Genomic DNA, 113,228 nt, shown 5'->3' on the forward strand with positions numbered 1-113,228 from the left:
CATTCGCAGCCGAACTGGAATTTGTTGCGCGCATCGTCGATCGACCACGAACGGTTGGTGCTCATCAAAATGCCGTGCTCGATGCCTTCGATCAGCTTGTTCAACGGCTGATCGCCCGGCTCGATGTTGAGGTTGGCCATGCGGTCGATCGGCGCGCGGTTCCAGCCGCAGGCACGGCTGTTGGCGACGCCGTCCATGCCGGCACGGAATTGCGACAGCGCACCGCCCAATGGACGCAGAAGCAGGCCTTCGCGAATCAAAAATTGTTTGCTGGCTTGGGTGCCGTCGTCGTCATGGCCGTAGCTGGCGAGTTCTTCGGGAATGCCTGGATCGAAGGTTACGTTGAGTAGCTTCGAGCCGTATTGCAGGCTGCCGAAATCGCTAGCCTTGACGAAACTGGTGCCGGCGTAATTGCGTTCATCGCCGAGGATGCGGTCGAGTTCCAGCGGGTGGCCGATCGATTCGTGGATCTGCAGCATCATCTGATCGGGCATCAACAGCAGATCGCGCGGGCCTTGCGGGGTGTTCGGCGCGAGCAGCAATTGCAGGGCCTGATCGGCGACTTGCGGGCCGGCGCCGATCAAGCCGCAGCGGCTGATCACATCAGCGCCGCCCTGTTGGCCGAAGTTTTCGCGGCCGAGGCTGCGGGTCTGGCTGTCGTTGCCGTCGTAGGCGGTGACGTCGAGGCCTGGATAGACGAAGCGCTGGGCTTGGCGCAATTCAGCCCCGGCGCTGCTCAGGTAGATCTGTTCGACGTGAGTAATGCCGATGCTCACCTGCCAATTCACCAGGCGCTCATCCTTTGGCACCGAGGCGGATTCCGCGCCGAGCAGCTCAAAGCATTCGCTCAGGGACGGGAAGGGTTGTTCGAGATTGGGCGAAAAGTAATCAGCGCGATCGCTGGACACTGGCTGATCACGCAGGTCGAGCAAGGCGTGCGGCTTCAGGCGACGGGCCTGAGTTTCGGCGCGTTCAAGCGCAGCTTGCAGGCCTTGTTGCGACAAATCGTTGGTCGCCGCGTAGGCCTCAACGCCGTTGACGCGAACGGTGAGCATAGCGCCTTCGTCACGGCTCAGGCTCGGCGGTTCGGCAACGTTCTTGCGCACCGACAGGTACTGGCCGGACTCGCGTACGTATCGTAGGGAAAAAAACTCAGCGCCCGTGCGCAAGGCAGCGAAGCGCTGCTTGAGCTGGGGGTGGAAATCGAACATTCGGGAACCTCCTTGTCAGGGGGAAGCGGTAAAGCGACGGCGGGGAGGGGGTGAAACGGTTGCGCGAGGTCTAGAGTAGGCCTGCGTGGGGGTAGGATCAAGTGAAGAGGGGGTGTAGGGGGATTTACTGTGCGAGGCAGGAGATCGTTCCCACGCTCTGCGTGGGAACGCCGCCATGGACGCTCTGCGTCCGCTGTGTGACGCAGAGCGTCACGGGATGCATTCCCACGCAGAGCGTGGGAACGATCACTTCAGGCTACTGAGCAGCAGGCGTGATATCACGCATCGGCTTGCCTTTGACCGGTGCATCGCCCGCAACATAGTACGGCGCGGTGCTGCGTGGCAGCGGCTGGCGGCCACGGATCTTGTCGGCGATTTTCTCGGCGATCATGATCGTCGGCGCGTTGAGGTTGCCGGTGGTGATGATCGGCATGATCGAGGCATCGACCACACGCAGGCTCTGCATGCCGTGCACGCGACCTTCGCCATCAACCACAGCCATCTCGTCGGTGCCCATCTTGCACGAGCAGGACGGGTGGAACGCGGTTTCGGCGTGCTCGCGGATGAACTTGTCGAGTTGCTCATCGGTTTGCACTTCGATGCCCGGGCTGATTTCGCGGCCACGGAAAGCGTCCAGCGCAGGCTGCTGCATGATTTCACGGGTCAGGCGGATGCCGTCGCGGAATTCCTGCCAGTCTTGCTCGGTGGCCATGTAGTTGAACAGGATGCTCGGGTGCTGGCGCGGGTCTTTCGACTTGGCCTGGATGCGACCACGGCTCGGCGAACGCATGGAACCCATGTGCGCCTGGAAACCGTGCTCTTTCACACCGTTGCTGCCGTTGTAGTTAATCGCCACCGGCAGGAAGTGGTACTGGATGTTCGGCCATTCGAATTCCGGACGCGAACGGATGAAGCCGCCGGCTTCGAACTGGTTGCTGGCGCCGATGCCGGTGCCGTTGAACAGCCACTCGGCACCGATGGCAGGCTGGTTGTACCAGAGCAGCGACGGGTACAGCGACACCGGTTGGGTGCACGCGTATTGCAGGTACAGTTCAAGGTGGTCCTGCAGGTTTTCACCGACGCCTGGCAGGTCGTGAACCACCGGGATGTCGAGCGACTTCAGTAGTTCGGCCGGGCCGACACCGGAGCGCTGCAGAATCTGCGGCGAAGCGATGGCGCCGGAGCACAGCAGCACTTCTTTGCGCGCTTTGACTTCAACGCGCTCCTCAGCCGAACCGACCAGATAACGCACGCCAACCGCACGCTTGCCTTCGAACAGAATCTTGTCGGTCAGGGCGTGGGTGACGATGGTCAGGGTCGAACGCTTTTTCGCGGTGTCGAGGTAGCCACGGGCGGTGGAAGCACGACGGCCGTTCGGCGTCACGGTGCGGTCCATCGGGCCGAAGCCTTCCTGTTGATAACCGTTCAAGTCTTCGGTGCGCGGGTAACCGGCTTGTACGCCGGCTTCAATCATGGCGTGGAACAACGGGTTGTTGCCAGCCTTCGGCGTGGTCACGCTGACCGGGCCTTCGCCACCGTGGTAATCGTTCGGGCCGATGTCGCGGGTTTCGGCCTTGCGGAAGTACGGCAGGCAGTCGAGGTACGACCAGTTTTCCAGGCCCGGCAGTTTCGCCCAGCCGTCGTAGTCCATCGCGTTGCCGCGGATGTAGCACATGCCGTTGATCAGCGAAGAACCGCCGAGGCCTTTGCCGCGACCGCATTCCATCCGGCGACCGTCCATGTGAGGCTCGGCGTCGGTTTCGTAAGCCCAGTTGTAACGACGACCTTGCAGCGGGAACGCCAGAGCAGCCGGCATTTGCGTGCGGAAGTCGAGACGGTAGTCAGGGCCGCCTGCTTCGAGCAGCAGAACGGTGACGCCGGCGTCTTCAGTTAGACGGGTCGCCAGGGTGTTACCGGCCGAGCCGGCACCGATGATGATGTAATCGAATTCTTGGGACATTGAATGCACCCTCTTTGAAGTTGGTCAGGTCAAGATCGCCGGGACGCTGCAAAACCTAAGCAGAGGAGGAAACTCCCTGTGGAGAAGATCCTCTGTGGTGAGGGGATTTATCCCCGACCGGCTGCGCAGCAGTCGTAAAGTCAGCGACTGGGTTCTGTCTGGAGAATTGCAGTGTCTGGAGGGGGCTGCGTTGCAGCCCAGCGGGGATGAATCCCCTCGCCACAAAGGCCCCATCCAGACTCTGTGTCAGATCAGAACACCGAGACGTAATCGCCCAGCTCGACCTGTACCGATTTGATGCGGGTGAAGTTGTTCAGCGAGCTGATGCCGTTTTCACGGCCAACACCCGACTGCTTGTAGCCGCCGACCGGCATTTTTGCGTCGGACTCGCCCCAGGCGTTGATCCAGCAGATACCCGCTTCCAGTTGATGAATCACGCGGTGGGCGCGGTTCAGGTCTTTGGTGACGATACCGGCGGCCAGGCCGAAGTCGGTGTCGTTGGCGCGGCGGATCACTTCTTCTTCGGTTTCGTAGGAGAGGATCGCCATCACCGGGCCAAAGATTTCTTCACGAACGATGGTCATGTCGTCGGTGCAGTCGGTGAACACGGTCGGCGCGACGAATGCGCCTTTGGCGAATTCGCCGTCGGTCAGACGCTCGCCGCCGCACAGTACGCGGGCGCCTTGCTCTTTACCCTTGGCGATGTAGCCGAGCACGCTTTCCATGTGCGCGAAGCTGACCAGCGGGCCGAAGTTGGTGTTCTCGTCTTCCGGGTTGCCGATGCGGATGCGTGCAACGCGTTCAACGATCTTGGCTTCGAAAGCGGCTTTCAGGTGCGCCGGAACGAACACGCGAGTGCCGTTGGTGCAGACCTGACCGGAGCTGTAGAAGTTGGCCATCATCGCGGTGTCGGCAGCGCGATCGAGATCGGCGTCGTCGCAGATGATCAGCGGGGACTTGCCGCCCAGTTCCATGGTCACGTCTTTCAGCGACGAAGCCGAAGCGCTGGCCATTACCTTCTTGCCAGTGTCGGTGCCGCCGGTGAAGGAGATTTTTTCGATGCGCGGGTGCTCGGTCAGCCAGGTGCCGACTTCACGGCCGCTGCCGGTCAGGACGTTGAACACGCCGTTTGGCAGACCGGCTTCGGTGAAGATCTCGGCCAGTTTCAGGGTGGTCAGCGAGGTGACTTCGCTTGGCTTGAAGATCATCGCGTTACCGGCAGCCAGGGCTGGAGCGGATTTCCACAGCGCGATCTGGATCGGGTAGTTCCACGCGCCGATACCGGCGACAACGCCCAGCGGCTCGCGACGGGTGTAGACGAAAGAAGTGTCGCGCAGTGGAATCTGCTCGCCTTCGATCGCCGGCACCAGGCCTGCGTAGTATTCCAGCACGTCAGCGCCGGTAACGATGTCGACGTACTTGGTTTCGGAGAAGGATTTACCGGTGTCCAGGGTTTCCAGCGCGGCCAGCTCATCGTTGCGCTCGCGCAGGATGTCGACGGCACGGCGCAGGATGCGCGAACGCTCCATGGCAGTCATCGCGGCCCAGATTTTCTGGCCCTTTTCAGCGGCGACTACAGCGCGCTCGACGTCTTCCTTGGTCGCACGTTGCACCTGTGCGAGGACTTCACCGTTAGCCGGGTTGATGGCTTCGAAGGTGGCATCGCTGCCGGCGTCCGAGTACGCGCCATCGATGTAAAGTTTTTGCAGTTCGAAACGGGCCATAGTGTCCTCGCAAGTGCATTAGTGGTTGGCGTTGACCACCGCGGTGAGGCTGCGGTGGCAGTGAGGGGCCGAGCGTTTTCTGTGTGCTCTAGCTCACCTTCTTGGCCAATTGGAAATCCATGTATTCGTAAGCGATCTGTTGCGCCTGCGCCGTGTCGAAAGCATCTCCCGACAGCGCGCCGCGCAACCACAAACCGTCAATCAACGCTGCCAGGCCACGCGCTGCGGTGCGCGCATCTTCGAGCGGCAACACACGGCGGAACTCGCAGCACAGGTTGGAATACAGACGGTGATCGTTGATCCGCTGCAACCTGTGCAAAGACGGCTGGTGCATGCTGGTGGCCCAGAAGGCCAGCCAGGTTTTCATTGCCGGGCCGTTGACCTGGCTGGCGTCGAAGTTGCCTTCGATGATCACCTGCAGATGCGCCCGTGGGCTGTCATCTGCCAGCGCTTGGCGGCGCAGGGTGACGTTCTCGCTGAGGACGCTCATCAGATACCGCATCGTGGCGGCAATCAGGCCGTTCTTGTCCTGAAAGTAATGACTGATGATGCCATTCGAGACACCGGCCAAACGGGCGATCAGCGCAATGCTGGCGTCCCCCATTCCGACCTGATCGACCGCCTGCAAAGTGGCTTCGATCAGCTGTTGGCGGCGGATGGGTTGCATACCGACCTTGGGCATCTTGCACATCTCCTTAGGCCTTCCGAGGGGCGATCAACGCTCATCGGATTGAGGGCCAGTCTATTTTGTTTTGATTGAACGTTCAATCAACAAAGAATAAGATCTGCGACAAATCGTCGCTGCTTACAGATTTTTCCCACATGTGAATGGCGCAAAAACTGACATCCAAAACCGCTCGAACCCTATACGCCACGGCGCTCTCAGGGTTCGGGCTTTTTTCGGGGTGTCTTTATATCACCCGTCGGTCGGCTGCCAACTAACCGATTAGTCGGGTGCCGTGTTGCCTTGTGTTCTTCTCTCGCACTGCCTGGAGCATTTGTGCCATGAGTTCTGCCTCGCTAATAAAGACCCCGCCCGAGAAGGTGACGGTCAACGGTTGGGTGTTTTACACCTCTACCGCGCTGATTCTGTTGTTGACCGCCATTCTGATTATCGCCCCGCAAGAGGCCGGCAGACTGTTGGGTATCGCTCAGGCCTGGTTGTCGCGCAGCTTCGGCTGGTACTACATGGTGGTGATCGCCGCTTATCTGGTCTTTGTCGTCGGTCTGGCGTTTTCCTCGTACGGCAAACTCAAACTGGGCAGCAAGGACGACACCCCGGATTTCAGTTACGGCGCCTGGGCGGGGATGCTGTTCTCGTCGGGTATCGGTATTTCGCTGCTGTACTTCGGCGCGTCCGAGCCGCTGGATCACTATTTCAATCCGCCGGAAGGCGCTTCGGCCACCAACATGGCCGCGCGTCAGGCGGTGCAACTGACCTTCCTGCACTGGGGCCTGCACGGCTGGGCGATCTACGCACTGGTCGGTCTGGCCGTAGCCTATTTTGCTTACCGTCATAACCAGCCGCTGGCACTGCGTTCGGCGCTGTATCCGCTGGTCGGCGAGCGTTGGGTCAAAGGCGCGGCCGGTCACGCGGTTGACGGCTTCGGCATGTTCGTAACGCTGCTGGGCCTGGTGACGAACCTGGGGATTGGTTCGCTGCAAGTGTCGTCGGGCCTGGAAAACCTGTTCGGCATGGAACACAGCAACACCAACCTGTTGATCGTGATCATCGTGATGAGCACCGTGGCGACCATCGCTGCGGTGTCCGGCGTGGAAAACGGCATTCGTCGTCTGTCCAACCTGAACATCGTGCTGTTCAGTGGTCTGCTGATTTTCGTGCTGTTGTTCGGCCCGACCTTGCACCTGCTCAACGGCTTCGTGCAGAACATTGGCGATTACCTCAACGGCATCGTGCTGAAAACTTTCGACCTGTATGTGTACGAAGGCAGTGCCGAGAAAACCGAACGCTGGATGGGCCTGTGGACACTGTTCTACTGGGCCTGGTGGATTTCCTGGGCGCCATTCGTCGGCATGTTCATCGCGCGTATTTCCCGTGGTCGCACCGTGCGTGAACTGGTGGCTGGCGTACTGCTGATTCCGCTGGGCTTCACTTTGGCCTGGCTGTCGATCTTCGGTAACTCGGCGCTGGATCTGGTGATCAACCAAGGGGCGGTGGAGCTCGGCAAGACGGCGCTGGAACAGCCGTCGATGGCGATCTACCAAATGCTTGAGCATTACCCGGCGTCGAAAATCGTCATCGGTGTGTCGATCTTTGTTGGCTTCGTGCTGTTCCTGACCCCGGCCGACTCTGGCGCGGTGATGATGGCGAACCTGTCCTGCAAGGGCGGCAACGTCGATGAAGATGCGCCGCACTGGCTGCGGATTTTCTGGTCGGCCGTGATCACCCTGGTGACCATCGGCCTGCTGTTCGCCGGTAACTTCGAAGCCATGCAAACCATGGTGGTGCTGGCCGGTCTGCCGTTCTCGGTGGTGTTGGTGTTCTTCATGTTTGGCCTGCACAAGGCGATGCGCCAGGACGTGCAGATCGAACAGGAGCAAGCGCAACTGGCAGAGCGCGGTCGTCGCGGTTTCAGCGAGCGTCTGACGCAACTTGATCTGCAGCCAAGCCAATCGGTGGTGCAGCGTTTCATGGACAAACAAGTCAGCCCGGCGCTGGAAGACGCCACCGCGCAGATGCGTGCGCAGGGTCTGACAGTGCAGACGCTGCTGGGTAAATCCAAGCGTTGCATGGGTGTGCGTGTCGAGATGGAAGAGGGTAACCCTTTTGTCTACGAAGTAAGTCTGGATGGTTATCTGGCGACCCCGACTGAATCGGCGCAGTCCGATGAAGCACGCCAGCGTTACTACCGCGCTGAAGTGTATTTGCACAACGGCAGCCAGGATTACGACCTGATGGGCTTCACGCAGGATCAGATCACGCGGGATGTGCTCGATCAGTTTGAAAGCCATCGGCAGCTCCTTGGCCGGGTGTATAGCTAAACCGCTAAAACAAAAGGGGCTCGATTGAGCCCCTTTTGCATGATCGTTCCCACGCTCCGCGTGGGAATGCATCAATGGACGCTCCGCGTCCGCTGTTGTGGGACGCGGAGCGTCCCGGGCTGCATTCCCACGCAGAGCGTGGGAACGATCACGCCGCGATCCTCTCGCGGCGTTGTTGTCTCCGGGGTTCTTACCCCAGGTTCTTGCCCAGCAACGCGTGATACAGCTCGCTGTCGCCCAGGATCCCCACCACATGATTGTTATCGTGCAGCACCAGTTTGTTGCCGGTCTGATAACGAATCTGCAGCGCGTCACGCATACCGATGTTCGAATCCACCAGCGTTGGCTTACGCTCCAGCCCTTCCACCGCTTGCCCCGGCGCCCAGTTCTGCAAATTCAGCACCGAACCGTTCTGCCGCGCACCCTTGATGGTGTTGCCCTCAGCCAGATCCAGCCACGAATCACCGCCCGGATCCAGACACACCGAACCATTGATGCGTTTGCAGTTGTCCAGCGTGCGCATCAGGCTGCGGCCGCACAGCACGTTGAGCGGATTGGTGTGCGCGACAAACGTGCGCACATAGTCGTCCGCCGGGTTGAGCACGATCTCTTCCGGCACGCTGTACTGGATGATCCGGCCGTCTTTCATGATCGCGATGCGGCTGCCGAGTTTCAGTGCTTCATCAAGGTCGTGACTCACGAACACGATGGTCTTGCTCAACTTGCGTTGCAGCTCCAACAACTCATCCTGCAGACCCTGACGGATCAACGGGTCGAGTGCCGAGAACGGTTCGTCCATCAGCAAAATATCGGCGTCCATCGCCAGTGCGCGCGCCAGACCAACACGTTGCTGCATACCACCAGAGAGTTCGTCAGGCTTCTTGTTGCGCCATTGCGTCAGGCCGACCAGTTCGAGTTTGTCGTCGACCAGTTTGCGCCGTTCTTTCTCCGGACGACCCTGCATTTCCAGACCGAAACTGATGTTCTCGCGCACCGTCAGCCACGGCATCAGCGCGAACTTCTGAAAGACCATGGCGATGCGTTGGGTGCGCATCATTTTCAGTTCGGCCGGGGTGCAGGAAGCGATGTCGATCTGCTTGCCTTCATGCTCGACGAACAGCTTGCCGCGACTCACGGTGTTGAGGCCGTTGATGCAGCGCAGCAGGCTCGACTTGCCCGAACCGGACAGGCCCATCAGCACGCAGATTTCGCCCTTGTTGACGTCCAGCGTGGCTTTTTCCACGCCGACGATTTGCCCGGTTTTCTTCAGGATCTCGTTGCGGGTCATGCCCTGATCGAGCAGCTTGAGCGCCTCGCGTGGATCCTTGGAGAAGATTACGTCTACGTCTTCGAAGCGAATTATGCTCATGCGTCACCCCCTACTTTGGCGTCGGGTTGTTTGCAGATACGGTCGAGCATGATCGCCAGCAGTACGATCGCCAGGCCTGCTTCGAAGCCCAGGGCGATATCAGCAGTGTTCAGTGCGTTGACCACCGGTTTGCCGAGTCCGTCGGCGCCTACCAGTGCGGCGATCACCACCATCGACAGCGACAGCATGATGCACTGGGTGATGCCGGCAGCGATGCTCGGCATGGCGTGAGGCAGTTCGATCCGTGAGAGCAATTGGCGACGCGAGCAGCCGAAGGCTTTGCCGGCGTCCATCAGTTCTTGCGGGACATCGCGGATGCCCAGGTAGGTCAGGCGGATCGGCGCAGCGATGGCGAACACCACCGTGGAGATCAGGCCCGGCACCACACCCAGCCCGAAGAGGGTCAGGGTAGGAATGAGGTAAACGAAGGTCGGTACGGTCTGCATCAGATCGAGTACCGGACGCATTAACGTGTAGAACATCGGTTTGTGCGCGGCGACGATGCCCAACGGCACGCCGATGACCACGCAGACCAGGGTCGCGAACAGCACCTGGGCGAGGGTTTCCATGGTCTCCTGCCAGTACCCCAGATTGAGGATCAGCAGAAAGGAAGCGATGACGAAAACGGTCAATCCCCATTTGCGCTGGATGAAGTGCGCGAGCAGGGCGATGAGGCCGATCAAGACAAAAGGGTTGAACCAGGTGAGCGCAAACGTCACGCCGTGGATCATCGTTTCCAGTGTCACGGCGATTGCGTCGAAGGTGTTGGCGCCGTGTTGCGTCAACCATTCAACGAAGCCCGCGATGTACTGGCCTAAAGGTATTTTCTGATCAATCAGCATGGTAGTGAACGTCCGCATGCGAGGAAATAAACAGCCCGAGGGAGCAAGCTCCCCCGGCATAAGCGATTACTGATTCAGCTTGGCTTTCACGGCCTCCAGGCCAGGTTTACCGTCAATGGTGGTCACGCCAGCGAGCCAGGTATCGAGCACCTGTGGATTCTTTTTCAGCCAGGCCTTGGCGGCCGCGTCAGGCTTCATCTTGTCGTCGAGGATGTTGCCCATCAGTTCGCTTTCCATGTCGACGTTGAACTCCAGGTTTTTCAGCAACTGACCGACGTTGCTGCATTCCTCGGCGTAACCCTTGCGGGTGTTGGTCGCCACGGTTGCCGCACCGAAATCGGGGCCGAAGAAATCATCGCCACCGGTCAGGTATTGAATCTTGAAGCGCTTGTTCATCGGGTGCGGCGCCCAGCCGAGGAAGACCACGGCGGTGTCGCGTTTTTGCGCGCGATCAACCTGCGAGAGCATGCCCGCTTCCGACGATTCGACGACTTTGAAGCCGGCGCTTTTCAGGCCGAAAGCGTCCTTGTCGATCATGCTCTGGATCAGACGGTTGCCGTCGTTGCCAGGCTCGATCCCGTAGATCTTGCCGTCGAGTTCTTTCTTGAATTTGGCGATGTCGGCGAAGTCGTGCAGACCTTTGTCATACAGGGCTTGCGGCACGGCGAGGGTGTACTTGGCGCCCTTGAGGTTGGTGCGCACGGTTTCCACGGTACCGGCGTCGCGGTAGGCCTTGATGTCGTTCTCCATGGTCGGCATCCAGTTACCGAGGAACACGTCCATGTTCTTGCCGTCCGCCAGCGACTTGTAGGTCACGGGCACGGAGATCATGGTGGTCTTGGTCTTGTAGCCGAGGGCGTTGAGAACAACGGAAGTGGTCGCGGTGGTCGCGGTGATGTCAGTCCAGCCGACATCGGAGAAATTCACGGTACTGCACTGCGCCGGTTCTGCAGCTTGCGCCAGTAACGGCAGACTCAGCATGGCGGCCAATAACAACGACGGGGAACCTTTCATGGATGGACTCCTTGGTGTTTTTTTTGGCAGTGTTCCGACTGTGGACCACCGCACTTATAGGTTGCGGTTGGATGGCGTTCTGGAGACAGCTCTACCACGGCGCCTTGCAATCGAGTCATAACGATCATGTACCAGTGAAAATCTGACGCCTACAGGGGGGGTCGTATCCAGTACAGGGATGGTCGTATCTAGTGTCGGTGACGTCGTTTACAGCTTTTTTCTGCCCCGATCAGCCATCTGAACCGCACAAAAACGGTGAAAACCGGGGCGAAAACGGCGCGGCGCTGGTGGACATGAGTGCGTCGGTGCCAGACGCCGTGCGTTCCGACAAAAGCCTGATGATGCGGGCATTCTGGCGGATCGCAGCTTGAGCGTAGCAGCTCCGCCAGCGGGCGCTTTTGCGTCCCGGACCGGCATCCTCAGGAGCTCTGCAGCAATGGCTATCAGCGTTTTCGACCTGTTCAAAATCGGCATCGGCCCGTCCAGTTCCCACACCGTCGGGCCGATGCGCGCGGCGGCGTTGTTTGTCGAGTCGCTGCGGGGCAAGCATCAGTTGGAACAGGTGCGGCGGATCGAGGTGCAACTGTTCGGTTCGCTGTCGGCCACCGGTATCGGTCACGGCAGCGACAACGCGGTGATCATGGGTTTGATGGGTGAGTGGCCGGACGCAATCGACCCGGCGCAGATTGGCCCGCGCATTCAGGCACTGCGTGAAACTCACACGCTTTTATTGGATGGTCGTTTATCGGTGCCGTTTGTCTGGGCGCGAGACATGCGTCTGATCGATGAAAACCTGCCGTTCCATCCCAATGCCATGACGATTGTTGCCGAAGGCGATCACGGTGAATTGCATCGCGACACCTACTATTCGGTTGGCGGCGGTTTTGTCGTGGATGAAGCGCAGGCTTCCAGCGGTGTCGTCGATCTGGATCGCACTGAGTTGCCTTATGACTTTTCCAGCGCGGTTGAGCTGCTGGATCTGTGCAAGAAGAACAACCTGCGCGTCGCTGAATTGATGATGGCTAACGAAAAGGTCTGGCGCAGTGAAGAAGAAATTCGCGCCGGCCTGATGAAGCTATGGCGGGCGATGCAGGATTGCGTCGAGCAGGGACTGAAACACGAAGGCATCCTGCCCGGCGGTTTGAATGTGCGGCGGCGTGCGGCGAAGTTACATCGCAGTCTGCAGGAATTGGGTAAGCCTAATGTAATCGGCTCAACGTTGAGCGCGATGGAGTGGGTCAACCTGTTTGCGCTGGCGGTGAATGAAGAGAACGCAGCAGGCGGGCGAATGGTGACGGCGCCGACCAATGGCGCGGCGGGGATCATTCCGGCGGTGCTGCACTACTTTATGAAGTTCAGCGAAGCGGTGACGGACGCCAACGTGGTCGACTACTTCCTGAGTGCGGCGGCGGTGGGGATTCTGTGCAAGAAGAATGCTTCGATCTCGGGTGCCGAAGTCGGCTGTCAGGGCGAAGTGGGTTCGGCGTGCGCAATGGCGGCGGCGGGGCTGGCGGAGATTCTCGGTGCTACGCCGGAGCAGTTGTGCAACGCGGCGGAGATTGGCCTGGAACACAACCTTGGGCTGACCTGCGATCCGGTCGGCGGCCTGGTGCAAGTGCCGTGTATTGAGCGCAATGCGATTGCGGCGGTGAAGGCGATCAATGCGGCGCAAATGGCGTTGCGTGGCGATGGTCAGCACTTTATTTCGCTGGATCGGGTGATCCGCACCATGCGCGATACCGGGGCCGACATGCATGACAAATATAAAGAGACCTCGCGGGGTGGGTTGGCGGTTAGTGCGGTTGAGTGCTGAGTCAGCTCCACCGAGTTGAATTCTTCGCGAGCAGGCTCGCTCCCACATTGGAACCCTGGTGTTCACACATTTTGTGTTCACTGAAGATCTACTGTGGGAGTGAGCCTGCTCGCGAAGGCGCCAGACCAGTCAAAACTGCTCAGCAAGTGAACACACCCAATCAAACACGCCACCTTTTAGCGCGTCGCAATCAGATAAGCGCCTTTCTCAGCCACACCGCCCAACCACCACCCCTACCGCCCGTCACCCGTGCCTGTGGTGACACTCCGATACAAATGCGCTCAGCCCTGTTCCCACAAGTGCTACCGATTTGCTCACGATCCTTTGCGCAGGGCTATCACCCGCCCTGATGGCACTTCGAAACACCTTCCTTCGCACGGCTTGTATAGACACTTCAGCAGGTCGTTTTCAGGAGTTATTGAACGGCCATCCAACTTTAGGCATGGCAATTGCTCTGTCATAACAAAGCCCGTCTCCCACGCGAGAACGATGGCCATAACAAGAGCCTCCGCCTGAGGCCATCACCCGCTTTGTGTGAGGAGATACCGCGATGACGTCGTTCAACTCCGGGGCCCAACCCCAGAACCGTGCGCCTCAATCCATCGGCTTTCTGCTGCTGGACAATTTCACGCTGATTTCTCTGGCCTCCGCAGTAGAACCCCTGCGCATGGCCAACCAATTGTCCGGTCGCGAGCTGTATCGCTGGAGCACCCTCACCGTCGATGGCGGCCAGGTGTGGGCCAGTGACGGTCTGCAAATCACCCCAGACGCCTCCATGCACAAAGCCCCGCCACTGGACACCATCATTGTCTGCGGCGGCATCGGCATTCAACGCACCGTTACCCGTGAACACGTCTCGTGGCTGCAAAGCCAGGCGCGTCAGTCCAAGCGCCTCGGCGCCGTGTGCACTGGCAGTTGGGCACTGGCTTGCGCCGGGTTGCTCGACGGTTTCGATTGCAGCGTGCACTGGGAATGTCTGGCGGCGATGCAGGAAGCTTTTCCGCGCGTGGCCATGAGCACCCGTTTGTTCACCCTCGACCGTAACCGTTTCACCAGCTCCGGCGGCACCGCGCCGCTGGACATGATGCTGCACCTGATCAGCCGCGATCACGGCCGTGAACTGTCCGCCGCGATCTCGGAAATGTTCGTCTACGAACGCATCCGTAACGAACAGGATCACCAGCGCGTGCCGCTCAAGCACATGCTCGGCACCAATCAGCCGAAACTGCAGGAAATCGTTGCGCTGATGGAAGCCAATCTGGAAGAGCCAATCGATCTGGATGAATTGGCGGTGTACGTGGCCGTGTCGCGTCGACAGCTGGAGCGGCTGTTCCAGAAATACCTGCACTGCTCGCCGTCGCGTTACTACTTGAAGCTACGCCTGATCCGCGCCCGGCAACTGCTCAAGCAGACGCCGATGTCGATCATCGAAGTGGCGTCGGTGTGTGGTTTCGTCTCGACGCCGCACTTCTCCAAGTGCTATCGCGAATACTTCGGCATTCCGCCGCGTGACGAGCGCGTAGGTTCCAACACCACCCAACAAGTGGCGATGCTGCCGCTGCCGCAAGCGATTGTGATGTCGCCGCTGTCGGGGCCGATGTCGGCGTTGAGTCAGGCGCGCAATGAATCGACGTTTGCCAGCGTAAGGCTGTAGACCGAGTCATCGTTCTTCGCGAGCAGGCTCGCTCCCACATTGGAATGCATTCCTACTGTGGGAGCGAGCCTGCTCGCGAATGGATTTATCAGGCGCTATGGCTTTGCTGGAAATCGGCGAGTGCTGGCAACAACTGCTTGTCGATCGCCTGCCGCACTGCCGGCTGAATACTGGCGCCGCTGGTGTACATGTCCTTGACCATCTTGCGCAGTTCAAACGCGCGAACATTATCCAGACCCCGCACCGCGCACTCGCAGGCCTGCTCGGCTGTTGAACCGCTCGGCACCTGAAAACCCAAGGCCTTGAGCTGTCCCAACAGGTCTTCCTGGTCAATCAAATCGGCGTACATCATCACGCAAATCCTTCTGTGGCAACGGAGGTCTTGGCTTGATTCTGTAAGGCCGGGACGGGGACGGCAAGGGCGTTTTGTCTGTGTGGCTGCGACGACTATGAACAGGTCGTTTTCGGCTAATTCGACAGACAGGGGAGTGGGCACACTGGCGCAAGCTCGCTTCACGAAGGTTTGGTCACCCTCGCACGGCAGCTCCTCAACAGTAGCTTGAGCCCCGATCCGGTCACGGCTGGTATTGGGGCTTTTTTTGGACTGGTGAAAAGCAAAAGATCGCAGCCTTCGGCAGCTCCTACATTGGAATGCGTTTCTCTGTAGGAGCTGCCGAAGGCTGCGATCTTTTTACGGTCTAACGCTGCAACACGAGAATCCGCGACAACAACTCATCCCGGTCGATATAGCAGCCCTGAAAATGCCGCGCCCCGGTGGCCGGGTCAAAAGCATTGCGCGCATGCAACGTGCGGCGATTATCAAAGCACCACAGCTCGCCCGGATTCAGCCGCTGCATCAACCGAAACCGTGGCTCGCGGGTCATCGCGATAAATCGTCGATACGCCCGATACAACAGCGGCATCTGCTCCACCGACGTATCAAACGCCCCGCGCAAGAAGTTCGCCATGCGAATCTCCGCCACGCGCCCCAGCGCATCCAAAGCAATGATCGGCGCGAGGCAGCGATAGTCGCTGTGCCGATCCTTATTACGAAACTCCACGGGGATCTCACACAGGGCCTGAAACGACGCCGGGTCTTCACTGCGCAACGCATCGGCAATCGCAAATCCGTCGACAAAAATACTCTCGCCACCCTCGGCGTCATTCACCAGGCAATGCAGAAATTGCAGCCCCGGTTGCAACTCGCGCGTCGGCAGGTCCGTGTGCAATGGCAGGTTGAAAGCGGTGTAGGCATTGCTGTCGGCATCGGCTTTGGATTGCACGTTGAACAACACGCCGAAATTGCTCTCGCGGATGAATGAAATCCGCTGGGCGATGAGCTTCAGCGAACCGGGTTCGGTGGGCACGCCGCGTACTTGGGTCAGGCCGATGTCGCGAATGGCGAGCAGCCATTGCAGCAGAGCGGCGTTGTCGTTCATCAGCGCCGCGTACTCGAACACCGGCAACTGCAAATCGCTGTGCCACAGGTAGGGCTTGGGTTTGGCTTCGAGGCGTTCCGCGCGGGACTCATCGTCGTAGGCGTGAGCGCGTAGCCAGCCCGGATCGAAACGGCTGAGGTGGCCGTCCTGCCAATCGATGCGTAAGCAGCCATCGGTGTCGATGTGTGAGGCGGCAGGTTTCAGGTCTATGGCGGCATCGACGATCTCGAAAACCTGTTCGCGCGTAACGTTGTAAACGCATTGCTGACACGGGCAATTGTCCCGTAACCAGACATGGTGAAACGGGCTGACGCGGCCGTCAGCCCACTCGATGGCAACACGATCCGCCAGACTCTGCACGCCGCTTAGCGCGCTGATCAACGGATAAGTACGGAAGTCGGCAACAGCGGCAGCGGTGTTCATGGCGGCTCCTTGCGATCGATGGAATTACCTTGCAGGCGGCAGCGCAATCACGCGGCCGATGTAAGCGGGAGCGGGCAGGTCTTTCTGCTCAGTGACGATGGCTTGCAGACGGCTCAAGGTGTTGGCGCTGAACGGTGCCGAACGTGGGCCGGCGAGGTCGACGTGGAGGAGCATTTGCTCGTTGCCGGCCAGTTCCTGACCGTCACCGACCTTGTGCAGGCTGTGATAGAGGTGCAGGCGTTTGCTGTCGTGGCCGATGATTTGCGTGCGCACTTCAACCTCGGTATCGAGCTTCACTTCGTGCAGATAGTTAAGGTGCAGTTCGAGGGTGAACAGCGAGTGGCCGCTGGCTTCGCGGTTGTTGCTGTCCATGCCGAGGCGATCCATCAGGGCATCGGTGGCGTAGCTGAAAATCAGCAGGTAGAAGGCATCGCGCAGGTGGCCGTTGTAGTCGACCCAGTCGGGGATGATTTTGGTTTGGTAGGTGATGAGGTCGGGCATGTTTTCTCCTGGCGCGATCGTTCCCACGCTCTGCGTGGGAACGCCTCCTGTGACGCTCTGCGTCACGCTTCTGGGACGCGGAGCGTCCCGGGCTGCATTCCCACGCAGAGCGTGGGAACGATCATTTAACGGCCTATTCGCTGAAACTCATCCCGTGCTTTTCCTTGGTGGTTTTCACCGCCTCCAGCACCGCCAGCAAGCAATCATCACGATAACGCTCCAGCGCCGAAATGCTGTGCCGACCGAGCTGATCACTGGTGCCATCGACCACATCATCAATCAGCTTGTCAGTCAGTTCCGGCGCCGGCAGATACGTCCACGGCAACTGCAACGCCGGGCCGAATTGCGACATGAAGTGGCGCATGCCCGCATCGCCGCCGGCCAAGGTGTAAGTCAGGAAAGTCCCCATAAACGACCAGCGCAATCCAGCGCCAAAACGGATCGCATCGTCGATCTCGCCCGTGGTCGCGACACCGTCGTTAACCAGGTGCAATGCCTCACGCCACAGCGCTTCGAGCAAGCGATCGGCGATGAATCCTGGCACTTCCTTGCGCACATGCAACGGGCGCATGCCGAGGGATTCGTAGACTTTCATCGCCGCTTGCACGGCTTCCGGCGCGGTGTTTTTGCCACCAACCACTTCCACCAGCGGCAACAGATAAACCGGGTTGAACGGGTGGCCGACCACGCAGCGCTCAGGGTGTGTCGAGCTCTCGTAGAACTCGCTCGGGAGCAGGCCTGATGTACTCGAACCAATCAACGCATTCGGCTTGGCCGCTGCGCTGATTTTGCTGTGCAGATCGAGTTTCAGCTCCAGCCGTTCCGGAGCGCTTTCCTGAATGAAATCGGCATCGCGCACGCATTCTTCGATGGTCGCGACAAAGCGCAGACGATCCTGCGAAGCACCCGATGCCAGTCCGTTTTTCTCCAGCGCACCCCAGGCATTGGCGACGCGTTTGCGCAGCGCCGCTTCAGCGCCGGGCGCCGGATCCCAGGCCACGACGTCGAGGCCATGGGCGAGGGCACGGGCGACCCAGCCACTGCCGATGACACCGCTGCCCAGCGCGGCGAAGGTTTTGATTTCGGTGATAAAGCTCATAGGAATTTTCCCGTGGAAAGTAATCCCTGTAGGAGCTGCCGAAGGCTGCGATCTTTTGATCTTGATCTAAAAAAACAAGATCAAAAGATCGCAGCCTTCGGCAGCTCCTACAGGTGAAATTGGGGGACTGTGAGAGCCCCATTTTTTGGCTGAGGCTTAGCCGCGCTGGGTCAGGCCCATCTTCTTGCGGCCTTCCGCCGGGGTCAGAACGCGGGCGCCGAGGCGGCTGAGGATTTCGCTGGCGCGTTCGACCAATTGGCCGTTGGTCGCCAGCACGCCTTTGTCCAGCCACAGGTTGTCTTCCAGCCCGACCCGCACGTTGCCGCCAAGCAGCACCGCTTGCGCCGCCATCGGCATCTGCATCCGGCCAATGCCGAACCCGGCCCACACTGCATCGGCGGGCAAGTTATCGACCATGGCTTTCATCGTCGTGGTATCCGCCGGCGCGCCCCATGGAATGCCCAGGCACAGCTGGAACAGCGGGTTATCCAGCAAGCCTTCTTTGATCATCTGCTTGGCAAACCACAGATGCCCGGTGTCGAAAATTTCCAGCTCGGCCTTCACGCCCAGCTCGGTAATGCGCTTGGCGCCGGCGCGCAGTTGCGCCGGAGTGGACACGTAAATGGTGTCGCCATCGCCAAAATTCAGGGTGCCGCAATCGAGGGTGCAGATTTCCGGGAGCAATTCTTCTACGTGCGCCAGTCGGGTCAACGGGCCGACCAGATCGGTGTTCGGGCCAAACTCCATCGGGTTCTCGCCCGCGCCGATTTCCAGGTCGCCGCCCATGCCGGCGGTGAGGTTGACGATGATGTCGACGTCGGCCTCGCGGATGCGCTCCATCACTTCGCGGTACAGCGCGACGTCGCGGCTGAACTTGCCGGTTTGCGGATCACGCACGTGGCAGTGCACGACGGTGGCGCCAGCCTTGGCGGCTTCAACGGCCGCCGCAGCGATTTGTTTCGGGGTGACCGGCACATGAGGACTTCTGGCGGTCGTGTCGCCAGCACCGGTGAGTGCGCAGGTGATGATGACGTCGTGGTTCATGGTGCGGTTTCCTTCAGGCGTGATGGGTCTGTCCGCAGCCCTTTTCGGGGCTGCGAAGCGTGGTTCAGTCCTCTCTCCGGTCAGGGAGAGGGGCTTTAAATTGAGAGGGTTATTTGCTGGTCAGCTGGAGATTTTCAGCCGCCGGTTTGCCATCGAACGTGGTCACACCGTCGAGCCAGCGCTGCTTGTCTTCCGGGTGATCCTTGAGCCATTGCTTGGCGGATTCGAAAGCATCTTTGTGATCGAGCAGCGGCTGCATCATCCGGCTCTCGTCTTCGGCGGTGTAGGTCAGATTGCTCAGCAAGCGACCGATGTTCGGGCATTGCTCGGCGTATTTCGGCGCGGTCACCGTCCACACCGTCGCCATGCCTTCGTTCGGGCCGAGCGCGTCTTCACTGCCGGTGAGATAGGTCATCTTCACGTTGACGTTCATCGGGTGCGGCGCCCAGCCGAAGAACACCACGGCCTCTTTGCGGCGCACGGCGCGATCGACGGCGGCGAGCATGCCGGCCTCGCTCGACTCGACTAACTGGAACTTGCCGAGGCCGAACTGGTTCTTGGCGATCATTGCCTTGATCTGCGTATTGGCGCCTGAGCCTGGCTCGATGCCGTAAATCTTGCCGCCGAGTTCCTTTTCAAACTTGGCGATGTCGGCAAAGGTTTTCAGGCCTTTATCTGCCAGATAGGTTGGCACCGCGAGGGTGGCGCGGGCGTCCTTCAGGCTCGGTGCTTCAAGGACTTTGACCTGATTGGCGTCGACAAACGGCGTAATGGTCTGCGTCATCAACGGGTTCCAGTAACCGAGGAACAAGTCCAGACGCTGATCGCGAATCCCGGCGAAGATGATTTGCTGGGACGCGCTGGTTTGTTTGGTGTTGTAGCCGAGGCCGTCGAGCAATACCTGGGTCATCGCACTGGTGGCGATCACGTCGGTCCAGTTCACCACGCCCATGCGCACGTTCTGGCATGACGCAGGTTCGGCCGCCATGACGCTGGCGCTCAAGAAAGCGGTACCGCTGAGTGCAAGAACACAGCTGCTGATCAGTCGTTTCATGTCGGGTTCCTCGGCAGGTCGTTATTGTGGTTCCCGGCATCTGATGCGCCGGTGATGCAAAGTTACGCAGCAATGCGCCCGTGAAAGCGCACTACGGCGACGGGCATTTGCACTGTAGCGACCTGCACGCTTGAACGCTGACGACAATCGGCGTATCAACGATCCACGCTCCCCTCCCTCTCGTTACCCGCGAATCGAGTGCGCACATGTCTCAGGATTTCTATTTCTTGCTGATGCCGGGCTTCTCCGCCATCGGCTTTATCTCCGCCATCGAACCGCTGCGCGTGGCCAACCGCTTTCGTGGCGAGCTGTACCGCTGGCACGTACTCAGCGCTGATGGCGGGGCGGTGCTGGCGAGTAACGGTATGTCGGTTAACGCCGATGCCGCGCTGGAACCCCTGAAGAAAGGTGCGACGTTGTTGGTGGTGGCCGGGTTTGAGCCGCTGAAGTTCGCCACGCCTACGCTGGAGCATTGGCTGCGCCGACTGGATAACGACGGCGTGACCCTCGGCGCCATCGATACGGGCAGCTTTGTCCTTGCCGAAGCGGGCCTGCTCGAAGGCCATCGTTTGACCCTGCACTGGGAAGCCATCGACGCGTTCAAGGAATCTTATCCACAGCTCAGCGTGACGCAGGAGTTGTTCGAAATCGATCGTCGACGCATCACCTCGGCGGGCGGCACCGCGTCCATCGATCTGATGCTCGATCTGATCGCCCAGGCCCATGGGCCCCAGCTGGCGATTCAGGTCAGTGAGCAGTTTGTGCTGGGGCGCATTCGTCCGCGCAAAGACCACCAGCGCATGGAAGTGGCTACGCGTTATGGCATCAATAACAAGAAATTAGTGCAGGTGATTGGCGAGATGGAGCAGCACAGCGAACCGCCGCTGACCACGCTGCAATTGGCGGAATCGATCAAAGTCACGCGGCGGCAACTGGAGCGGTTGTTTCGGCTGCATCTGAACGATACGCCGAGTAACTTTTACCTGCGATTGCGCCTGGAAAAGGCCCGGCAGTTGCTGCGTCAGACCGACATGAGCGTGCTCGAAGTCAGCATCGCCTGCGGGTTTGAATCACCGTCGTATTTCACACGTAGCTATCGCGCCAAATTTGCCCGCTGCCCCCGCGAAGACCGGCGTACCGCCCAAGCCTGAAATCAAAAGATCGCAGCCTTCGGCAGCTCCTACAGTTGATTGCATTCCAATGTAGGAGCTGCCGAAGGCTGCGATCTTTTGATCTTACTTTTTCACCAACGCCGAACACGCCGCTTTATAAGCCTCATGCTGATACTTGTTCAGCGTCCCCGGCAGCTCGAAATTATGCTTCTTCGCCTGCGCATTAATCGTCTGCGGCGACAGCAGCGTCACCTCACACCCGTCGAGCAACTGCAAAATCCCTTCAATCTTGAACGTCGTCGGCCCACCGGCAAACTCACCCTTCTTGCTGCGCTTCTTGATCGCAATCCGGTCAACCGAATTCTCACGCACAAACGACGCCACTTGCGCCGCGAACAACTTCACGTTCGCCGCTTCGTCATCCTCTTCGAGAGCGATTTTCTTGGTGGCGAGGGGGACGTGGCTCAGGACCGAACCGTCGAGAGCGGCCACGGCGATAATCGCTTCGCTGCCTTTGATTTCAATGCCGCAGATGTTCATGTGATTACCTAGATTGGCTATAGAAGCGCAGCTTACAGCTCAGACACTCACTCCTGCCCAATCGACTCCAAAAACTCCGACCGCTCATCACTCATCCGCGCCACGCAATCATTCTGCGCGATGGTAAAAGCCTTGCTCCCCGCCGTAGCCGGGAATGCCTCAACCGCGCAATCCGCATCCCGCGTCTTCAACCACTGCTGTTGAGCAGTTTTGAGTTTGGCGGTGATATCCGCCAGTTGCGTGGCGTTTTTGCCGTATGCGGTCTGCATGCGTTCGTTGAGGCTGGCGTAGTTGTCTTTGAGCAGGTCTTCGGCGGTGGTGCGGCTGTAGGTCGAGCATTCCAGGGTCTGGACGTCGTTTTCGACTGCGTCGCACGGGTTGTTGTCGGACTCTTCGGCGGCGTGTACGCCGGTCGCAATCAGTGCCAGGGCCAGGAAGATCGATTTCATTGTTGTCGCCGCTCTAATCCAGTGGTGTTTGCAAGATGCCGGTGATTCTGGCTCAAGCGTGCGGGCTTGGAAAGGTGGCCGGTCGGGGCGGCGGATGACCCTTTGTCGCGGATTGACGCTTTCGGCAATTCCCCTGTCGTTTTTGCACCCGGTCGCCCCTGCACCGAGGCATATGCTGGCCCCAAAGCGCCGGCAGACGATTCGGCGCATGAATCGCCAATAAGGGGACGCCTGATGAGCCCAGCCGAATTACACGCCGACAGCATCGTTATCGACGGTCTGATCATTGCCAAATGGAACCGCGAGCTGTTTGAAGACATGCGCAAGGGCGGTCTGACGGCAGCCAACTGCACTGTGTCGGTGTGGGAAGGCTTTCAGGCGACCGTGAACAATATTGCCGCCAGCCAGAAACTGATCCGCGACAACAGCGACCTGGTGATGCCGGTGCGCACCACCGCCGACATCCGCAAAGCCAAGGAGCAGGGCAAGACCGGCATCCTCTTCGGCTTCCAGAATGCCCACGCCTTTGAAGACCAGATCGGCTATGTCGAGGTGTTCAAGCAGCTCGGCGTTGGCATCGTGCAGATGTGCTACAACACCCAGAATCTGGTTGGCACCGGTTGCTATGAGCGTGACGGCGGCCTTTCGGGTTTCGGTCGCGAGATCGTCGCCGAGATGAACCGCGTTGGCGTCATGTGCGACCTGTCTCACGTCGGTTCCAAGACGTCTGAAGAAGTCATCCTCGAATCGAAAAAACCGGTCTGCTATTCCCACTGCCTGCCGTCGGGTCTCAAAGAGCATCCGCGCAACAAGTCCGATGAAGAACTGAAGTTCATTGCTGACCACGGCGGTTTTGTCGGTGTGACCATGTTCGCGCCGTTCCTCGCCAAGGGCATCGATTCGACCATCGACGACTACGCCGAAGCGATCGAGTACGTGATGAACATCGTCGGCGAAGACGCCATCGGCATCGGCACCGATTTCACCCAGGGTCACGGCCAGGACTTCTTCGAATACCTGACCCACGACAAGGGCTACGCCCGCCGTCTGACCAGCTTCGGCAAGATCATCAACCCGCTGGGCATCCGCACCGTCGGCGAGTTCCCGAACCTGACCGAAACCCTGCTCAAGCGCGGCCATACTGAGCGCGTGGTGCGCAAGATCATGGGCGAAAACTGGGTCAACGTCTTGAAAGACGTCTGGGGCGAGTAACGCTGACTCAAGACCGCCGCCGCACTGCCCCTCTCCTGTGGGAGAGGACTGGGGTGAGGGCAGCGGTCACCACTGAATCCACTATTTTTTCTGGAGTTAACTTTCCATGGCCAAGATCGCCCCGCAATTGCCAATCGAAGTCGACAGCGAGACCGGTGTCTGGACCTCCGACGCCCTGCCGATGCTCTACGTGCCACGGCATTTCTTCGTCAATAACCACATGGGCATCGAAGAAGTCTTGGGCGCCGACGCCTACGCCGAAATCCTCTACAAGGCCGGCTACAAATCCGCCTGGCACTGGTGCGAAAAAGAAGCTGAATGCCACGGCCTGGAAGGCGTCGCCGTATTCGAGCACTACATGAAACGCCTGTCGCAACGCGGCTGGGGCCTGTTCAAGATTCAGGACATCGACCTCGACAAAGGCACTGCCAGCGTCAAGCTCGAACACTCGGCATTCGTCTACGTCTACGGCAAGGTCGGGCGCAAGGTCGATTACATGTTCACCGGTTGGTTTGCCGGTGCGATGGATCAGATTCTTGAAGCCCGCGGCAGCAAGATTCGCACGGTTGCCGAGCAAGTTTACGGTGGCTCCGAAGAAGGCCACGAAGACGGCTTGTTCACCGTCAAGCCGTTGTAAGTCGAGGAACCCGCCATGGCTTTCGAAGCAATGTTCCAGCCGATCCAGATCGGCAAACTGACCATCCGCAACCGCGTGCTCAGCACCGCGCACGCTGAGGTCTACGCAACGGACGGCGGCATGACCACCGACCGCTACGTCAAATACTACGAAGAGAAAGCCAAGGGTGGCATCGGCCTGGCGATTTGCGGCGGTTCTTCCAGTGTCGCCATCGACAGCCCGCAAGGCTGGTGGAAATCGGTGAACCTGGCGGACGACCGGATCATTCCGCACTTCCAGAATCTGGCGGACGCGATGCACAAGCATGGCGCCAAGATCATGATTCAGATTACCCACATGGGCCGTCGTTCGCGCTGGGATGGCGAGCACTGGCCGACCCTGTTGTCGCCGTCGGGCATCCGCGAACCGGTGCACCGCGCGACCTGCAAAACCATCGAGCCGGAAGAAATCTGGCGGGTGATCGGCAACTACGCCACCGCTGCCGCGCGGGCCAAGGCCGGTGGTCTCGACGGTGTCGAACTGTCCGCCGTGCACCAGCACATGATCGACCAGTTCTGGAGCCCGCGCGTCAACAAACGTACGGACGAGTGGGGCGGCAGCTTCGAGAACCGCATGCGTTTCGGCCTCGAAGTGCTCAAGGCTGTGCGCAAGGAAGTCGGCGACGATTTCTGCGTCGGCATCCGTCTGTGCGGTGACGAATTCCACCCGGACGGTTTGTCCCACGAGGACATGAAACAGATCGCCAAGTATTACGACGACACCGGCATGCTCGATTTCATCGGTGTGGTCGGTTCGGGTTGCGACACCCACAACACCCTGGCCAACGTTATCCCCAACATGAGTTATCCACCGGAGCCGTTTCTGCACCTGGCTGCGGGCATCAAAGAAGTGGTGAAGGCGCCGGTTTTGCACGCGCAGAACATCAAGGATCCGAACCAGGCGACGCGCATTCTCGAAGGTGGTTACGTCGACATGGTCGGCATGACCCGCGCGCACATTGCTGACCCGCACCTGATCGCCAAGATCAAAATGGGTCAGATCGATCAGATCAAGCAGTGCGTCGGCGCCAACTATTGCATCGACCGTCAGTATCAAGGTCTGGACGTGCTGTGCATCCAGAACGCCGCGACCTCCCGTGAATACATGGGCGTGCCGCACATCATCGAAAAATCCACCGGCGTCAAACGCAAAGTGGTTGTCGTCGGTGCCGGGCCTGCGGGGATGGAAGCCGCTCGCGTGTCGGCAGAACGTGGCCATGACGTGACCTTGTTCGAGAAGAAAGAATTTATCGGCGGGCAGATCACCACGGCATCGAAAGCGCCGCAGCGCGACCAGATCGCCGGCATCACCCGCTGGTTCCAGCTGGAACTGGCGCGGTTGAAAGTCGACCTGCGTCTGGGCACGGCAGCTGACGTTGCGACCATCATGGATTTGCGTCCGGACGTGGTGGTGCTGGCGGTGGGCGGTCATCCGTTCCTGGAGCAGAACGAACACTGGGGCGCCGCTGAAGGTTTGGTCGTCAGCAGCTGGGACGTGCTGGATGGCAAGGTCGCGCCGGGCAAGAACGTGCTGGTGTACGACACCATTTGCGAGTTCACCGGGATGTCGGTTGCCGACTTCCTTGCTGACAAGGGCAGCCAGGTCGAGATCGTCACCGACGACATCAAACCGGGCGTGGCCATCGGCGGTACGTCGTTCCCGACCTACTACCGCAGCATGTACCCGAAAGAAGTGATCATGACCGGCGACATGATGCTGGAGAAGGTCTACCGCGAAGGCGACAAACTGATCGCGGTGCTGGAGAACGAATACACCGGCGCCAAAGAGGAGCGGGTGGTCGATCAGGTGGTGGTGGAGAACGGCGTGCGCCCCGACGAAGAGTTGTATTACGGGCTCAAGGACGGTTCGCGCAACAAGGGCCAGATCGATATCGATGCCTTGTTCGCGATCAAACCGCAGCCTTCGTTGAGCACCACGGGCGACGGTTACTTGCTGTTCCGCATCGGCGACTGCGTGGCGCAGCGCAACACCCACGCCGCCATCTATGACGCGTTGCGGTTGTGCAAAGACTTCTAAGGACTTGCACCAAACCCCTGTGGGAGCGAGCCTGCTCGCGAATGCATTCTGTCAGTTGACGATGATGTCGAATGACCCACCGCTTTCGCGAGCAGGCTCGCTCCCACAGTAATGCAGACCGTGTTTCTCCAGGTTGTACTGGTGGGAGCTTCACCATGTTGAACACCCTTCTTCCAATCCTGTTGTTCGCAGCTCTGGGCCTTGGTGTCCTCGGCGCGTTGCGGCGGGTGGCCATGTGGCGTCGGGGCCGGGCCTCGAAGGTCGACCTGATCGGCGGCCTGCTCGCCATGCCCAAGCGTTACATGGTCGATTTGCACCATGTCGTCGCGCGGGACAAGTACATCGCCAACACCCACGTGGCCACGGCCGGCGGTGCGGTGGCGTCGATTGTGCTGGCGCTGCTGGTGCACGGTTTCGGCCTGCATAACCGCATTCTCGGTTACGCCTTGCTGCTGATGACGGCGGTGATGTTCGTCGGCGCGATCTTCGTTTATCTGCGTCGGCGCAACCCGCCCGCGCGGCTGTCGAAAGGCCCGTGGATGCGCCTGCCGAAAAGCTTGCTGGCATTCTCGGCGTCGTTCTTTCTGCTGACTCTGCCGGTGGCTGGAATTCTGCCGGAGAACTTCGGTGGCTGGGTACTCGCGGTCATCTTGGGAATTGGTGTGCTGTGGGGCGTGTCGGAACTGTTCTTCGGCATGACTTGGGGCGGGCCGATGAAACACGCCTTTGCCGGTGCTTTGCATTTGGCTTGGCACCGTCGCGCTGAGCGTTTTGGCGGCGGTCGTTCCACGGGCCTGAAACCTTTGGATCTCAATGATCCGTCAGCGCCGTTGGGTGTTGAGAAACCCGTAGATTTCACCTGGAATCAGTTGCTCGGTTTTGACGCCTGCGTGCAATGCGGCAAGTGCGAAGCCGCATGCCCGGCCTTCGCCGCCGGCCAGCCACTGAACCCGAAAAAACTGATTCAAGACATGGTCGTCGGCCTTGCTGGCGGCACCGATGCGAAATTCGCCGGCAGCCCGTATCCCGGCAAACCCATTGGCGAACACAGCGGTAATCCGCATCAACCGATCGTCAACGGTCTGGTCGACGCCGAAACCCTGTGGTCGTGCACCACATGCCGCGCCTGCGTCGAGGAATGCCCGATGATGATCGAGCACGTCGACGCCATCGTCGACATGCGCCGCCATCTGACCCTGGAAAAAGGCGCGACCCCGAACAAGGGCGCCGAAGTCCTCGAAAATCTGATCGCCACCGACAACCCCGGCGGTTTCGCCCCGGGGGGGCGGATGAACTGGGCGGCGGATCTGAACCTCAATCTGCTCAGCGAAAAGAAATCCACCGACGTGCTGTTCTGGGTCGGCGACGGCGCGTTCGACATGCGCAATCAACGCACTTTGCGCGCGTTCGTCAAAGTGCTGAAAGCGGCGAAAATCGACTTCGCCGTACTCGGTCTTGAAGAGCGTGACAGCGGCGACGTAGCGCGCCGTTTGGGCGATGAAGCAACCTTCCAGTTGCTCGCCAAACGCAACATCCAGACCCTGGGCAAATACAGCTTCAACCGCATCGTCACTTGCGATCCGCACAGTTTCCATGTGCTGAAAAACGAGTACGGCGCGTTCGACGGCAACTACCTGGTGCAGCACCACAGCACCTACATGGCGGAAATCATTCAGGCCGGCGCACTCAATCTCGGTCAGCACAAAGGCAACAGCGTGACCTATCACGATCCGTGCTACCTCGGCCGCTACAACGGCGAGTACGAGGCGCCGCGTGAAGTGCTGCGTGCGCTCGGCATCGAAGTCAAAGAGATGCAGCGTTCCGGCTTCCGCTCACGCTGCTGCGGCGGTGGCGGCGGGGCGCCGATCACTGACATTCCGGGCAAGCAACGGATTCCCGACATGCGCATGGAGGACATCCGCGAGACCGGCGCCGAACTGGTGGCCGTGGGTTGTCCACAATGCACGGCGATGCTCGAAGGCGTGGTCGAACCGCGTCCGCTGATCAAGGACATTGCCGAACTGGTGGCTGACGCGCTGCTCGAAGACGCCGCGCCAAGCAAGCCTGCCACCCCGGCCAAACGTGAACCTGCGGAGGCCCACTGATGAGCGATATTATCCGCCGCGACCCGCGCGCCGAATGGATTGCGCGTAACCGCCTGCACCCGCTGCACGCGGCGATGCAACCGGCGCAGCACAGCTGGATGGGGCCGAACGGCGTCATCCGCAAGAACCTGCACGGCATGGGGTTTATCGGCCCCAACGGCATCAAACGCATCGATCGCAGCGGCGCGCAGCAGGGCGGGGCGGTCAAACGTTCCGCTGCTGTGGAAGTGCAATTGCCGCTGCATCAAGTGCCGGCCCCGGCGTTTTACATCAGCGTGGTGCCGGACATGGTCGGTGGCCGCTTGAGTAGCCATGACCGCGATTTGCTCGGCCTCGCCCATCAACTGGCCGGCAAGGACGGTGCGGTGTTGGCGGTGGTTTTTGGTGAACATAAGGAAAACGCGTTCGCTACTGCTGGCGTGGATCGTTTGTTGGTGCTCGAAGGTGAAGCCTTCAGCGGTTATGCACCGGAGCAACGCGTGCAAGGTTTGCGTGCTGTGGATAACCAGTTCAATCCGCGTCACTGGCTGTTACCGGACAGTCGCAGCGGTGGCGGCGAACTCGGTCGACGCTTCGCCGCTGCACTGGGAGAACGCCCGGCGACGCGGGTCTGGCAGGTCAAGGATCAAGAGTGCATCGGCCGCGCCGGTGCTGGCTTGCAGGATCTTGCACGTCCGCTCGCGCGGTTGATTCTGGCGTCGGCGGAATGTGCCGAACCGGTCAGCGAAACCCGTCATGAAGCGTTGCCGGTTGAGTTATCCACAGGCGTCGCGCGCAGCCTGTCGCGGATCGAAGATCTTGGCGCAGTGGCGGTCGACCCCGCAGCGATTCCGATGGCCGAAGCGGAGTTCATTTTCTCCGGCGGTAACGGCGTCAAGGACTGGGCGCTGTTCCACGAAACGGCTGCCGCACTCGGCGCCACCGAAGGCGCATCGCGGGTGGCGGTGGACGATGGCTTTATGGCGAGAGATCGCCAAGTCGGCGCGTCCGGTACTTGGGTCACCGCGCGGGTGTATGTCGCTGTGGGCATCTCCGGGGCGATCCAGCATCTGCAGGGCATTGGCGCCTGCGACAAGGTCGTGGCGATCAACCTCGATCCCGGTTGCGACATGATCAAACGCGCCGACCTCTCGGTGATCGGCGAAAGCGCAGAGATTCTTCAAGCCTTGATCGCGGCGGTGGCGGCTTACCGCAACGACGCCAAGCGCGATGCGGCTTAAGGAAACGCTATGAACACGAACGTTATCAGTCTGGTTTCAATCGGCGCCCACCCGACCTCCGGCCGGCCACGCCGCGCCGAGCAAGATGCCCGCGCTGTGGAGTTGGGCCTGCAACTCGCTGGGGATAACCTGCAAGTGCTGCATGCCGGCGATGTTGCGGAACCGGCGTTGCGCGCCTATCTGGGCATGGGCCTGGAACAGATGCATGTGCTTGAGCAACCGACTGGCGCTGATGCGTTACCGGCGCTGACCGCGTATCTCCGCGATGCCGGTGCGCAAGTGGTGCTGACCGGCAGCCAGGCCGAAACCGGTGAAGGCTCGGGGATGTTGCCGTTTCTGCTCGCCGAAGGTTTGGGCTGGCCGCTGGTGGTCGGGTTGGCGCAGGTGGAGTCGATCAATGATGGATCGGCGTTGGTGCTGCAGGCTTTGCCGCGTGGGCAACGACGTCGCTTGAAGGTGAAACTGCCGTTTCTGGCGACTGTGGATAACGCTGCGCCGAAACCTCGGCAGAGTGCTTACGGCCCGGCGCGACGAGGGGTACTGGAGGCTGACGACGTTGAAGTTATCGATGATGAACTTCTGTCCGTCGCGACCCTGCAACCGGCCAAACCACGGCCAAAACGCCTGAAAGTGATCAAAGCCAAAAGCGGTGCTGACCGGATGAAAGCCGCCACAGCAAAAGCCAGCGGCGGCGGTGGGCAAGTGCTCAAAGGCGTTACCCCACAGGCCGGTGCCGAAGCCATCCTCAAACTCCTCATCGAAGAAGGCGTCGTCCGCTGACCCCCGACACCCCCAAATCTCTGTAGGAGCTGACGAGTGCAACGAGGCTGCGATCTTTTGATCTTGTTTTCAAATACCAACATCAAAAGATCGCAGCCTCGTTGCACTCGTCAGCTCCTACAGGTCAGTGGGGTTTTCCACAGGAATAATGTGGTTTACACACAATCCCTGTTGGTCAGTCTGTGGATAACGTGTTCACCCCTCGCTGCAAGTCATGTCTGCCGTGGCTTGCAGACCGCAGATCAAAAAACAACCAGCCTAAGTTACGGTTTTTACGGGATTTTTCTGCGGGATAACTGCGTAAGTTACCCCCGATCTCTGTTGGCGCTTCTGTGGATAAGATGTTCGCTAACCCCTGAGAGCTATATACAACGCGGCTTTCAGAGAGTTGGTTAATAACTGATCAATTCGCGCTTTTGACTCGATGAATTGCTCGTAGAGCCTGATATTTCGCAGTCTTCAGGGCTTTTCCACAGCAGAGGTAAAGTTACCCCCGATCTCTGTTGGTGCTTCTGTGGATAAGGTGTTTGCCTTCCGCTGAAAGCCAAGAATGGCGTGGCTTGCAGGCTGTTGATCAAAAAGCGATCAATGTGTTTTCAAAACCGTACTTCTGGATAAGTCACGGTTTTTCTTTGCAAATCAGTGGGATATTTTCGAGTCATCCACAGTTGTCCCCATTTGCTGTGGGTGGGTGTGTGGATAACTTGTTTGCGGAAGGCTGGGGGGCTTGGTGGGTATGGGGTGTGGGGTGGTTGATCAGAAATTGTGCAATCAAGGTTTGGGGATGTGGTGAATGTGAGATAGCTATCGCGAGCAGGCTCACTCCTACAGGGGAACGCATTCCACCTGTAGGAGCTGCCGAAGGCTGCGATCTTTTGATCTTGCTCAGCCCTGAACGGGGACGCCTTTGAGGTAAGGCGCAGGCTCGGCCCCAAGGTTGTTCAGCAAGCGCTCGCTGTACCAATCCACGAAGTTGACCACACCAAACTCATAGGTCTTCGAATAAGGCCCAGGCTGATACGCCGTCGAGTTGATCCCGCGCTGGTTCTCTTCAGCCAGACGCCGATCCTGATCATTGGTCGCATCCCACACCTGACGCATGCGATCAACATCGTAATCCACACCCTCAACCGCATCCTTGTGCACGATCCACTTGGTGGTGACCATGGTTTCCTGCGCGCTGATCGGCCACACCGTGAAGACGATGATGTGGTCGCCCATGCAGTGGTTCCAGGAGTGCGGCAGGTGCAGGATGCGCATCGAGCCGAGATCCGGGTTCTTGATGCGGCCCATCAGTTTCGCGCAGCCCTGTTTGCCGTCGAGGGTCATCGACACGGTGCCTTTGAGCAGCGGCATGCGCACGATGCGGTTGCGCAGGCCGAAACTGGCGTGGGCGTAAGGAATCTTCTCGGCTTCCCAGGCTGCGGCGGAGGCGGCGACGTGATCCTTGAACGCCTGATCGGCGCGCGGGTCGGTGACGTCGTCCCATTCCAGCAGGGTTTTCAGCAGTTCCGGGTGCGACGCGTTGCAGTGGTAGCACTCGCGGTTGTTTTCCAGCACCAGTTTCCAGTTCGCTTTTTCCATCAAGGTGGTGGTGATCGCCACCTTGGTGTTCTCCATGTCGTACGGTTCCATGTAATGGTTCAGCGTCGACAGGAAGTCATCAATGGCCGGTGGATTCTCCGCCAGGCTGATAAAGATGTAGCCGCCGGCGGTCTTCACGTTGACTGGTTTGAGGCCGTACTGCTTCATGTCGAAGTCGGCGCCCATTTCGGTGCCGGCGAACAACAGGCGACCGTCCAGCTCGTACGTCCACTGGTGGTAGTGGCAGACCAGTTTGGCGACTTTGCCCTTCTCGCTGGTGCACAGACGCGAGCCACGGTGGCGGCAGACGTTGTGGAACGCATGCACAACGCCTTCGGCGCCACGAATGACGATGATCGGGTTCTTGCCGATCTGCAGGGTCAGATAGTTGCCTTTGGCCGGGATCTCGCAGGTCATGCCGGCAATCAACCACTCTTTCTGGAAGATCTCCTGCATGTCGATATCGAAGAGTCGTTCATCGCTGTAGAACGGTTGTGGCAGCGAAAACGTGCGCTCGCGCTCCTGGAGCATTTGCGCGGTGGCCTTGCGTGCGGGTTCCAGCGGATCGCCCAGGCTGATTTTTGCGGTGACGTCCATCGATGTGATCCTCATGGCCCTCTACGTGGCCGGCGAATGTGGCTAATCAGGGGTGCTGCAAAGTGGCTACGCAAGGTGTAAAGAATCTGTCTTGGTGTTGGGGCGAGTGTGGGCCCGGCGCGGGGCGCAACCTTATCCATGGGCGACATGATGCAATCTGTTCCCGACGCGCAACCCCCGGTGGTTGGGGGCTGGTCGCGATAAGTATGCCGATGTCGCGGATAGGTAAACGGGCGGTTCGCGCTATACGCAGAATCGCCGACATGAGGCCGACAGTCGGCCGTGGAGAACAGCATGTCCAACAGCTTCCTGAATCCGGTCACCACCCAGACCTGGGCCAATGGCCGACACATCGTCCGTTGCGTCAAAGTCATCCAGGAAACCTGGGACGTGCGCACCTTCTGTTTCATGGCCGACCAGCCGATCCTGTTCTTCTTCAAGCCCGGGCAATTCGTGACCCTGGAGCTGGAAATCGAAGGCCAGCCGATCATGCGTTCGTACACGATCTCCAGTTCGCCGTCGGTGCCGTACAGCTTTTCGGTGACGATCAAACGCGTGCCGGGCGGCAAGGTCTCGAACTGGTTGCACGACACGCTGCATGAAGGGCAGGAGTTGGCGGTGCACGGGCCGGTCGGGCTGTTCAACGCCATCGACTTCCCGAGCCCGAAAGTCCTCTATCTCAGCGGCGGCGTCGGTATCACGCCGTGCATGTCGATGGCGCGCTGGTTCTACGACACCAACGCCAACGTCGACATGACCTTTATCCACAGCGCGCGCTCGCCGAAAGACATCATTTACCACCGCGAGCTGGAGCACATGGCGTCGCGGATCGACAACTTCAGCCTGCACCTGATTTGTGAGAAGCACGGCTTGGGTGAGCCGTGGGCCGGTTATCGCGGTTACCTGAACCACAAGATGCTGGAACTGATGGTGCCGGACTTCCTTGAGCGCGAAGTGTTCTGCTGCGGGCCGACGCCGTACATGAATGCGGTCAAGCGCCTGCTGGAAGTGGCCGGTTACGACATGTCGCGTTATCACGAGGAATCGTTCGGCGCCACGCCGCCCGAGGCCCGTGCCGATGCGGTGGAACAGGCGGAGCAGGCGGCGGATGCGCCGGAAATCGATATCGCCGATCTGCATCAGGTCGAGTTCACCTCGTCCGGCAAGAGCATCCGTGTGGCACCGGGCGAGACCGTACATGCGGCGGCGGCCAAGCTTGGGTTGATGATTCCGAAAGCGTGCGGGATGGGGATTTGCGGGACGTGCAAGGTGCTGAAGCTGGGCGGCGAAGTGGAGATGGAGCACAACGGCGGGATTACCGAGGACGACGAGGCCGAAGGGTTTATTTTGTCGTGCTGCAGTGTGCCTAAAGGTGATGTGCGCATCGAGTTCTAACGGAATCCCTGTGTAGGAGCTGCCGAAGGCTGCGATCTTTTGATCTTGTTTTTGAAGATCAAAAGATCGCAGCCTTCGGCAGCTCCTACATGGGTTGTGTTCAGTCGATGAACAGGTCGGGCATCAGGGTTGTGGTGCTGCCCGGTTCAAAGCGGTAATGATCAAATTCAGTCACGCCGCTCTCGCGCAAAATTTCTTCATCAATCAATAGCCGCCCGGTGATCTGCCGATCGCGGCTACCCAGAATCACATGCGCCGCATCCGCCATGATCGCTGGCGTTCGCGCTTGCTTGAACGACTCCCGATTCCCCAACTGAAACTCGATCGCCGCTGTAGCAATCATCGTCTGCGGCCACAGCGAATTGACGCTGATGCCGTAACCGGCAAATTCCTCACTCATCCCCAGCGTCAGCATGCTCATGCCGTACTTGGTCACCGTGTACGGGCTGAACTGCGCGAACCACTTGTTCGCCAGATTCAGCGGTGGCGACAGGTTAAGAATGTGTCCGGCGGATTTCTTCAGATAGGGCAGGGCGGCCTGGCTGCACAGCAACACCGCGCGGGTGTTGATCTGGTGCATCAGGTCGAAGCGTTTGAGCTCGATGTGTTGCACACCAGTGAGTTTGATTGCCCCGGCGTTGTTCACCAGCGCATCGATGCCGCCGAAATGTTCGTTGGCCTGGGCCAGTGCCTGGCGCACGCCATCCTCATCACGCACATCCACCTGCAACGCCAACGCCTTGCCGCCCGCCGCTTCGACTTCAGCGGCGACGCTGTGAATGGTGCCGGGCAATTTCGCGTGGGGTTCGGCGCTCTTCGCCGCAATCACGATATTTGCCCCGTCCCTCGCGGCACGCAGCGCAATCTCACGGCCAATGCCACGGCTGGCGCCGGTGATGAACAGGGTTTTGCCTTGTAACGACATGCCGATGCTCCTGCTTATTGTTATATGAGCGAAGGGCTCGACAGACAATGTAGACCAAGCAGATCAGGGAACGCTGTCTCCGCCATGATCGTTCCCATGCTCCGCGTGGGAATGCAGCCACTGACGCTCCGCGTCATAGCGGTGCTCAGCTTTACGTCTATGGTGAGGCTGGAACGCGGAGCGTCCCGAGAGGCATTCCCACGCGGAGCGTGGGAACGATCAGTGCGGAGGTCGGGCGGACTCAATTTGCTCGTTCCCATGCTCCGCGTGGGAATGCAGCCCGGGACGCTCTGCGTCCATCAATACCAGCACTGAACCTCAATAAGCCCCGGCATTCCCGCGTAGTCCCTGGCACTCGAATAACGCCAATGCTCTGGCAAGTCCACATACCCGCGTTTCACTGGATTGTTGTGGATGTATTCAAGCTTCTGACGCATCACCGATTCGCTGTAGACCATTTCTGCGTGTGAACCTTCATGCCACAACTGGTACACCCGATCCTGCTTATGCGCGCGTTTGCTAAAGCGCAAGCGTTGCAGAGCTTTGTCGGCACCTTTGCTTTGCAGATCATCGATGATTTGTCTCGCGGTGAAAGATTTGAATTGGCTGAGGCATTTACTCAGGTCGGGCGCCTGAGCGACGAAGTGAAGATGATTTTCCAGAATCACGTAGCCGTACAGCTTCAAGTCATGGTGGGTCTGTTGATAACGCCAGCAGTTGAGCAGGTGGTCGACGATGTACGGGCGGATGAATAACGGCAACCACTCCATGATCGTGCAAGTCAGGAAATGCGGTTTGTCGGTTTCAGTAATGGTGTAGCGGCTTCGGCCCATGGGATTCTTCCTTGAATCTTGCGGTGCGACGGGAATGGAACGCGGAGCGTCCCGGGAGGCGTTTCCACGCAGAGCGTGGGAACGATCAGGGTGAGGCGGGGGGGATGATCGCGCTAGAAGAGAAGTCTGGTATTACGGTGGGAAAAGTCATCCTCGGCCGAAGATCGTTCCCACGCTCTGCGTGGGAATGCAGCCATTGACGCTCTGCGTCATAGCGGTGTTTAGCGTCTGGGGGATGGAACGCGGAGCGTCCCGGGAGGCATTCCCACGCGGAGCGTGGGAACGATCAGTGCGCTGGCGTCAGGTCAGGCGGACATGACTTCGCGGATGTCGCGGGCGAGTTCGCGGACGCGTTCTTCTTCGGTGTCCCATGAGCACATGAAGCGTGCGCCGCCCTTGCCGATGAAGGTGTAGAAACGCCAGTTCTTCGCGGTCAGCGCGGCGATGGCCGGTTCCGACAGTTGCAGGAACACGCCGTTGGCCTGCACCGGGAACATCAGTTCGACGCCGGGAATGTCGCTGACCAGTTCCGCGAGTAATTGCGCGCAGTGGTTGGCGTGGCGCGCGTATTTCAGCCAGGCGTCGGTTTCGAGGATGCCGACCCACGGGGCCGAGAGGAAGCGCATTTTCGACGCCAACTGACCGGCCTGTTTGCAGCGGTAGTCGAAGTCTTCCGCCAGTTTGTGGTTGAAGAACAGGATCGCTTCACCCACGGCCATGCCGTTCTTGGTGCCACCAAAGCACAGCACATCGACACCGGCCTTCCAGGTCAGATCCGCTGGCGAGCAGCCGAGGAAGGCGCAGGCGTTGGAGAAGCGCGCGCCGTCCATGTGCAGGTGCAGGCCCAGTTCCTTGCAAGTGGCGCTGATGGCGCGAACTTCTTCCGGGGTGTAGACGCTGCCGACTTCGGTGGCTTGGGTCAGGGTGACCACGCGCGGTTTCGGGTAGTGGATGTCCTGGCGCTTGAGCGCGACTTCGCGGATCGACTGTGGGGTGATCTTGCCGTTTTCAGTGCCGGCGATCAGCAGCTTCGAGCCGTTGGAGAAGAATTCCGGGGCGCCGCATTCGTCGGTTTCGACGTGGGCGGTTTCCGAGCAGATCACGCTGTGGTAACTCTGGCACAGCGACGACAGGGCCAGCGAGTTGGCGGCGGTGCCGTTGAAGGCGAAGAACACTTCGCAGTCGGTTTCAAACAATTGGCGGAAATGGTCGGACGCGCGCGCGGTCCATTCATCGTCGCCATAAGCGCGCTGGTGGCCGTGGTTGGCCTGTTCCATGGCAGCCCAGGCTTCAGGGCAGATACCGGAATAGTTGTCGCTGGCGAATTGTTGGCTCTTGTCGGTCATGGCCGGCTTCCGTGGTCGAGACTCTTGTGAAGGCTCGTGGTCAATGATGGTGCGCACTTTACCGAAGATCTTCCGGGGAGCACACGAGATGTCGCTGTCTGAACATTACAAGGATGCAGGCCGATTATGCACCTGAGAAAACGCGACGGCGCGCTGGATCTGCTCAAGTGGCTGGCGCTGCTGAGCATGTTGCTCGATCACCTGCGATATGTCGGGTTCTCCGCCGATTGGCTGTACGTACCGGGACGATTGGCATTTCCGTGGTTTTGCCTGGCGATGGCGGCGAATCTTTCGCGCGATGGTTCGCGGAAGATGGAATGGCGCTATCTGGGGTGGTTGTTGCTGTTCAGTGCGGTGAGTGAGATTCCGTATCGGTTGTACATTCCGGAGCCGGATACGTTGAATGTGATGCCGACGCTGGCGTTGGGGCTGCTGGTGGCGCGGGGGTGGCAGGATCCATCGGTGATGTCGCGATTGCTCGGTGTTGCTGCACTGGTGCTGGCGATGGTTTTCCCGGAGCGGCTGATGTTCGGGTTCTTCGGTGTTTTGTTGCCGCTGGCGATGCTGCTGGTGTTTCGTCGGCCGTGGTATTTCAGTCTTTTGCCGGGATTGGTATGCCTCGCAGCGAATCAATGGCAAGTGCTTTACGACTCGGCGAGGTTCGGCAGTAGCGTGGCCATTCTCGGTATTGCCACGTGTCTGTTTGCGCCAGTGCTCGGAATGTTCCTGTTGCGACATGAGCGACATCTGCAGCCGCCGCCGATGCGTCGCTGGGCTTACGCCCTTTATCCCGCGCATTTCCTCCTGCTGCTCGCCCTCCGCCAGTTGCTCGCCTAACCCCCTGTAGGAGCTGCCGAAGGCTGCGATCTTTTGATCTTGAAAATCAAAGTCAAAAGATCGCAGCCTTCGGCAGCTCCTACAGGGGGATGCATTCTTTGGGTCATTTCCAGCCATGTCGTAAACGCACCTTTGCGTGGCGTCCGCAGGCATTTGAGCTGTCTGCGCCGGTCATACCATCGGCATCAAAGGGCACTGCCGTGATTGCCGGTGCCTTACCGAGACGAATGGCGCACAGATGCCGCTGGGAGAGACGCGATGTTCAGCAAGCAAGACCAGATCCAGGGTTACGACGATGCACTGCTGGCGGCGATGAATGCCGAGGAGCAACGTCAGGAAGATCACATCGAGCTGATCGCGTCAGAGAACTACACCAGCAAACGCGTGATGGAAGCGCAAGGCAGCGGCCTGACCAACAAATACGCCGAAGGCTATCCGGGCAAGCGTTACTACGGTGGCTGCGAGCATGTGGATAAAGTCGAAGCACTGGCCATCGAACGCGCCAAGCAACTGTTCGGCGCCGATTACGCCAACGTCCAGCCACATTCCGGTTCATCGGCCAATAGCGCTGTTTACCTGGCGTTGATCCAACCGGGCGACACCATTCTCGGCATGAGCCTGGCCCACGGCGGTCACCTGACCCACGGCGCCAAAGTGTCGTCCTCGGGCAAGCTCTACAACGCTGTGCAGTACGGCATCAACACCGACACCGGGCTGATTGATTACGACGAAGTCGAGCGTCTCGCCGTCGAATCCAAGCCGAAAATGATCGTCGCCGGTTTCTCCGCTTACTCGAAGACCCTCGACTTCCCGCGCTTCCGTCAGATCGCTGACAAAGTCGGCGCGCTGCTGTTCGTCGACATGGCCCACGTCGCCGGTCTGGTTGCCGCCGGTCTGTACCCGAACCCGCTGCCGTACGCCGACGTGGTCACCACCACTACGCACAAAACCCTGCGCGGCCCACGTGGCGGGCTGATCCTGGCCAAGTCCAACGAAGAGATCGAGAAGAAGCTCAACGCCGCCGTATTCCCCGGCGCGCAGGGCGGCCCGTTGATGCACGTCATCGCCGGTAAAGCCGTGTGCTTCAAGGAAGCGCTGGAGCCAGGCTTCAAGGCGTATCAGCAACAAGTGATCGACAACGCTCAGGCGATGGCCAGCGTGTTTATCAAACGTGGCTACGATGTAGTGTCCGGCGGTACCGACAACCATTTGTTCCTGGTCAGCCTGATCCGTCAGGGCCTGACCGGTAAAGACGCCGACGCCGCCCTTGGCCGTGCACACATCACCGTCAACAAGAACGCGGTGCCGAACGATCCGCAATCGCCGTTCGTGACCTCGGGCCTGCGCATCGGCACCCCGGCCGTCACTACGCGCGGTTTCAAGGTGACACAGTGCGAAGTGTTGGCGGGCTGGATCTGCGACATCCTCGACAACCTCGGTGATGCCGATGTCGAGGCCAATGTTGCCCAGCAAGTGTCGGCCCTGTGCGCAGACTTCCCGGTTTATCGCTGAGTGTTCTGGAGTAACTGACTATGCAACGCTATTCGGGCTTCGGCCTCTTCAAACACTCCCTTAGCCACCACGAAAACTGGCAGCGCATGTGGCGCACGCCGACGCCGAAAAAGGTCTACGACGTGGTCATCGTCGGCGGCGGCGGGCACGGTCTGGCGACTGCTTACTATCTGGCGAAAGAACACGGCATCACCAACGTCGCCGTGGTCGAAAAGGGCTGGCTGGGCGGCGGTAACACCGCGCGCAACACCACCATCGTGCGCTCCAACTACCTGTGGGACGAGTCGGCGCACCTTTACGAACACGCGATGAAATTGTGGGAAGGCCTGTCGCAGGATCTCAACTACAACGTGATGTTCTCCCAGCGTGGCGTCTACAACCTGTGCCACACCCTGCAGGACATTCGTGATTCCGAGCGTCGGGTCAGTGCCAACCGCCTCAACGGCGTCGATGGCGAACTGCTCAACGCCAAGCAAGTCGCTGACGAGATTCCGTACCTCGACTGCTCGAAAAACACCCGCTACCCGGTAATGGGCGCGACCGTTCAACGTCGCGGCGGCGTCGCCCGTCACGATGCCGTGGCCTGGGGCTTTGCCCGTGCCGCCGACGCCCTCGGTGTCGACTTGATCCAGCAGACCGAAGTGATCGGTTTCCGCAAGGAAAACGGCGTGTGCATCGGTGTTGAAACCAACAAGGGTTTCATCGGCGCCAAACGTGTTGGCGTGGTCACCGCTGGTAACTCCGGGCACATGGCCAAACTCGCCGGTTTCCGTCTGCCGATCGAATCCCACCCGCTGCAAGCGCTGGTGTCCGAGCCGATCAAGCCGATTATCGACAGCGTGATCATGTCCAACGCCGTGCATGGTTACATCAGCCAGTCCGACAAGGGCGACCTGGTGATCGGTGCCGGTATCGACGGCTACAACGGCTACGGCCAGCGCGGTTCGTACCCGGTGATCGAACACACCATTCAGGCCATCGTCGAGATGTTCCCGGTGTTGTCCCGCGTACGCATGAACCGTCAGTGGGGCGGCATCGTCGACACCACCCCGGACGCCTGCCCGATCATTTCGAAAACTCCGGTACCGAACATGTTCTTTAACTGCGGTTGGGGCACCGGTGGCTTCAAGGCCACACCTGGCTCGGGCAACGTGTTTGCCGCGAGTCTGGCCAAGGGTGAAATGCACCCGTTGGCCGCACCTTTCTCCATCGACCGTTTCCACAACGGTGCGTTGATCGATGAACACGGCGCTGCTGCGGTTGCCCACTAACAGGAGAAATCCCCATGTTGCATATCTTCTGTCCTCACTGCGGCGAACTGCGCTCCGAAGAGGAATTCCACGCATCCGGTCAGGCGCACATTCCGCGCCCGCTCGACCCTGGCGCCTGCACCGACGAGGAGTGGGGCGACTACATGTTCTTCCGCGATAACCCGCGCGGTCTGCACCACGAGTTGTGGGATCACGTCGCCGGTTGCCGCCAGTACTTCAACGTCACCCGCGACACCGTGACCTACGAGATTCTCGAAACCTACAAGATCGGCACCAAGCCGCAATTCACCGACAAGGCTGATTCGGCGAAAACAGCCACGACGGCGCTGGGAGAGAAGGTATGAGCCAGACCAATCGCCTGTCCAACGGTGGACGGATCGACCGCAACAAAGTGCTGAGCTTCACCTTCAACGGTCAGAGCTACAAAGGCTTCGAGGGTGACTCGCTGGCCGCCGCGCTGATCGCCAACGGCGTCGACATCATTGGCCGCAGCTTCAAGTATTCGCGTCCTCGCGGGATTTTCGCCGCCGGTGCCGAAGAGCCGAACGCGGTGTTGCAGATCGGCGCGACCGAAGCTACGCAGATCCCCAACGTGCGCGCCACGCAACAGGCGCTGTATCAAGGTCTGGTCGCGACCAGCACCAACGGCTGGCCGAGCGTCAACAACGACATGATGGGCATTCTCGGCAAGGTCGGTGGCAAGCTGATGCCGCCGGGTTTCTACTACAAAACCTTCATGTACCCACAGTCGTTCTGGATGACCTACGAGAAGTACATTCGCAAGGCTGCCGGTCTCGGCCGTTCGCCGACTGAAGTCGATCCGGACACCTACGACTACATGAACCAGCATTGCGACGTGCTGATCGTCGGCGCTGGCCCGGCCGGTCTCGCCGCTGCACTGGCCGCTGCGCGCAGCGGTGCCCGAGTGATTCTTGCCGATGAGCAGGAAGAGTTCGGTGGCAGCCTGCTCGACTCGCGTGAAAGCCTCGACGGCAAACCGGCGATGGAATGGGTCGCCAGCGTCATCACCGAATTGAAGAACACCCCGGACGTGCTGCTGTTGCCGCGCGCCACGGTCAACGGTTACCACGACCACAACTTCCTGACCATTCACGAACGCCTTACCGATCACCTCGGTGACCGTGCGCCGATTGGTCAGGTGCGTCAGCGTATCCACCGTGTTCGCGCCAAGCGTGTCGTGCTGGCGACCGGTGCTTGCGAGCGTCCGCTGGTTTACGGCAACAACGATGTGCCGGGCAACATGCTCGCCGGAGCGGTGTCGACTTACGTACGCCGTTATGGCGTGGCGCCGGGCAAGAAGCTCGTTCTTTCGACCAACAACGATCACGCTTATCGCGTTGCTTTGGATTGGCTCGATGCCAGTCTGCAAGTGGTCGCCATCGCCGATGCGCGCAGCAATCCGCGTGGTGCATTGGTGGAAGAAGCACGCGCCAAAGGCATTCGGATTCTCACTGGCAGCGCCGTGATCGAGACCCGTGGCAGCAAACGCGTCACCGCTGCCCGCGTTGCCGCGATCGATGTCAAAGCCCACGCCGTGACCAGTCCAGGCGAATGGCTTGATTGCGATGTGGTTGCCAGTTCCGGCGGTTACAGCCCTGTCGTCCACCTGGCTTCGCACCTCGGTGGCAAGCCGACCTGGCGTGAAGACATCCTCGGTTTCGTACCGGGCGAAGCACCGCAGAAACGCGTGTGCGTCGGTGGCATCAACGGCGTTTACGGTCTCGGCGATTCCCTCGCTGACGGTTTTGAAGGTGGCGTGCGCGCTGCCAGTGAAGCCGGTTTCGCCGCGGTTGAAGGCACCTTGCCGAAAGCCCTCAGCCGTCATGAAGAACCGACGCTGGCGCTGTTTCAGGTGCCACATGAAAAGAACACCGCACGGGCGCCGAAGCAATTCGTCGACCTGCAGAACGACGTCACCGCTGCTGCTATTGAGCTGGCAACTCGTGAAGGTTTCGAGTCGGTCGAACACGTCAAACGCTACACCGCGCTGGGCTTCGGCACCGATCAGGGCAAGCTCGGCAACGTCAACGGTCTGGCCATCGCGGCCCGTTCGCTGAACGTGACCATCCCGCAGATGGGCACCACGATGTTCCGCCCGAACTACACGCCGGTGACTTTCGGTGCCGTCGCCGGTCGTCACTGCGGGCACATCTTCGAGCCTGTTCGTCACACCGCGCTGCATGCCTGGCATGTGAAAAATGGCGCCGAGTTTGAAGACGTCGGTCAGTGGAAACGCCCATGGTACTTCCCGAAAAACGGTGAAGACCTGCACACCGCCGTGAAGCGCGAATGCAAAGCCGTGCGCGACAGCGTCGGCCTGCTCGACGCCTCGACTCTCGGCAAGATCGACATTCAAGGCCCGGATGCCCGCGAGTTTCTTAACCGCGTGTACACCAACGCCTGGACCAAGCTCGACGTGGGCAAGGCTCGCTACGGTTTGATGTGCAAAGAAGACGGCATGGTCTTCGACGACGGTGTCACGGCGTGCCTGGCCGACAACCATTTCGTCATGACCACCACCACCGGCGGCGCGGCTCGCGTGCTGCAATGGCTGGAGCTTTACCACCAGACCGAATGGCCGGACATGAAGGTTTACTTCACCTCCGTCACCGACCACTGGGCGACCATGACCCTGTCCGGGCCGAACAGCCGCCAGCTGCTCAGCGCCGTGACCGACATTGATCTGAGCAACGAAGCGTTCCCGTTCATGACCTGGAAAGAAGGTCTGGTCGGCGGCGTGCCGGCGCGGGTGTTCCGCATTTCGTTCACCGGTGAGCTGTCGTACGAAGTCAACGTCCAGGCCGACTATGCGATGGGCGTGCTGGAGAAAATCGTCGAGGCCGGCAAGCAGTACAACCTGACCCCGTACGGCACTGAAACCATGCACGTGCTGCGTGCCGAGAAGGGTTTCATCATCGTTGGTCAGGACACTGACGGTTCGATGACCCCGGACGACTTGAACATGGGCTGGTGCGTGGGTCGCACCAAACCGTTCTCGTGGATTGGCCAGCGTGGCATGAACCGTGAAGACTGCGTGAAGGATCAGCGTAAGCAACTGGTCGGTCTGAAGCCGATCGATCCGAACGTGTGGCTGCCGGAAGGTGCGCAACTGGTGTTCAACACCAAGCAGGCGATCCCGATGACCATGGTTGGCCACGTGACCTCCAGCTACGCGCACAACTCCCTCGGTTATTCGTTTGCCATGGGTGTGGTCAAGGGCGGTCTGAAGCGTCTCGGTGAGCGGGTGTTTGCACCGCTGGCCGATGGCAGCGTGATCGAGGCGGAAATCGTTTCTTCGGTGTTCTTCGATCCGAAGGGTGATCGGCAGAACATCTGACGGCCTCAAGAACTGTGGGCGGGCGGCTATTCGCGAGCAGGCTCGCTCCCACATTCGACCGCGTTCCCCTGTGGGAGCGAGCCTGCTCGCGAAAGCGGCAGATCAGCCACCGCAGGAACCAACAGAATTCAGCAAAGGTGCTTTATGACCACAGCCAACGTGTACCAACAACGCCCAACCACCGGCGCCAAGGCCGAGTCGTCGCTGCAGCATGCCGACCTCGCCAGTCTGGTCGGCAAGGGCCGCAAAAACGCCGGCGTAATCGTGCGTGAAAAGAAACTCCTCGGTCACCTGACCATCCGTGGCGATGGCCACGATGCCGCGTTCGCCGCCGGTGTCCACAAGGCCCTGGGCATCGAACTGCCCGGCGCGCTGAGCGTCATCGTCAAAGGTGAAACCAGCCTGCAATGGATGGGCCCGGACGAGTGGCTGCTGATCGTCCCGAGCGGCGAAGAGTTCGCCGCCGAACAGAAACTGCGTGAAGCGCTGGGCGATTTGCACGTTGCGATCGTCAACGTCAGCGGCGGCCAGCAATTGCTCGAACTGAGCGGGCCGAACGTGCGTCAGGTGCTGATGAAATCGACCAGCTACGACGTGCACCCGAATAATTTTCCGGTGGGTAAAGCGGTCGGCACGGTGTTCGCCAAGTCGCAGCTGATGATTCGGCATACGGCTGAGGACACTTGGGAATTGCTGATTCGTCGCAGTTTTTCGGATTACTGGTGGTTGTGGTTGCAGGATGCATCGGCTGAGTACGGGTTGAGCGTTCAGGCCTGATAGATCAAGAGCCACCCCCTCACCCCAGCCCTCTCCCCCAGGGGGGAGAGGGGGAAAGGGAGCCGATCTCGGGTGTTTTTGCGATCTGCAGTCACCTTCATATTTTCAGGTCGGCGTAGCTCGAAAGAACACCTCGGTCAGTCCCCTCTCCCTCTGGGAGAGGGCTAGGGTGAGGGAAAAACCTGACACCCCGCATAAGAACAGGAGTCACCGCACCATGAGCCGCGCCCCAGACACATGGATTCTGACCGCCGACTGCCCCAGCGTCCTCGGCACCGTGGACGCGGTCACGCGTTTTCTGTTCGAGCAGGGTTGCTACGTCACCGAGCACCATTCGTTCGATGACCGCCTCTCCGGGCGTTTTTTCATCCGCGTGGAATTCCGCCAGCCCGACGGCTTCGACGAGCAATCCTTCCGCGCCGGCTTAGCCGAACGTGGCCAGGCCTTCGGCATGATCTTCGAGCTGACCGCGCCGAACTACCGGCCAAAAGTGGTGATCATGGTTTCCAAGGCCGATCACTGTCTCAACGACTTGCTCTACCGCCAGCGCATCGGCCAATTGTCGATGGACGTCGCGGCGGTGGTCTCCAATCACCCTGACCTCAAGCCGCTGGCCGACTGGCACCAGATTCCCTACTACCATTTCCCCCTCGACCCCAACGACAAGCCGTCGCAGGAGCGTCAGGTGTGGCAGGTGATCGAGGAATCCGGCGCTGAACTGGTGATTCTTGCCCGCTACATGCAGGTGTTGTCGCCGGAGTTGTGCCGCAAGCTCGATGGTAAAGCGATCAATATTCATCACTCGCTGCTGCCGGGTTTCAAGGGCGCCAAGCCGTATCACCAGGCTTATAACAAAGGCGTGAAACTGGTCGGCGCGACGGCGCATTACATCAATAACGATCTGGATGAAGGGCCGATCATTGCCCAGGGTGTCGAGGCGGTGGATCACAGTCATTACCCCGAGGATCTGATCGCCAAGGGGCGCGATATTGAAGGCCTGACGCTGGCGCGGGCAGTGGGGTATCACATTGAGCGGAGGGTGTTTCTCAACGCCAATCGCACGGTTGTTCTTTAAATCGCTAAAAGATCGCAGCCTTCGGCAGCTCCTACAGGAGGGTGCGATTCATGTAGGAGCTGCCGAAGGCTGCGATCTTTTGATTTACCGAGCACTTAACGCGCTGCCTGCCTGGGCAACGCGGTTCCATAAAAACAACAGCGAGGTGAAAGCATGTCTGGCAATCGTGGTGTGGTGTATCTCGGCGCTGGCAAGGTCGAAGTACAGAAAATCGACTATCCGAAAATGCAGGACCCGCGCGGTCGCAAGATCGAGCACGGGGTCATTCTCAAAGTGGTTTCCACCAACATCTGCGGCTCCGACCAACACATGGTGCGCGGCCGTACCACGGCGCAGACCGGTCTGGTGCTGGGCCACGAGATTACCGGCGAGGTGATCGAAAAAGGCTCCGACGTCGAAAACCTGAAAATCGGTGATCTGGTCTCCGTACCGTTCAACGTTGCCTGCGGGCGCTGCCGTTCCTGCAAAGAGCAACACACCGGCGTCTGCCTGACCGTCAACCCGGCCCGTGCCGGCGGCGCTTACGGTTACGTCGACATGGGCGACTGGACCGGCGGCCAGGCCGAATACGTGCTGGTGCCGTACGCCGACTTCAACCTGCTGAAACTGCCGGATCGCGACAAGGCCATGGAGAAAATCCGCGACCTGACCTGCCTCTCCGACATTCTCCCGACCGGTTATCACGGCGCGGTTACTGCCGGCGTCGGCCCGGGCAGCACCGTTTACATCGCCGGCGCTGGCCCGGTCGGTCTGGCCGCTGCCGCTTCTGCACGTCTGCTCGGTGCTGCGGTGGTGATCATCGGCGACGTCAACACCATCCGTTTGGCCCACGCCAAGGCGCAAGGTTTTGAAATCGTCGACCTGTCGAAAGACGCGCCGCTGCACGAACAAATCGCCGCGCTGCTCGGCGAGCCGGAAGTGGATTGCGCGGTGGACTGCGTCGGTTTCGAAGCACGCGGTCACGGCCATGACGGCGCGAAATCGGAAGCCCCGGCCACCGTGCTCAACTCGCTGATGGGCGTGGTGCGTGTTGCCGGCAAAATCGGTATTCCGGGCCTTTACGTCACCGAGGATCCGGGTGCCGTCGACGCCGCCGCGAAAATGGGCAGCCTGAGCATCCGCTTCGGTCTGGGCTGGGCCAAGTCCCACAGCTTCCACACCGGGCAGACCCCAGTGATGAAGTACAACCGCCAACTGATGCAAGCGATCATGTGGGATCGCATCAACATTGCCGAAGTGGTGGGTGTGCAGGTGATCAGTCTGGATCAGGCGCCGGAAGGGTACGGCGAGTTCGATGCGGGCGTGCCGAAGAAGTTTGTGATTGATCCGCATAAGTTGTTCAGTGCGGCGTAAGTAAAAAAAGGGCGACTTTCGGGTCGCCTTTTTTTTAGATCAAAAGATCGCAGCCTTCGGCAGCTCCTACATTGATCCGTGTAGGAGCTGCCGAAGGCTGCGATCTTTTGATCTTAAGCAATCAGAGAGCCGCCAAAGCACCCTGATAAAGAACCGGCCCAGTCGGCTGCCCGGTCGGCGAACCACCCTTAGGCTCCAGACTCACCGCCAACGCAATCGGCTGCCCGATCAAAACCTTCTGCGCCTCGCTCAACTCAACCTTGCCTTTACCCCCCGCCGGAATCACCCCCAGCGAAATCGGTTTGCCATCCGCCGGAATCGCCCACAGTTCCAGACTGCGATCCGCATCAACCGCCGCCAGCGTCAGCGGCTCGACCAGCAAATAATCCTTATGCGCCTCGACCTTCAGCGCCGGTTGCGCACTGGCCGTCAACAGCGTCGCGGTGTACCGAGCATCATCACGGTTGTACAGCGAACCGAGGAACACCAGCACAACAATTGAACAAACCGCCGCCATAACGCGAAGCCAGTTCCAGAACGGACGCTTCTCGGGCACATGCAGCACTTGCGGTTCGATGCGCGCGGTAATGCCTTGCCACACGCGATCGGGCACAGGATGTTCCGGCAGGAATTCGGTAAGGCTCACCAGCGTTTCCTGCCATTGCGCCACTTCCGCTCGCAACGCCGCGTCGTCCAGCAGCAACTGCTCAAACCGTCGCCGCGCAGGCGCCGACATCAGACCGATCGCGTAATCGGCTGCGAGCGCGCGGCGCAGGGCAGGGGGCTGGTAGTTCATGATTCAAGGCACCGGCGCAGGCGTTCCATGCCTCGGCGGATCCACGATTTCACCGAGCCCAGCGGCGCGGCCAAATGTTCGGCGAGTTCCGAGCAGGACAAGCCGTGAAAGTAGGCGACGGTGATCGATTGGCGCTGCATGCCTTCGAGGGTTTCCAGGCAACGGTTGAGGGCGTGAGCCTCACGGGCGCTGCTCAATTGATCGTGGGCCGAGGGGCTTTCGTCCTGCAGGGCGTCCTGTTCGAGGTCGGTCAGCGGCCGGTCGCGGTGTTTGCGCAACTGGTCGATGGCCTGATTGCGAGTGATGTTGATCATCCAGGTCATCGGCGCCGAGAGATGCGATTCGTAGCGCGAGGCGTTGTTCCAGATCCGTACGAAGGCTTCCTGCAACACTTCTTCGGCAAGATCCGCGCGACCCATGAAACGCAGGGCCACGCCATGCAGGCGCGGGCCGACGCTGCGGTACAAGGTTTCGAAGGCGCGCCGATCACCCAGTGAGCACTGGGCCAACAGCTGCCTTAGCTGATCGGTCTCGACGGCGGAAATAACGACTCTCCAGGCAATGGATGGGCGACGAGGGCTAGACTCGGGCTGTTCACAGGCTAGTTCAGCGACAGCGGTTGTGCCATTCATCGCGACAATTCCAGGGTTTCACGATTCATATACGTGAGACGGGGGAAAATGGATGCTCTGCACCGGAACATGCCGGCGTATCCTCGGTCAAACCGGCAGTTTCGCTGCCCATTGACGGGTAGTTTTCACAGCGCAAGAGGATGTCTGAATGAAGATTTCACGCGGTTTTGCCTTGGCATCACTCATGACCCTGGCGGCGAGCCCGGCGTTTGCCGGTTTCAGTCTGGACGACGTCACCAAGGCCGCTGCCAGCATGCAGGGCGGCAACGCTGCCACTGCCGCAGCGCCGACCTCGGAAACGGCCGGTTTGCTGCAAGCCGTCACCGGTCTGGGGGTTACGCCACAACAAGCCGTCGGCGGCACCAGCGCCATGTTGGGTCTGGCCAAGAACCAATTGAGCAGCACTGATTATTCGCAGTTGGCCAAAGAAGTGCCGGGCATCGACAAGCTGTCGGGCGGTAGCGGCAACCTGGCGGCGTTGAGCGGGTTGCTGGGTCAGTCCGGCAAATCCGCCGGTCTGGAAAATGCCTTGGGTAACGTCAAGGACACCAATGACCTGAACAACGCGTTCGGTGCGTTGGGCATGGACAGCGGCATGGTCGGCCAGTTTGCCCCGGTACTGCTCAAGTACTTGGGTGACCAAGGCGTTGGCGGTTCGTTGCTGACCAGCCTGGGCAGCATCTGGGGCGTTGGCACCGGTAGCTGAGTCAGCGCAGTTCGGCGATGCGCTGATCCTTCTCGTTCCAGAGTTGGTTAACCCAGCTCTGGACGGTCTGGCGAAACGCCGGATCATTTTCGTAATCGCCCTGCCACAGCGCCGGGTCGAGTTCGCGGGTCTTGATGTCGATGATGACTCTCGGCACGTTGCCGCTGATCAAATCCCAGAATCCTGGAATCCGGGCCTGTGGATAAACCACCGTCACGTCGAGGATCGCATCCAGCTGTTCACCCATCGCCGCCAATACAAACGCCACGCCGCCCGCTTTGGGTTTGAGCAAGTGGTTGAACGGTGATTGCTGTTCGGCGCTTTTCGCCGCCGTGTAGCGCGTGCCTTCCAGATAATTCACCACGGTCACCGGCTGGCGCTTGAACAACTCGCAAGCCTGTTTGGTGATTTCCAGATCCTTGCCCGCCAGCTCCGGGTTCTTCGCCAGAAACGCCTTGGTGTAGCGCTTCATGAACGGGTAATCCAGCGCCCACCACGCCAGTCCCAGAAACGGTACCCAGATCAGTTCTTTCTTGAGGAAGAATTTGAAGAACGGCGTGCGCCGGTTCAGTGTCTGGATCAGCGCCGGAATGTCGACCCACGATTGGTGGTTGCTGATCACCAGATAAGACGTGTCGCCGCGCAGGCCTTCGCCGCCGCGAATGTCCCATTGGGTGGGAATGCACAGGCGGAAAATCAGCTTGTCGATTTCGGCCCAGGTCTCGGCGATCCACATCACCGCCCCCGACGCGTAGTCGCGCCAACGGCCCGGCGCGACCAGTTTGAGCAGGGCAAACACCAGCAACGGCCCGATCAGGAACAGGGTGTTGAGCAACAGCAGCAGGGTGACGAAACAGCCGGTGAGCAGGCGGCGCATAAGCAACTCTATGACGTGGGTTGGGCGCGTCATGATAAGCAGCTTCGCGCGGCAGGCCAAATCGGCGGTGACGAATGTTTCACTTTATTCGCGTTAACCTGATCGTTCCCACGCTCTGCGTGGTAACGCCGCCCGGGACGCTCCGCGTCCCTGTGACGCAGAGCGTCACTGGATGCATGCCCACGCAGAGCGTGGGAACGATCAAGCGCGCAACGGTCTAAAATCCCGTTGCCCAACTCCCCAAGGAAGCCCCTTACGTGAAATCCCTCCTTGCACTGTTTGCCCTCGTCGCCCTGCCGGTCATGGCCGCCGAGCCGACCCTGTACGGGCGCTACGAATACATCGCGCTGCCGGAAATCGGCGGTGAAGTGCTCAAGGCCAAGATGGACACCGGCGCGCTGACCGCCTCGCTGTCGGCCAAGGACATCGAAACCTTCACCCGCGACGGCGAAGACTGGGTGCGTTTCCGCCTCGGCACCAAAGACGCCAGCAACAAAGTCTACGAACACAAAGTCGCGCGGATCAGCAAGATCAAGAGCCGCTCGGATGAAGAGGACGAGGGTGAAAGCACCGAAGTCGCCAAACGTCCGGTGGTCGATCTGGAGCTGTGCCTGGGCGACGTCAAGCGTACCGTTGAGGTCAACCTGACCGACCGCAGCAACTTCAATTACCCGTTGCTGATCGGTGCCAAAGCCTTGCGTGAATTTGGCGCTGCGGTAAACCCGGCACGGCGCTTCACCGCTGACAAACCTGACTGCTGAGCCAAGTGGTCTCATTGACGTGACGTCAGGCTTGGGGCACCGTTCGCGCACTCAACCACGGGCTCGGATGCCATGCCTCATATCCTGATTGTCGAAGACGAAGCGGCGATTGCCGACACGCTGATTTTCGCCCTGCAAGGCGAGGGGTTCGGCACCACGTGGCTGAGCCTTGGAGCGGCAGCGCTGGAACATCAGCGGCAGACGCCAGCCGATCTGATCATCCTCGACATCGGCCTGCCGGACATCAGCGGCTTCGAAACCTGCAAACAGCTGCGACGTTTCAGCGAAGTGCCGGTGCTGTTCCTCAGCGCTCGCGATGCCGAGATTGATCGTGTGGTCGGGCTGGAGATCGGCGCCGACGACTACGTGGTCAAGCCGTTCAGCCCTCGGGAAGTGGCGGCACGGGTCAAAGCCATCCTCAAACGCATGGCGCCGCGCCCGCCGATTGAATCCACCTCGGCGCTGTTTCGTATCGACCCCGAGCGCGTACAAATCAGCTATCGCGGCCAGACGTTAAGCCTGACCCGCCACGAATTCCGTCTGCTGCAATGCCTGCTCGAACAACCCGAACGGGTGTTCAGCCGCGAGCAATTGCTCGATGCGCTGGGCGTCGCGGCCGATGCCGGTTACGAACGCAGCATCGACAGCCATATCAAAAGCGTACGCGCCAAACTGCGGCTGGTGCGCGCCGAAGCCGAACCGATCCAGACCCATCGCGGCCTCGGTTACAGCTACAGCCCGGGGCACAGCTGATGTCGTTGGGGCTGCGGATTTTTCTGGTGTACGTGCTGTTTATCGGCCTGACCGGTTATTTCGTGCTTAACACGGTGATGGAAGAAATTCGCCCCGGCGTGCGCCAGTCCACCGAAGAAACCCTCGTTGATACCGCGAACTTGATGGCGGAAATACTTCGTGACGATTTTAAGGCCGGCACCCTCAGCGAAAATCGCTGGCCCGAATTGCTCCGCGCTTATGGCGAGCGTCAGCCGCAAGCGACGATCTGGGGCTTGCCGAAAAATCAGGTCAATCACCGTATCTATGTGACCGACGCCAAAGGCATCGTTGTGCTCGATTCCAGCGGCGTTGCGGTGGGTCAGGATTACTCGCGCTGGAACGACGTCTACCTGACTTTGCGCGGTGAATACGGCGCACGTTCGACCCGCAGCGATCCGAACGACGCGAGCTCCTCGGTGATGCATGTCGGCGCGCCGATCCGCGATAACGGCAAGATCATCGGCGTGGTCACCGTGGCCAAACCCAACAGCTCATTGCAGCCTTACGTCGATCGCACCGAGCGACGTTTGCTGTTTTACGGCGCCGGTTTGATCGGCCTCGGCCTGTTGTTTGGCGCGTTGCTGTCGTGGTGGCTGAGTCGCGCGCTGCACCGCTTGACCGGTTATGCCCAAGCCGTGAGCGAAGGGCGCCGCGTGGAAGTGCCGCACTATCGCGGTGGCGAACTGGAGCAGCTCGCCACCGCCGTGGAACAGATGCGCACGCAACTGGAAGGCAAGGCCTACGTCGAGCGTTACGTGCATACGTTGACCCATGAACTGAAAAGTCCGCTGGCGGCGATTCGTGGCGCGGCGGAATTGCTGCAAGGCGACATGCCGCCGATCCAGCGCCTGCGTTTTGTCGGCAACATCGACAGCGAAAGTGCGCGGATGCAGCAGTTGATCGAGCGGCTGTTGAACCTGGCGCAGGTCGAACAACGGCAAGGGCTGGAAGAGCGGGTGGCGGTGCCGTTGGCGGTGTTGGTGGATGAACTGTTGCAGGCGCAGGCGGCGCGGATTGAAGGGAAGCAGTTGCGAATCGAGCAGACGATTGCGGCGGATCTGCTGCTGATGGGCGAGCCGTTTCTGTTGCGTCAGGCGCTGGGTAATCTGTTGGAGAATGCGCTGGATTTCACCCCGAAGCAGGGGACGTTGCGCTTTAATGCGGTACGACGCGATGAGCAGATCGAGCTGAGCCTGTTCAATGAAACAGCGCCAATTCCTGATTACGCCTTGCCACGTTTGACTGAGCGTTTCTACTCACTGCCGCGTCCGGACAGCGGCCGAAAGAGTACCGGGTTGGGGCTCAATTTCGTTGAAGAAGTGGCCAAACTGCATGGCGGCCGCCTGGCCATCCGCAATGTGCCAGGCGGTGTGCAAGTGACGCTGAGCCTGCCGTGAGGCTCAGGATGAAGGCGTAGCCTGTACCGCAGGCTGGTGTTTCTTGCGATGCACAAACCGCAGGGCCGGTTGCTCGACCAGACGCCACGAAATGATCGCCAGAACAACCACGATCAGTGCGGACACCAGCATCGACGGGAAAAAGCCCAGCGATGTCTTGTTGATCACCAACTGCTGCACCGGGAAGGCATAGAGATAAGTGCCGTAGGAAATGTCGAAACGCCCGCGAATACTTTTGTCGACATACAGCAGGCCGATGCTCAGGGTTGCGAGGCAGAAGCCAAGAGTTGCCAGCACCCCGGCCAGCGCAGTGCCCATGCTGACCAGCACCAGTGCGACCCCCACCAGTAGCGTCAGCGCCAGCACGCGTTTGTCGCCAAAGTGCTGCTTGTGCATGGCAATTACCGAACCTGCAAAGAAGGCGATCCCAGCGGCGCTATAAACCGCGAGTTTCTGCGCCAGTGCGCCCTGTGCGTAATTGCCCAGAACATACGTGGCCAAACCGAATGCGGCCAGTAATACCCAGGGCATCAAGGCCCGGCGATAGATAAGCAGTGCGACCGCCAGCAACAGATAGAAGCCGAACTCGATCTTCAGCGTCCACAAACTGCCATTGAAAGACTCATTGAAAATGAAGCCATCGGTAATCGGCTCGATGTTCGCTCGACCGAAAACCGAGATCCGCAGGAAATCGACCAGCGCACTTGAGCTGCTCACATAACCTTCGGCAAACAGCGCCCCGCCGATGTAGGTCATGACAAACGCGCAGAGGATCAACGCGGGAAAGATGCGCGCGACACGCTTGCTGAGGTAATCACCGAAGCTGCGCGAGCTGATGTAACTCTGAGTGATCAGCAGACCCGATATCGAAAAGAACGCGATCACCGCGATGCCGCCCAGCGAGTTGAAACCGGCAATGCCCGGCTCCTGCAGGCCCGACAGCGCAAAGTGGTGGCTGAACAGCACGAGGAACGCGGCGATATGCCTGATCAAATCGAATGAGTTGTTGCGCAACGTGATGATCCTTTGTCTGAAAATTGCTCCGCTGAGCTGAGCTGAGCTGAGCTGAGCTGAGCCGAGCCGAGCCGAGCTGACCTTGGCCGCGTTTGCGGGAAGGAGCGTTTTACAGGTATTTCCACACAATTCCCACACAACCTCCATCACAAACCCACAGAGCGCTTCCAGACTCGCTTCCATTCCAACGAGGGAGCGTCCTTATGAACCGAAGCCTGACCATCAAACTCGGCGCCATCGCGCTGCTGATCCTGCTATTGCTGATCCCGCTGTTGATGATCGATGGCGTCATCGACGAGCGCCAACAGCTGCGCGACGGCGTGCTCGAAGACATCGCCCGCAGTTCCAGTTACAGCCAGCAGGTGAGCGGCCCGGTGATGGTGGTGCCGTATCGCAAAGTGGTGCGCACGTGGAAAACCAACGAAAAAACCAATAAGCGTTACCAGGAAATCGGCGAAGAGCGCGGGCGGTTGTATTTCCTGCCCGAGCGTTTTGAGCTCGACGGCCAAGTGCAAACCGAACTGCGTAAACGCGGGATCTACGAGGCGCGACTGTTCCATGCCGACAATCGCATCAATGGCCATTTCTCACTGCCGGCGCAATTGGGCATCAAGGAAGATTTCGCGGACTACCGGTTCGACGCGCCGTTTCTCGCCGTCGGCATCAGCGACATTCGCGGCATCGAAAACGCGCTGAAACTGGAACTTGATGGTCAGCGTCTGGACTTTGTCCCGGGCACGGAAGTGGCTTGGCTCGGCGAGGGTGTGCGGGTCACGCTGCCGACGCTGGATATCAGCAAAACCACCGAGCTGGCGTTCGCCTTCGATCTGCAACTGCAGGGCACCGGTTCGTTGCGCGTGCTGCCGGTGGGCAAGACCAGCAGTGTCAGCCTCGGCGCGAATTGGCCGCATCCGAGCTTCATCGGTAACTTCCTGCCGGCGAAACGCGAGATCAACGATCAGGGTTTTAAGGCCGATTGGCAGACCTCGTTTTTCTCCACCAACCTGCAGGAAGCAATGCATCGCTGCGTGATAGGCGATTGCGAGGCGTTCAACAGCCGCAGCTTTGGCGTGAGTTTTATCGACCCGGTGGATCAGTACCTGAAGAGTGACCGGGCGATCAAATATGCATTGCTGTTTATCGTCCTGACGTTCGCCGGTTTCTTTCTGTTCGAAGTACTGAAAAGTCTCGCGGTGCACCCGGTGCAATACGCGCTGGTCGGTGTCGCGTTGGCGTTTTTCTATCTGTTGCTGCTGTCGTTGTCGGAGCACATCGGTTTTGCCCTGGCGTATCTGCTGTCGGCCAGTGCTTGTGTGTTGTTGATCGGGTTTTACGTCTGCCACGTGCTGCGCAGTGTGCACCATGGCTTGAATTTTTCGGTGGGGTTGGCGGCGTTGTATGGGCTGCTTTATGGGCTGTTGAGCGCGGAGGATTACGCGTTGTTGATGGGCTCGTTGCTGCTGTTCGGCTTGCTCGGCGTATTTATGGTGCTGACGCGCAAACTGGATTGGTACGGGATCGGGCAGAAGCCGGCCAAGCCGTTGGAATTTGATATCGGGGTGGTGGAATGAGCCGGTCGTTGGGGTTGCGTGAGGATCAGCTGTGGAAGGATGGGTTAGTGACGCGGATTATTGGATTTCTGCCTGTGGAACCGAGGTGGTGCTTTCGCGAGCAGGCCCGCTCCCACATTGGATTTTTGTTGCTGCAACCAAGGCATGAACAACACAAATCAACTGTGGGAGCGGGCTTGCTCGCGAAGAGGCCGGAGCAGGCACCCAAAAACTAAGGCTTGGGCATCGTCGCAATCATGGACGGTCGCTGACTCACTTCAAAAAACCAGTTAGCCAGTTGCGGATTAGCCTCGCGCCAGCCCAGGTCGGGGAAGCGCAGGTCGAGGTAGCCCAGCGCACTGGCCACGCTGATCGCGGCCACATCGAAGTGGCTGGTCAGCTCGGCAATCGCATCGTGCTCCAACAGATTCAGCGCACGACGGATCTTCTCGCGTTGCGCCTCGAGCCATTCATCCCAGTGTTTTTCCGGGGCGCGCAGGACTTGTTCATAACGCACCATCACCGAGGCGTCCATGATCCCGTCGGCCAGCGAGGCGAGGGTCAGACGGCGCCAGCGGGCCGAGCCTTCGCGCGGGATCAACGGGTTGCCGACGTGCTGGTGGTCGAGGTATTCGAGGATCACGCGGCTGTCATGGATGACCGTGCCGTCGGCCAGGCGCAGGGCCGGGATTTTTCCTAGCGGGTTATCGGCGTTGAGCTCGGCGCTCGGGCTGACCGGGGAGAGCACGCAGTCTTGCAGGGCAACGCGATCCTGCTGACCGGTTTCGTGGAGCAAGACCATTACTTTGCGCACGAACGGGGAGAGGGTGTTGTGGTACAGGGTCATGCTGGGGGCGGACATTGGCAGGGTCTCGATCAGAATGGTGAACGGGCAGCATAGCCTGTCAGGATGCGAGCTCAAGCCTTGCGCTGAAGCAAATGTAGGAGTGAGCCTGCTCGCGATAGCGGTGGTTCAGTCAACGGTGATGTTGAATGTGATTGCGCTATCGCGAGCAGGCTCACTCCTACAGTGGTTTCTCAGCTTCGCAGCAGTAATCCTTTAAGGGCCAGGAAGGCCGGCACACCTAGCCCGATCCAGCTCAGCGCATCCCAGATCCCGTCCCCCAGCAACGCCGCAAACAGTCCCGCCGCACTCAGAAGACCAATCACCAACGGCGTGCTGAAGACTTTCCAGAAATTCGACTGACGCGGCTTCATGCAGAGGCCTCCGCCGTTTCCAGCACAGGTTTGGCAGCCTTGCGCCGCACCACCCACAGATACACGCCGCTGCCGAGAACGATGATGGTCAGCACATCGAGCGTGGCCCAAAGAATCTTCATCGGCATGCCGCCGTAATCACCAAAGTGCAGCGGTTGCGACATGCCCATCGCGTCCATGTACCACGGTCGTTCCGCCACAGCGGTGACCTTCAGCGTGGTGGCGTCGATCAGCACCGGCGTCAGCAGATGCGACGTCAGGTGCGTGCCACCCTTCATGAACACCGAGTAATGGTGTTCGCTGGAGAAGCGCGTGCCGGGGAAGGCAATGAAATCCGGCTTCATACCCGGTGCAGCTTCGCCGGCAATGTCGAGCAAACGCGTGGCGGGCGCCAGTTGTGTCAGCGGTGGCGCGTCGCGGTAAGGTTCGATCAACGCGGTCAGGGCCTCGTTGCGCCATGCGGCGATCAGCAGATCGGCGCAGGCACTGATCACGCCAGTCACGCCGACGACCAAGGCCCAGGTCAGCGTCACCACGCCAATCAGGTTATGCAGGTCGAGCCAGCGCAGCCGCGTGGATTTGTCCTGACGCACCGTGCCGAACTTCAGCCGACGCATGAACGGCAGGTACAGCACCGTGCCCGAGACAATCGCCACGACAAACAATAAACCCATAAACGCCAGCAGCAGTTTGCCCGGCAACCCCGCAAACATGTCGACGTGCAGGCGCAGGATAAACAGCATCAAACCGCCGTTGGCCGAAGGGGTTTCCAGTGCTTCACCGGTGCGCGCATCGAGCATGAAGGTGTGCGAGGAGTTCGGTTCGGTGCCGGCAGTTTTTGCCATGATCGCAAACGCAGCGTTTGGCTCTTCGTCGTCGTAACCGAAGTACTGCATGACCTCGCCCGGCCGATGTTTCTGCGCGGCATCCACCAGTTGTTGCAGGTTGAGTTGCGGCGTGTCGGCCGGCATCTCTCGCAACTCGGGGGCATTGCCCAGCAGATGATCGATCTCATGGCTGAAAATCAACGGCAAACCGGTCAATGCCAGCATCAGCAAAAACACGGTGCAGATCAGGCTGGTCCAGGTGTGGATAAACGACCAGCGACGAATTGTTTTACTTTTCATTTCATGACCTTCAAAAACACCAAAGCCGTCCACGAGGGACGGCCTGGTAACAGGGCCTGTTTCAGCTCAGTCGCTTACCACTTGTAAGTGGCGCTGGCGACGACGCTGCGTTGGTCGCCGTAGTAGCAGTTGTAGCTGTCACAGGTGGAAATGTAGTCCTTATCGAACAGGTTGGTCGCATTCAGTGCCAGCGATGCGCCTTTGAGGCTGTTGTCCAGACGGCCGAGGTCATAATGCACGGTGGCGTCGAACACGGTGTAAGCGTCAGCCTTGCCCAGCCAAGTATTGCCTTGATCGCCGTAGGTGTTGCCGGTGTAACGAACACCGCCGCCGATGCCGAAGCCGTCGAGCATGCCGGCATGCCATGTGTAATCAGTCCACAAAGAGGCTTGCTGGTTCGGCATCAGTTGCAGGCGATTGCCCTTGAAATCACCTTTCTGCACTTCGGATTTGGCCAACGTGTAAGCGGCGATGACTTTCAGGTTATCGGTAACGTCCGAAGTTGCTTCCAGTTCCAGGCCTTTGACCTTCACTTCGCCGGTCTGGCTGGTGATAGGCGTATTGCCGACGGTGGTCGTGACAGCAACGTTTTTCTGTGTCAGGTCATACACGGCAGCGGTCAGCATTGTCTTGCTGCCCGGTGGTTGGTACTTGACACCCATTTCCCATTGCTTGCCTTCGGTTGGCTTGAGCGAACCGGTAGCACTGGCATCTGCGCCCGTTGTGGTCTGGAACGATTCGGCATACGACAGGTAGGGTACGAAGCCGGAGTCGAACACATAGCTGATCGCTGCGTTGCCGCTGAAGTGTTTGTCGCGATCAGTGTTGGTTGCATCAGTCTTGTTGAACAGGGTGCTGGTGTGCACCCAGTCTTCACGGCCACCGAGAGTCAGGCGCCATTGATCCAGAGCCATCTGATCCTGTACGTAGAGGCCAGTCTGATTGGTTTTCTGATCGTAATCTTGATACGCCGTTGAGCGCGGCGGACGGATAATCGGTTGCCCGTAGATCGGGTTATTGACGTTGGTCTTCAGACCGTCGCCATAGATCGAGAGGAAGTTGGTGTTGTTGCGTTGATGATCAAGACCCAGCAACAGCGTGTGGCGAACATCTCCCGTGGCGAAGTCGGCCTGGAAGTTGTTGTCCACGGCGAATTGGCTGATGTCTTCGTCAACGGAAGTACTGGTACGACCAACGTTCCCATCGGCGTCGACAGGGTTGAACGCATAGGCGCCCACGGTCAGTGCCTGGAAGGAGAGATCGGATTTGGTGTAACGCAGGTTTTGCTTGAACTGCCAGACATCGTTCAAGCGATGTTCGAATGCGTAGCCCAGCGCGTAATAAGTGCGGTCGTAGTATTCCCAGTCCGGGTCACCGAGGTTTTTGTGATGGGAAATATCGCCCAGCGGTGAACGGATTTTCGTGCCTTGAATGGGCAGAAACTGGCTGGTAATACCCGTATCGTCACGGGTGAACTGGGTCAGCAGAGTGAACTTGGTATCGTCGTCGATATTCCAGGTCAGGCTCGGCGCGATGTTGTAGCGCTTGTTTTCGATGTGGTCGATCTGCGTGTCGCTGTCGCGCACGACGCCGCTGATGCCGTACAGGAACTGACCGGCCTCATCAATCTTGCCGGTGCTGGCGAAGTTGATCTGGCGATGGTTGTCGCTGCCGTATTGCAGCTGAATTTCGCTGCTGGCTTCGGCACTTGGACGGCGGCTGACCATATCGAGCAGACCACCCGGCGGAGTCTGCCCGTACACCGACGACGCCGGGCCGCGCAGCAGGGCGAGGCGGTCGAGGTTCCAGGTTTCCTGTTTCGGGTTGGCGTAGATGCCACGCGGCAGCGGCAGGCCGTCGAGGAACTGCGTCGGTTCGAAACCGCGCACGCGCAGCCAGTCAGCGCGGGTGTCGCTGCCATAACTGCTGGCGGTGATGCCTGGCATGTAGCGCACGGCGTCGTCGAGGCTGTGCACGCTGCGGTCGTCCATTTGCTGACGGGTCGCCACCGAGATCGAGCGCGGCGCTTCGACCAGCGCGGTGTCGGTCTTGGTGCCGGCGGCGGTGCGGGTGGCGGTGTAGCCTTCGACCGGGCTCCACGCGGTTTCCAGATTCTCCACGCCGATGATCGCGGTTTCCGGCAGGGCCATCACACCTTCAGGCACGGCAACCAGGCTGTAGGTGCCGGAAGTGCTTTGTTCGAGTTGCAGACCGGTGCCGCTCAAGGCTGCACGCAGCGCGCCGGCCGCGTCGTACTGGCCTTTGACCGGTGCCGAAGTCTTGCCCGCTGCCAGCGACGGGTTCAGCGACAGCGCGAGGCCGCCCTGGCTGGCGATCTGGTTCAGGGTGGTCGACAGAGGCGCCGCCGGCAGGTTGTAAGCGCGAACGCTGGACGCTTGTTCAGCGGCGAGCAACGGGCTGCTGATCAGCGGGGTGCTGAGGGCAATGGCGACGGCCAGCAGACTGGGGCGCAACAAGGTGTCTAGCGAACGGGACATACGGCGGCTCCTGAATGGAAATATTTCTCAATTGCCTGCTTGCCGGATGAAAATCAAAAAGTGATAGGGCTGGATGAAAATAATTTCGATTTGCGGGAAATAGCGTTGTGGCGGACGACGCCATTCGCGAGCAGGCTCGCTCCCACATTTGGAATGCGTTCTCCTGTGGGAGCGAGCCTGCTCGCGAAAGCGGTGGTTGTGCTAGCCCATCACTCAGGCTTGGAATCAGCCTTCGCGACCGTCACCCAATAAGGCGTGTGCTGCTCAATCTGCACCGGCAACGTCGGCAGCAGCGCGCTCAAGGCCTTATCGGTGTCATGCAGCGGAAAGCTGCCGGTAATGCGCAAATCCGCCACTTCCGGCGCCACACCCAGATGCCCGCGACGATAACGCCCAAGCTCATGCACCAGATCGCCCAGCCGTGCGTTGTCGACCACCAACATGCCGCGCGTCCAGGCATCGGCGCCGGGGTTGAGGGCGACAATCGCGTCGAGCCCATCACTGCGCATAAATACCTGCTGGCCTTCGTGCAGGATTTGCTCCTGAGGATTCGATTGCGGATGCGCCGCGACAGCCGACTGCAACACGCTCAGGCGCGTGCCTTCGTCTTCTCGCTTGACCAAAAACCGCGTGCCCAACGCGCGCATGCTGCCTTCACGGGTTTCGACGATGAAGGGCCGCGCATCGCCGTGACCGGTTTCCACGAGGATTTCGCCTTCCTGCAGAACGATCAGTCGGCGCTTGTCATCGAAACGCACGTCAACCGCGCTGTGGGTATTGAGATTGAGTACGGTGCCATCGGACAGACGCACGATGCGCTGTTCACCGGTGGCGGTGCGCTGATCGGCGAGCCAGTAATCCAGCGGCAGATAACGTTCGCCAGCAAACAGCGCCACGCCGACGACCACCACAACGCTCGCCAGACCACTGCCCAACTTGCGCACGCGGCGACGAATGCTTTCCCGGGATTGCAGCAGAGCGCTGCGGGCCGGGCCTTTGGCCACGCTGAAACGCTGATCAAGCATGCCCAACTGGCGCCAGGCCCGGGCGTGTTCTTCATTGGCCGCGTGCCATTTGGCGAATTCTTCGCGCTCCAGTGGACTGCTGGAGTCGAGGGTCAACTGCCAGGCAATCGCCGCGTCCAGCACGTGGGCCTGAACCGGTCTGGAACTGGCCGGGCTCACGTCGGCTCACCGTACAGGGCGATGTAGCACTGACGGATGCCTTGCGCGAGGTACTGGCGCACACGCGGCACCGAAACGCCGAGCTTCTCGGCAATCTCGGCGTGGCCGAGGCCGTCGAGGCGGTTATAAAGGAAGGCAGCGCGAGCCTTGGTCGACAGTTTGCCGAGCAAGCGGTCGATGGCTTTGAGGTCTTCGAGGATCAGTTGCTGTTCTTCCACCGACGGTTGTTCGCCTTCGGGGATCAGCATCAATTCGGTGAGGTAAGCCTGTTCCAGCGCGGCGCGGCGGAAGTAATCGAACAGCAGGCCTTTGGCGATCGCCACCAGAAAGGCGCGCGGTTCGCGGGGTGTCAGCAACTCATCACGACCGAGCAGGCGTACGAAGGTGTCCTGACTCAGATCTTCGGCCCGTTGCGGACAGGCCACATTGCGTCGCAGCCACGTCAATAGCCAACCGCGATGGTCGCGATACATCGCACCAACGAGTTCACTGTGAGGGCTTTGGGCTGCAGGCACCGAATATCACCGATTGGGAAATATTAACTAACGCGAATTGTTCGCGATTCTCGCAGAGGTGGGAATGGTTAGCAATTGGCCACTGGTCAGATCATGTGCTTGGTTAACCCGTAGGAGCTGCCGAAGGCTGCGATCTTTTGATCTTGTTTTTGAAGATCAAAGTCAAAAGATCGCAGCCTTCGGCAGCTCCTACAGGGGAGTCTCGTTCGGCGCACGATCTTTTGATCTTGTTTTTGAAGATCAAGGTCAAAAGATCGCAGCCTTCGGCAGCTCCTACAGGGGAGTCTCGTTCGGCGCACGATCTTTTGATCTTGTTTTTGAAGATCAAGGTCAAAAGATCGCAGCCTTCGGCAGCTCCTACAGGGGAATGTCGTTCGGCGCGGAACCTGTGGGAGCGAGCCTGCTCGCGAAGAGGCCAAAACAGGCGCTGCGAATCTAAAAGGACGGCGCCTGCTGCCGGCGCTTCCACTGACTCAACCGCTGCTGCAAATTCAACGGGCTATGAATCTGCTGCCCCCGCGCCCGGCTAAACAGAATCAACGCCAACTCCGCCGTGGCCAACGCATCGGCGCTCGCGTTATGCCGTTCAAACACCTCCAGCCGAAACCACTCGATCCACTCATCCAGCCCCGCCTCGCGGATCTGCGCTTGCGGACACACCAGCGGCGCAATATCGGCGACATCCACAAACACCTGCTGCAACTTGTGCCCCAGATGCTCCTTCACCGCACGCCCGAGCATGTGCTGATCAAACGGCGCATGAAACGCCAGCACCGGGCTGTCACCCATAAACTCCAGCAATTCCAGCAACGCCTCAGCCGGCTCACTACCGGCAGCAATCGCATTCGGCCCCAACCCATGAATCAAAACACTGGGGCTAAGCTTCAATTCTCGGCACTGCAAGGTGCGTTCAAATTGCTGACTGAAGTCGATCGCGCCGTCCTCGATCACCACCGCACCAATCGACAACACGCGATCTTTGTTCAGATTGAGCCCGGTGGTTTCCAGATCCAGCACCACCCAGCGCTGTTCGCGCAGGGTGCATTCGCGCAGTTCAGTGATCGCCGGCAGCTTCGCCAGTCGCTGCTGAAAATCCGCCGGCACCACCGGACTCGCCGGGCGCAGCCACGAAAACAGACTCATAGCTGATACCGCAACGTCAGGCTGCTTTGCAGGCGCTGGGCCTGACGCAAGGATTCGCGGAGGATGCGCCGGTCGAGATGATTGAGGCTGTCGGGATCGACGCGGTTGGAGTACGGCAAATTCTCGCGGGTCTGCAACTGATGCTGTTGCATGCGTGTTTGCTGAATGAAGTGATACGCCTCTTCATACGCCGCGCCGTCCAGCCGTTCGATCACTTCTTTATCGACCAACTGACGGAAGCGTTCGAGGGTGTTGTTGGCGTCGATACCGTTGGCCAACGCCAGCAATCGCGCGCCATCCACAAACGGCGTCAGCCCCTGAACCTTCAAGTCCAGCGTGGCTTTCTCGCCGTTCTTGCGCGCCAGTACAAACTCGCGGAAGCGCCCCACCGGCGGACGATTGCGCAGGGCGTTCTCGGCCATCATGCGCTGGAACAAACGGTTGTCACCGACCTGATCAAGAATGCCCCGGCGCAGTTGTTCGCAGCCTATTTCATCGCCCCAGACCACGCGCAGATCGAAATAAATACTCGACCCCAACAGGTTCTCCGGCGTCGCCTCGCGAATAAACGCCGCAAAACGCCGCGCCCATTCCGCCCGCGACAAACACAGCTCTGGGTTGCCGGCCATGATGTTGCCCTTGCACAGGGTGAAGCCGCACTGCGCCAGGCTTTGGTTGATCTGCTGGGCAATCGGCAACAGCTTGCCGCGAATCTCTGCGGCGTGCGCAGCATCGCGGGCATCAAACAAAATGCCGTTGTCCTGATCGGTATGCAGCGTCTGCTCGCGGCGACCTTCGCTGCCGAAACACAGCCAACTGAACGGCACGCCGGGGTCGCCTTTTTCGGCGAGGGTCAGCTCGATCACCCGGCACACGGTGTGGTCGTTGAGCAGGGTGATGATGTGGGTGATCTGCGTCGAGGACGCGCCGTGGGCGAGCATGCGTTCGACCAGTTGGCCGATCTCGCCGCGCAGGGTCACCAGTTGTTCGACCCGTTGCGCACTGCGAATCGTCCGCGCCAGATGCACCAGATCGACCCGTTGCAGAGAAAACAGATCGCGCTCGGAAACCACGCCGCACAAGCGCTGATCCTTGACCAGGCAGACGTGGGCGATATGCCGTTCGGTCATCGCAATGGCCGCATCGAATGCACTGTGATCCGGCGAAAGATAGAAGGGCGCGCGGGTCATGTGGCGTTCGATGGCTTCGCTGAAATCACCGACGCCTTCGGCCACCACATGGCGCAAATCGCGCAGGGTGAAAATCCCCAGCGGTGCTTTGTTTTCGTCTACGGCGACGATGCTGCCGACCTGTTGCTCGTGCATCAGCTTCACCGCTTCGCGCAGCGGCGTGTCCGGGCTGCACGTCACCGGGTGACGCATCGCCAGTTCGCCCAGTCGGGTGTTCAGCGAGTACTGCGTGCCGAGGGTTTCCACGGCTTTCTGCTGCACTTGCTGATTGACCTGATCAAGCAGGCTGCTGACCCCGCGCAAGGCGAAATCACGGAAGGCGTTGGAGAGGGCGAACAGTTTGATGAACGCCAGTTTGTTCAGTTGCAGGCAGAAGGTATCTTCGCCGGCCAGATGCTCGGTGCGCGTCGCGCGTTCGCCGAGCAGGGCGGCCAGCGGAAAACACTCGCCGGTGGTGATTTCAAACGTGGTCTCGGTGCCGGGTTTGGTGATGTGCTGGCGTTCGCCGACCACCCGGCCCTGCTTGACGATATGGAAATGTTCGACCGGGCCGTCAGTGGGTTTGATGATGCTCTCGCCCTGAGCGTAAAACCGCAGCTGACATTGCTCCACCAGATAAGCGAGGTGGGCGTGTTCCATCTGATTGAAGGGCGGGAAGCGCTGGAGGAATTGCAGGGTGCCCTGAATGTTCTGCAAAACCGCGGTTTTCCCTGCCTGGGTGAAGGCGTCCGCTTTACTCATAACCATTACCGCAGTCTTTTTCGAATTGTTGTTGTCGGATCGTTATGGCCATGGTCGACCCCTACGGACAGGGTGCCCATTGGACGTAAGTCTAGGTTTTGCCACCATTGGCGAAGTTTCGGAGATGCCCTACGCAAACAGTCGGAAATTCCCTCGGTTACCCCCTTGGAAAAAAATCCGACGAAGTGCACATTGAAGCTCTGCCCAGCGCTGTCTGACCACTTGCCAAGGGATTGATTTGAATACTTAGAGAACGCCATGTCCGACCACGATATTTTGAGCGACGCCGAGCGAGAAGCGCTCAGCGCAGTGATGCTCGAACCCGACCTGCCGCCGCAGCGTGTGCTGATCGTCGATGACGACAAAGACGCCCGGGAGCTGTTGTCGGAGATTCTCGCGTTGGACGGCATTCGCTGCATGACCGCGGCGAGTGGTGAGACGGCGTTGAAGATGCTCGCTGAAAAGCCTTCGATTGGCCTGGTGATTACCGATCTGCGCATGGGCAATGTCGATGGGCTGGATCTGATTCGGCAGGTGCGCGAGTCGGTGCGGGCGGCGATGCCGATCATCATTGTCTCGGGCGATGCCGATGTGAAGGACGCGATTGCGGCGATGCATTTGAGCGTGGTGGATTTTCTGCTCAAGCCGATTGATACGACGCAGTTGCTGGCGCTGGTGAAGCGCGAGTTGGGGATTGAGCCTTAACGTATTAAAAATCAAAAGATCGCAGCCTTCGGCAGCTCCTACACGAAATCTCTGTAGGAGCTGCCGAAGGCTGCGATCTTTTGATTCTGCGTCCAATAAAAAAGCCCTGATCAAAAGATCAGGGCTTTTTCACTTCTACGCGAATTTACAGGCCGTTAGCCGCCTTGAACTCGCGACGACGACGGTGCAGAACCGGCTCGGTGTAACCGTTCGGCTGCTTGGTGCCTTCGACCACCAGTTCGACCGCCGCCTGGAAGGCGATGTTGCTGTCGAAGTTCGGGGCCAGCGGACGGTACAGCGGGTCATTGGCGTTTTGACGGTCAACCACCGGCGCCATGCGCTTGAGGCTTTCCATCACTTGCGCTTCGGTCACCACGCCGTGGCGCAGCCAGTTGGCGATGTGCTGGCTGGAGATACGCAGCGTGGCACGGTCTTCCATCAGGCCGACGTCATTGATGTCCGGCACTTTCGAGCAACCCACGCCCTGGTCGATCCAGCGCACCACGTAACCAAGAATGCCCTGGGAATTGTTGTCCAGTTCGTTCTTGATCTGCTCTGGCGTCCAGTTCGGGTTGACCGCCAGCGGGATGGTCAGGATGTCGTCGACCGACGCGCGAGCACGTTTGGCCAGTTCGGCCTGACGGGCGAACACGTCGACCTTGTGGTAGTGCAGCGCGTGCAGTGCAGCGGCAGTCGGCGATGGAACCCAAGCGGTGTTGGCGCCAGCCAATGGGTGCGCGATTTTCTGCTCAAGCATCGCGGCCATCAGATCCGGCATCGCCCACATGCCTTTACCGATTTGCGCACGACCTTGCAGGCCGGTGCTCAGACCGATATCGACGTTCCAGTTTTCGTAAGCGCCGATCCACTTCTCAGCCTTCATGTCAGCCTTGCGTACAACCGGGCCGGCTTCCATGGAGGTGTGGATTTCGTCGCCGGTGCGGTCGAGGAAACCGGTGTTGATGAACACCACGCGCTCGCTGGCCGCCTGGATACAGGCCTTGAGGTTGACCGTGGTGCGGCGCTCCTCGTCCATGATCCCGACTTTCAGAGTGTTGCGCTTCAGGCCCAGCACGTCTTCGATGCGACCGAACAGCTCGTTGGTGAACGCCGCTTCTTCCGGGCCGTGCATCTTCGGTTTAACGATGTAGACCGAACCGGTGCGGGTGTTGCGACGCGAGGTGTTGCCGTTGAGGTTGTGCATCGCCGCGAGGCAAGTGACCAGACCGTCGAGGATGCCTTCTGGCACTTCGTTACCGTCTTTGTCGAGGATCGCGTCGATGGTCATCAGGTGACCAACGTTACGCACGAACAACAGCGAACGGCCGTGCAGCGTCACTTCACCGCCATTTGGCGCGGCGTAGGTGCGATCCGGGTTCATGGTGCGAGTGAAGGTCTGGCCGCCCTTGGACACGGATTCCGACAGGTCGCCCTTCATCAGGCCGAGCCAGTTGCGGTAGATCACCACTTTGTCGTCAGCATCGACGGCGGCCACGGAGTCTTCGCAGTCCATGATGGTGGTCAGCGCCGCTTCCATCAGGATGTCTTTGACACCGGCCGGGTCGGTCTGGCCAACCGGGGTAGTAGCGTCGACCTGGATTTCGAAATGCAGACCGTTGTGTTTCAGCAGGATCGCGATTGGCGCGTTGGCGTCGCCCTGGAAACCGATCAGTTGTGCATCGTCGCGCAGGCCACTGTTGCTGCCGCCCTTGAGGGTGACCACGAGTTTGCCGTCGGCGATTTTGTAGCCGGTCGAATCGACGTGGGAGCCAGCCGCCAATGGCGCGGCTTCGTCGAGAAACGCGCGGGCGAAGGCGATGACTTTGTCGCCACGCACTTTGTTGTAGCCTTTGCCTTTTTCCGCGCCACCTTCTTCGCTGATCGCGTCGGTGCCGTAAAGGGCGTCATACAGCGAACCCCAGCGGGCGTTCGAAGCATTGAGAGCGAAGCGAGCGTTCATCACCGGCACAACGAGTTGCGGGCCGGCGGTACGGGCGATTTCATCATCGACGTTTTGCGTCGTTGCCTGGAAATCAGCCGCTTCTGGCAGCAGATAACCGATTTCTTGCAGGAAGGCTTTGTAGGCCACGGCGTCGTGCGCCTGACCGTTGCGTTCCTGATGCCAGGCGTCAATACGAGCCTGGAAGTCATCGCGTTTGGCGAGTAGGGCTTTGTTCTTCGGCGCCAGGTCATGAATGACCTTGTCGGCACCTTCCCAGAATTTTTCGGCGGTGAGGCCGGTACCGGGAATGGCTTCGTTGTTCACGAAGTCGAACAGGACTTTGGCGACCTGCAGGCCACCGACTTGAACGTGTTCAGTCATTGCTTGCCTCACTCTGCTCAGCTATTTCGCTTTTCAGCTCTTCAATTTTGACAATGAAGCCTCTGGGCCATTTAAACCACAAACCTGCCGACCAGTACATGCCATTGCTGGCGGCTGGGCTGGAACCAATCAACGGCTTGGGGCCTTGCTGACGGGGCTTTCAGGGTTGCGAACAGGCTTCGGGCAGACATCGGTTCAGCGTTATGTAGTGCGCGCTGCGGCATACTACATGATGAGTTGCGCTTGTGAAAATCAGACTAATTACGTCGTTCTGCGACCTCATGTCGCATTGCGGTCACATCGCGGAACGGGATGTTCTCAAAAAACCATTGGATTGTTCCAGCTAAATATCAAAAGTTGTACACATAAATACTATTTGGCTGCTATGGCGCACATTCTGGTGTACACGCCTTGATGGCGAGTGGATTTGTGGTGAGGGGATTCATCGAAACGTCGCACCGCCCCGACCGGCTGCGCAGCAGTCGCAAAACCTGCCAGCTCGGTCTGGCTGGGGAAAGCAGGGGGCGGCTTCGCCACCCATCGGGGATAAATCCCCTCGCCACAGGTCATCATCTGCAGGTGATTTCCACATACCAACACCGGGTCAGGCTGAATCAACGCCCTTGCCTATACTTCCCCTTCTATAACAACAGTCATGACAAGAGGGCGGCGCCATGGATCATCTCGTACTCACCGTTTTCGCCCCGGACAAGCCCGGGCAGGTCGAGCGCATTGCCCAATGCATTGCCGAGCACGGCGGTAACTGGCTGGAAAGTCGCATGTCGCGGATGGCCGGGCAGTTTGCCGGGATTTTGCGGGTGGGCGTGCCGGCAGAGGCTTACGACGAATTGGTCGATGCCCTACAAGCATTGTCGACTCACGGTATTCGCGTGTTGATCGCCGAAAGCGGTATCGAACAATCCTGCACCTGGAAACCGATCGCCATGGAACTGGTGGGCAACGACCGTCCGGGGATTGTGCGCGACATCACCCGTTTGCTCAGCGAGCAGGGGGTGAACCTCGAACGGCTGGTGACCGAAGTACGTCCGGCGCCGATGAGCAGCGAACCACTGTTCCACGCCGAAGCGATTCTCGCCGTGCCGTTAACCTTGTCGCTCGACGTGTTGCAGTCACGCCTGGAAACCCTGGCCGATGACTTGATGGTCGAACTGGTGTTACGCACAGACCTTTAAACGCCAATCAGGTTATCCAGTTTTAACGTGCACCTGCTTGTGGATAACCTGTAGAGACTGCGCGCAACGCCACGCCCGCCGTGGCTTTGCTGGAGTTGATCAAAAAACCGCCAGCATTCAGTGACTTGCACACAAACGGCGGGGATCACGCTGTGGATAACCTTGGGACGGAACGTTGCAGGCCACGAGAACCGTGGCCTGCGGAGGTTTGTGTGTTTTTTGATCAGCTGCGCCGGCGCAAACTTATCCACGCATCGACGCTGTACACCGCCAGACCGGCCCAAATAAACATGAACGCGACCAGCGTGCTGGACGACAAGTGCTCGCCAAACAGCAGCACCGCTTGCAGCAGCACCAGCGTCGGCGCGAGGTATTGCAGGAAGCCCAGCGTGGTGTAGGGCAAATGCCGCGCGGCTGCGTTGAAACACACCAGCGGCACCAGCGTCACCGGGCCGGCGGCGACTAGCCACCAGGCTTGCGAGGTTGTCCAGAACTCAGGTTGCGCGCTGGTCGCGGTCTGGTTGAACAGCAGCCAGGCGATGGCAATCGGCACCAGCATCCAGGTTTCCACCACCAGACCCGGCAACGCCTTGACTGGCGCCTGTTTGCGGATCAGCCCATAAAAACCGAAGGTCAGCGCCAGCACCAGCGACACCCACGGCAGACTGCCGACCTGCCAGACCTGCTGCGCCACACCCACCGCCGCCAGCCCAACCGCAATCCACTGCATCCGCCGCAGTCGTTCGCCGAGAATCATCATCCCCAGCAGCACGTTCACCAACGGGTTGATGTAGTAACCGAGGCTCGCTTCCAGCATGCGTCCGTTGTTCACCGACCACACGTACGTCAGCCAGTTGGCCGCGATCAGCGTGCCGCTCAACGCCAGAATCGCCAGACGTTTGGGATTGTCGAGCAACTCACGCAGCCAGCCCGGGTGTTTCCACACCATCAGCAGCAACGCGCCGAACAGTGCCGACCACAGCACCCGATGGATGATGATCTCGACTGCCGGTACTTCGGCGATGGCTTTGAAATAGATCGGGAACAGGCCCCAGATGATGTAGGCCGTGAGGCCCAGAATGTACCCGCGACGCGGGTTGGCAGCTTGCATGCAGAATCCTTGCTTAGGCAGCTAACAAAGGAGGGGATTGTAAGGAGGTTTGCCAGCGAATGCCGTAGCTGATTGGTCGGGAATGTGTGAACGAAGGATTGAGCCTCCACTGGGGAGGCTGAATAAAAACGATCAGATATTATCCGGCGTCCGCGCTTTCTCCCGCGCATGCTCGCGGCTGATCAAGCCTTTGCTCACCAGATCTTTCAGGCACATGTCGAGGGTCTGCATGCCCAGCGAGCCACCGGTCTGAATCGCCGAATACATCTGTGCGACTTTGTCTTCGCGGATCAAATTACGGATCGCCGATGTACCAAGCATGATCTCGTGCGCCGCGATCCGGCCGCCGCCGATCTTCTTGATCAGCGTCTGTGAGACCACCGCCAGCAAGGACTCCGAGAGCATCGAGCGCACCATCGATTTCTCGTCACCGGGGAACACGTCCACCACCCGGTCGATGGTTTTCGCTGCCGACGTGGTGTGCAGGGTGCCGAACACCAGATGCCCGGTTTCAGCAGCGGTGAGCGCCAGGCGAATGGTTTCCAGGTCGCGCATCTCACCGACGAGAATCACGTCCGGGTCCTCCCTTAACGCTGAGCGTAATGCCGTGGCGAAACTGCGCGTATCGCGGTGGACTTCGCGCTGATTGATCAAACATTTGCGCGATTCGTGAACGAATTCGATCGGGTCTTCGATGGTCAGGATGTGGTGATGGCGATGGTTGTTGAGGTAATCGATCATCGCCGCCAGCGTGGTCGACTTGCCCGAGCCGGTCGGCCCGGTGACCAGTACCAGCCCGCGCGGCGCGTCGGTGATCTTGCGGAAAACATCGCCCATGGCGAGGTCGTCCATGCTCAGCACTTTTGACGGAATGGTACGGAATACGGCGCCGGCGCCACGGTTCTGGTTAAACGCGTTGACCCGAAAGCGCGCCACGCCGGGGACTTCGAAGGAAAAGTCGGTTTCCAGATGTTTCTCGAAGTCGACCCGCTGGGTGTCGTTCATGATGTCGTAGATCAGTTCGTGCACTTGCTTGTGATCCAGCGGCGGCAGATTGATCCGTCGTACATCGCCGTCGACGCGGATCATCGGCGGCAGACCGGCCGACAGGTGCAGGTCGGACGCGCCTTGTTTGGCGCTGAAGGCCAGCAGTTCAGTGATATCCATAGCGTTCCTCAATTCCAGTAGAATGCCGCGAACCTTCAGACCGCTGGCGCCTCTTGATGTCCACGATAGCAGACAACATTTCCCACGTTGGTTCGCGCATCCAGACCGCGACCCAAGCCGCACACCGTCCTGAAAACAGCGTCCAGTTGCTCGCCGTGAGCAAGACCAAACCCGCCGAGGCCCTGCGCGAAGCGTATGCCGCCGGCCTGCGCGACTTTGGTGAGAACTACCTGCAGGAAGCCTTGAGCAAACAGCTCGAACTGGCTGACCTGCCCTTGATCTGGCACTTCATCGGCCCCATTCAATCGAACAAGACTCGCGCGATTGCCGAGCATTTCGACTGGGTGCACTCCGTGGATCGCCTGAAAATCGCTCAACGTCTGTCCGAACAGCGCCCGGCCGAGTTGCCGCCGCTGAACATCTGCATTCAGGTCAACGTCAGCGGTGAGGCCAGTAAATCCGGCTGCACGCCTGACGATCTGCCGGCATTGGCCGCGGCCATCAGCGCTTTGCCGCGCCTGAAACTGCGCGGCTTGATGGCGATTCCCGAGCCGACCGACGACCGCGCCGAGCAAGACGCGGCCTTCGCCGCCGTGCAGAAACTGCAGGCGAGCCTCGATTTGCCGCTCGACACACTGTCCATGGGCATGAGCCACGACCTTGAGTCGGCCATCGCCCAAGGCGCCACTTGGGTGCGTATCGGTACGGCCCTGTTTGGCGCCCGCGACTATTCCCAATCTTGAACGTTTGCAGATAAGGACCACACATGAGCAACACACGTATTGCGTTTATCGGTGCGGGCAACATGGCGGCCAGTTTGATCGGCGGCCTGCGCGCCAAAGGTCTGGAAGCTGCACACATCCGTGCCAGCGATCCGGGCGAAGAAACCCGCGCCAAGGTCAGCGCTGAGCACGGCATCGAAACGTTTGCCGACAACGCTCAAGCCATCGACGGCGTCGACGTGATCGTGCTGGCGGTCAAGCCGCAAGCCATGAAAACCGTGTGCGAAGCGATTCGCCCGAGCCTGAAACCGAATCAACTGGTGGTGTCGATTGCCGCCGGCATCACCTGCGCGAGCATGACCGCTTGGTTGGGCGAGCAGCCGATCGTGCGTTGCATGCCGAACACCCCGGCGCTGCTGCGTCAGGGCGTCAGCGGTTTGTACGCGACCAGCGAAGTGACTGCCGAGCAGCGTCAGCAAGCTGAAGAGCTGCTGTCCGCCGTCGGCATCGCCCTGTGGCTGAACGAAGAACAGCAACTGGATGCGGTGACGGCAGTGTCCGGCTCCGGCCCGGCGTACTTCTTCCTGCTGATCGAAGCGATGACCGCTGCCGGCGTCAAACTCGGTCTGCCGAAGGAAGTTGCTGAACAACTGACGCTGCAAACCGCTTTGGGCGCCGCGCACATGGCCGTCGCAAGCGATGTCGACGCCGCCGAACTGCGTCGCCGTGTGACTTCGCCAAATGGCACCACAGAAGCTGCCATCAAATCTTTCCAGGCCAATGGCTTCGAAGCCCTGGTCGAAACCGCACTCGGCGCCGCCGCGCACCGCTCGGCCGAAATGGCCGAACAACTGGGCAAATAAGGAGCCTTACATGATTGGATTGAACACTGCAGCGGTTTACGTGCTGCAAACCCTCGGCAGTCTGTACCTGCTGATCGTGCTGCTGCGTTTCGTGCTGCAACTGGTGCGGGCGAATTTCTACAACCCGCTGTGCCAGTTCATCGTCAAAGCGACCCAGCCTCTGCTCAAGCCGCTGCGCCGGATCATTCCGAGCGTGTTCGGTCTGGACATGTCCTCGCTGGTATTGGCGATTCTGGTGCAACTGGCGCTGATGGCGCTGACCCTGCTGCTGACGTACGGCACCACCGGTAACCCGCTGCAACTGTTTATCTGGTCGATCATCGGCGTGACCGCGCTGTTCCTGAAGATTTTCTTCTTTGCCCTGATCATCAGCGTGATTCTGTCGTGGGTTGCGCCGGGCAGCCACAATCCGGGTGCTGAGCTGGTTAATCAGATCTGCGAACCGGCATTGGCGCCGTTCCGCAAAATCCTGCCAAACCTTGGCGGTCTGGATCTGTCGCCGATCTTCGCCTTCCTCGCGCTGAAGCTGATCGACATGCTGGTGATCAACAATCTGGCGGCGATGACGATGATGCCGGAAATCCTCCGTCTGCTGATGTGAGCTGGTTTCGATGGGACGGTGACGACTTGATCCTCGAGTGTCACCTGCAACCGGCAGCCCGTAGCGATGACTTCGCCGGGCTGCACGGTGATCGCCTGAAGATCCGCCTGACCGCGCCGCCGGTCGAGGGCAAGGCCAATGCTTATCTGATGGGCTTTCTGGCCAAGGCGTTTGGGGTTTCGAAGAGTCAGGTGAGTTTGCTCAGCGGTGAGCTGAACCGGCAGAAACGAGTGAAGATTTGCTCGCCGAAGAAGTTGCCGGATTTGCCTGACCTGGGGCGCTGATCGTTCCCACGCTCCGCGTGGGAATGCATCCCGGGACGCTCCGCGTCCCCCGCCGAAGCGGACGCGGAGCGTCCAATGAGGCATTCCCACGCAGAGCGTGGGAACGAGCGCAGGTAGTTGCTTGCCGCTAACCCCCCCGGTCTTTAGACTTACGCCTCATTTCAACGAGAGCAGGGTCGATGCCAACTGCCTTTCCCCCCGATTCTGTTGGTCTGGTGACGCCGCAAACCGCGCACTTCAGCGAACCGCTGGCCTTGGCCTGTGGCCGGTCGCTGGCCGCCTATGACCTGATCTACGAAACCTACGGCACGCTGAACGCGCAAGCGAGCAACGCCGTACTGATTTGCCACGCCTTGTCCGGCCACCACCACGCTGCCGGCTATCACAGCGTCGACGACCGTAAACCCGGTTGGTGGGACAGCTGCATCGGCCCCGGCAAACCGATCGACACCAATAAATTCTTCGTGGTCAGCCTGAACAACCTCGGCGGCTGCAACGGCTCCACCGGCCCGAGCAGCATCAACCCGGAGACCGGCAAACCCTTCGGTGCCGACTTCCCGGTGCTCACCGTGGAAGATTGGGTGCACAGCCAGGCGCGTCTCGCTGACCTGCTCGGCATCGGCCAGTGGGCGGCGGTGATCGGCGGCAGCCTCGGCGGCATGCAGGCGCTGCAATGGACGATCACCTATCCAGATCGCGTGCGTCACTGCTTGGCCATCGCCTCGGCACCGAAGCTGTCGGCGCAGAACATCGCCTTCAACGAAGTCGCGCGTCAGGCGATCCTCACGGACCCGGAATTCCACGGCGGTTCGTTCCAGGAAGCGGGCGTGATCCCCAAGCGCGGCTTGATGCTGGCGCGCATGGTCGGGCACATCACGTACCTGTCCGACGATTCGATGGGCGAGAAATTCGGCCGTGGCCTGAAGAGCGAGAAGCTCAATTACGACTTCCACAGTGTCGAGTTTCAGGTCGAAAGCTACCTGCGTTATCAGGGCGAAGAGTTCTCCGGACGCTTCGACGCCAACACCTATCTGTTGATGACCAAGGCGCTGGATTACTTCGATCCGGCGGCGAACTTCGACGATGATCTGGCGAAAACCTTCGAAAACGCCACGGCCAAGTTTTGCGTGATGTCGTTCACCACCGACTGGCGTTTCTCCCCGGCGCGTTCGCGTGAGCTGGTGGATGCGCTGATGGCGGCGCGCAAAGACGTCAGCTATCTGGAAATCGACGCACCGCAGGGCCACGACGCCTTCCTGATTCCGATCCCGCGCTACTTGCAGGCGTTCGGCAATTACATGAACCGCATCACGTTGTGAGAAAGCCATGAGAGCTGATCTGGAAATCATCCAGGAATGGATCCCCGCCGGCAGCCGCGTCCTCGACCTCGGTTGCGGTGACGGCGAACTGCTGACCTGGCTGCGCGACAACAAGAACGTCACCGGTTATGGCCTGGAAAACGACGCCGACAACATCGCCCAATGCGTGGCCAAAGGCGTCAACGTCATCGAGCAGGATCTGGACAAGGGGCTGGGCAACTTCGCCAGCAACAGTTTCGACATCGTCGTCATGACCCAGGCCCTGCAAGCCGTGCACTACCCGGACAAGATCCTCGACGAAATGCTGCGGGTCGGTCGTCAGTGCATCATCACCTTCCCGAACTTCGGCCACTGGCGCTGCCGCTGGTATCTGGCGAGCAAGGGGCGCATGCCGGTTTCGGAATTTCTGCCGTACACCTGGTACAACACGCCGAACATCCACTTCTGCACCTTCGAAGACTTTGAGGCACTTTGCCGCGAACGTGACGCGAAGGTCATTGATCGGCTTGCCGTGGATCAACAGCACCGTCACGGGTGGGCCAGTAAGCTATGGCCTAATCTATTAGGTGAGATTGGTATTTACCGCGTCAGCAGCCCGGTGCTTGCCGACCACAAGGTCGCGGTCTGAGCCACGCCATTTCGAGGAGCACGATCATGGGTCGTTTAGCGTTGTTGTTATTGACTGCCTGCCTGAGCGCCAGCGCTCTGGCGGCCGACGTCATCAAGGGTGAGCGTCAGGAAACCTTTGGCGACGTGACGGTGCACTACAACACTTTCAACTCGACGTACCTGCAACCGGACATCGCCAAAGCGGCGGAGCTGATCCGCAGCAAGAATCAAGGCGTGATCAATGTCTCGGTGATCAAGGACGGCAAACCGCTGATCGCCAGCGTCACCGGCACAGTCAAAGACCTGACCAGCAAGAGCGTGCCGCTGAATTTCCGTCAGGTCACCGAACAGGGCGCGGTGTACTACATCGCCCAATACCCGGTGGAACAACAGGAAACCCGCACCTTTGAAATCAAGGTGCAGAACGGCGACAAGATCAACACCATCAATTTCAACCAAGAACTTTTTCCCGGCGAATAATGAACATCAAGCAGCTCGTACTGGCCAGCCATAACGCCGGCAAACTCAAAGAACTTCAGGCCATGCTCGGCGAATCGGTGCAACTGCGCTCGATTGGCGAGTGGAGCAAGGTCGAGCCGGAAGAAACCGGTCTGTCGTTCGTCGAGAACGCGATCCTCAAGGCACGCAACGCCGCACGCATTTCCGGGCTGCCGGCGCTGGCCGACGATTCCGGTCTGGCGGTGGATTTCCTTGGCGGTGCGCCGGGCATCTATTCGGCGCGTTATGCCGACGGCAAGGGCGATGCGGCGAACAACGCCAAACTGCTCGACGCCTTGAAGGACGTGCCGGAAGCCGAACGCGGTGCGCAGTTCGTTTGTGTGCTGGCGCTGGTGCGTCATGCCGATGATCCGTTGCCGATCCTCTGTGAAGGCTTGTGGCACGGGCGCATTCTGACCGCTGCCAGTGGCGAACACGGTTTCGGTTATGACCCGCTGTTCTGGGTGCCGGAGCGTGATGTGTCCAGCGCCGAACTGAGCCCGGCCGACAAGAACCAGATCAGCCACCGCGCCCGTGCAATGGATCTGCTGCGCCAGCGTCTGGGCTTGAAATGACCCGTGATTCTTCTGCGTCGTCGCTGATTGTCGGCGGCGCCGCTTCTTCGCCTCGGGCGCCGCTGCCAACACTGCCGCCCTTGTCGCTGTACATCCACATCCCGTGGTGTGTGCGCAAATGCCCGTATTGCGATTTCAACTCGCACACCGCCAGCCCGGTGTTGCCGGAGCAGGAATACGTCGACGCCTTGCTGGCCGATCTCGATCAGGATCTGCACGCGGTTTATGGCCGAGAGCTGACGTCGATTTTCTTCGGTGGCGGTACGCCGAGCCTGTTCAGCGCTGAAGCGCTTGGGCGTTTGCTTGAAGGCGTCGAGCAGCGCATCCCGTTTGCCGACGACATCGAAATCACCCTGGAAGCCAATCCGGGCACGTTCGAGCAAGAGAAGTTTGTCGCCTACCGCAAGTTGGGGATCAATCGTCTGTCGATCGGTATCCAGAGCTTCCAGCAGGAAAAACTCAAGGCGCTGGGTCGGATTCACAACGGTGACGAAGCGGTGCGCGCGGCGGGTATGGCGCGACAGGCTGGCTTCGATAACTTCAACCTCGACTTGATGCACGGTTTGCCCGATCAGTCGCTGGGCGATGCCTTGAGCGATCTGCGCCAGGCCATCGAACTGAATCCGACACACATTTCCTGGTATCAACTGACGCTGGAGCCGAACACGGTGTTCTGGAATCAGCCGCCAGTGCTGCCGGAAGACGACACGCTGTGGGACATTCAAGAAGCCGGGCAGGCGCTGCTGGCCGAGCATGGTTACGCGCAATACGAAGTCTCGGCTTATGCACAGGCCGGGCGACCGGCGCGGCATAACCTCAATTACTGGAGTTTTGGCGACTTCATCGGCATTGGTGCGGGCGCGCATGGCAAGTTGAGTCATCCGGACGGGCGCATCGTGCGGACGTGGAAGACGCGTTTGCCGAAGGATTATCTGAACCCGGCGAAAAACTTTCAGGCTGGCGAGAAATCGCTGAGCAATGATGAGCTGCCCTTCGACTTTTTGATGAACGCGTTGCGCCTGACTGATGGCGTCGAATCGCGGCTCTATCCGCAGCGTACCGGGCTGTCGCTCGATAGTCTCGCCGAGGCCCGGGCAGATGCAGAACAAAGCGGTCTGTTGCAGGTCGAACCGTCACGTCTGGCGGCCACCGAGCGCGGACAATTGTTCCTCAACGATTTGCTGCAGAAATTTCTGAGCTGAGCCCAACGCCCAACGGCAGCCCTAAGGAAAAACCATGGATTTGATACTCGACCTGCTCGCCACCGTCTCCCGCTGGAGCCGCAGCAACCTCTCGGAAATCGCCCTGGCGCTGGTGGGTTGCCTGCTGGTGTTGTTCGGCGCCGATTTCAAAGGCTGGGTCGAGCAACGTCTGGGCAGCATCGCCGGCGCTTTGCGCGTACCGCTGATGGCGCTGCTGTGCGTGATCGGCAGCGGCGCGGCGCTGATCTACGCGACACCGTGGGTGATCAAAGGCTTGAGCCAGTTCAACAACTACAGCCTGGCGCCAGTGCTGTTGGTAGTCCTCGTCCTCATCGGCGTAGTTGCCGACCGCCGCTGATTCCGCAAACACCCCAAAACAACTGTGGGAGCGAGCCTGCTCGCGAATACGGTGTGTCAGTCAACATCAGTGTTGAATGAACATCCGCTTTCGCGAGCAGGTTCTATTGCGTGATGCTTAAGCGAGTTTTTCGAACTTCAGATCCCACACGCCGTGGCCAAGACGTTCGCCGCGGCGTTCGAACTTGGTGATCGGGCGTTCGGCAGGGCGGGGTACGCACTTGCCGTCTTCGGCGAGGTTGCGGTAACCCGGCGCGACGTTCATCACTTCCAGCATGTATTCAGCGTACGGTTCCCAGTCGGTGGCCATGTGCAGAATGCCGCCGACTTTCAACTTGCTGCGCACCAGTTCAGCGAACGAGGCCTGAACGATACGACGCTTGTGGTGGCGGCTCTTGTGCCACGGATCCGGGAAGAACAGCATCAGGCGATCGAGGCTGTTGTCGGCGATGCAGCGGTTGAGCACTTCGATCGCGTCGCAATCGTAGACCCGCAGGTTGGTCAGGCCCTGCGTCAGCACGCCATTGAGCAGCGCGCCAACACCCGGACGGTGAACCTCAACGCCAATGAAATCCTGATCCGGTGCCGCTGCAGCCATTTCCAGCAGCGAGTGGCCCATGCCGAAACCGATCTCCAGCGAGCGCGGTGCCGAGCGGCCGAACACTTGATCGTAATCCACTGGCGCGTCGGCCAGCGGCAGCACGAACAGCGGAGTGCCTTGATCCAGACCTTTTTGCTGGCCTTCGGTCATGCGCCCGGCGCGCATCACGAAGCTCTTGATGCGGCGGTGTTGGCGCTCGTCGCCTTCTTCCGGCTGGATAGGCGTGTCGTTCGATTCAGTCATCAATGGCTCTTACTTGATCAGACCATCCAGCGGCGAAGAGGCGCTGGCATAGAGTTTTTTCGGCATACGGCCAGCGAGGTAGGCCAGACGGCCTGCAACGATGGCGTGTTTCATGGCTTCAGCCATCATCACCGGTTGCTGGGCGTGGGCGATGGCCGAGTTCATCAGCACCGCATCACAACCCAGTTCCATCGCGATGGTTGCGTCGGACGCAGTGCCGACACCGGCATCGACCAACACAGGGATCTTGGCTTCTTCGAGGATGATCTGCAGGTTGTACGGGTTGCAGATGCCCAGACCGGAACCGATCAGGCCGGCCAGCGGCATCACCGCGATGCAGCCGATTTCTGCCAGTTGACGGGCGATGATCGGGTCATCGCTGGTGTACACCATCACGTCGAAACCTTCCTTGACCAGCGTTTCGGCAGCCTTGAGGGTTTCGATGACGTTAGGGAACAGAGTCTTCTGGTCAGCCAGCACTTCCAGCTTCACCAGGTTATGACCGTCGAGCAACTCACGGGCCAGGCGGCAGGTGCGCACGGCTTCGATGGCGTCGTAGCAACCGGCGGTGTTCGGCAGGAAGGTGTAGCGCTCCGGCGACAGCACGTCGAGCAGGTTCGGCTCGCCTTCGATCTGACCGAGGTTGGTGCGGCGCACGGCGAAGGTGACGATCTCGGCACCCGAGGCTTCTATGGCCTGACGGGTTTCTTCCATGTCACGGTACTTGCCGGTACCAACCAGCAAACGCGACTGGTAAGTACGACCGGCCAGCACAAAAGGCTTGTCGCTACGAACGATGCTCATGGGGAATCCTCTTTAGGAGTGAGGGTCTTGCAGAATTCTGTGCCCTTACGGGCCGCCCGCTTAGCCGCCGCCGATGGCGTGCACGACTTCGACGTTGTCGCCGTCGTTGAGCGTGGTGTCGGCATGCTGGCTGCGCGGGACGATATCCAGATTGAGTTCAACTGCCACCCGGCGTCCGGTCAGTTCCAGACGGGTGATCAGGGCCGCAACGGTTTCACCGTCGGGCAGTTCAAGGGATTCGCCGTTCAACTGAATGCGCATGCGCAATGCCGCCATCATTTTTAGGGGCTGGCATTCTAGCCCGATCAGACAGGGTGACCCAAGCCATTCGTCTTGAAACCCGCTGCCCCGGTGAAATGGCCAGGCCCGTGTAGGAGCTGCCGCAGGCTGCGATCTTTTGATGTTGTTTTTCAAGATCAAAAGATCGCAGCCTGCGGCAGCTCCTACAGGGAGCGGTTTGCGATCAGATACAGGGAGCGGTTTGCGATCAGTTCAGGTCGGAGGGTGACTCAGGTCAGGCGCCACGCGGCGAGGCCCAGGCACAGCCAGCCGATCAGGAAGGCGAGGCCGCCGAACGGGGTGATGATGCCGAGCTTGCTGATGCCGGTGGTGGTCAGCACGTACAGGCTGCCGGAGAACAGTAGAATGCCGACGGTGAAGGACACGCCGGCCCAGGTGACCAGTCGGCCCTGAACATGCGTGGCCAGCAGCGCCACGCCGAACAGCGCCAGCGTGTGCACCAGTTGATAGGTGACGCCGGTGTGGAAAATTGCCAGATATTCCGCCGTCAGACGGTTTTTCAGGCCGTGGGCGGCGAATGCGCCCAGCGCGACACCGGTAAAACCAAAGAAAGCGGCCAGCAGCAGAAAGCCACGCAACATGAAGAACTCCAGTCAGACTCGATCGGCAGGGTCTGTATAATGGCCCGCTCCACGGGTTCGGCCAAGCCATCTCTATGCTGCGTACAATTTTCCGTCGTCTTACGAAGGCCCTGCTCTGGTTCGCGGGCGGCAGCGTTGTGCTGGTGCTGATCTTTCGTTTCGTACCGCCGCCGGGCACGGCGCTGATGGTCGAGCGCAAGGTCGAGTCGTGGGTCGACGGCGAGCCGATTGATCTGCAGCGCACGTGGAAGCCGTGGGACGAGATCTCCGACGATCTGAAAGTCGCGGTCATGGCCGGTGAAGATCAGAAATTCCCAGAGCATTGGGGATTTGATTTCAGCGCGATCCAGGCCGCACTCGCGCACAACGAACTCGGTGGCTCGATTCGTGGCGCCAGCACCTTGAGCCAGCAAGTGTCGAAAAACCTGTTTCTGTGGGCCGGGCGCAGTTATCTGCGCAAAGGCCTCGAAGCCTGGTTCACTGCGCTGATCGAGGTGTTCTGGCCCAAGCAGCGGATTCTTGAGGTGTACCTGAACAGCGTCGAGTGGGATGACGGTGTGTTCGGCGCCGAAGCTGCCGCCCGTCATCATTTCGGCGTGAGCGCCAAGTCGCTGTCCCGCCAGCAGGCGAGTTATCTGGCGGCGGTGTTGCCGAATCCGCGCGTGTGGAGCGCCAGCCATCCGACCGCTTACGTGTCGCGCCGCGCCGGCTGGATTCGCCAGCAGATGAGCCAGTTGGGTGGCGACAGCTATCTGCTGGGTCTCAACGATTCGCGCCGGGCACCGTGGGCGCGCTGATCCTCTCCTGCGTCAGAACAACTTCAGCGGCTCTTCATTAAGCGCTGACAGTTGTTCGCGTAACGCCAACACCTGATCGCCCCAATAACGCTCGGTGCCGAACCACGGGAAACTGTGCGGGAACGCCGGGTCATCCCAGCGTCGTGCCAGCCACGCGCTGTAGTGCATCAGACGCAAGGCGCGCAGCGGTTCGATCAGCGCCAGTTCGCGCGGGTCGAAATCGTGAAACTCGTTGTAGCCATCCATCAATTCCGATAACTGCCCGAGGCATTCCTGACGGTCGCCGGCGAGCATCATCCAGATGTCCTGCACCGCCGGGCCCATGCGGCAGTCGTCGAGGTCGACGATGTGGAACATCTCGTCGCGGCACATCATGTTGCCGGGGTGGCAATCGCCGTGCATGCGGATGTTCTGGTGCGGCGTCGCGGCGTAGACATCCTCGACACGCTTGAGCAGATCGCGGGCCACCGACTCATAAGCCGGCAGCAAACTTTTCGGAATGAAATTGCCTTCGAGCAAAGTGTTCAGCGAGGCGTGGCCGAAGTTCTGTACGCCCAGCGCTTCGCGGTGTTCGAACGGCTTGGTCGCGCCGACCGCGTGAATCCGCCCGAGCAACTGGCCGAGGCGATACAGCTGATCAAGATTGCCCGGCTCCGGCGCCCGCCCGCCACGACGCGGAAACAGGGTGAAGCGGAAACCGGCGTGTTCGTGCAGGGTTTCGCCGTTGTGGATCATGGGCGCGACCACCGGAATGTCGACGTCGGCCAGTTCGAAGGTGAATTTGTGTTCTTCGAGGATGGCTTCGTTGGTCCAGCGTTGCGGGCGGTAGAACTTGGCGATCAGCGGTTCGGAGTCTTCGATGCCGACCTGATAGACGCGGTTCTCGTAGCTGTTGAGCGCCAGAATGCGCGCATCACTGAGAAAGCCGATGCTTTCAACGGCATCGAGCACGAGATCGGGTGTGAGGGTTTCAAACGGGTGGGCCATGCTGACTCCTGCGCGCAGCAGGCTGCCGCGTCCGGCCCAGCATGGTAGCGCAGATGGCAGGCCCTTAGGGGGTTGGTGTCTGGGCTGACGCTATCGCGGGCAAGCCTTGCTCCTACAGATCAGGCGCAAGACCCGTAGGAGCAAGGCTTGCCCGCGAAGGCATTGGCTCAGGCGCCGACGATCCCGCCATCCTCACGGGTAATCGCCATCACCGACGACCGCGGTTTGCCATTCGGCAAATGCTCAGGGAACGTCGACCCACCGTTCTCCCCCGGATGCTGAATCCCGACAAACAGCGTCTTCTGATCCGGCGAGAAGCTGATCCCCGTCACCTCACAACCAATCGGCCCGACCATAAACCGGCGAATCTCACCGGTCACAGGGTCGGCGCACAGCATCTGGTTATTGCCCATCCCGGCAAAATCCCCGGCGTTGCTCGAATCGCCGTCAGTCAGAATCCACAAGCGCCCGGCATCGTCAAAACCCAAACCATCGGGGCTGTTGAACATGTTCTGTGGGGTGATGTTCGACGAACCGCCCTTCGGCGTCCCGGCGTGCACACCCGGATTGCCGGCGACCACAAACAGATCCCAGGCGAAGGTGTTCGAGCCGTGATCATCACGGTCGGTGCGCCAGCGCAGAATCTGCCCGTAGACATTCTTCTCACGCGGGTTCGGCCCGCCCACCGGTTGCCCGTCTTCGCCACGTTTGGCGTTGTTGGTCAGGGTGCAATAAACCTGGCCGTCCTTGGGGCTGACGACGATCCACTCCGGGCGATCCATGCGCGTTGCACCGACCACACTGGCGGCGAGGCGCGCGTGAATCAGCACTTCGGCCTGATCGGCAAAACCGCTGCTGGCGTCGATGCCGTTTTTGCCGTGGCTCAGTTCAATCCACTGACCTTGGCCCTTCGGGTGATCGGGGTTGCTGTCGCCGGCGTCGAACTTGGCCACGTACAAAGTGCCGTGATCGAGAATGTCGCGATTGGCCTTGGCGTTGCGGTGGTTGATCTTGTCGCGGCTGACGAATTTGTAGATGAACTCGCCGCGCTCGTCGTCGCCCATGTACACCACGGCGTGGCCGTCAGCGGTTTCCGCCAGTGCGGCGTTTTCATGTTTGAAGCGGCCCAGCGCGGTGCGTTTGACCGGCGTCGATTGCGGATCGAACGGATCGATCTCGACCACCCAGCCGTGACGGTTGAGCTCGTTGGGATTCTTGGCCATGTCGAAGCGCGGATCGTGCGGGTGCCAGTTGATCTCTTTGCTGGTGGCGACCACGCCGTAGCGTTTTTGCGCGGCGTCGAATTTCTGCTCGGCGTTGCTGCTGCCGAAGCAGTCGGTGAAGTTCTCTTCGCAGGTCAGGTAAGTGCCCCACGGCGTTTTTCCGTTGGCGCAGTTCTGGAAGGTGCCGAGGACTTTTTTGCCGCTCGGGTCGGCGCTGGTTTTCAGCAACTCGTGACCAGCCGCCGGGCCGCCAATGCGCAACGGCGAGTTGCCGTGAATGCGTCGGTTGTAGCGCGAGCCCTGAACGAACTGCCAGTGACCGTTTTTGCGCTGCACTTCAATCACCGACACGCCTTCACAGGCCAGTGCCTTGCGCACTTCTTCGGCCGACTGCGGCATGCCGCCGTGCGGGTAGAGGTAGCGATAGTTGGTGTATTCGTTGTTGATCGCCATCAACGCGCGGTTTTTGTCGTCGGGGAAGGCGAACAGGCTCATGCCGTCGTTGTTGTCGCCGAACTGCACTTCCTGTGCGGCGGCGCTGCCGTTGCCACTCGGGTCAAAGGCCGGGCCGTTCTTGCTCAGCGGCTGGCCCCAACTGATCAGCACCGAAGACTTGTAGCCTTTGGGCAGGCTGATGACGTCGCTGGTCGCGGCGGGAATGCTGTCGAAACCGAGCAGGCTGCTATTGCCGGCGCTGACGCTGGCGGCCAGCACGCTGCGGCTCAGCAGGTTACCGCCAAGGAACATCGCCGCGCCGCACAACGCGCCGGCGCTGATGAAGCCGCGACGGCTGAGGCCGACCATTTTTTCCAGGTCAGTGGATTGGTTTTCTTCTAATAGGCTCACGTCAGGCTCCCTGCTTGGTTTGGCAGCCACCTTAATCAGGGTCTATGACGTTTTTGTTGCAGGCTCGATTTAGAGCGGCGTACCGATCAACACATTCGACGGCGAGAACTGCACCTGCACCGGTTGTTCGACGGTCAGCCCACGGGTGCGCAGATCCATCGGCTCAGCCAGCGCGCAGAGTGTGTGGCCGTTGGGCAGGGAGATTCGCACTTCACTCGGGCCGTCTTCGGCGTCAAGGATCGCTTCGATGGTGCCGGTGAGGAGATTGTGTCCCGGCGTTGCAGATTGTTCAGCGGTGAGCAATTCCAGCCAGCCGGCCTTGATCAGCGCGACCACTTCGGTGCCGTTTTGCAGTTCAAGGTGCACGGTGCTGTCGTGGGTGATCTGTGCGTCGAGGCACAGGCCTTCGGCCAGCTCCAGACGGATCAGGTCATTGCGGCCCTGCGCTTCGATGGCGATGACTTTGCCGTGCAACTGATTGCGCGCGCTGGTTCGCAGCATCAATCGGCCGAGCAGATCGAGATCGCTGGCGTCTTCCGCCGCTTCCAGCACCTGCGCCTGCAAGGCTTGCAGCTTTTGATACAGGCGCAGCACGCGTTCGCCTTCGCTGGACAGCTTGGCGCCACCGCCGCCCTTGCCACCGACGGCACGTTCAACCAACGGTTTCTGCGCCAGATTGTTCAGCTCATCGATGGCGTCCCACGCGGCTTTGTAGCTCAGGCCGGCGCTTTTTGCGGCGCGGGTGATCGAGCCTTGTTCGGCGATGTGTTGCAGCAAGGCGATACGCTGCGGACGACGGACGATGTGCTGGGAGAGCAGGGAAGGCATGGACATGAAGGGGTGCTTTTTAGCCGTGGCGGTGGGGAGTGAAGTTGGCTGCTTGCCACGCGAGAGTCAAGCCCAACCCAATCCCTTGTAGGAGCTGCGGCACGCTGCGATCTTTTGATGTTGTTTTTGAAGATCAAAAGATCGCAGCGTGCCGCAGCTCCTACAGGGGTTATGTGTTGGTTTCAGGTTCCGGGTTTTGGCGTGCGCGCGAGGCAGTAGACATCGACTCTTGCTGCACCGGCATTCGTTAGCAATCGGGCTAACGCTTGGGCCGTGGCGCCGGTCGTCAGCACATCATCGACCAACGCCAGATGTCGGCCTTGGACATTGGCATCAGGATCAAGACTGAACGCTTCACGCAAATTACGTTTGCGCGCTTTGGCGTCCAGATCCTGCTGGGCGCTGGTGTTTTGCACCCGGCGCAACACCTGTTCCTCGCAGGGCAAATCCAGCGAAGCGCTCAACCATCGCGCCAGCATTGCCGCCTGATTGAAGCCCCGTTGACGCAAGCGCTGTTTCGCCAGCGGCACCGGCAACAACACATCCGGCCTCGGCAGATCCTCTTCGAAGCGATGTTGCAGGTATTGCCCGAGAACGTCGGCGAGCAGGTGGCCAAACGGCCATTTCGCGTTGTGTTTAAACCGCGTAATCAAACTGTCGACCGGGAAGCCATAAAGCCACGGCACAACGACCTGTTCGAACGCCGGCGGCTCTAGCAGGCACTCGCCGCAGGTTAGGCCCGCGGCGGCCAGCGGCACTGCGCAGGTCACACAATGATCTCCGAGCCACGGCAGTTCAGTTTCGCAAGCGACGCAAATGGGCATTTCTGCTTCTGCGGCCTCATCGCACAACAAACATGTCTGTACGTTTTTTAAACAGATGTAAACCGAGCCTTTGTATCGTGGTTGACAGCGCATGACTCTTCCTTAAATATGCCGAACATCCGTGTAGCGCCTGTGGGTATTCCGTTTCCTCAGTCGCGAACCAAGCATAACCAAGGAATTACCCATGAGCGCGAGCACCACCGCCACCCTGTGTCACGACTGGTCTTTGGCCGAAGTCAGAGCACTCTTCGTACAGCCCTTCAACGACTTGCTGTTCCAGGCGCAAACGGTGCACCGCGCGCATTTCAACGCCAACCGCGTGCAGGTCTCGACCCTGTTGTCGATCAAGACCGGCGCCTGCCCGGAAGACTGCAAGTACTGCCCGCAGTCCGGGCACTACAACACCGGTCTTGAAAAAGAAAAGCTGATGGAAGTGCAGAAAGTCCTCGAAGAGGCGGCGCGCGCCAAAGCCATCGGCTCAACGCGGTTCTGCATGGGCGCGGCGTGGAAACATCCGTCGGCGAAAGACATGCCGTACGTGCTGAAAATGGTTGAAGGCGTGAAAGCCATGGGCCTGGAAACCTGCATGACCCTCGGCCGTCTCGATCAGGATCAGACCGAAGCGCTGGCCAAGGCCGGCCTCGATTACTACAACCACAACCTCGACACGTCGCCTGAGTTCTACGGCAGCATCATCACCACCCGCACTTACAGCGAGCGCCTGCAAACGCTGGCCTACGTGCGTGAGTCGGGGATGAAGATCTGCTCGGGCGGGATTCTTGGTATGGGCGAGTCGCTGGATGACCGCGCCAATCTGCTGATCCAGTTGGCCAACCTGCCAGAGCATCCGGAATCGGTGCCGATCAACATGCTGGTGAAAGTCGCCGGCACGCCGCTGGAAAATGCCGAAGACATCGACCCGTTCGACTTCATCCGCATGCTCGCGGTGGCGCGCATCCTCATGCCGCAATCCCACGTGCGCCTGTCCGCTGGCCGCGAAGCGATGAATGAGCAGATGCAGGCCCTCGCGTTCTTTGCCGGTGCCAACTCGATTTTCTACGGCGACAAACTGCTGACCACCGCCAACCCGCAGGCGGACAAGGACATGCAACTGTTTGCGCGTCTGGGCATCCAGCCGGAAGCGCGTGAAGAGCATGCGGACGAGGTTCACCAGGCGGCGATCGAGCAGGCGCTGGTGGAGCAGAAGAGCAGCGAGCAGTTCTACAACGCTGCCGTCTAAAACCTCTGAAGGAATGCAAAACCCCTTGTGGAAGCGGGCTTGCTCGCGAAAGCGTCAGTCCAGTCAACATCACCGTTGAATGTCAGACCGCATTCGCGAGCAAGCCCGCTCCCACAGGGAATCTGTGTCACTTGAAAGTCGAGGCCTGCATGTCTTTCGATCTCGCCGCACGCCTTGCTGCCCGTCGTGCCGAAAACCTCTATCGCCAGCGCCCGCTGCTTGAATCCCCGCAGGGGCCGGAAGTGGTGGTCGATGGCCAACCGTTGCTGGCCTTCTGCAACAACGATTACCTTGGCTTGGCCAACCACCCGCAAGTCATCGAAGCCTGGCGCGCCGGTGCCGAACGCTGGGGCGTCGGTGGCGGTGCCTCGCACTTGGTGATCGGCCACAGCACCCCGCACCACGCCCTCGAAGAAGCCTTGGCCGACCTCACCGGTCGCCCGCGTGCGCTGCTGTTCACCACCGGTTACATGGCCAATCTCGGCGCGGTCACGGCGCTGGTCGGGCAGGGCGATACGGTGCTGGAAGACCGCCTCAATCACGCCTCGTTGCTGGATGCCGGGTTGTTGTCCGGCGCGCGTTTCAATCGCTATCTGCACAATGACGCCGAGAGTCTGGCCAAGCGCCTGGAGAAAGCCACCGGCAATACGCTGGTGGTCACCGACGGTGTGTTCAGCATGGACGGCGATCTGGCCGATTTGCCGGCTCTCGCCCGCGCAGCCAAGGCCAAAGGCGCGTGGCTGATGGTCGATGACGCGCACGGTTTCGGCCCGCTCGGCGCGAATGGCGGCGGCATCGTCGAACATTTCGATTTGAGCCAGGAGGATGTGCCGGTGTTGGTCGGCACCCTCGGCAAAGCCTTCGGCACGGCTGGCGCTTTCGTCGCCGGCAGTGAGGAACTGATCGAAAGCCTGATCCAGTTCGCCCGCCCGTACATCTACACCACCAGCCAGCCACCGGCACTGGCGTGTGCAACGCTGAAAAGTCTGGAGTTGCTGCGCACTGAACATTGGCGTCGAGAGCATCTGCAAACGCTGATCCGCCAGTTCCGCCAAGGCGCAGAGCAGATCGGCCTGGAGTTGATGGACAGCTTCACGCCGATCCAGCCGATCATGATTGGCGACGCCGGGCGCGCGGTGCGCTTGTCGCAGATGTTGCGCGAGCGTGGGCTGATGGTTACTGCGATCCGTCCGCCCACCGTGCCTGCCGGCAGTGCGCGTTTGCGCGTGACCCTGACCGCTGCGCACAGCGAGGCGCAGGTGCAGCTATTGTTAGAAGGACTGGCCGATTGCTTTGCCCAACTCTCGTCGGAGCCAAGCCATGCGTGATCGCCTGATTCTGCTGCCCGGCTGGGGCCTCGGTGTGTCGCCGATGGAGCCTCTGGCCGCGGCGTTGCAAGGCCTCGATGAACATCTGAAAGTCGATATCGAGCCGCTGCCGGAACTGGATTCCAGTGACCTGCAAGACTGGCTCGACGAACTCGATGAAAGCATTCCTCAAGATGTATGGCTCGGCGGCTGGTCGCTGGGTGGCATGCTCGCATCCGAGTTGGCGGCGCGGCGTGGCGAGCATTGCTGCGGGTTGCTGACATTAGCGAGCAATCCTTCTTTTGTTGCCCATGAGCAGTGGCCGAGTGCGATGGCGGGCGAGACGTTCGACGCGTTTCTCGCCGGTTGCCAAGCCGACCCGCGCACCACTCTTAAACGGTTTTCGCTGCTGTGTGCTCAGGGCGCGCAAGACCCGCGCGGCTTGTCGCGATTGTTGCTCGGCGGCGCGCCGAATACCGCGCCGTCAGCATTGATGGTCGGGCTGGAATTGCTCGCACAGATCGACACCCGCGATGCGCTGCAGGCGTTTCGCGGCCCGCAGTTGCATCTGTTTGGCGGGCAGGACGCGCTGGTGCCAGCGGAAGCAGCGGGAGAATTGTTCACTTTGTTGCCGGATATTGAAATTGGTCTGATCGAACAGGCCAGTCATGCGTTTCTTCTGGAAGACCCCCACGGACTGGCGGGTGCGATCCAGGCTTTTTTACATGAGTGCGGTGATGACTGATTTGTCTCTTGTGCTGCCTGGCGGCTTGCCTGACAAGCGTCAGGTCGCAGCCTCTTTTTCTCGCGCGGCGGCCAGTTACGACAGTGTCGCCGAGTTGCAACGTGATGTCGGTACACAGTTGATTCAGCGTTTGCCAACGGATTTTGTCCCGGCGCGCTGGCTGGATCTGGGTTGCGGCACCGGTTATTTCACCCGCGCGCTGGCTTCGCGGTTTGCCGAGGGTCACGGGCTGGCGCTGGACATTGCCGAGGGCATGCTCGATCACGCGCGGCCATTGGGCGGGGCTGAGCATTTCATCGCCGGTGATGCGGAGCGGTTGCCGTTGCAGGATTCGACCTGCGATCTGATCTTCTCCAGCCTCGCGGTGCAGTGGTGTGCGGATTTCGAGGCGGTGCTCAGCGAAGCCTTTCGCGTGCTGAAACCGGGCGGAATTTTTGCGTTTGCTAGTCTTTGTGTAGGGACGTTGTTTGAGTTGCGCGACAGCTGGCGGCAGGTCGACGGGATGGTGCACGTCAACCGCTTCCGCGAGTTTGCCCGTTATGAACAATTGAGTGCAGCGAGTGGCTTGCGCACGCTGAGTCTGCAGAATCAGGCGCATGTGCTGCATTACCCGGATGTGCGCAGCCTGACCCATGAATTGAAGGCGTTGGGTGCACACAATCTGAATCCGGGGCGGCCGGGCGGTTTGACCGGGCGCGCGCGGATTCTTGGGCTGGTCGACGCTTATGAGCAGTTCCGTGAGGCGTCGGGATTGCCGGCGACTTATCAGGTGGTCTACGCCGTGTTGGAGAAACCCTTATGAGCGCAGCCTATTTCATCACCGGAACCGATACCGATGTCGGCAAGACCACGGTGGCCGCCGGGTTGCTGCACGCGGCGCGTTCGGCCGGGCTGAGCACGGCGGCGGGCAAACCCGTGGCTTCCGGCTGCGAAGTGACGCCCAAGGGTTTGCGCAACTCGGATGCGCTGGCGCTGTTGGCCGAGTGTTCATTGCCGCTGAGTTATCAACAGGTCAATCCGGTGGCGTTCGAGCCGGCCATCGCGCCGCATCTGGCGGCGCGTGAAGCGGGTGTCGCGTTGACCGTGCAATCGCTGCTGGCGCCGATGCGCGAGATTCTGGCGATGAACGCCGATTTCACTCTGATCGAAGGTGCAGGTGGCTGGCGCGTGCCGTTGGCCGATCAGGATAATTTGTCGGATCTGGCGATTGCGCTGAAGCTGCCGGTGATTCTGGTGGTCGGCGTGCGCCTGGGCTGCATCAGTCATGCGCTGCTGACGGCTGAAGCGATTGCCCGGGATGGTCTGCAACTGGCGGGGTGGGTGGCGAATATCATCGATCCGAAGACGTCGCGGCTGGAGGAGAATCTGGCGACACTGGCTGAACGGATCCCGGCGCCGTGTTTGGGCCGGGTGCCGAAACTCAAGGCGTTGAGCGCAGAGGCGGTGGCCGATCATCTGCAACTGGATTTGCTCGACTAAGTTTTTCACTATGAGCAGGCACTGTGCCATTAGTGTTTTTGACGGGTGTTTTTCTGGCGCGTCTGCTTCAATGACGGCTATTGATCCTTCCCAGGGATGAGAACCGTTATGGAAATCTCCGGTAACACAGCTTTTTACGCGGGGCTGAGCTCGATTCAGAGCGGGCAGAACCGTGTGGATCAGGCTGCCAGCCAGATCGCCAACACCACTATCGAACGCTCGGTCACCAGCCAGTCCTCGGAAGCTCAGGTTGATCGTCTGCGTGGCGTCGACCGCAGCCAGCAAATGGATCCGGGCAGCGACATGGTGCAGATGGCGCAGGGCAAATTCCAGGTGGATCTGGGCGCGAAGGTCGTCAAGGCATCCGACGAAGTGCTCGGTACGATCATCGATACGTTTGCCTGATTGCTTCTTCATCTGCCTGCTGAACGCCGCGCCTTGTCGCGGCGTTTTTCGTTGTAAGTCCTTCTCCCTCAACTAATCTTTTTTTCAGCGCCCGTGGCTCGTTCAAGTCCATGGCGGTTTGCTGTGTCCGGCGTTTGAAAGCTGCGATGACGAACGGCAAAAGATCGACGCTTGACAAGATTTCGGCGTAAACGTATGTTTCAAACAACTGTTTGACCGTCACAACAAATCAACACGGTCGTTCATTCCCGGTTACATCAGCAGAGGTTTATCGCTATGCCTGACTACAAGGCCCCCTTGCGTGATATTCGCTTCGTTCGTGACGAGCTGCTCGGCTACGAAGCGCACTATCAGAGCCTTCCGGCTTGCGCAGACGCGACTCCGGACATGGTTGACGCCATTCTCGAAGAAGGCGCCAAGTTTTGTGAGCAGGTACTGGCACCGCTGAACCGCGTGGGCGACCTCGAAGGTTGCACCTGGAGCGAGTCCGGCGTGAAAACCCCGACTGGCTTCAAAGAGGCTTACAAGCAATTCGTTGAAGGCGGCTGGCCAAGCCTCGCTCACGACGTTGAGCACGGCGGCCAAGGCCTGCCGGAGTCGCTGGGTCTGGCCGTGAGCGAAATGGTTGGCGAAGCCAACTGGTCGTGGGGCATGTACCCAGGCCTGTCGCACGGCGCGATGAACACCATCTCTGAGCACGGCACACCAGAGCAGCAAGAAGCCTATCTGACTAAACTGGTCTCCGGCGAATGGACCGGCACCATGTGCCTGACCGAACCGCACTGCGGCACCGACCTGGGCATGCTGCGCACCAAGGCCGAACCTCAGGCCGACGGTTCCTACAAAGTCTCCGGCACCAAGATCTTCATCTCGGCCGGTGAACACGACATGGCCGATAACATCGTCCACATCGTGCTGGCCCGCCTGCCGGACGCACCGGCTGGCACCAAAGGCATCTCGCTGTTCATCGTTCCCAAGTTCATGCCGAATGCCGATGGCACCGTCGGTGAGCGCAACGCAGTGACCTGCGGTTCGCTGGAACACAAGATGGGCATCCACGGCAACGCCACTTGCGTGATGAACTTCGACGGCGCCACCGGTTTCCTGATCGGCCCGGCGAACAAAGGCCTGAACTGCATGTTCACCTTTATGAACACCGCACGTCTGGGTACCGCGCTGCAAGGTCTGGCCCACGCCGAAATCGGTTTCCAGGGCGGCCTGAAATACGCTCGCGATCGTCTGCAAATGCGCTCGCTGACTGGCCCGAAAGCGCCGGAAAAAGCTGCCGACCCGATCATCGTTCACCCAGACGTACGCCGCATGCTGTTGACCATGAAGGCGTTCGCCGAAGGCAACCGTGCGATGGTGTACTTCACCGCCAAACAGGTCGACATCGTCAAATACGGCGTCGATGAAGAAGAGAAGAAGAAAGCCGACGCACTGCTGGCCTTCATGACTCCGATCGCCAAAGCGTTCATGACCGAAGTCGGTTTCGAATCCGCTAACCACGGCGTACAGATCTACGGCGGCCACGGCTTCATCGCCGAGTGGGGCATGGAGCAGAACGTTCGCGACAGCCGCATTTCGATGCTGTACGAAGGCACCACCGGTATCCAGGCACTCGACCTGCTCGGCCGTAAAGTGCTGATGACTCAAGGCGAGGCTTTGAAAGGCTTCACCAAGATCGTCCACAAGTTCTGCCAGACCAACGAAGGCAACGAAGCCGTTGCAGAATTCGTTGCACCGCTGGCGGCAATCAACAAGGAATGGGGCGAGCTGACCATGAAGGTCGGTATGGCTGCCATGAAAGATCGTGAAGAAGTCGGTGCGGCCTCCGTGGACTACCTGATGTACTCCGGTTATGCCTGCCTGGCTTATTTCTGGGCCGACATGGCACGTCTGGCAGCTGCGAAGCTGGCAGAAGGCACCGGCGACGCAGCGTTCTACACCGCCAAGCTGCAAACCGCGCGCTTCTACTTCCAGCGCATCCTGCCCCGTACCCGTACCCACGTGGCCACCATGCTGTCGGGCGCCAACAACCTGATGGACATGAAAGAAGAAGACTTCGCGCTGGGCTACTAAGCCTTAACGCAGTCTCCTAAAAAACCGCTGTACCTTCGGGTGCAGCGGTTTTTTTTTGCGCTGGATTTGTCCCCAACTCTGGGGATGTTTCCCCAGCAGAAACGGTGAGCTGAAATCGCGCGGCCCCAGCGTTTATTGATTCAAAATGTTTCACGGAAGGATGGCCAATTAATTGCACTGCGCTGATTGACCGGCGCTCACGAGAAATCCTCTGCTGTTCCACGACACCTCTCGCCCGGCGACTTCATGACAACAACCGTCAGGGTGAAGCACATGAACATCAGTCGACTTGTCTGGCTACCCCTCGCACTCGCAGCTTCCGGCGCAATGGCCGCAACGCCCGCCGAAGTGGATCCTCCGGTACCGGAAATGCCGAGCCTGCAATCGCTGCGCGGCATGCTGCCGCCCGATCCGTCGGGGACAGAAGGCGGGCGCAAGGTCGACTTGATGACCGACTACGTGCTCAACCGCTCCGCCGCGATTCTGCTCGGCAAAGCGCTGTTCTGGGACATGGAAGTCGGCAGTGATGGCGCCACAGCATGCGCCTCCTGCCACTATCACGCCGGCGTCGACCACCGCATCACCAACCAGCTCAACCCCGGCCAGGCACACACCAACGCCAACGTCGCCTCAATCTTCAACAAACCCTTTGTGGCCTCCGACATACCCGGTGACGTGGCGTCCTACGCGACCTTGTCCGGCGGCAAGGGCGGGCCGAACTACACGCTGAAGAAAACCGACTTTCCGACTCACGTGCTAAGCAATCCACTGGATCGCAACTCGCCGATCGTTTATTCGACTGACGATGTGGTCGGCTCCCAAGGTGTATTCGACGCCAATTTCGTCAAACCCAATCAGCCACGTTTCGACAAATGCACTCAGCAGCCCGATGGCATCTTTCAAGTTGGCGGCATCAATGTGCGCCGCAGCACCGGACGTAACGCGCCGTCGGTGATCAACGCGGCGTTCAACGTGCGTAACTTCTGGGATGGCCGCGCGAATAACGTGTTCAACGGTTTTTCACCGTTCGGCAATCGCGATCCCGATGCCGGGATTTACGTGACCGCCGAGCGCAGCACCGTGGCAAGCAAAGTCCGACTGGCGCTCAATGACGCCTCCGCCGCATCGCAAGCGGTGGGCCCGCCCGGTAGCGGGGTGGAAATGTCCTGCGGTGGCCGCACCTTCGCCGACATTGGGCGGCGCATGCTCGATCAGTTAATGCTCAAGCAACAACGGATTTCCTCCAACGATTCAGTACTCGCTTCAGTTTCCGGCGCGCGGCGTCCGACCTATCGCGAACTGATCAAGAACGCCTTCCAGCCACGCCTGTGGAACGCCACGCAAAACGTGTTGGTGGGCGGCGCGCCGTACACGCAGATGGAAGCTAATTTTCCGCTGTTCTTCGGACTGGCGATTCAGCTGTACGAATCCACGCTGATCTCCGATCAAGCGCCGATCGATGCCTACCTGCAGGGCGATTCAACCGCAATGAACGCGCAGCAAGTCGAAGGCATGAACCTGTTCCTCAACAAGGGCAAATGCGTCAACTGCCACGGCGGCCCGGAACTGACCAACGCCGCCAGCCGTTTGCTGATGCACCCGCGTGAACGCATCGAGCGCATGGTCATGGCCGACAACCTCACCACGCTCTACGACAACGGCTTCTACAACACCGGCGTGCGCCCGACCTCCGAAGACCTGGCGCTTGGCGGGTCAGATGCGTGGGGCAATCCATGGTCGTTCAGCCGTCAGTACAACAAGTTGCTGCAGGGCGGCAGCATTGCCGATCCGCTGGACGTCGATGTCTGCACCTTTGAAGCACCGCTCAGCGCCGCGATCCCTTGCGACGCCACGCTCAAACCCAACGTCAACTTCCGCGATTCGGTCGACGGCGCCTTCAAAACCCCGACCCTGCGCAACATCGCGCTGACCGGGCCGTACTTCCACAACGGCAGCCGAGCGACGCTCAAGCAAGTGATGGAGTTCTACAACCGTGGTGGTGATCGTCGCGGTGAGGACGCCAACAACACCAGCGGTTTCGAACACCCGTCGGCCAATCAGCACAACACCTCGAACCTCGATCCGGACATGACCAACCTCAACCTGACCCCGGATGAGATCGATGCACTGGTGAAATTCATGGAAGTCGGCCTGACCGATCCGCGCGTGGCCTGGGAGCGGGCGCCCTTCGATCATCCATCACTGATCATTCCGCAGGGCCATATCGGTGATGAAAATGCGGTGACTCAACGCCCGGCCAGTCCGAAGGTCACGACTCGCCAGGCAGCGGATGCTGCGCTCAATCTCAAGCCTTACGGTGCCGAAGGTCGCAGCCCGGCGGAGGGCCCGTTGCTGCCGTTCTACAACGATCTTTGAGGGCGATTTTCTGGGCTGGCCATCAGTAATGATGGCCAGCACGTCGATCAAGGTAAAAAACTGAGTAAATCGCTCAGAATCCCAGGCCTTCTGCCGTTAAAGAGACTGCATGTGATCTGGATCACATTGTGTGTGCTTAACTGCATGCATTGCAGGCACAATGCCATTACTTTGCCAGACGGTCGGAGCTTTACCCTTGCCGCGTTCTTCCGCTGTACGTTTCAGTCATTTCCTACCCTCACTGCTGTTGTTACTTGCGGGGTTGGCGGCTGCGTACGTCAAAGACCTCAACGTATTCTTCACTTCGCTGTTCAACGTGTTGCCGACGTTGGTGCTGTTGCTGGGCGGGGCTTATTGCGCGGTTTACCGCCGCCAGCGCGAACTGTTTCTGATGCTCACGGTGTACATCGCCTACTTTCTGCTCGACACCCAGACCGACTATTACCGCGACAACGGCAAGGTGCGCGACGACGCTGCCGTCGTGTTTCATCTGGTCTGCTTGCTGCTGCCGTTGTTGTTCGGTCTGTTCGCGGCGTGGCAGGAGCGCACGCACCTGTTTCAGGACATGGTCGCGCGCTTCGCCGTTTTACTCGCCTTCGGCAGCGTCGCATTGGGGCTTGAGCAAAGTTATCCCCAGGCGTTACTGATCTGGCTTTCCGAGATTCGCTGGCCGGCACTGCATGGCGCATGGATGAGCCTGATCCAGCTCTCCTATCCAGTGTTCATCTCTGCATTCCTGCTGCTGGCGTGGCAATACTGGCGCAACCCGCGTCCGTTGCACGCGGCGCAATTGGTCGGTTTGCTCGGTGTGTTCTGGATGCTGCCGAAAACTTTCATCCTGCCGTTCACCCTGAACATCATGTGCAGCCAGGTGATGTTGATGATCGCCGCTGCCGTTGCGCACGAGGCTTATCAAATGGCCTTCCGCGACGAGTTGACTGGTTTGCCGGGACGCCGCGCGCTCAACGAACGCATGCAGCGCCTCGGGCGCAACTATGTGCTGGCGATGAGCGACGTCGACCACTTCAAGAAATTCAACGACACCCACGGCCACGATGTCGGCGACCAAGTGTTGCGTCTTGTCGCCAGCAAGCTGTCGAAAATCAGCGGTGGCGGTAGGGCGTATCGCTATGGCGGTGAGGAATTTGCCTTGGTGTTCGCAGGCAAAACTCTTGAGGAGTGCATGCCGCACCTGGAAGTGATCCGCGAATCGATTGCGTCCTACAACATTCAACTGCGCAATCAGGAAAACCGTCCGCAGGATGATCAGCAAGGTCGTCAGCGTCGTGCCGGTTCCGGCGCGTCGAGTGTGTCGGTGACGGTGAGTATCGGCGTCGCTGAACGTCTGGAACAACGCACGCCGGAGCAAGTCTTGAAATCCGCCGACGAAGCGCTCTACAGCGCCAAAGGTGCAGGGCGAAACTGCGTCGTCGCATTCGGCCAGAACCGCCGCGGCGCGGTGCGCATGGACACCGCTGCGGGTTGAGTGATGACGGCGCATTCAGCGTCTGCACAATGATTGTGGGGCGTGGTGGTCGGCAGTAGGTTGAAGCAATCTGCTGACGGAGAAGCCACCATGCCTGAGTACAAAGCCCCGCTGCGCGACATGCGCTTTCTGATCGATCACGTCTTCGACTTCCACGCCAACTACGCCGCCCTCGGCGCGGATGACGCGAGCCCGGACATGATCAACGCGATCCTTGAAGAGGGCGCGAAGTTCTGTGAGAACGTTCTGGCACCGCTCAATCGCAGCGGTGACGAAGAGGGCTGCCATTTCGACAATGGCGTGGTGACAACGCCTACAGGCTTCAAGGAAGCTTTCGCACAATACGTCGAAGGCGGCTGGCACGGTCTGGCGGCGGATCCGGTGTATGGCGGTCAGGGCCTGCCGAGTTCGCTGGGGCTGGTGATCAGCGAGATGGTCGGCTCCAGCAACACCTCGTGGGGCATGTACCCGGGCCTGACCCACGGCGCAATGTCGGCGATTCACGCTCACGGCACCGCCGAGCAAAAAGAAACCTACCTGAGCAAACTCACCGCCGGCCAATGGACGGGCACCATGTGCCTGACCGAAGCGCATTGCGGCACCGATCTGGGCATCATCAAGACCCGCGCCGTGCCTCAGGCTGACGGCAGTTACGCAGTCACCGGCAGCAAGATTTTCATCTCCGCCGGCGAGCACGACATGAGCGACAACATCATCCATCTGGTGTTGGCCAAACTTCCGGACGCACCGGCCGGAACCAAGGGCATTTCGTTGTTTATCGTGCCGAAATTCCTCGCCGATACCGCGGGTGAGGCGGGCGAGCGCAACGGCGTGTCCTGCGGTTCGATCGAACACAAAATGGGCATCAAGGCCTCGGCCACTTGCGTGCTCAACTTCGACGGCGCCAAGGGTTTCTTGATCGGCGAGCCGAACAAGGGCCTCAACTGCATGTTCACCATGATGAACCACGCACGGCTCGGCACCGGCATGCAGGGTCTGTGTCTGGGCGAGGCGAGTTTCCAGGGCGCGATCAAATATGCCAACGACCGCTTGCAGATGCGCTCGTTGACCGGCGCCAAAGCACCGGATAAAGCCGCCGACCCGATCATCGTCCACCCCGACGTGCGGCGCATGTTGCTGACCATGAAAGCCTTTAACGAAGGCAACCGCGCGCTCACCTATTTCACCGCGCAACTGCTCGATACCGCGCACCTGAACAGCGATGCCGAGGCGCGTCAGGAGGCTGAAGACCTGCTGGCGTTCCTCACGCCGATCTGCAAAGCATTCATGACCGACAGCGGGCTGGAAGTGACTAACCTCGGCATGCAGATATTTGGCGGCCACGGTTTTATTCGCGAGTGGGGCATGGAGCAACTGGTGCGCGATTGCCGGATTGCGCCGATCTATGAGGGCACCAACGGCATTCAGGCGCTCGATCTGCTCGGGCGCAAGGTGCTCGGCAGTCAGGGCAAGTTGCTGCGTGGGTTTACCAAGATCGTCCACAAGTTCTGCGCGGCCAATGTTGACCATCCGCAGTTGGGCAGCTTCGTTGCGCAACTCAACGAGCTCAATCAGCAGTGGGGCGATCTGACCATGAAGGTCGGCATGGCGGCGATGAAGAACCCGGATGAAGTGGGCGCGGCGTCGGTGGACTACTTGATGTACAGCGGATACATCATTCTCGGGTATCTGTGGTTGCGCATGGCGTTGGTAGCGCAGGCGCAACTGGAGGCGGGCGAGGGTGAGGCGGATTATCTGCGCGGGAAATTGGCGACGTGCGAGTTTTACTTCAAACGGCTGTTGCCACGTACGGCGGCGCATCGGGCGGCGATTGAGGCGGGGAGTGATTGTTTGATGAAGTTGCCGGCTGAATTGTTTTCTCTGTAGGAAAAAGCAAAAGATCGCAGCCTTCGGCAGCTCCTACAGGGAATTTGGGGTTGGCGGGGCTGCGATTTTTTGTGGTGACTAAAAATAACAAATCAGTCACTGGTTGACCCTATGTGTCGCAAAAGTTGTTGAGGTACACTCGGGCTCAACGAAAACACCCTTCACGAATAACCTGTTTAGATCTTGCGAGGTTTGCCATGGCTGACTACAAAGCGCCGCTGCGCGATATGCGCTTCGTCCTCAATGAAGTGTTCGAGGTCGCCAAACTCTGGGCCGAACTGCCGGCCCTGGCCGAGACCGTCGACGCCGAAACTGTTGAAGCCATTCTCGAAGAGGCCGGCAAGGTCACCAGCAAAAGCATCGCGCCTTTGAGCCGTGCCGCTGACGAAGAAGGCTGTCATTGGGTCGACGGCGCCGTCACCACTCCGGCCGGTTTCCCACAGGCTTATCAGACTTACGCTGAAGGCGGTTGGGTCGGCGTTGGCGGTGATCCAGAGTTCGGCGGCATGGGCATGCCCAAAGCCGTGTCGGCGCAAGTCGAAGAAATGGTCAACTCCGCCAGCCTGTCCTTCGGTCTGTACCCGATGTTGACCGCCGGCGCCTGCCTGTCGATCAACGCCCACGCCAGCGAAGAGCTGAAAGCCGCGTACCTGCCGAACATGTACGCCGGCGTCTGGGCCGGTTCGATGTGCCTGACCGAGCCGCACGCCGGCACCGATCTGGGGATTATTCGTACAAAAGCCGAGCCTCAGGCCGACGGTTCCTACAAGGTCAGCGGCACCAAGATCTTCATCACCGGTGGCGAACACGACCTCACCGAAAACATCATTCACCTGGTGCTGGCGAAGCTGCCGGACGCCCCGGCGGGCCCGAAAGGCATCTCGCTGTTCCTCGTGCCGAAGTTCATGGTCAATGCCGACGGCAGCCTCGGCGCGCGCAACCCGGCGAACTGCGGTTCGATCGAACACAAAATGGGCATCCAGGCCTCTGCGACCTGCGTGATGAACTTCGACGAAGCTGTGGGTTATCTGGTCGGCGAGCCGAACAAAGGCCTCAACGCGATGTTCACCATGATGAACTACGAGCGTCTGGGCGTCGGCATCCAAGGCCTGGCGACCGGCGAGCGTTCGTATCAGAACGCCGTTGAATATGCGCGCGACCGTCTGCAAAGCCGTTCGCCAACCGGCGCGCAGAACAAAGACAAAGTCGCTGACCCGATCATCGTCCACCCGGACGTGCGGCGCATGCTGCTGACCATGAAAGCCTCGAACGAAGGCGGCCGTGCGTTCTCCACCTACGTGGCGATGCAACTCGACACCGCCAAGTTCAGCGAAGACGCTACCACCCGCAAGCGTGCGGAAGATCTGGTTGCACTGCTGACGCCGGTAGCCAAGGCGTTCCTCACCGATCTGGGTCTGGAAACCACCGTGCACGGCCAGCAGATTTTTGGCGGCCACGGCTATATCCGCGAATGGGGCCAAGAGCAATTGGTGCGTGACGTGCGCATCACCCAGATCTACGAAGGCACCAACGGCATTCAGGCGCTGGATCTGGTCGGTCGCAAGATCGTCGGCAGCGGCGGCGCGTTCTACAAGCTGTTCGCTGACGAAATCCGCCACTTCACTGCCACCGCGAGCGCCGATCTGGGCGAATTCACCAAGCCACTGAACGATGCCGTCAACACCCTCGACGAGTTGACCTCGTGGGTGCTGGATCGCGCGAAAAACAACCCGAACGAAATCGGCGCGGCCTCGGTCGAATATCTGCAAGCGTTCGGCTACGTTTCCTACGCGTACATGTGGGCACTGATGGCGAAGGCTTCGCTGGGCAAAGAAGCGCAGGACGATTTTTACGCGAGCAAGCTCGGCACTGCACGCTTCTACTTCGCCCGTTTGCTGCCGCGTATTCACTCGTTGAGCGCGTCGGTGAAGGCCGGTAGCGAGTCGTTGTTCCTTTTGGATGCGGCGCAATTCTGACGATGTAGCGTCATGTAAGCATTTGCTTACATGACGTGCTGCTGTTCTCCCATATGCGTGGATTGGATCCACGGCTAATCTACATTTCATGGACGTCGCGCAGGAAGCGCAAAGCAACAACACGGACACGTAGGATTCTGCCAGGGTGGCGGAGTGAAATGGATGTCAGGGAAACAGTCTGCAAAGCCCCGCTTCGGCGGGGTTTTCTTTTGCCTGCAGAAAAGTGCTCAGACCAAAGGATCGAGCGGCGGCCTGACTTCGCGCTCCATCACTTCTTCCAGCAATGTCTGCAACAGCGCCAACGGCGCCTGCTGGCGCTGCACATCGCGACAGACCAGCCCAACTTTCAGCGGCACCCGTGGTTCGCTCAGCGGTTTCCACAGCAGATTCTGATCGTCGTATTCCTTCTGCGACCGCCCCGGCAGCACCGTCGCCAGTTTGGTGTGCGGCAGACTGTCGAGAATCCCCACCATATTGTTTAGCTCGGCTTGCACCTGCGGGCGACGTCCGAGGGCGGTCAGTTGCGCCTGCCAGATCTGGCGGATCTGGAACTCTTCACCCAACAGCAACATCGGCAGCTCGGCGGCCTGGCGCATCGAGACTTTCTTGAATTCGCGTAGCGGATGATCCGCCGGGATCACCAGCGTCAGTTCATCTTCGTAAAGCATCACGCCATGCAAACCCGGTTGGCGCGGCGGTAGATAACTGATGCCAATATCCAGCGAGCCATTGAGCAAACGTCGCTCGATCTCAAGTCCGGTTAATTCATAAATCTGCACCACCAGATGCGGCTGTGCCTTGCGCACGCGCTCAAGCATTTGCGGCACCAGACTGGTGTGAACCGTTTGCAACACGCCGATCGCCAGCGTTCGCAGCGCCTGACCCTTGAAGTTGCCCAACGCCTCGCGCGCCCGTTGCAAACCGTCGAGCAGCGGCAACGCGTGGTTATACAAAGTGTGCGCGGCGAGGGTGGGCAGCAGGCGTTTGCTGCTGCGTTCGAACAGGGTGACGTCGAGGTTCTGTTCGAGTTGGCGGATCTGCTGCGACAGCGCCGGTTGCGAGATCGACAGGCGCTCCGCCGCCCGGCCGACATGGCCTTCTTCGTAGACCGCGACGAAATAACGCAGTTGTTTGAAATCCATAAGTAATACTTATCGAAAATGCTGGAAAAACGAAATGGCCCGAAGCCGTCAGTGCGCCTAGTCTAACCGCATTCACAAGGCTTACAGGGCCAGAAAGCGCGATGAATAGCGATCGCTTCGACAGTGTTTACATAGGCAGTTCAAAACACCTCAAACGAGGTTTTTTGCAATGAATCTTTTCAGTTTGCGGCGCCAGACGCCGAGTCTTGACGACCTCTCTTTCGAGGCCAATCCATCTGACCCCAACGAAAATCTCAGCGCCGAGCGCCTGATGCCCAGCGTCGAACGGCCGCAACAGGTATTCGTCCGTGGTCAGGGTTCGTGGCTATGGGACAGTAACGACCGCGCTTACCTGGATTTTTCCCAAGCCGGTGGCGCCAACAGCCTCGGCCACAGCCCTTCGGCGCTGGTGAAAGCCATCAGCAGTCAGGCGCAGGCGCTGATCAATCCCGGTTTCAATCTGCACAATCGCGGCATGCTCGGCCTCGCCGAACGCCTGTGCGCCGCGACCTCCAGCGATCAGGCTTACCTGCTCAACAGCGGCAGCGAAGCCTGTGAAGCGGCGATCAAACTGGCGCGCAAGTGGGGCCAACTGCATCGCGGCGGCGCGTCGCGGATTATTGTTGCGAAGCAGGGTTGTCATGGTCGTAGTCTGGCGACGATTTCCGCCTCGGACAGCTGCAACCTGCACAACCGTTTCGCGCCGCTGCTGCCGGGTTTTGATCTGGTGCCGTTCAACGATTTACCGGCGCTGCATGCGGCGGTCGATGCGCAGACCGTGGCGATCATGCTGGAGCCGATCCAGAGCGATGCCGGTGTAATTCCAGCCACCGAGCATTACCTCAAAGGTGTCGAGCGTCTGTGCCGTGAACTGGGCATTCTGCTGATCCTCGACGAAGTGCAAACCGGCATCGGCCGTTGCGGCACGTTGCTCGCCGAACAGTCCTACGGCGTACGCGCCGATATCGTCGTGCTCGGCAAAGGGCTTGGCGGCGGTGTGCCGTTGGCCGCGTTGCTGGCACGGGGCAAAGCCTGTTGTTTCGAAGCGGGCGAACTCGGCGGCACCCATCACGGCAACGCACTGATGACAGCGGCCGGGCTGGTGGTGCTCGACAGCGTGCAAGACCGCAGCTTTCTCGAACAGATCAACGACAACGGCCAACATCTGCGCGAAGGCCTGGCCCGATTGGCGCACCGCTACGACCACGGCGAACTGCGTGGCCAAGGCCTGTTCTACGGACTGACCCTGTCAGACGATTCCGCCGAAGCCGTCGTCCACGCCGCCCTGCACGAAGGCCTGCTGCTCAACGCCCCGCAAGCCAACTGCCTGCGCTTCACCCCGGCCCTCACCGTGAGCAAAACCAACATCGACGAAATGCTCCTGCGCCTCACCCGCGCCTTCGCCCGTGTGCGCACCGCACAACTGCAATGCCGCAAAGGGATTGCCGTCTGAGCTGAAGTTTCCTACCCGAATCAAAGAACCGTCTCGCGGTATAACGCACGCCCCACGCCTGATTCTTTTGGCGTGGGGCGTTTTTTTTGTGGCCGGGTTTTGCAGGTGGCAATTAATGCTTGAGCGATGGAGCCGCTCATGTTTTTTAAGCTCAGCCGTTGCTACGACAAATCGAGAACCTGTCGACCAAGGAAATTGAGGAGCCAGCTCATGGGTGAAAAATTCAAAAGTGAAATTGCTGAATCGATACACGAGTCAGCCTTTGCACTGCTTGATGTCGGTGCCATCAGCAAGGCATTGATGCGGGAGTTTGATGAGTCGTGCCTCGTTGCAATTTCTGAGGCGGCTCGGCGTCAATCTGATGCAGACGCGGAAAATGCTAGTGAACCCTGACGAACGGCGCGGGTCGATTAGCTTGTATGGCTCAGGTGAGCCAACCCCCATTCAGGAGCTGCCCCATGGATTTTATTCGGATCATCATCGCTATTCTGTTGCCGCCACTGGGTGTGTTTCTGCAGGTCGGGTTTGGCGGGGCGTTCTGGTTGAACATTCTGCTGACGTTGTGCGGGTATATTCCGGGGATCGTGCATGCGGTGTATATCATCGCCAAGCGCTGAGTCAGATGCATGCCCTGTAGGAGCTGCGGCACGCTGCGATCTTTTGATCCTGATCCTCGAATTAAAATCAAATGATCGCAGCGTGCCGCAGCTCCTACAGGGAAGGTTTCAGTCTGTTAATCCCATCACTCGCCGATAGAACTTCCACTCCTGCTCCAGCGCATGTGCCTGATTGGCCGCGCGGCGGAAGCCGTGGCGTTCGTCGGGGTAGTAATGGGCTTCGACCGGGATTCCGTTCTGCTCCAGTGCCGTGACCATGTCGCGGGTTTGTTGCGGGACAACCACCGCGTCCAGTTCACCCTGAAAGAAAATCACCGGCACGCGGATGGTGTTTGCGTGCAACAACGGTGTACGGGCGGCGTAGCGTTCGGCGTCTTTTTCGGGATCGCCAATGAGCCAGTCCAGATAATCGCCTTCGAACTTGTGCGTCGCCCGAGCCAACGCCACCGGGTCGCTGACCCCGTAAAGGCTGGCGCCAGCGCGGAACACCTGCTTAAACGCCAGCGCACACAACGTGGTGTAACCGCCCGCGCTGCCACCCCGAATGAATGCCCGTTCGCCATCGATCAAGCCTTGGTCGGCAAGATACGCGACGACGGCACAAGCATCCTCGACATCCACCTCACCCCAGCTCAGATGCAACGCCTGACGATATTCCCGGCCATAACCGCTGCTGCCGCGATAGTTGAGATCGGCGACGGCGAAGCCGCGTTGCGTCCAGTATTGGATGCGCGGGTCGAGCATCGGATAGCAGGCCGATGTCGGGCCGCCGTGGATGAACACCACCAGCGGTGGTTTCGTCTCACCGCTCATGGCTGGATAAAAGAACCCGTGCGCCTCACCCATTCCACTCGGGTAACGCAACGTTTGCGGACGGCTGATGCGTTCGGCAGGCAAAGGCGCGACGCCACCGGCCAGCACTTGCACTTCACGCGTTGCTCGATCAATTGTAATAACCGCCGCAGGGCTGATCGGCGAGGCGGCGATGCAGTAAATAAACTGCGCGTCCAAAGCCAGATGACGGAAGCGGCTGTAGTCGCCGGTGTAATCTTCATCGCCCAAAGTCAGGCGACCAAAACCACCTTCACTCCAACTGGCTAAAACCGAATCTTCTACAGGCAACCAGGTGCAGCCGCCCAACTGCCAGGGCGCCGGTGCATGATCGGCCGGCGCGGCAGGCAGTGGCGCCAAACCGTCAGAAGTCTCAGCCCACGGCTGCCAGAATCCACCGCGATCGGTAAGGCAATACAGCCGACCTTCAGCATCAAATCGTGGCTGTTGAATGGACTCTTCAACCTCATCGCCAGCAACGCAGCGCGGCGAACCAAAGGCGCCGTCAGCCAAGCGTTCAGCCACCATCAACCGCGTCGACGTCCACGGCTGATGCGGTCGGCTCCATTCAATCCACGCCAAGCGCCGGCCATTCGGGCTAAGGGTCGGTGCCGCATAGAAATCCGCGCCCTCAACCAACAAATGCCGCACCCCGTCGGCGAGATCAATCGCCACCAGCCGATGCTGATTTTGCTGTTCTTCAACCGCCAGCACTTGGCCGAACGCAAAATGCAGGTCGCCATAACGGCACTCGCCCGACGTCAGCGCCTCAGGCGCTCCATCCAGCGTCTGCCGATACAACTGCTGATCCGCCTCAGCGACGAAAACCACCCCGTCCGGCGTCAGACAAAACGCGCCACCGCCATATTCGTACACACGACTGCGTACGCTGAAGCCATCCGGCGTCAGACATTTCGCCACACCATCGCGCCAATGCCAGATCCGGCACGCGGCATCTTCGGGGCGATATTCATTCCAGAACAGCCCATTGGCACCGAGCTGCAACTCGGCGAAATCCATGCCGGCAGCGACGGCTTGCGAGGCGCTGAATGGCTCAGCCCTTGGCGATGAGGCGTGAGTTTCGTTCATTGCGGAAGGCCAGTTGTTCGATGGTTTGAGTGGCGGTCTCGGCTTCTTCGCGGGCCTTGAGAATCACGCCGTGGTGTTCGGATTTGCTGCACACCGGGTCGGCATTGCTCGCATCACCGGTGAGCATGAATGCCTGGCAGCGGCAGCCGCCGAAGTCTTTTTCTTTCTCGTCGCAGGAGCGGCACGGCTCGGGCATCCAGTCGTAACCGCGAAAGCGGTTGAAGCCGAACGAGTCGTACCAGATGTGTTGCATGCTGTGATCGCGCACATTGGGAAATTGCACCGGCATCTGCCGGGCGCCGTGGCAGGGCAGGGCGGTGCCGTCCGGCGTGACCGTCAGAAAGATACTGCCCCAACCGTTCATGCAGGCTTTCGGGCGTTCTTCGTAGTAATCCGGGGTGACGAAAATCAGCTTGCACGGATGCCCTTCGGCTTCCAGCTTGGCGCGGTATTCGTTGGTGATGCGCTCGGCACGCACCAGTTGTTCCTTGGTCGGTAACAGGCCGACACGATTGAGCTGCGCCCAACCATAGAACTGGCAAGTGGCGAGCTCGACGAAGTCGGCTTCGAGCGCAATGCACAGCTCGATGATGCGGTCGATCTTGTCGATGTTGTGCCGGTGGGTGACGAAGTTCAGCACCATCGGATAGCCGTGGGCCTTCACCGCGCGGGCCATTTCCAGCTTCTGCGCGAAGGCTTTTTTCGAACCGGCGAGCAGGTTATTCACTTGCTCGTCGCTGGCCTGGAAACTGATCTGGATGTGATCGAGACCAGCCTTTTTGAAGTCGCTGATTTTCTGCTCGGTCAGGCCGATGCCGGAAGTGATCAGATTGGTGTAGAAACCCAATTGCCGCGCTTCATGAATCAGCTCGGCGAGATCCTGGCGCACCAGCGGCTCGCCACCGGAAAAGCCCAGTTGCGCCGCGCCCATCTCCCGCGCCTCGCGAAACACCTTGATCCATTGTTCTGTGCTCAGCTCTTTGCCCTGCTCGGCGAAATCCAGCGGATTGGAGCAGTACGGGCATTGCAGTGGGCAGCGGTAGGTCAGCTCGGCGAGCAGCCACAGCGGCAGGCCGATTTCAGGCTTGGGCGGCAGATCAGGCAAGTTCGATCCAGTGCTGTGCACGGGCAACCTCCATGAATTGCTCGATGTCGTCACCGAGCTCGGGCACGCCGGGGAACTGCTCATCGAGTTTGGCAATGATCGCCGCAACGTCGCGTTCGCCGTCGATCAAACCGCCGATCAGCGCGGCGCTGTCGTTGAGTTTGATCATGCCTTCGGGGTAAAGCAGCACGTGACCTTTTTGCGCCGGTTCGTACTGGAAGCGGTAGCCGGGACGCCAGGTCGGGACTTTGCTGCGATCGAAACTCATAAGGTGATTCCTTTATGCCAGACGCGTTGTTCGGTGACGCTGTGATACGGCGGGCGGTTCAGTTCGTAGGCCATGCTCATGGCATCGAGCATGCTCCAAAGAATGTCCAGTTTGAACTGGAGAATTTCCAGCATGCGCTCCTGGCCTTCGCGCGTCTTGTAGTGCTCGAGCGTGATCGCCAGACCGTGCTCGACATCGCGCCGTGCCTGACCGAGGCGGGTGCGGAAGTATTCATAACCGGCCGGGTCGATCCACGGGTAATGCTGCGGCCAGCTGTCGAGGCGCGATTGGTGGATCTGCGGCGCGAACAGTTCAGTCAGCGAGCTGCTGGCGGCTTCTTGCCAACTGGCGCGGCGGGCGAAGTTGACGTAGGCGTCGACGGCAAAACGCACGCCGGGCAATACCAATTCCTGGGAGCGCAGTTGATCCGGATCGAGACCGACCGCTTGACCGAGTCGCAGCCAGGCTTCGATGCCGCCGTCTTCACCGGGGGCACCGTCGTGATCGAGCAGACGCTGAATCCACTCGCGGCGGATTTCCCGGTCGGGGCAATTGGCGAGGATCGCCGCGTCTTTCAGGGGGATGTTCACCTGATAGTAGAAGCGGTTGGCGACCCAGCCCTGAATCTGCTCGCGGGTGGCGCGGCCTTCATACATCGCCACGTGATACGGGTGGTAGATGTGGTAGTAGGCGCCTTTGGCGCGCAGGGCTGCTTCGAATTCGGTGGGGGACATTGGCGTGTCAGTCATGTCTGTTCTCCGGGAACAACCGTTGGATTCTGTGGTGTCTGGTCGGATGCCTTCGCGAGCAAGCTCAGCTCCTACAAAAGCACGCTGGCCCTTGTAGGAGCCGAGCTTGCTCGCGAAGAGGCCGGTCGCTACAACACAATACTCATGCCATCGAACGCCACTTCAACATTACGCCGCGCCAGTTCAGCACGCTCCGGCGAATCCTCGTCGAGAATCGGGTTGGTGTTGTTGATGTGGATAAGTACTTTGCGCTGTTCAGGCAACTGCTCCAGCACTTCGAGCATGCCGCCAGGCCCGTTCTGTGCCAGATGACCCATCTCACGGCCAGTACGCGTGCCGACGCCACGGCGCTGCATTTCATCGTCATCCCACATCGTGCCGTCGACCAACAGGCAATCGCTGCTTGCCATGATCTCCAGCAACGGCGCATCGACCTTGCCCAGACCCGGCGCATAGAACAGCTTGCCGCCGGTCTTCAGGTCTTCCACGATCAAGCCGATGTTGTCGCCCGGGTGCGGATCGAAGCGGTGCGGCGAGTACGGCGGCGCGGCACTGCGCAATGGCAGCGGGGTGAAACGCAGGTTCGGGCACGCCGCCACAGTGAAGCTCTGGTCGAGTTCGATGCGGTTCCAGTCCAGCCCGCCGTTCCAATGGGTGAGCATCTTGAACAGCGGGAAACCGGTGCTGAGGTCTTCGTGAACCATGTCCGTGCACCAGACCTGATGTGGGCAGCCTTCGCGCAGGCTGAGCAGGCCGGTGGTGTGGTCGATCTGGCTGTCCATCAGGATGATCGCGCTGATGCCGGTGTCGCGCAGCGCACGGCCCGGTTGCATCGGGGCGAAGCTTTGCAGCTGCGCGCGGATGTCCGGCGAGGCGTTGCACAACACCCAGTTCACGCCGTCATCGGAAATCGCGATGGACGATTGGGTGCGGGCCTTGGCATTCAGGCTGCCGTCGCGAAAGCCTGCGCAATTGACGCAGTTGCAGTTCCACTGCGGAAAACCGCCGCCAGCGGCCGAACCCAGAATCTGGACGAACATGAACACTCCATCATTTCAACGCGGAAAATAAAACGCCCCGGCGAGCCGAGGCGTTGCACTGCAGTTCTATGTAAGCAGAACTCAGCGGCTGGCGAAGTACATGGTGACTTCGAAGCCGATACGCAGGTCGGTGTAAGCAGGTTTTGTCCAGGACATAGGGTGTCTCCTCGGGTTGGGTGGGATAGCGCTGTCCATAGGTATAGTCCACGGCAGCGCAAAGATGTTCCAAATAGTTAGGCTGCTATGTTACTCAAAATTTCCGGGTAAATGCCCGTGAATCTTTGAGAAAGCTCCTTGCAGCCTCGGTAATGATCAATTTGCTGCTTGCCATGGCGCGCCGGGCGCGGAATCGGTGGCGAGACAGCGGTAGCCGCCCTCGGCGTTGATCAAATGCTGTGCAGCCGTGAGCAAAGTCTGGCGATCGAGTTGGCCGATGGCAGCGCTCAGTTGCTCAAGATAATCCGACGAGTGGCCAGCGAGTTTCGCCTGCCACAGCAATTCAGCAGCGTCCTTGCTGGACAGGTTGGCGTCGTTGAATTGATCGCTGAGGTTTTGCCGGTGCTGGCTGAGACTGGTGTCATCGTGGGATTCGATCAACGCAGGGAGACCTTCGCTGAATGCTTGAACGTGGCCAAGTATTTCCAGCGCTGAGGCGGAGGGCGATTGCACGCCGAATACGATTGCGGTCTGGCCGTGTATCTGGCGCAAGGCGCTGAATACCGCGTAACCCAGTTTTAACTCAACGCGCAGGCGCTGGTAGAACGGGGGCTGGACAATCAGCGCGAGCAGTCGCCATGCCGCTTCGTCGGTAGTGCTGCGACTGGCAGTCGGGCAGCACAACAGCACGGCGTGTTCGCTGGATGCGCTGTCGATCTGGCGCCATAACCGTCGGCTGTCGAGCGCGGACGGAGCAGGCAATTGGTTGTCCGGCGTACCGGGAATGCGGCTCAGAGCGAGGCCCATGGCTGATTGGGTTTGTTGATTGAGGCCCAAGGCGAGGCCGTCCCACCGAGAAGTTGTCCACAGGTGTTTTGCATCGTCAGCCGTTGGCACAGGCTCCAGACAAAACTCCGGTAAGGCATTTATCAGTTGGCGGATGGGCATCAACGGCGTTTCTGGCGCGCTACGTGGGGAATTGGCATCAACCTCTGTCAGAGATTTCAGCGCGTGCTCGAGGACATTGGGCATCGGCTCCTGCAAACCGGTGAGCTTCAGCAGCCATTGATTGCCAGTGGCGCTGAAAGTCAGCTCGACGCCGGCCTCGCGCGCGTCCTGCTGAGTTTGCTGAAGACTGCGCTGCAAGCGCGAATGCAGATCAGCGCTGGCGGCGGCCTCAACCTGCCAGCGCAGATAAATCGCGCCCTCATCATTGTTGTCCGGCAACGCTTGGCTGAATTGCATCGGCGAACGCTCACGACGACCGCGCGAGCGATCCTGAGCAAACGTGCGCAAACCACGGTGTGCGCTGGTCTGGCCGCGAATCAGTCCGGCGTTGGCCAACGGTTCATTGGCGCGCAGGAAAGGATTGGCTGCGGGTAGATGCCAATGACCGCTGAAGTTATCCACAGTGCCAATTTCGCCGAGGATCTGTGTGAGGGCCTCAACGCCTTTATCGGACAGGCCGATTTCCAATTGTTCACTGTCGAGCCGCGCCCGTTGCAACGCGCCGCTGACTTGCTGCTGACGTTCAAGCAGGGCCGCGTATTCTTTACGCAGTGGCGACCAATCCTGCTGAGCGAAGAAACTCAGCCAATCCAGCATCTGCTCGCGAATGGCGTTTAACGATTCCGCTCGAGCGGTGAACTCCAGCTGCAACAACGCTTGCCCGTTGAAGTGATAAACCGGCGCGGCTTTCAAGCCATCTGCCAGTTTTTGCTCCTGCAAACGCGCGAGCAGCCCGCCCGGTTTGGCGCTGTTCAGCCAGTGACAAAGAAACGCCAAAGCCTCGACGGATGACTCAGGCAAGGCATCAAACGCAAACAGCAAATTGCCGCGTCGCTCACTGACCTGTTGATAACTTTTTACCGCCAGCGGCACGGTTGCCGCCTGCGTAACGTTATCCCCAGCCGGCAAGGCTTGTGAAAACTGCTCAGCCAGCGCTTTCAATTCTTCGAGACTCTGCGGCCCAACCAGACTCAAGGTCATTTGCCCCGTCTGATAAAACTGCTGATGGAAATCTTTGAGCGCTTGTTGAAACGCAGCCTGCTCGACTTGCAGGCTGTCGCGATTCCCCGCATGAAACCCGCGCAACGGATGCTCAGCCGGCAACCCTTCAAACAAGGAAAACTGCTGCTGCGCTGTAGGATCCTGCGACCAAGCGACAAATTCTGCCTGCAACACTTCCCGTTCCCGCAACTGATCGTCCAGATTCATACGCGGCGTGGCGAGCATGTCTGACAGACGCTCCAGCCCTGCGCCGAACGCTTGTGTCGGCAACTCAAAGAAAAAGTCAGTGGTGCGTTCGCGCGTGCTGGCATTGACCTGGCCACCGTGACCTTGCACGTAGGCCATCAGCCCTTCGCCCGTAGGAAAACGCTCGGTGCCGAGAAACAGCAAATGCTCGAGAAAATGCGCCAGCCCCGGCCACTCCAGCGGCACGTCATGGCTACCGGCAGCCACGCGCAGTGCAGCGGCGCTGCGCTTCAGGCCGGGCACATGACGCAGGGTCACACGCAAGCCGTTGGCCAGGGTTTCAGTGTGGGGGCGGGGGTGAGTGGGCGCAGGCATGGGCACTTCCAGAACAGTGAAGTGCCAATGCTAGCGGATTAGCGCCGGTTGAGCGCGCCGTAAAGCTCGGGGCGGCGGTCGCTGAGGTAGCGATTGGCGGCGCGGGAGTCGAGCATCAACTGCCGATCGAGTTCGCCGATGATCAGCGCTTCGTCGAGCCCGGCCTGGGCGATGCGGCTGCCATCCGGTGCAGCGAGGCTGCTTTGCCCGCAATAGTGGATCTCGCCTTCGTTGCCGCAATAGTTGGCGTAGGCCACGTAACACTGGTTTTCGAAGGCGCGCGAACGCACGGTGACGTCGGCGACGAAATCGAACGGAATCATGTTCGCCGTCGGCACCACAATCAGCTCGGCGCCAGCGAGTGCCAGGCGGCGGGTGTTCTCCGGAAACTCCA

Annotated in this window: 104 protein-coding genes (2 of these 104 running past the window's edge); 52 read left to right on the forward strand and 52 right to left on the reverse strand. The window is 59.9% G+C overall.

The window, feature by feature from the left end; translation table 11 throughout:
• The 4 genes from ACP3TY_RS27870 to betI all read right to left on the reverse strand — a co-directional run.
• A protein-coding gene (locus ACP3TY_RS27870; RefSeq protein ID WP_426618959.1) for a TldD/PmbA family protein crosses the window boundary here: on the reverse strand, window positions 1-1,211 show its 5' portion. The gene continues 232 nt to the left of window position 1, outside the view; 1,211 of the gene's 1,443 nt are visible here — the first part of the coding sequence; it begins with the start codon at window positions 1,209-1,211; the stop codon falls past the left edge of the window.
• Between the two features lie 256 nt (window positions 1,212-1,467).
• Window positions 1,468-3,171 (reverse strand): choline dehydrogenase, encoded by a 1,704-nt coding sequence (betA, locus tag ACP3TY_RS27875; RefSeq protein WP_426618961.1) that lies wholly within the window; start codon window positions 3,169-3,171, stop codon window positions 1,468-1,470.
• Window positions 3,172-3,422: 251 nt separating this feature from the next.
• Window positions 3,423-4,895, reverse strand: a complete 1,473-nt coding sequence (gene betB / locus ACP3TY_RS27880) for a betaine-aldehyde dehydrogenase (protein ID WP_159814756.1) — start codon at window positions 4,893-4,895, stop codon at window positions 3,423-3,425.
• A gap of 88 nt (window positions 4,896-4,983) precedes the next feature.
• Window positions 4,984-5,577 carry a transcriptional regulator BetI gene (betI, locus tag ACP3TY_RS27885; RefSeq protein ID WP_053124587.1) on the reverse strand — a complete coding sequence of 198 codons (594 nt, stop codon included), beginning with the start codon at window positions 5,575-5,577 and terminating at the stop codon, window positions 4,984-4,986.
• 323 nt (window positions 5,578-5,900) lie between these two features.
• Between betI and betT the strand changes: the two genes are divergently transcribed.
• Window positions 5,901-7,898, forward strand: coding sequence for a choline BCCT transporter BetT (gene betT / locus ACP3TY_RS27890; protein ID WP_053124585.1), 1,998 nt, complete (start codon window positions 5,901-5,903; stop codon window positions 7,896-7,898).
• Window positions 7,899-8,088: 190 nt separating this feature from the next.
• Here betT and choV read toward each other — a convergent pair whose 3' ends face one another.
• The 3 genes from choV to ACP3TY_RS27905 all read right to left on the reverse strand — a co-directional run bounded on the left by choV (window position 8,089) and on the right by ACP3TY_RS27905 (window position 11,123).
• Window positions 8,089-9,267, reverse strand: coding sequence for a choline ABC transporter ATP-binding protein (gene choV, locus ACP3TY_RS27895; RefSeq protein WP_053124583.1), 1,179 nt, complete (start codon window positions 9,265-9,267; stop codon window positions 8,089-8,091).
• On the reverse strand, window positions 9,264-10,109 hold the full coding sequence (gene choW / locus ACP3TY_RS27900; protein WP_008085763.1) for a choline ABC transporter permease subunit: 846 nt from the start codon (window positions 10,107-10,109) through the stop codon (window positions 9,264-9,266). The genes choV and choW overlap by 4 nt, the downstream gene beginning before the upstream one ends.
• 66 nt (window positions 10,110-10,175) lie before the next feature.
• Window positions 10,176-11,123, reverse strand: a complete 948-nt coding sequence (locus ACP3TY_RS27905) for a choline ABC transporter substrate-binding protein (RefSeq protein ID WP_426618965.1) — start codon at window positions 11,121-11,123, stop codon at window positions 10,176-10,178.
• Window positions 11,124-11,314: 191 nt separating this feature from the next.
• Here ACP3TY_RS27905 and ACP3TY_RS27910 point away from each other — a divergent pair, with 191 nt between their 5' ends.
• The 3 genes from ACP3TY_RS27910 to ACP3TY_RS27920 all read left to right on the forward strand — a co-directional run bounded on the left by ACP3TY_RS27910 (window position 11,315) and on the right by ACP3TY_RS27920 (window position 14,590).
• The gene (locus ACP3TY_RS27910; RefSeq protein WP_426618967.1) at window positions 11,315-11,494 is read left to right on the forward strand and encodes a hypothetical protein; all 180 of its coding nucleotides are present in this window, start codon (window positions 11,315-11,317) and stop codon (window positions 11,492-11,494) included.
• A gap of 65 nt (window positions 11,495-11,559) precedes the next feature.
• Entirely contained in the window at window positions 11,560-12,936 is a 1,377-nt protein-coding gene (locus ACP3TY_RS27915; protein WP_053124580.1) for an L-serine ammonia-lyase, read from the forward strand.
• 550 nt (window positions 12,937-13,486) lie between these two features.
• A complete protein-coding gene (locus ACP3TY_RS27920; protein ID WP_053124577.1) occupies window positions 13,487-14,590 on the forward strand; it encodes a GlxA family transcriptional regulator in 1,104 nt (367 codons plus the stop codon).
• An 88-nt stretch (window positions 14,591-14,678) separates the two neighbouring features.
• Here ACP3TY_RS27920 and ACP3TY_RS27925 read toward each other — a convergent pair whose 3' ends face one another.
• From ACP3TY_RS27925 to ACP3TY_RS27950, 6 genes are all read right to left on the reverse strand, one after another.
• Window positions 14,679-14,942, reverse strand: a complete 264-nt coding sequence (locus ACP3TY_RS27925; protein ID WP_038363130.1) for a hypothetical protein — start codon at window positions 14,940-14,942, stop codon at window positions 14,679-14,681.
• 346 nt (window positions 14,943-15,288) lie between these two features.
• Window positions 15,289-16,452, reverse strand: coding sequence for a gamma-butyrobetaine dioxygenase (locus tag ACP3TY_RS27930; protein ID WP_426618970.1), 1,164 nt, complete (start codon window positions 16,450-16,452; stop codon window positions 15,289-15,291).
• A 24-nt stretch (window positions 16,453-16,476) separates the two neighbouring features.
• A complete protein-coding gene (locus ACP3TY_RS27935) occupies window positions 16,477-16,953 on the reverse strand; it encodes a thioesterase family protein (protein ID WP_426618971.1) in 477 nt (158 codons plus the stop codon).
• Window positions 16,954-17,086: 133 nt separating this feature from the next.
• Window positions 17,087-18,052, reverse strand: a complete 966-nt coding sequence (locus tag ACP3TY_RS27940) for an L-carnitine dehydrogenase (RefSeq protein ID WP_426618972.1) — start codon at window positions 18,050-18,052, stop codon at window positions 17,087-17,089.
• Between the two features lie 156 nt (window positions 18,053-18,208).
• Complete coding sequence (locus ACP3TY_RS27945; RefSeq protein ID WP_053124567.1) at window positions 18,209-19,096, reverse strand: 3-keto-5-aminohexanoate cleavage protein; 888 nt, start codon at window positions 19,094-19,096, stop codon at window positions 18,209-18,211.
• A gap of 109 nt (window positions 19,097-19,205) precedes the next feature.
• Window positions 19,206-20,150 (reverse strand): choline ABC transporter substrate-binding protein, encoded by a 945-nt coding sequence (locus ACP3TY_RS27950; RefSeq protein WP_053124565.1) that lies wholly within the window; start codon window positions 20,148-20,150, stop codon window positions 19,206-19,208.
• 206 nt (window positions 20,151-20,356) lie between these two features.
• On the opposite strand from ACP3TY_RS27950, the gene ACP3TY_RS27955 reads away from it, so the two are divergent.
• The gene (locus ACP3TY_RS27955; protein WP_426618973.1) at window positions 20,357-21,301 is read left to right on the forward strand and encodes a GlxA family transcriptional regulator; all 945 of its coding nucleotides are present in this window, start codon (window positions 20,357-20,359) and stop codon (window positions 21,299-21,301) included.
• 84 nt (window positions 21,302-21,385) lie between these two features.
• Here ACP3TY_RS27955 and ACP3TY_RS27960 read toward each other — a convergent pair whose 3' ends face one another.
• A complete protein-coding gene (locus ACP3TY_RS27960) occupies window positions 21,386-21,802 on the reverse strand; it encodes a DUF3010 family protein (RefSeq protein WP_426618974.1) in 417 nt (138 codons plus the stop codon).
• Between the two features lie 47 nt (window positions 21,803-21,849).
• Entirely contained in the window at window positions 21,850-22,251 is a 402-nt protein-coding gene (locus ACP3TY_RS27965) for a lysozyme inhibitor LprI family protein (RefSeq protein ID WP_426618975.1), read from the reverse strand.
• A gap of 234 nt (window positions 22,252-22,485) precedes the next feature.
• On the opposite strand from ACP3TY_RS27965, the gene ACP3TY_RS27970 reads away from it, so the two are divergent.
• The 6 genes from ACP3TY_RS27970 (at window position 22,486) to ACP3TY_RS27995 (ending at window position 30,281) form a co-directional block, all read left to right on the forward strand.
• Window positions 22,486-23,463, forward strand: a complete 978-nt coding sequence (locus ACP3TY_RS27970; RefSeq protein ID WP_426618976.1) for a dipeptidase — start codon at window positions 22,486-22,488, stop codon at window positions 23,461-23,463.
• Between the two features lie 106 nt (window positions 23,464-23,569).
• Window positions 23,570-24,100, forward strand: coding sequence for a DUF5943 domain-containing protein (locus tag ACP3TY_RS27975; RefSeq protein WP_053124559.1), 531 nt, complete (start codon window positions 23,570-23,572; stop codon window positions 24,098-24,100).
• 15 nt (window positions 24,101-24,115) lie between these two features.
• Window positions 24,116-26,176 carry a dimethylglycine demethylation protein DgcA gene (gene dgcA / locus ACP3TY_RS27980; RefSeq protein ID WP_053124557.1) on the forward strand — a complete coding sequence of 687 codons (2,061 nt, stop codon included), beginning with the start codon at window positions 24,116-24,118 and terminating at the stop codon, window positions 26,174-26,176.
• Between the two features lie 155 nt (window positions 26,177-26,331).
• Entirely contained in the window at window positions 26,332-28,281 is a 1,950-nt protein-coding gene (gene dgcB / locus ACP3TY_RS27985) for a dimethylglycine demethylation protein DgcB (RefSeq protein WP_426618977.1), read from the forward strand.
• Window positions 28,281-29,501, forward strand: a complete 1,221-nt coding sequence (locus ACP3TY_RS27990) for an electron transfer flavoprotein subunit alpha/FixB family protein (protein ID WP_426618978.1) — start codon at window positions 28,281-28,283, stop codon at window positions 29,499-29,501. The genes dgcB and ACP3TY_RS27990 overlap by 1 nt, the downstream gene beginning before the upstream one ends.
• A 9-nt stretch (window positions 29,502-29,510) precedes the next feature.
• A complete protein-coding gene (locus ACP3TY_RS27995) occupies window positions 29,511-30,281 on the forward strand; it encodes an electron transfer flavoprotein subunit beta (RefSeq protein WP_400651359.1) in 771 nt (256 codons plus the stop codon).
• Window positions 30,282-31,166: 885 nt separating this feature from the next.
• Here ACP3TY_RS27995 and gbcA read toward each other — a convergent pair.
• Window positions 31,167-32,462 carry a glycine-betaine demethylase subunit GbcA gene (gene gbcA, locus ACP3TY_RS28000; RefSeq protein WP_053124549.1) on the reverse strand — a complete coding sequence of 432 codons (1,296 nt, stop codon included), beginning with the start codon at window positions 32,460-32,462 and terminating at the stop codon, window positions 31,167-31,169.
• A 294-nt stretch (window positions 32,463-32,756) separates the two neighbouring features.
• Here gbcA and gbcB point away from each other — a divergent pair, with 294 nt between their 5' ends.
• Window positions 32,757-33,857, forward strand: coding sequence for a glycine-betaine demethylase subunit GbcB (gene gbcB / locus ACP3TY_RS28005; protein WP_053124547.1), 1,101 nt, complete (start codon window positions 32,757-32,759; stop codon window positions 33,855-33,857).
• Window positions 33,858-33,957: 100 nt separating this feature from the next.
• Here the strand turns inward: gbcB and ACP3TY_RS28010 are convergent, their stop codons facing one another.
• From ACP3TY_RS28010 to ACP3TY_RS28020, 3 genes are all read right to left on the reverse strand, one after another.
• Window positions 33,958-34,782, reverse strand: a complete 825-nt coding sequence (locus ACP3TY_RS28010; protein WP_426618979.1) for an SDR family oxidoreductase — start codon at window positions 34,780-34,782, stop codon at window positions 33,958-33,960.
• Window positions 34,783-35,081: 299 nt separating this feature from the next.
• Entirely contained in the window at window positions 35,082-35,615 is a 534-nt protein-coding gene (locus ACP3TY_RS28015; RefSeq protein ID WP_426618980.1) for an REP-associated tyrosine transposase, read from the reverse strand.
• A gap of 305 nt (window positions 35,616-35,920) precedes the next feature.
• Window positions 35,921-36,961, reverse strand: coding sequence for a low specificity L-threonine aldolase (locus tag ACP3TY_RS28020; protein ID WP_008084160.1), 1,041 nt, complete (start codon window positions 36,959-36,961; stop codon window positions 35,921-35,923).
• Between the two features lie 126 nt (window positions 36,962-37,087).
• Here ACP3TY_RS28020 and ACP3TY_RS28025 point away from each other — a divergent pair, with 126 nt between their 5' ends.
• The 8 genes from ACP3TY_RS28025 to fdhA all read left to right on the forward strand — a co-directional run bounded on the left by ACP3TY_RS28025 (window position 37,088) and on the right by fdhA (window position 47,144).
• Window positions 37,088-37,798, forward strand: coding sequence for a TraX family protein (locus ACP3TY_RS28025; protein WP_426618981.1), 711 nt, complete (start codon window positions 37,088-37,090; stop codon window positions 37,796-37,798).
• A gap of 258 nt (window positions 37,799-38,056) precedes the next feature.
• Window positions 38,057-39,310 carry a serine hydroxymethyltransferase gene (locus ACP3TY_RS28030; RefSeq protein WP_008086924.1) on the forward strand — a complete coding sequence of 418 codons (1,254 nt, stop codon included), beginning with the start codon at window positions 38,057-38,059 and terminating at the stop codon, window positions 39,308-39,310.
• A gap of 20 nt (window positions 39,311-39,330) precedes the next feature.
• Entirely contained in the window at window positions 39,331-40,581 is a 1,251-nt protein-coding gene (locus ACP3TY_RS28035; RefSeq protein ID WP_003206307.1) for a sarcosine oxidase subunit beta, read from the forward strand.
• Between the two features lie 14 nt (window positions 40,582-40,595).
• Window positions 40,596-40,925: a sarcosine oxidase subunit delta gene (locus ACP3TY_RS28040; RefSeq protein ID WP_007913119.1), complete on the forward strand. Its 330-nt coding sequence runs from the start codon at window positions 40,596-40,598 to the stop codon at window positions 40,923-40,925.
• Window positions 40,922-43,939, forward strand: a complete 3,018-nt coding sequence (locus ACP3TY_RS28045; RefSeq protein WP_426618982.1) for a sarcosine oxidase subunit alpha — start codon at window positions 40,922-40,924, stop codon at window positions 43,937-43,939. Before ACP3TY_RS28040 ends, ACP3TY_RS28045 begins: the two co-directional genes overlap by 4 nt.
• A gap of 144 nt (window positions 43,940-44,083) precedes the next feature.
• A complete protein-coding gene (locus tag ACP3TY_RS28050) occupies window positions 44,084-44,716 on the forward strand; it encodes a sarcosine oxidase subunit gamma (RefSeq protein WP_426618983.1) in 633 nt (210 codons plus the stop codon).
• Window positions 44,717-44,933: 217 nt separating this feature from the next.
• Complete coding sequence (purU, locus tag ACP3TY_RS28055; RefSeq protein ID WP_008086918.1) at window positions 44,934-45,791, forward strand: formyltetrahydrofolate deformylase; 858 nt, start codon at window positions 44,934-44,936, stop codon at window positions 45,789-45,791.
• A 153-nt stretch (window positions 45,792-45,944) separates the two neighbouring features.
• Window positions 45,945-47,144, forward strand: coding sequence for a formaldehyde dehydrogenase, glutathione-independent (gene fdhA, locus ACP3TY_RS28060; RefSeq protein ID WP_008086916.1), 1,200 nt, complete (start codon window positions 45,945-45,947; stop codon window positions 47,142-47,144).
• 121 nt (window positions 47,145-47,265) lie between these two features.
• On the opposite strand, the gene ACP3TY_RS28065 is transcribed toward fdhA, so the two are convergent.
• A complete protein-coding gene (locus ACP3TY_RS28065) occupies window positions 47,266-47,940 on the reverse strand; it encodes an anti-sigma factor (RefSeq protein ID WP_426618984.1) in 675 nt (224 codons plus the stop codon).
• On the reverse strand, window positions 47,937-48,572 hold the full coding sequence (locus tag ACP3TY_RS28070; protein WP_426618985.1) for a sigma-70 family RNA polymerase sigma factor: 636 nt from the start codon (window positions 48,570-48,572) through the stop codon (window positions 47,937-47,939). The genes ACP3TY_RS28065 and ACP3TY_RS28070 overlap by 4 nt, the downstream gene beginning before the upstream one ends.
• Window positions 48,573-48,720: 148 nt before the next feature.
• Here ACP3TY_RS28070 and ACP3TY_RS28075 point away from each other — a divergent pair, with 148 nt between their 5' ends.
• Window positions 48,721-49,278, forward strand: a complete 558-nt coding sequence (locus ACP3TY_RS28075) for a DUF2780 domain-containing protein (protein ID WP_212545026.1) — start codon at window positions 48,721-48,723, stop codon at window positions 49,276-49,278.
• Between the two features lies 1 nt (window position 49,279).
• Here the strand turns inward: ACP3TY_RS28075 and ACP3TY_RS28080 are convergent, their stop codons facing one another.
• A complete protein-coding gene (locus ACP3TY_RS28080; protein WP_426618986.1) occupies window positions 49,280-50,155 on the reverse strand; it encodes an acyltransferase in 876 nt (291 codons plus the stop codon).
• Window positions 50,156-50,412: 257 nt separating this feature from the next.
• On the opposite strand from ACP3TY_RS28080, the gene ACP3TY_RS28085 reads away from it, so the two are divergent.
• From ACP3TY_RS28085 to creC, 3 genes are all read left to right on the forward strand, one after another.
• The gene (locus ACP3TY_RS28085; RefSeq protein ID WP_053124525.1) at window positions 50,413-50,916 is read left to right on the forward strand and encodes an ATP-dependent zinc protease family protein; all 504 of its coding nucleotides are present in this window, start codon (window positions 50,413-50,415) and stop codon (window positions 50,914-50,916) included.
• Between the two features lie 72 nt (window positions 50,917-50,988).
• The gene (gene creB / locus ACP3TY_RS28090; RefSeq protein WP_400753242.1) at window positions 50,989-51,669 is read left to right on the forward strand and encodes a two-component system response regulator CreB; all 681 of its coding nucleotides are present in this window, start codon (window positions 50,989-50,991) and stop codon (window positions 51,667-51,669) included.
• On the forward strand, window positions 51,669-53,087 hold the full coding sequence (gene creC, locus ACP3TY_RS28095; RefSeq protein ID WP_426618987.1) for a two-component system sensor histidine kinase CreC: 1,419 nt from the start codon (window positions 51,669-51,671) through the stop codon (window positions 53,085-53,087). Before creB ends, creC begins: the two co-directional genes overlap by 1 nt.
• Before the next feature lie 3 nt (window positions 53,088-53,090).
• Here the strand turns inward: creC and ACP3TY_RS28100 are convergent, their stop codons facing one another.
• Window positions 53,091-54,101: an acyltransferase family protein gene (locus tag ACP3TY_RS28100; protein WP_426618988.1), complete on the reverse strand. Its 1,011-nt coding sequence runs from the start codon at window positions 54,099-54,101 to the stop codon at window positions 53,091-53,093.
• A gap of 203 nt (window positions 54,102-54,304) precedes the next feature.
• On the opposite strand from ACP3TY_RS28100, the gene creD reads away from it, so the two are divergent.
• Window positions 54,305-55,672, forward strand: a complete 1,368-nt coding sequence (creD, locus tag ACP3TY_RS28105; protein WP_426618989.1) for a cell envelope integrity protein CreD — start codon at window positions 54,305-54,307, stop codon at window positions 55,670-55,672.
• Between the two features lie 211 nt (window positions 55,673-55,883).
• Here the strand turns inward: creD and ACP3TY_RS28110 are convergent, their stop codons facing one another.
• From ACP3TY_RS28110 to ACP3TY_RS28145, 8 genes are all read right to left on the reverse strand, one after another.
• The gene (locus ACP3TY_RS28110) at window positions 55,884-56,513 is read right to left on the reverse strand and encodes a glutathione S-transferase (RefSeq protein ID WP_212545021.1); all 630 of its coding nucleotides are present in this window, start codon (window positions 56,511-56,513) and stop codon (window positions 55,884-55,886) included.
• Window positions 56,514-56,689: 176 nt separating this feature from the next.
• A complete protein-coding gene (locus ACP3TY_RS28115) occupies window positions 56,690-56,869 on the reverse strand; it encodes a hypothetical protein (protein WP_053124513.1) in 180 nt (59 codons plus the stop codon).
• On the reverse strand, window positions 56,866-57,996 hold the full coding sequence (locus tag ACP3TY_RS28120) for a PepSY-associated TM helix domain-containing protein (protein ID WP_400753235.1): 1,131 nt from the start codon (window positions 57,994-57,996) through the stop codon (window positions 56,866-56,868). Before ACP3TY_RS28120 ends, ACP3TY_RS28115 begins: the two co-directional genes overlap by 4 nt.
• Before the next feature lie 74 nt (window positions 57,997-58,070).
• Window positions 58,071-60,494, reverse strand: coding sequence for a TonB-dependent siderophore receptor (locus ACP3TY_RS28125; protein ID WP_426618990.1), 2,424 nt, complete (start codon window positions 60,492-60,494; stop codon window positions 58,071-58,073).
• A gap of 209 nt (window positions 60,495-60,703) precedes the next feature.
• Window positions 60,704-61,678, reverse strand: a complete 975-nt coding sequence (locus tag ACP3TY_RS28130) for a FecR domain-containing protein (protein ID WP_212550097.1) — start codon at window positions 61,676-61,678, stop codon at window positions 60,704-60,706.
• Window positions 61,675-62,151, reverse strand: a complete 477-nt coding sequence (locus ACP3TY_RS28135; protein WP_218959295.1) for an RNA polymerase sigma factor — start codon at window positions 62,149-62,151, stop codon at window positions 61,675-61,677. The genes ACP3TY_RS28130 and ACP3TY_RS28135 overlap by 4 nt, the downstream gene beginning before the upstream one ends.
• Before the next feature lie 477 nt (window positions 62,152-62,628).
• On the reverse strand, window positions 62,629-63,336 hold the full coding sequence (locus ACP3TY_RS28140; RefSeq protein WP_426618991.1) for a 3'-5' exonuclease: 708 nt from the start codon (window positions 63,334-63,336) through the stop codon (window positions 62,629-62,631).
• Window positions 63,333-65,267, reverse strand: a complete 1,935-nt coding sequence (locus ACP3TY_RS28145; RefSeq protein ID WP_305728907.1) for a DUF294 nucleotidyltransferase-like domain-containing protein — start codon at window positions 65,265-65,267, stop codon at window positions 63,333-63,335. The genes ACP3TY_RS28140 and ACP3TY_RS28145 overlap by 4 nt, the downstream gene beginning before the upstream one ends.
• Before the next feature lie 258 nt (window positions 65,268-65,525).
• Here ACP3TY_RS28145 and ACP3TY_RS28150 point away from each other — a divergent pair, with 258 nt between their 5' ends.
• The gene (locus tag ACP3TY_RS28150; RefSeq protein ID WP_053124502.1) at window positions 65,526-65,972 is read left to right on the forward strand and encodes a response regulator; all 447 of its coding nucleotides are present in this window, start codon (window positions 65,526-65,528) and stop codon (window positions 65,970-65,972) included.
• A gap of 145 nt (window positions 65,973-66,117) precedes the next feature.
• Here ACP3TY_RS28150 and ACP3TY_RS28155 read toward each other — a convergent pair whose 3' ends face one another.
• The gene (locus ACP3TY_RS28155) at window positions 66,118-68,295 is read right to left on the reverse strand and encodes a malate synthase G (RefSeq protein ID WP_159815406.1); all 2,178 of its coding nucleotides are present in this window, start codon (window positions 68,293-68,295) and stop codon (window positions 66,118-66,120) included.
• Between the two features lie 674 nt (window positions 68,296-68,969).
• On the opposite strand from ACP3TY_RS28155, the gene ACP3TY_RS28160 reads away from it, so the two are divergent.
• Window positions 68,970-69,488, forward strand: a complete 519-nt coding sequence (locus ACP3TY_RS28160) for a glycine cleavage system protein R (protein WP_053124497.1) — start codon at window positions 68,970-68,972, stop codon at window positions 69,486-69,488.
• A gap of 223 nt (window positions 69,489-69,711) precedes the next feature.
• On the opposite strand, the gene rarD is transcribed toward ACP3TY_RS28160, so the two are convergent.
• Together rarD and ACP3TY_RS28170 are read right to left on the reverse strand one after the other, a co-directional pair.
• The gene (gene rarD, locus ACP3TY_RS28165) at window positions 69,712-70,599 is read right to left on the reverse strand and encodes an EamA family transporter RarD (RefSeq protein ID WP_053124495.1); all 888 of its coding nucleotides are present in this window, start codon (window positions 70,597-70,599) and stop codon (window positions 69,712-69,714) included.
• 132 nt (window positions 70,600-70,731) lie between these two features.
• Window positions 70,732-71,766, reverse strand: a complete 1,035-nt coding sequence (locus ACP3TY_RS28170) for a type IV pilus twitching motility protein PilT (protein WP_400648737.1) — start codon at window positions 71,764-71,766, stop codon at window positions 70,732-70,734.
• 56 nt (window positions 71,767-71,822) lie between these two features.
• Between ACP3TY_RS28170 and ACP3TY_RS28175 the strand changes: the two genes are divergently transcribed.
• The 10 genes from ACP3TY_RS28175 (at window position 71,823) to ACP3TY_RS28220 (ending at window position 78,797) form a co-directional block, all read left to right on the forward strand.
• The gene (locus ACP3TY_RS28175; protein WP_212545014.1) at window positions 71,823-72,509 is read left to right on the forward strand and encodes a YggS family pyridoxal phosphate-dependent enzyme; all 687 of its coding nucleotides are present in this window, start codon (window positions 71,823-71,825) and stop codon (window positions 72,507-72,509) included.
• Window positions 72,510-72,532: 23 nt separating this feature from the next.
• Window positions 72,533-73,351, forward strand: a complete 819-nt coding sequence (gene proC / locus ACP3TY_RS28180) for a pyrroline-5-carboxylate reductase (RefSeq protein ID WP_282357665.1) — start codon at window positions 72,533-72,535, stop codon at window positions 73,349-73,351.
• A gap of 10 nt (window positions 73,352-73,361) precedes the next feature.
• Window positions 73,362-73,952, forward strand: a complete 591-nt coding sequence (locus ACP3TY_RS28185; RefSeq protein ID WP_064116268.1) for a YggT family protein — start codon at window positions 73,362-73,364, stop codon at window positions 73,950-73,952.
• On the forward strand, window positions 73,949-74,236 hold the full coding sequence (locus tag ACP3TY_RS28190; RefSeq protein ID WP_426618992.1) for a DUF167 domain-containing protein: 288 nt from the start codon (window positions 73,949-73,951) through the stop codon (window positions 74,234-74,236). Before ACP3TY_RS28185 ends, ACP3TY_RS28190 begins: the two co-directional genes overlap by 4 nt.
• 179 nt (window positions 74,237-74,415) lie before the next feature.
• Window positions 74,416-75,555, forward strand: a complete 1,140-nt coding sequence (gene metX / locus ACP3TY_RS28195; protein WP_053124485.1) for a homoserine O-succinyltransferase MetX — start codon at window positions 74,416-74,418, stop codon at window positions 75,553-75,555.
• Between the two features lie 7 nt (window positions 75,556-75,562).
• The gene (gene metW, locus ACP3TY_RS28200) at window positions 75,563-76,183 is read left to right on the forward strand and encodes a methionine biosynthesis protein MetW (protein ID WP_053124483.1); all 621 of its coding nucleotides are present in this window, start codon (window positions 75,563-75,565) and stop codon (window positions 76,181-76,183) included.
• A gap of 26 nt (window positions 76,184-76,209) precedes the next feature.
• Window positions 76,210-76,644, forward strand: a complete 435-nt coding sequence (locus tag ACP3TY_RS28205; protein ID WP_053124482.1) for a DUF4426 domain-containing protein — start codon at window positions 76,210-76,212, stop codon at window positions 76,642-76,644.
• Window positions 76,644-77,237: an RdgB/HAM1 family non-canonical purine NTP pyrophosphatase gene (gene rdgB / locus ACP3TY_RS28210; RefSeq protein ID WP_218959280.1), complete on the forward strand. Its 594-nt coding sequence runs from the start codon at window positions 76,644-76,646 to the stop codon at window positions 77,235-77,237. The genes ACP3TY_RS28205 and rdgB overlap by 1 nt, the downstream gene beginning before the upstream one ends.
• Window positions 77,234-78,439 (forward strand): radical SAM family heme chaperone HemW, encoded by a 1,206-nt coding sequence (gene hemW, locus ACP3TY_RS28215; protein WP_426618993.1) that lies wholly within the window; start codon window positions 77,234-77,236, stop codon window positions 78,437-78,439. Before rdgB ends, hemW begins: the two co-directional genes overlap by 4 nt.
• Before the next feature lie 34 nt (window positions 78,440-78,473).
• Complete coding sequence (locus ACP3TY_RS28220) at window positions 78,474-78,797, forward strand: DUF3392 domain-containing protein (RefSeq protein WP_007913629.1); 324 nt, start codon at window positions 78,474-78,476, stop codon at window positions 78,795-78,797.
• A gap of 117 nt (window positions 78,798-78,914) precedes the next feature.
• On the opposite strand, the gene trmB is transcribed toward ACP3TY_RS28220, so the two are convergent.
• The 4 genes from trmB to ACP3TY_RS28240 all read right to left on the reverse strand — a co-directional run bounded on the left by trmB (window position 78,915) and on the right by ACP3TY_RS28240 (window position 81,325).
• Entirely contained in the window at window positions 78,915-79,640 is a 726-nt protein-coding gene (trmB, locus tag ACP3TY_RS28225) for a tRNA (guanosine(46)-N7)-methyltransferase TrmB (RefSeq protein WP_400753212.1), read from the reverse strand.
• A gap of 9 nt (window positions 79,641-79,649) precedes the next feature.
• Window positions 79,650-80,444, reverse strand: coding sequence for a thiazole synthase (locus tag ACP3TY_RS28230; protein WP_007913621.1), 795 nt, complete (start codon window positions 80,442-80,444; stop codon window positions 79,650-79,652).
• A 60-nt stretch (window positions 80,445-80,504) separates the two neighbouring features.
• Complete coding sequence (thiS, locus tag ACP3TY_RS28235; RefSeq protein ID WP_122604433.1) at window positions 80,505-80,705, reverse strand: sulfur carrier protein ThiS; 201 nt, start codon at window positions 80,703-80,705, stop codon at window positions 80,505-80,507.
• Between the two features lie 248 nt (window positions 80,706-80,953).
• Window positions 80,954-81,325 carry a DUF423 domain-containing protein gene (locus ACP3TY_RS28240; RefSeq protein WP_426618994.1) on the reverse strand — a complete coding sequence of 124 codons (372 nt, stop codon included), beginning with the start codon at window positions 81,323-81,325 and terminating at the stop codon, window positions 80,954-80,956.
• Window positions 81,326-81,399: 74 nt separating this feature from the next.
• On the opposite strand from ACP3TY_RS28240, the gene mtgA reads away from it, so the two are divergent.
• Entirely contained in the window at window positions 81,400-82,122 is a 723-nt protein-coding gene (gene mtgA / locus ACP3TY_RS28245) for a monofunctional biosynthetic peptidoglycan transglycosylase (RefSeq protein WP_426618995.1), read from the forward strand.
• A gap of 12 nt (window positions 82,123-82,134) precedes the next feature.
• Here mtgA and ACP3TY_RS28250 read toward each other — a convergent pair whose 3' ends face one another.
• The 4 genes from ACP3TY_RS28250 to ACP3TY_RS28265 form a co-directional block, all read right to left on the reverse strand.
• A complete protein-coding gene (locus ACP3TY_RS28250) occupies window positions 82,135-83,109 on the reverse strand; it encodes a serine/threonine protein kinase (protein WP_053124475.1) in 975 nt (324 codons plus the stop codon).
• Between the two features lie 167 nt (window positions 83,110-83,276).
• Window positions 83,277-85,178: a PhoX family protein gene (locus tag ACP3TY_RS28255; protein WP_426618996.1), complete on the reverse strand. Its 1,902-nt coding sequence runs from the start codon at window positions 85,176-85,178 to the stop codon at window positions 83,277-83,279.
• 69 nt (window positions 85,179-85,247) lie between these two features.
• Window positions 85,248-86,012 carry a TOBE domain-containing protein gene (locus tag ACP3TY_RS28260; protein ID WP_159815399.1) on the reverse strand — a complete coding sequence of 255 codons (765 nt, stop codon included), beginning with the start codon at window positions 86,010-86,012 and terminating at the stop codon, window positions 85,248-85,250.
• 176 nt (window positions 86,013-86,188) lie between these two features.
• A complete protein-coding gene (locus ACP3TY_RS28265) occupies window positions 86,189-86,923 on the reverse strand; it encodes a ComF family protein (protein WP_426618997.1) in 735 nt (244 codons plus the stop codon).
• 91 nt (window positions 86,924-87,014) lie between these two features.
• Here ACP3TY_RS28265 and bioB point away from each other — a divergent pair, with 91 nt between their 5' ends.
• The 6 genes from bioB to ACP3TY_RS28295 all read left to right on the forward strand — a co-directional run bounded on the left by bioB (window position 87,015) and on the right by ACP3TY_RS28295 (window position 92,006).
• Window positions 87,015-88,070: a biotin synthase BioB gene (bioB, locus tag ACP3TY_RS28270; RefSeq protein ID WP_426618998.1), complete on the forward strand. Its 1,056-nt coding sequence runs from the start codon at window positions 87,015-87,017 to the stop codon at window positions 88,068-88,070.
• 149 nt (window positions 88,071-88,219) lie between these two features.
• Complete coding sequence (gene bioF / locus ACP3TY_RS28275) at window positions 88,220-89,398, forward strand: 8-amino-7-oxononanoate synthase (RefSeq protein WP_426618999.1); 1,179 nt, start codon at window positions 88,220-88,222, stop codon at window positions 89,396-89,398.
• Entirely contained in the window at window positions 89,391-90,122 is a 732-nt protein-coding gene (locus tag ACP3TY_RS28280) for an alpha/beta fold hydrolase (protein WP_426619000.1), read from the forward strand. The genes bioF and ACP3TY_RS28280 overlap by 8 nt, the downstream gene beginning before the upstream one ends.
• Window positions 90,115-90,924, forward strand: coding sequence for a malonyl-ACP O-methyltransferase BioC (gene bioC, locus ACP3TY_RS28285; protein ID WP_426619001.1), 810 nt, complete (start codon window positions 90,115-90,117; stop codon window positions 90,922-90,924). The genes ACP3TY_RS28280 and bioC overlap by 8 nt, the downstream gene beginning before the upstream one ends.
• Window positions 90,921-91,601 carry a dethiobiotin synthase gene (gene bioD / locus ACP3TY_RS28290; protein WP_038363263.1) on the forward strand — a complete coding sequence of 227 codons (681 nt, stop codon included), beginning with the start codon at window positions 90,921-90,923 and terminating at the stop codon, window positions 91,599-91,601. The genes bioC and bioD overlap by 4 nt, the downstream gene beginning before the upstream one ends.
• A 108-nt stretch (window positions 91,602-91,709) precedes the next feature.
• The gene (locus ACP3TY_RS28295; RefSeq protein ID WP_053124459.1) at window positions 91,710-92,006 is read left to right on the forward strand and encodes a hypothetical protein; all 297 of its coding nucleotides are present in this window, start codon (window positions 91,710-91,712) and stop codon (window positions 92,004-92,006) included.
• Here the strand turns inward: ACP3TY_RS28295 and ACP3TY_RS28300 are convergent.
• On the reverse strand, window positions 91,987-92,229 hold the full coding sequence (locus tag ACP3TY_RS28300) for a hypothetical protein (protein ID WP_426619002.1): 243 nt from the start codon (window positions 92,227-92,229) through the stop codon (window positions 91,987-91,989). The two genes, ACP3TY_RS28295 and ACP3TY_RS28300, sit on opposite strands and share 20 nt — an antisense overlap.
• A gap of 53 nt (window positions 92,230-92,282) precedes the next feature.
• Between ACP3TY_RS28300 and ACP3TY_RS28305 the strand changes: the two genes are divergently transcribed.
• From ACP3TY_RS28305 to ACP3TY_RS28325, 5 genes are all read left to right on the forward strand, one after another.
• The gene (locus ACP3TY_RS28305) at window positions 92,283-94,088 is read left to right on the forward strand and encodes a phenylacyl-CoA dehydrogenase (protein WP_053124457.1); all 1,806 of its coding nucleotides are present in this window, start codon (window positions 92,283-92,285) and stop codon (window positions 94,086-94,088) included.
• Between the two features lie 273 nt (window positions 94,089-94,361).
• Window positions 94,362-96,464: a cytochrome-c peroxidase gene (locus tag ACP3TY_RS28310; RefSeq protein WP_426619003.1), complete on the forward strand. Its 2,103-nt coding sequence runs from the start codon at window positions 94,362-94,364 to the stop codon at window positions 96,462-96,464.
• A 196-nt stretch (window positions 96,465-96,660) separates the two neighbouring features.
• Window positions 96,661-97,950 (forward strand): GGDEF domain-containing protein, encoded by a 1,290-nt coding sequence (locus tag ACP3TY_RS28315; RefSeq protein ID WP_400648761.1) that lies wholly within the window; start codon window positions 96,661-96,663, stop codon window positions 97,948-97,950.
• A gap of 90 nt (window positions 97,951-98,040) precedes the next feature.
• A complete protein-coding gene (locus tag ACP3TY_RS28320) occupies window positions 98,041-99,837 on the forward strand; it encodes an acyl-CoA dehydrogenase C-terminal domain-containing protein (protein ID WP_401240012.1) in 1,797 nt (598 codons plus the stop codon).
• A 197-nt stretch (window positions 99,838-100,034) separates the two neighbouring features.
• The gene (locus ACP3TY_RS28325) at window positions 100,035-101,813 is read left to right on the forward strand and encodes an acyl-CoA dehydrogenase C-terminal domain-containing protein (protein WP_426619004.1); all 1,779 of its coding nucleotides are present in this window, start codon (window positions 100,035-100,037) and stop codon (window positions 101,811-101,813) included.
• A 227-nt stretch (window positions 101,814-102,040) separates the two neighbouring features.
• Here ACP3TY_RS28325 and ACP3TY_RS28330 read toward each other — a convergent pair whose 3' ends face one another.
• The gene (locus ACP3TY_RS28330; RefSeq protein ID WP_212545001.1) at window positions 102,041-102,955 is read right to left on the reverse strand and encodes a LysR family transcriptional regulator; all 915 of its coding nucleotides are present in this window, start codon (window positions 102,953-102,955) and stop codon (window positions 102,041-102,043) included.
• 169 nt (window positions 102,956-103,124) lie between these two features.
• Between ACP3TY_RS28330 and ACP3TY_RS28335 the strand changes: the two genes are divergently transcribed.
• From ACP3TY_RS28335 to ACP3TY_RS28345, 3 genes are all read left to right on the forward strand, one after another.
• On the forward strand, window positions 103,125-104,408 hold the full coding sequence (locus ACP3TY_RS28335) for an aspartate aminotransferase family protein (RefSeq protein WP_426619005.1): 1,284 nt from the start codon (window positions 103,125-103,127) through the stop codon (window positions 104,406-104,408).
• 210 nt (window positions 104,409-104,618) lie between these two features.
• On the forward strand, window positions 104,619-104,801 hold the full coding sequence (locus tag ACP3TY_RS28340) for a DNA-binding protein (RefSeq protein ID WP_426619006.1): 183 nt from the start codon (window positions 104,619-104,621) through the stop codon (window positions 104,799-104,801).
• Between the two features lie 65 nt (window positions 104,802-104,866).
• Window positions 104,867-105,025, forward strand: a complete 159-nt coding sequence (locus tag ACP3TY_RS28345) for a YqaE/Pmp3 family membrane protein (protein ID WP_003228885.1) — start codon at window positions 104,867-104,869, stop codon at window positions 105,023-105,025.
• Between the two features lie 108 nt (window positions 105,026-105,133).
• Here the strand turns inward: ACP3TY_RS28345 and ACP3TY_RS28350 are convergent, their stop codons facing one another.
• The 8 genes from ACP3TY_RS28350 to ACP3TY_RS28385 form a co-directional block, all read right to left on the reverse strand.
• On the reverse strand, window positions 105,134-106,945 hold the full coding sequence (locus ACP3TY_RS28350; RefSeq protein ID WP_426619007.1) for a S9 family peptidase: 1,812 nt from the start codon (window positions 106,943-106,945) through the stop codon (window positions 105,134-105,136).
• Window positions 106,911-108,050, reverse strand: a complete 1,140-nt coding sequence (gene pqqE / locus ACP3TY_RS28355) for a pyrroloquinoline quinone biosynthesis protein PqqE (RefSeq protein WP_426620528.1) — start codon at window positions 108,048-108,050, stop codon at window positions 106,911-106,913. The genes ACP3TY_RS28350 and pqqE overlap by 35 nt, the downstream gene beginning before the upstream one ends.
• The gene (gene pqqD, locus ACP3TY_RS28360) at window positions 108,043-108,318 is read right to left on the reverse strand and encodes a pyrroloquinoline quinone biosynthesis peptide chaperone PqqD (protein WP_007910068.1); all 276 of its coding nucleotides are present in this window, start codon (window positions 108,316-108,318) and stop codon (window positions 108,043-108,045) included. The genes pqqE and pqqD overlap by 8 nt, the downstream gene beginning before the upstream one ends.
• Entirely contained in the window at window positions 108,315-109,067 is a 753-nt protein-coding gene (gene pqqC / locus ACP3TY_RS28365; RefSeq protein ID WP_008085171.1) for a pyrroloquinoline-quinone synthase PqqC, read from the reverse strand. Before pqqC ends, pqqD begins: the two co-directional genes overlap by 4 nt.
• A gap of 128 nt (window positions 109,068-109,195) precedes the next feature.
• Window positions 109,196-110,107: a pyrroloquinoline quinone biosynthesis protein PqqB gene (pqqB, locus tag ACP3TY_RS28370; RefSeq protein WP_053124431.1), complete on the reverse strand. Its 912-nt coding sequence runs from the start codon at window positions 110,105-110,107 to the stop codon at window positions 109,196-109,198.
• An 81-nt stretch (window positions 110,108-110,188) separates the two neighbouring features.
• Window positions 110,189-110,263, reverse strand: a complete 75-nt coding sequence (pqqA, locus tag ACP3TY_RS28375) for a pyrroloquinoline quinone precursor peptide PqqA (protein ID WP_003422658.1) — start codon at window positions 110,261-110,263, stop codon at window positions 110,189-110,191.
• 156 nt (window positions 110,264-110,419) lie between these two features.
• Window positions 110,420-112,834: a pyrroloquinoline quinone biosynthesis protein PqqF gene (gene pqqF, locus ACP3TY_RS28380; protein WP_426619008.1), complete on the reverse strand. Its 2,415-nt coding sequence runs from the start codon at window positions 112,832-112,834 to the stop codon at window positions 110,420-110,422.
• 38 nt (window positions 112,835-112,872) lie between these two features.
• Window positions 112,873-113,228, reverse strand: the final stretch of a protein-coding gene (locus tag ACP3TY_RS28385; RefSeq protein WP_426619009.1) for a carbon-nitrogen hydrolase family protein. The gene runs 439 nt beyond the window's last position; only the last 356 of its 795 coding nucleotides appear in the window; its start codon lies off the right edge, out of view; its stop codon occupies window positions 112,873-112,875.

This window comes from Pseudomonas rustica (assembly GCF_049959085.1).
Taxonomy (GTDB): Bacteria; Pseudomonadota; Gammaproteobacteria; order Pseudomonadales; family Pseudomonadaceae; genus Aquipseudomonas; species Aquipseudomonas rustica.

What these genes read in the sequence shown, in the direction of transcription:
- betA (WP_426618961.1), bottom strand. Translation starts at nt 3,171, where the DNA reads ATGTCCCAAGAATTCGATTACATCATCATCGGTGCCGGCTCGGCCGGT.
- betB (WP_159814756.1), bottom strand. Translation starts at nt 4,895, where the DNA reads ATGGCCCGTTTCGAACTGCAAAAACTTTACATCGATGGCGCGTACTCG.
- betI (WP_053124587.1), bottom strand. Translation starts at nt 5,577, where the DNA reads ATGCCCAAGGTCGGTATGCAACCCATCCGCCGCCAACAGCTGATCGAA.
- betT (WP_053124585.1), top strand. Translation starts at nt 5,901, where the DNA reads ATGAGTTCTGCCTCGCTAATAAAGACCCCGCCCGAGAAGGTGACGGTC.
- choV (WP_053124583.1), bottom strand. Translation starts at nt 9,267, where the DNA reads ATGAGCATAATTCGCTTCGAAGACGTAGACGTAATCTTCTCCAAGGAT.
- choW (WP_008085763.1), bottom strand. Translation starts at nt 10,109, where the DNA reads ATGCTGATTGATCAGAAAATACCTTTAGGCCAGTACATCGCGGGCTTC.
- ACP3TY_RS27905 (WP_426618965.1), bottom strand. Translation starts at nt 11,123, where the DNA reads ATGAAAGGTTCCCCGTCGTTGTTATTGGCCGCCATGCTGAGTCTGCCG.
- ACP3TY_RS27915 (WP_053124580.1), top strand. Translation starts at nt 11,560, where the DNA reads ATGGCTATCAGCGTTTTCGACCTGTTCAAAATCGGCATCGGCCCGTCC.
- ACP3TY_RS27920 (WP_053124577.1), top strand. Translation starts at nt 13,487, where the DNA reads ATGACGTCGTTCAACTCCGGGGCCCAACCCCAGAACCGTGCGCCTCAA.
- ACP3TY_RS27925 (WP_038363130.1), bottom strand. Translation starts at nt 14,942, where the DNA reads ATGATGTACGCCGATTTGATTGACCAGGAAGACCTGTTGGGACAGCTC.
- ACP3TY_RS27930 (WP_426618970.1), bottom strand. Translation starts at nt 16,452, where the DNA reads ATGAACACCGCTGCCGCTGTTGCCGACTTCCGTACTTATCCGTTGATC.
- ACP3TY_RS27935 (WP_426618971.1), bottom strand. Translation starts at nt 16,953, where the DNA reads ATGCCCGACCTCATCACCTACCAAACCAAAATCATCCCCGACTGGGTC.
- ACP3TY_RS27940 (WP_426618972.1), bottom strand. Translation starts at nt 18,052, where the DNA reads ATGAGCTTTATCACCGAAATCAAAACCTTCGCCGCGCTGGGCAGCGGT.
- ACP3TY_RS27945 (WP_053124567.1), bottom strand. Translation starts at nt 19,096, where the DNA reads ATGAACCACGACGTCATCATCACCTGCGCACTCACCGGTGCTGGCGAC.
- ACP3TY_RS27950 (WP_053124565.1), bottom strand. Translation starts at nt 20,150, where the DNA reads ATGAAACGACTGATCAGCAGCTGTGTTCTTGCACTCAGCGGTACCGCT.
- ACP3TY_RS27955 (WP_426618973.1), top strand. Translation starts at nt 20,357, where the DNA reads ATGTCTCAGGATTTCTATTTCTTGCTGATGCCGGGCTTCTCCGCCATC.
- ACP3TY_RS27960 (WP_426618974.1), bottom strand. Translation starts at nt 21,802, where the DNA reads ATGAACATCTGCGGCATTGAAATCAAAGGCAGCGAAGCGATTATCGCC.
- ACP3TY_RS27965 (WP_426618975.1), bottom strand. Translation starts at nt 22,251, where the DNA reads ATGAAATCGATCTTCCTGGCCCTGGCACTGATTGCGACCGGCGTACAC.
- ACP3TY_RS27970 (WP_426618976.1), top strand. Translation starts at nt 22,486, where the DNA reads ATGAGCCCAGCCGAATTACACGCCGACAGCATCGTTATCGACGGTCTG.
- ACP3TY_RS27975 (WP_053124559.1), top strand. Translation starts at nt 23,570, where the DNA reads ATGGCCAAGATCGCCCCGCAATTGCCAATCGAAGTCGACAGCGAGACC.
- dgcA (WP_053124557.1), top strand. Translation starts at nt 24,116, where the DNA reads ATGGCTTTCGAAGCAATGTTCCAGCCGATCCAGATCGGCAAACTGACC.
- dgcB (WP_426618977.1), top strand. Translation starts at nt 26,332, where the DNA reads ATGTTGAACACCCTTCTTCCAATCCTGTTGTTCGCAGCTCTGGGCCTT.
- ACP3TY_RS27990 (WP_426618978.1), top strand. Translation starts at nt 28,281, where the DNA reads ATGAGCGATATTATCCGCCGCGACCCGCGCGCCGAATGGATTGCGCGT.
- ACP3TY_RS27995 (WP_400651359.1), top strand. Translation starts at nt 29,511, where the DNA reads ATGAACACGAACGTTATCAGTCTGGTTTCAATCGGCGCCCACCCGACC.
- gbcA (WP_053124549.1), bottom strand. Translation starts at nt 32,462, where the DNA reads ATGGACGTCACCGCAAAAATCAGCCTGGGCGATCCGCTGGAACCCGCA.
- gbcB (WP_053124547.1), top strand. Translation starts at nt 32,757, where the DNA reads ATGTCCAACAGCTTCCTGAATCCGGTCACCACCCAGACCTGGGCCAAT.
- ACP3TY_RS28010 (WP_426618979.1), bottom strand. Translation starts at nt 34,782, where the DNA reads ATGTCGTTACAAGGCAAAACCCTGTTCATCACCGGCGCCAGCCGTGGC.
- ACP3TY_RS28015 (WP_426618980.1), bottom strand. Translation starts at nt 35,615, where the DNA reads ATGGGCCGAAGCCGCTACACCATTACTGAAACCGACAAACCGCATTTC.
- ACP3TY_RS28020 (WP_008084160.1), bottom strand. Translation starts at nt 36,961, where the DNA reads ATGACCGACAAGAGCCAACAATTCGCCAGCGACAACTATTCCGGTATC.
- ACP3TY_RS28025 (WP_426618981.1), top strand. Translation starts at nt 37,088, where the DNA reads ATGCACCTGAGAAAACGCGACGGCGCGCTGGATCTGCTCAAGTGGCTG.
- ACP3TY_RS28030 (WP_008086924.1), top strand. Translation starts at nt 38,057, where the DNA reads ATGTTCAGCAAGCAAGACCAGATCCAGGGTTACGACGATGCACTGCTG.
- ACP3TY_RS28035 (WP_003206307.1), top strand. Translation starts at nt 39,331, where the DNA reads ATGCAACGCTATTCGGGCTTCGGCCTCTTCAAACACTCCCTTAGCCAC.
- ACP3TY_RS28040 (WP_007913119.1), top strand. Translation starts at nt 40,596, where the DNA reads ATGTTGCATATCTTCTGTCCTCACTGCGGCGAACTGCGCTCCGAAGAG.
- ACP3TY_RS28045 (WP_426618982.1), top strand. Translation starts at nt 40,922, where the DNA reads ATGAGCCAGACCAATCGCCTGTCCAACGGTGGACGGATCGACCGCAAC.
- ACP3TY_RS28050 (WP_426618983.1), top strand. Translation starts at nt 44,084, where the DNA reads ATGACCACAGCCAACGTGTACCAACAACGCCCAACCACCGGCGCCAAG.
- purU (WP_008086918.1), top strand. Translation starts at nt 44,934, where the DNA reads ATGAGCCGCGCCCCAGACACATGGATTCTGACCGCCGACTGCCCCAGC.
- fdhA (WP_008086916.1), top strand. Translation starts at nt 45,945, where the DNA reads ATGTCTGGCAATCGTGGTGTGGTGTATCTCGGCGCTGGCAAGGTCGAA.
- ACP3TY_RS28065 (WP_426618984.1), bottom strand. Translation starts at nt 47,940, where the DNA reads ATGAACTACCAGCCCCCTGCCCTGCGCCGCGCGCTCGCAGCCGATTAC.
- ACP3TY_RS28070 (WP_426618985.1), bottom strand. Translation starts at nt 48,572, where the DNA reads ATGAATGGCACAACCGCTGTCGCTGAACTAGCCTGTGAACAGCCCGAG.
- ACP3TY_RS28075 (WP_212545026.1), top strand. Translation starts at nt 48,721, where the DNA reads ATGAAGATTTCACGCGGTTTTGCCTTGGCATCACTCATGACCCTGGCG.
- ACP3TY_RS28080 (WP_426618986.1), bottom strand. Translation starts at nt 50,155, where the DNA reads ATGCGCCGCCTGCTCACCGGCTGTTTCGTCACCCTGCTGCTGTTGCTC.
- creB (WP_400753242.1), top strand. Translation starts at nt 50,989, where the DNA reads ATGCCTCATATCCTGATTGTCGAAGACGAAGCGGCGATTGCCGACACG.
- creC (WP_426618987.1), top strand. Translation starts at nt 51,669, where the DNA reads ATGTCGTTGGGGCTGCGGATTTTTCTGGTGTACGTGCTGTTTATCGGC.
- creD (WP_426618989.1), top strand. Translation starts at nt 54,305, where the DNA reads ATGAACCGAAGCCTGACCATCAAACTCGGCGCCATCGCGCTGCTGATC.
- ACP3TY_RS28110 (WP_212545021.1), bottom strand. Translation starts at nt 56,513, where the DNA reads ATGTCCGCCCCCAGCATGACCCTGTACCACAACACCCTCTCCCCGTTC.
- ACP3TY_RS28115 (WP_053124513.1), bottom strand. Translation starts at nt 56,869, where the DNA reads ATGAAGCCGCGTCAGTCGAATTTCTGGAAAGTCTTCAGCACGCCGTTG.
- ACP3TY_RS28120 (WP_400753235.1), bottom strand. Translation starts at nt 57,996, where the DNA reads ATGAAAAGTAAAACAATTCGTCGCTGGTCGTTTATCCACACCTGGACC.
- ACP3TY_RS28125 (WP_426618990.1), bottom strand. Translation starts at nt 60,494, where the DNA reads ATGTCCCGTTCGCTAGACACCTTGTTGCGCCCCAGTCTGCTGGCCGTC.
- ACP3TY_RS28135 (WP_218959295.1), bottom strand. Translation starts at nt 62,151, where the DNA reads ATGTATCGCGACCATCGCGGTTGGCTATTGACGTGGCTGCGACGCAAT.
- ACP3TY_RS28140 (WP_426618991.1), bottom strand. Translation starts at nt 63,336, where the DNA reads ATGAGTCTGTTTTCGTGGCTGCGCCCGGCGAGTCCGGTGGTGCCGGCG.
- ACP3TY_RS28145 (WP_305728907.1), bottom strand. Translation starts at nt 65,267, where the DNA reads ATGAGTAAAGCGGACGCCTTCACCCAGGCAGGGAAAACCGCGGTTTTG.
- ACP3TY_RS28150 (WP_053124502.1), top strand. Translation starts at nt 65,526, where the DNA reads ATGTCCGACCACGATATTTTGAGCGACGCCGAGCGAGAAGCGCTCAGC.
- ACP3TY_RS28155 (WP_159815406.1), bottom strand. Translation starts at nt 68,295, where the DNA reads ATGACTGAACACGTTCAAGTCGGTGGCCTGCAGGTCGCCAAAGTCCTG.
- ACP3TY_RS28160 (WP_053124497.1), top strand. Translation starts at nt 68,970, where the DNA reads ATGGATCATCTCGTACTCACCGTTTTCGCCCCGGACAAGCCCGGGCAG.
- rarD (WP_053124495.1), bottom strand. Translation starts at nt 70,599, where the DNA reads ATGCAAGCTGCCAACCCGCGTCGCGGGTACATTCTGGGCCTCACGGCC.
- ACP3TY_RS28170 (WP_400648737.1), bottom strand. Translation starts at nt 71,766, where the DNA reads ATGGATATCACTGAACTGCTGGCCTTCAGCGCCAAACAAGGCGCGTCC.
- ACP3TY_RS28175 (WP_212545014.1), top strand. Translation starts at nt 71,823, where the DNA reads ATGTCCACGATAGCAGACAACATTTCCCACGTTGGTTCGCGCATCCAG.
- proC (WP_282357665.1), top strand. Translation starts at nt 72,533, where the DNA reads ATGAGCAACACACGTATTGCGTTTATCGGTGCGGGCAACATGGCGGCC.
- ACP3TY_RS28185 (WP_064116268.1), top strand. Translation starts at nt 73,362, where the DNA reads ATGATTGGATTGAACACTGCAGCGGTTTACGTGCTGCAAACCCTCGGC.
- metX (WP_053124485.1), top strand. Translation starts at nt 74,416, where the DNA reads ATGCCAACTGCCTTTCCCCCCGATTCTGTTGGTCTGGTGACGCCGCAA.
- metW (WP_053124483.1), top strand. Translation starts at nt 75,563, where the DNA reads ATGAGAGCTGATCTGGAAATCATCCAGGAATGGATCCCCGCCGGCAGC.
- ACP3TY_RS28205 (WP_053124482.1), top strand. Translation starts at nt 76,210, where the DNA reads ATGGGTCGTTTAGCGTTGTTGTTATTGACTGCCTGCCTGAGCGCCAGC.
- rdgB (WP_218959280.1), top strand. Translation starts at nt 76,644, where the DNA reads ATGAACATCAAGCAGCTCGTACTGGCCAGCCATAACGCCGGCAAACTC.
- hemW (WP_426618993.1), top strand. Translation starts at nt 77,234, where the DNA reads ATGACCCGTGATTCTTCTGCGTCGTCGCTGATTGTCGGCGGCGCCGCT.
- ACP3TY_RS28220 (WP_007913629.1), top strand. Translation starts at nt 78,474, where the DNA reads ATGGATTTGATACTCGACCTGCTCGCCACCGTCTCCCGCTGGAGCCGC.
- trmB (WP_400753212.1), bottom strand. Translation starts at nt 79,640, where the DNA reads ATGACTGAATCGAACGACACGCCTATCCAGCCGGAAGAAGGCGACGAG.
- ACP3TY_RS28230 (WP_007913621.1), bottom strand. Translation starts at nt 80,444, where the DNA reads ATGAGCATCGTTCGTAGCGACAAGCCTTTTGTGCTGGCCGGTCGTACT.
- thiS (WP_122604433.1), bottom strand. Translation starts at nt 80,705, where the DNA reads ATGCGCATTCAGTTGAACGGCGAATCCCTTGAACTGCCCGACGGTGAA.
- ACP3TY_RS28240 (WP_426618994.1), bottom strand. Translation starts at nt 81,325, where the DNA reads ATGTTGCGTGGCTTTCTGCTGCTGGCCGCTTTCTTTGGTTTTACCGGT.
- mtgA (WP_426618995.1), top strand. Translation starts at nt 81,400, where the DNA reads ATGCTGCGTACAATTTTCCGTCGTCTTACGAAGGCCCTGCTCTGGTTC.
- ACP3TY_RS28250 (WP_053124475.1), bottom strand. Translation starts at nt 83,109, where the DNA reads ATGGCCCACCCGTTTGAAACCCTCACACCCGATCTCGTGCTCGATGCC.
- ACP3TY_RS28260 (WP_159815399.1), bottom strand. Translation starts at nt 86,012, where the DNA reads ATGTCCATGCCTTCCCTGCTCTCCCAGCACATCGTCCGTCGTCCGCAG.
- ACP3TY_RS28265 (WP_426618997.1), bottom strand. Translation starts at nt 86,923, where the DNA reads ATGCGCTGTCAACCACGATACAAAGGCTCGGTTTACATCTGTTTAAAA.
- bioB (WP_426618998.1), top strand. Translation starts at nt 87,015, where the DNA reads ATGAGCGCGAGCACCACCGCCACCCTGTGTCACGACTGGTCTTTGGCC.
- bioF (WP_426618999.1), top strand. Translation starts at nt 88,220, where the DNA reads ATGTCTTTCGATCTCGCCGCACGCCTTGCTGCCCGTCGTGCCGAAAAC.
- ACP3TY_RS28280 (WP_426619000.1), top strand. Translation starts at nt 89,391, where the DNA reads ATGCGTGATCGCCTGATTCTGCTGCCCGGCTGGGGCCTCGGTGTGTCG.
- bioC (WP_426619001.1), top strand. Translation starts at nt 90,115, where the DNA reads ATGACTGATTTGTCTCTTGTGCTGCCTGGCGGCTTGCCTGACAAGCGT.
- bioD (WP_038363263.1), top strand. Translation starts at nt 90,921, where the DNA reads ATGAGCGCAGCCTATTTCATCACCGGAACCGATACCGATGTCGGCAAG.
- ACP3TY_RS28295 (WP_053124459.1), top strand. Translation starts at nt 91,710, where the DNA reads ATGGAAATCTCCGGTAACACAGCTTTTTACGCGGGGCTGAGCTCGATT.
- ACP3TY_RS28305 (WP_053124457.1), top strand. Translation starts at nt 92,283, where the DNA reads ATGCCTGACTACAAGGCCCCCTTGCGTGATATTCGCTTCGTTCGTGAC.
- ACP3TY_RS28310 (WP_426619003.1), top strand. Translation starts at nt 94,362, where the DNA reads ATGAACATCAGTCGACTTGTCTGGCTACCCCTCGCACTCGCAGCTTCC.
- ACP3TY_RS28320 (WP_401240012.1), top strand. Translation starts at nt 98,041, where the DNA reads ATGCCTGAGTACAAAGCCCCGCTGCGCGACATGCGCTTTCTGATCGAT.
- ACP3TY_RS28325 (WP_426619004.1), top strand. Translation starts at nt 100,035, where the DNA reads ATGGCTGACTACAAAGCGCCGCTGCGCGATATGCGCTTCGTCCTCAAT.
- ACP3TY_RS28330 (WP_212545001.1), bottom strand. Translation starts at nt 102,955, where the DNA reads ATGGATTTCAAACAACTGCGTTATTTCGTCGCGGTCTACGAAGAAGGC.
- ACP3TY_RS28335 (WP_426619005.1), top strand. Translation starts at nt 103,125, where the DNA reads ATGAATCTTTTCAGTTTGCGGCGCCAGACGCCGAGTCTTGACGACCTC.
- ACP3TY_RS28340 (WP_426619006.1), top strand. Translation starts at nt 104,619, where the DNA reads ATGGGTGAAAAATTCAAAAGTGAAATTGCTGAATCGATACACGAGTCA.
- ACP3TY_RS28345 (WP_003228885.1), top strand. Translation starts at nt 104,867, where the DNA reads ATGGATTTTATTCGGATCATCATCGCTATTCTGTTGCCGCCACTGGGT.
- ACP3TY_RS28350 (WP_426619007.1), bottom strand. Translation starts at nt 106,945, where the DNA reads ATGAACGAAACTCACGCCTCATCGCCAAGGGCTGAGCCATTCAGCGCC.
- pqqD (WP_007910068.1), bottom strand. Translation starts at nt 108,318, where the DNA reads ATGAGTTTCGATCGCAGCAAAGTCCCGACCTGGCGTCCCGGCTACCGC.
- pqqC (WP_008085171.1), bottom strand. Translation starts at nt 109,067, where the DNA reads ATGACTGACACGCCAATGTCCCCCACCGAATTCGAAGCAGCCCTGCGC.
- pqqB (WP_053124431.1), bottom strand. Translation starts at nt 110,107, where the DNA reads ATGTTCGTCCAGATTCTGGGTTCGGCCGCTGGCGGCGGTTTTCCGCAG.
- pqqF (WP_426619008.1), bottom strand. Translation starts at nt 112,834, where the DNA reads ATGCCTGCGCCCACTCACCCCCGCCCCCACACTGAAACCCTGGCCAAC.